The organism is Streptomyces sp. NPDC048338, from assembly GCF_043201055.1.
Taxonomy (GTDB): domain Bacteria; phylum Actinomycetota; class Actinomycetes; order Streptomycetales; family Streptomycetaceae; genus Streptomyces.
Map to the genome: position 1 here is coordinate 55,681 of NZ_JBICYQ010000004.1, position 115,343 is coordinate 171,023.

Below are 115,343 nucleotides of genomic sequence, written 5' to 3' on the forward strand. Positions count from 1 at the left end.
TGGCCGTCGCCGGCCGTGAGGACGCGCTCGGTCTGGGCGAGGGGCACGTGGCCGCGGTGGTCCCAGGTGAGGGCGACCGAGTGGGGCCGGTCCGGCTCGTGGCCGGTCTGTTCGCACAGGGTCAGGCCGTCCCAGGTGAACCGGACCTCCTCGACCACGCTCTCCCCGTCGGGCGCCAGGCGCTGTTTGGCGGTGCGGCGCCCGAGGGGGTCGTAGCGGTACCTCCAGCGGGTGCCGTCGGGGGTGGTCACGGCGGTGAGGCGGTTCTCCGTGTCCCAGGTGTAGCGCCAGGTGTCGGGCTTGCGGGACAGCCGGGTCTTCTGCCGCAGGGTCACCCGGCCGAGCGCGTCGTGCTCGAAGCGGACGCCGCCGGCGCGGGTCAGCCTGGTGCCGGTGTAGGTGCGCGGCCCGGTGGCCTCGCCGCCGGAGTGGCCGGAGGGCCAGGAGGCGGAGGTCTGGTTGCCGGCGGCGTCGTAGGCGTACCGCTCCGTCCAGTCCCCGGCGCGGACGGCCGTGATCCGCCCCGCCGGGTCGAGGTCGAAGGTCCGGGTGCCCGACAGCCGGTCCGCGACGGAGACCAGGTGGCCGTCGGCGCGGTAGGCGTAGGAGCGGCTGTTGACGGCCCGCGCGCCGGCGGTGACGTGCTGCGCGGAGAGCCGTCCGGCCTCGTCCCAGGCGGACGTCACGGTGAGGGTGTCGTCGAAGACGCGGGCCAGCTCGCGGCCGGCGGCGTCGTGGGCGAAGCCGACCTGCCGGCCGCCGGTGGTGACCTGGTCGAGCCGTCCGGCGGCGCCGTAGGCGTAGGAGGTGACGTGACCGGTGGGGGTGGTGCGGCGGGTGCGGCGGCCGAGGACGTCGTAGGCGTAGACGACGGGACGTCCGTCCACCAGTTCCGTCTTCGTGTGGCCGCGCTGGTCGTACTGGTACCGCAGGTCGCCGTCCGGGCCGGCCGCCTCCAGCAGGCGCCCGGCCCGGTCGTAGGCGTACGTCGTCACCCGGCCGTCGACGTCCTTGCCGACCACCTGGCCGAGGGCGTCGCGCGCGAAGGCCAGGGTGCCGCCGAGCGCGTCGACGCGGGCGGCGAGCCGGCCCGCCGCGTCCACCCGGTAGCTCAGGACGCGTCCGTCGAAGTCGCTCTCGGAGACGACGTTGCCGGCCGCGTCGTACGTGTAGTCCCAGGTCAGACCCTGCGGGTCGGTGACGCGGGTCAGACGCAGGGAGGCGTCGTGCTCGAACTCGTAACGCGCGCCGTCGGGCCGGGTCCGGGCCACCGGCAGGTCGAAGTGGGTGTACTCGACACGGGAGATGCCGCCGGCCGCGTCGGTGTGGGTGAGGACGTTGCCCTCGCCGTCGTGGGTCCACGTCTCCGTGGCGCCGTCCGGTCCCGTCCGGCGGGCGAGGTGCCCGTCGGCGCTCCACTCCAGGAGGGTGAGCCCGCCCACCGGATCGGTGACGCGGACCGGGCGGCCCAGGGCGTCGCGTTCCGTGCGGGTGGTGCCGCCGGCCGGGTCGGTCACCTCGACGGGCAGCCCGGCCGCGTCGCACACCACCCGCGTCGTCGCGCCGAGGGCGTCGGTGAGGGAGGTGAGCCGACCGCCGTGGTCATAGGTGTAGCGGGTGGTGGTGCCCGCTTCGTCGGTGACCGCCGTGCGGTTGCCCCGTTCGTCGTACGTGTGGAGCACCCGTGTCCCGTCCGCGCCGACGACCTCCACCGGAAGGCCGAACAGGCCCCGCACGGTGCGCAGTTCGCTGCCGTCGGGGCGGACGGCGGAGGTGAGCCGGCCCTCGTCGTCGTACGCGAAGGACGTGGTGTGGCCGAGCGGGTCGGTGCGGGTCAGGGCGTTGCCGCGCGGGTCGTAGGTGAAGGACGTGGTGTGGCCGAGCGGGTCGGTGACGGCCAGGAGCCGGCAGCCGGGGCCGAAGAGATGACGCGTCGCGTGCCCGTCGGCGGTGGTGAGCGTCGTGGTGTGAAGGCCCGTCTCGGGATCCGGATCGCTGTACGCCAGGCTGATGTGGACGTGCCCGGCCTCGCCGCCCTCCGCCACGACGCGGTCGCGGTCGTCGTAGACGTAGTCGTAGCGGCTCGCGTTGGAGTCGATCCAGGCGATGACACGGCGGCGGTCGTCATAGACGAAGGTGGTGGTGGCGCCCGACGGCCTGGTGACCGTCGTGAGGTCGCCGTCCTGGTAGCCGTAGCGCAGCAGCGGCAGGTCCGCGCCGCCCTCGCCGGCGCCGGCCAGGGACAGGCCGGTGACCAGACCGTCGGCGTGGGACAGCGTCACCTGGTGGCCGGCCGAGTGGGCCAGCGCCAGGGGCAGGCCGTCCTCGGCCCGGTCGACGGTGACGACATGACCGTTGCGCTCGGTCACGGTGGACAGCCAGGCCGTGCCGTCACCCCCCGGCTCGCTCCCGGACGGGGCGCCGAAGCGGAAGCTCAGGCCGCCGTCGGGGGCGGTGACCGTGTAGTCGCCGCCCGCGTCCCGGGAGAGGAGCGTGCCGGACCGGCCCGACCAGGGCCGGGTGGGCACGCCCGGTACCGGGTGCGGGTACGTGACCAGGAGCCCGTCGGCGGTGACGTGGACGACGCCGATCGCGTCGATCTCCAGCCGTTCGTCGACGGTCGACGACCAGGCGGGCCCGAGGAAGCGGCCGGTCGCGCTGCCGGACTCGGTACGGCGGCTGAAGACCAGCGGCAGGATGCCGGGGATCTCCAGGTCCGTCTGCGGCAGGTACATCCGGCCGGAGGCGAGGTCCACCGGGTCGCCGCCGGCGGTGCGATCGCCGTCGGGGGTGTGGTGCGTCCCGTCCGGGCTGTCGTCGACCAGCCGGCGCAGCCGGGCCGCGTCCGCGGCCTCCTCGGCGATGCGCACGCCCTTGACCGCGGCACCGCCACCGCCGGTCGCGGCGGTCAGCGCGAGGTCGGGGATCAGCCGGCCGAATCCCTCGGCCGGGTCCTTCATGAAGTCCTTGATCATCTGGCCGCCGGTGCCGACGGGGTCGTTGACGGCGACCACGAGTCCCGCGGCCAGGCTGTTGAGGGACGTCGCGTACTCGGCGGGGTGCGTGATGTTGTACGGGTCCGTCGGGTTGACGCTGCGGACGAAGTTGAGCAGCCCCGCCGTGCCCTTGATGATGCCGCCGCCGACGTGGTCGCCCATGATCTGCAGTTCCTTGAGGCCGTCGCCCGCCTGCTCGGCGTACGACGGCTTCGCCGGCGCCATGTCGCGGGCGGCACGGATCGCCGTGCGCGCGGTCTCCGCCGCCGAGTTCCGCTGCTTGCGGGCCTCGGCGAGGATGTCCTGGGCCTCCTTCATCAGCGCCTTGCCGGGATCCTCGAACGTCGCGCCGGGCTTGGGAGGCAGCGAGGCCGGGTCGCGCTTGTCGGCGGGCTGGGCGTTGTAGCGGTCCACGGCCCCGTTGTAGTCGTCGACCTTCTTGCGGTGGGCGTCGGCGGCGTTCTCGGAGGCCTTGACGCCCTCCTTCCACTTGTCGATCGCCGTCTGCGCCTGCCCCTGCGCCCAGGTGACGGTGTCGGCGAACGCCTCCAGGGCGCCGAGCGCCTTGGAGCTGGCGTCCGCGGCCTTGTACCACTTGGGCGGCTGGGTGCCCACCGCGGTGCGCAGCGCGTCGGCCGTCTCGCCCTTGAGCTGCCCGGAGTCCAGGCCCTTGAGACCGTCGCCGGTGTCGTCGAAGGCCGACTGGAAGGCGGTGAGCTTCGCCGCGACGGCGTTGATCCTGCTCGCGCTGCCGTAGATCAGCTTGGTCTTGTCCTCGGTCTGCCCGAGGTCCATCTCGTCGACCTCGGCGCCCAGGCGGTTGGCGACCGAGCGGGACTGCTCGCGGACCCAGTCCGCGCCGGACTCCCAGCCGACGTCCTCCAGCCGGTCGGCGGTCCAGTTCCCCGCGTCCTCGACCCGGTTGCCCACCCACTCGGCACCGTCCTCGACCGCGTCCTCGACCACGTCCGGTGTGATGTCACTGATGAAGTCGCCGATGCCCATGGTCAGTTCCCCCCGGAGTCACCCTGCTGTTCCTGCTTCGCGCGTTCCTCCGGCGACGGGCCGAAGGTGTCGTCCAGCGCCTGGTTCCAGCGGTCGTCCGATATCCCGAGCGCCTCGTTGAGGATCTGCGACTGCCGGCCGCCCTGGCCCTCGGTGAGCACGGTGCGACCGGTGTCCTTCCAGGTCTGCTCCATGTCCTGACCGGCCTTCTCGAACGACTCGGGGCTCCAGTCCGGGTCCAGGTAGTCCGGCGTGAAGATGTCCCCCCAGCCCTGCTTGGCGATCTCCTCCTCGCTGGCGTGCGGGTTCCCGCCGAACAGCGAGTTGGCGCCCACCTTGAGGGTGCTCGCGAGGTACTGGTCGTGCTCCCACGTGGTGCCCGCCGCCAGGCCGAGGCGGTTCGCGATCTCGCTCGCGTCGCGCACGAGCGCGCGCACCCCCCACTCCCAGCGTTCGCAGAAGTCCTCGAAGTCGACCGAGAGACCGTGGTGTCCGGCCTCCATCCCGGTCATCGCCAGCGACGAGAAGCCCTTGCCCAGCAGCGAGCCGGTCGCGCCGCCGAGATCGCCGAGCTCGTCGATGGTCGCGCCCACGCCCTGCGTGAACCTGACCACGGACGCCTGGTCGAGTTGCAGGTCCTTCTCGTCACCGCTCATGTCCGTGTCCCCCTCCTGCCGCGCCCGCCGCGCCGGCGTCGACGGCGGCCGCGTCCGGAACGATCCCGACGACCGGCGGGAAGAACATCGACCCGTCCTCGGTGGCGATGTCCACGGCGAGCCCGGCGGGCTCGCCCAGCGCGGGCACGATCTCGTCGACGATCCGCGCGCCCAGCAGCGCCGCGTAGTCCATGGGCCGGTCGCCCGGCCCGTGGTGCAGGGCGAACCGCGCCAGCGCGGCCTCGTCGGTGAACCCGCAGATCCACCGCACCCCGCCCGAACGCACCGACCACAACCCCCCGTCGGCCACCGGTACCAGGAGCACCGACCGTCGCATCTCGCCGACCAGGGCGCGAGGGTCGTCGCCCCCTCTCCTCCGCTCGGCGATGCGCTCGGCGAGCGCCGCCCTCGGCTGCTGCACGGTTCCTCCCCGTCGTAGGCGACTGATGGCACCGTAGGGCAGGACGCACCCGGGGGAGTGGGCGGTTCTCGTGAAGGTTCGCGAGGCGCCGTGCGCGGCTCCCACCCGGGCACGGGGGAGACCGCGCGATATGAGACGGTGCAGGGCGTGAGCCAGACATCACCGAACACCCTGCAATACCGCACCGACGGACCCGAAGACGCCCCGGTCCTGGTCCTGGGGCCCTCGCTGGGCACCACGTGGCACATGTGGGACCGGCAGATCCCCGAGCTGACCCGTCAGTGGCGCGTCGTCCGCTTCGACCTGCCGGGACACGGCGGCGCCCCCGCCCACCCCTTCGCCTCCGTCGCCGAGCTCGGCGACCGGCTGCTCACCACGCTCGACGACCTGGGCGTCCAGCGCTTCGGCTACGCCGGCTGCTCGTTCGGCGGCGCCGTCGGTCTCGACCTCGCGCTCCGCGCCCCCCACCGGGTCGCCTCCCTGGCCCTGGTCGCCACCTCGCCCCGGTTCGGCAGCCCGGACGAGTTCCGGCAGCGCGGCGTGGTCGTCCGCGCCAACGGCCTCGAACCGATGGCCCGCACCGCGCCCGAGCAGTGGTTCACCCCCGGCTTCGCCGCCGCCCAGCCCGCGATCGTCGAATGGGCCGTCCAGATGGTGCGGACGACCGACCCCGGGTGCTACATCTCCGCGTGCGAGGCGCTCGCCGTCTTCGACGTCCGCGAGGCCCTCGGACGCATCGGGATCCCCGCGCTGGTGCTCGTCGGCTCCGAGGACCAGGTCACCGGCCCCGCCGAGGCCCGCACCCTGGTCGCCGGGATAGCGGACGCCCGGCTCGCCGTCGTCCCCGGCGCCTCGCACCTCGCCCCCGTCGAGCAGCCGGCCGCCGTCACCGACCTGCTCGCCGGCCACTTCGCCGGCACCGCGCACGACACCCAGAGCACGCCGGCCGCCCCGCCCATGCCTCCCGTCTCCGCCCCGGTCGTGCCCCGCGCCGAGATCGCCCCGGCCGAGATCCCGTCCGGGACGGCGGACGACTCGCGCCCCGACCCGTACGAGCGCGGCCTCAAGCTGCGCCGCGAGATCCTGGGCGACGCCCATGTGGACCAGGCCCTGGGGGACGGCTTCGACGAGGACTTCCAGTCGCTGGTCACCCGCTACGCCTGGGGCGAGATCTGGAGCCGGGAGGCGCTGGACCGCCGGACCCGCAGCGCGGTGACCCTCACCGCCCTGATCGCGGGCGGCCACCTCGACGCCCTGGCCGACCACACCAGGGCCGCCCTGCGCAACGGACTGACCCCCGCCGAACTCAGGGAGATCGTGCTGCAGACCGCCGTGTACTGCGGGCTGCCCGCCGCCGACAGCGCGCTGCGCGTGGTGCGCCGGGTGATCCTGGAGGACACCACGCCGTAGGGGGTGTCCCGTCGATCAGGCCTGATCGACGGGACGTCCCGCGGGCGTACGCTGGCCAGGGGGCCGTCCACGGACGGCCCCCGTGGTCCGTCCGCGTCGTCGTGAGGTCGAGTCCCGTGAAGCTGACCAAGATGTCCCACGCCTGCGTCCGTCTGGAGAAGGACGGGCGGACGCTCGTCATCGACCCCGGCGGCTTCAGCGAGCAGGACGCGGCCCTCGGCGCCGACGTGCTGCTCGTGACCCACGAGCACCCCGACCACTTCGACGAGGCGCGGTTGCGGGCCGCCCTGGAGGCCGACCCGGCCGCGGAGATCTGGACGCTCCGGAGCGTCGCCGAGCAGCTCGCGGCCGCCTTCCCGGGCCGGGTGCACACGGTCGGCCACGGCGACACCTTCAGCGCGGCCGGCTTCGACGTGCAGGTGCACGGCGAGCTCCACGCGGTCATCCACCCGGACATCCCCCGGATCACGAACGTCGGCTACCTCGTGGACGACGGCGTCTTCCACCCCGGCGACGCGCTGACCGTCCCCGGCCGGCCGGTGGACACGCTGCTCCTGCCGGTGATGGCTCCGTGGAACAAGATCTCCGAGGTGATCGACTACGTCCGCGAGGTCCGGCCGCGCCGGGCCATCGACGTGCACGACGCCCTGCTCACGGACCTCGCCCGGCCGATCTACGACCGGCAGATCGGCGGGCTCGGCGGCACCGACCACGGCCGGCTGAGCCCGGGCGACTCCACCGAGCTGTGACGTCCGTACCGGCGACTGTCGGACCCCGCCGATAGGCTTCCGTCCATGCGTATCGCCACCTGGAACGTCAACTCCATCACCGCCCGGCTGCCGCGGCTCCTGGCCTGGCTGGAAAGCAGCGGCACCGACGTGCTGTGCATCCAGGAGACCAAGTGCACCGCCGAGCAGTTCCCCACCGACGAGCTGCGCGAGCTGGGGTACGAGTCCGTGGTCAACGCCACCGGCCGGTGGAACGGCGTCGCGCTGGTCTCCCGGGTGGGCCTCGCCGACGTGGTCGCGGGCCTGCCCGGCGGCCCGGTGTACGACGGCCTGGAGGAGCCCCGCGCGATCTCCGCGACCTGCGGCCCGGTCCGCGTCTGGTCGGTCTACGTGCCCAACGGCCGCGAGGTCTCCCACGAGCACTACGCGTACAAGCTGCTGTGGCTGGAGGCGCTCAAGGCCGCCGTGGCCGACGACGCGGCGGGGGAGCGGCCCTTCGCCGTCCTCGGCGACTACAACATCGCCCCGGCCGACGAGGACGTCTGGGACCTCGCCGCCTTCGAGGGCCTCACCCACGTCACCGAGCCCGAGCGGGCCGCGCTCGCCGGACTGCGCGAGACCGGGCTCTCGGACGTGGTCCCGCGCCCCCTCAAGTACGACCACCCGTTCACGTACTGGGACTACCGCCAGCTCGCCTTCCCGAAGAACCGCGGCATGCGCATCGACCTGGTGTACGGCAACAAGCCGTTCGCCGACGCGGTCACGGACAGCTACGTCGACCGTGAGGAGCGCAAGGGCAAGGGCGCGTCCGACCACGCGCCGGTCGTCGTCGACCTGGACGTCTGAGGGCTGTCCCGGAGCCGTCCCGCCCGGAGGGTCCGCGGGGGTCGTCCCGCCCGGACGATCTCCGCGCGCCTGGTGGTGCGGTGGCCCGGGAAAATGCGACGCTGGTCCGATGAACATCCCATTCCTGGACAACTGGCGCAAGAGGCGCGTGATCGAATCGTCCGCGCCGCCGCTGGTCTCGGCCTTCGACCGGGACCCCGAAGGGGTGGCGGATCTGCTCGCCGAGTGCGAGCTGCTGCGTACGGTCGTCCAGGACTCGGGGATCGAGCTGGACGACACGCCGTACTCCCTGGAGCGGATCGACCAGATCCCGCCGCGCTGGCGCGACGATCCCGAGGAGCTTCCCTGGCTGGGCAACGACGCGGGCCTCTATCTGGGCACGGTCATCGTGCGGACCGTGCCCGGTGCGACCTGGCAGGTGTGGCCGGGCGGCCAGCCAGTGGTCCGGCTGGCCTCCGGCCGGGAGATCAACGTCGTGGAGGCCGGGCTCGACTGGGCGGTCACCGGCTCGCCGGAGCTCTCCCAGGTGTACGCGGAGGCCGCCGAGTTCTGAGCGCCGCCTCCACCCCTTTGCAGTAAATACGGCTTATGCCCGTCTTATGCGTGTCAGTCGATAAGTCCCTTTTCGTGGTGAATAGTTTGCGCTGACCGCGACATCGCCGAGAAGGGGGCAGGGCAGCGTATGGCCGTCGTCGATCCGTTGATCGAGCTGCGTGGCGTCGAGAGGTCGACCCGTGTCGTGGTCCCACAGGGCGTACGCGCCGTGCCGCCGGCCGTCATCGGCAGGCCGCTCGTCGCCCTGAAGGACACCTCGCTCGGGTTCCTCGCCACCGACGAGGAGTTCCTGCCCGCGGGCAGGCTCATCGCGTCGGATCTCGACTACGATCTGCCCTTCATCCCCGTGGTGCGGTGATCTCGCCGATCCACATCGGGACGTGCGTGCTGCCCTCCTGGGTGGCCAGGAGGGGGCGGCGCAGTCCGAGGAAACGGGCCGGGGGCGTCGCCCCGGCCGAACCAGGGGCGCTGCCCCCGCCGCTCGGCCGTTAGCCGACGCGGGGCAGCTCGCAAGGAGCCATACCCGTCCGGCGGCGGCCGGTGATCACTTCGCCCGCAGCGGGACCGACACGTACGACGGGTCGCCCGCGGGGGAGGAGAAGGTCAGCCGTGCGCCGGTCGGGTTGTGCTCGATGTAGAGGGGGTCGACGGTGTCCACGACCACGGCGAGACGGTGGCCGGCCGGCACGTCGTAGGCCGTGGAGAAGAGCTCCAGGTCGACGGTGAACGGCTTGCCGGGCGCCTGCCCGTGGAACGTGTACGGGGCATTGCTGACCAACTTGCCGAGGCCGAGCGGGCCCACGTCGTAGAGGTAGGCGACGAGGGTGCCGCTCTCCTTGGTCGAGGTGACCGTGGTGTGGAGCTTCGCGGTGCCCCGCACCCGCTGGGCGGTGTCGTACCGCTCCGACTGCCAGACACCGGCGAAGGCGCGGGGCAGCAGCGGGATGGAGGCCATCGGCGGGGCCTGGACGAGCTGGTCCAGGATGTTGGACAGGAAGACGAGGCCGCCGTTGGCGCCCGAGTCGACGTTGGCCCAGATCCGCTGGGTGCCGCCGAGGGCGATCTTCCGTTCGTCGGCGCCCACGGACTTCCAGTCGGGGTAGCTCTCGTAGCCGCCGTCGGAGCGGGGCTTGAGCCGGACGGGCTGCTCGCGGTCGATGCCGTTGTCGACGCCCTTGAGGTAGTGGTCGAACCATCGATGGGCGCTGGTCCAGGTGTCGTTGGGCAGCCCGAGCAGACCGGTGGCCTCGGCGGTGGCGTGGTCGCCGGGGCGGAACTCCAGCCGCTTGGGGCCCTTCAGCTTCTCGTAGAAGGACGCGTACTGGTTCGGCGGGAAGATCGTGTCGCCCCAGGCGTTGCCGAGCATGATCGCGGGGCCGTTGGCGTTGATCCGGTCGAGCTGGGTGGCGGCGGAGCGGGTGCGCCCCCAGGCGATCATCTCGTCCTCCTTGTCCAGGTCGGACGAGAGGAAGTCGCCGAGCACCTGGCGGAGTTCGGGGCCGGGGCGGCCGGTGAGATAGCCCGCGCCGCCGAGCACCGCGGCGGCCTGGAGGTGCTGGGTGCGTCCGCTGTAGATGGACTCGATGAGGTCGGCCCAGCCGCTGAGGGCCGCGACGGCCTTGATCCGGCTGTCGTGCGCCGAGGCGAGCAGGCTGATGCCGGCGCCGTACGAGACTCCCGCCATGCCGACCTTGTCCGGGTCGGCGGGGGTGTGCGCGAGGGCCCAGTCGATGACCAGGGAGGCGTCGGCCACGTCCTTCGGGCCGGCCGTCTCGATCTCGCCGCCGGACTGCCAGAAGCCGCGGGAGTTGTAACTGACCACGACGTAACCGGAGTCGGCGAGCTTCTGGGCCTGCGCGAGGTACTCGATCTGGGGCACGGCCCAGCTTGTGGGGAGCACGATCACCGGGAAACGGGAAGCGCCGTCGGCGCCGGCCGGGGTGACGACGTTGGCCTTGAGGACGGTGCCTCCGTCGCCGGCGATGTCGACGAAGCGGACGGTGGTGCCGGTGGCGGCGGTCTCGGACGCGTGGGCGGCGGGGGCGAGTCCGAGGGTCGTTCCGGCCACGAGGGCGGCCGAGACGGCGAAGACCGGAGCTGTGCGCACGGGTCACTCCTCACTGGGGGGGGTCACTGATGGGGGGCAGTGAAGTGACCCGACGGTAACCGCGCGGCCTTACCTGCGGTAACTGGTCGGTAAGTTACGTGCGGGTAACGATTGTTCGCAGGTCGGGCGGGACGAGGGGGCGCCCACGCGCGCCGATACCCCGGCCCGGGCGCTCCGCCTGCCCCCGTACGCCCTCGGGGGTGTATACGGCCGGATCCGCGGACGCCCGGCCGTTCCAGGGGTGTTCGGCCCTGTCGTCGGTGTCCCGCCTGCGATCCTGTGATCATGGAAGCGCACACGGCGAACACGATGGTCGCCCTCCCGCCGGGACGGGTGACCCTGTCGGACCAACGGACCCGGCGGCGCTGGCAGGTCGAGATCACGCCCTGCGCGCTCGCGACGGTCCCGGTCACCCAGGCGCTGTACGCCGAGGTCACCGGCGGACTGCGGCCGAGCGCCACCCCCGGGGACCGACTCCCCGTCGAGGGCGTCTCCTGGTGGGACGCCGTCCGGTTCTGCGACGCCCTGTCCCTAAGGGACGGACTCGCCCCGGCGTACCGGATCCAGGGGGACGACGAGGACGTCGAGTGGGACGCCGCCGCCGACGGATACCGGCTGCCCACCGAGGCGGAGTGGGAGTACGCCTGCCGCGCCGGCACGACCGGTCCGCACTACGGCCCCCTCGACGACATCGCCTGGTACCGCGGCAACTCGGGCGAGCGCCCGCACGACGTCGGCGGCAGACTGCCCAACGCCTGGGGCCTGCACGACATGCTGGGCAACGTCTGGAACTGGTGCTGGGACGTCTACGACGCCGAGGTCTACGGCGGCTACCGGGTGCTGCGCGGCGGCGGCTGGTTCGACGAGCACTGGAGCTGCCGCGCCTCCGCCCGGCGCCGCAGCCACCCGAGCTACCGGGTCGACGACGTCGGCTTCCGCCTCGCCCGCTCCCTCCCCGCCTGACACCCGGGCGCGGAGGCCGGTCCCGGCGTCCCGCGGGTCCGCCCGCCCGCGGGATCCGGGGGGCGCCCGCGACCGGACGCCCCCCGGCATCTGGAAATCCCCCGGCCGGCGCCCCAGGCTGGGAGCCGTGCAGAACACCGGCGAGGTACCCGACGTCTTCGACCCCCGGATCTACGCCCGCGGCCTGCCGCACGAGGCGTTCCGACTGCTGCGCGACCGCCACCCCGTCGCCTGGCAGCGGGAGTACGAGGTCCTCGGCTGGCCCCCGGGCACCGGCTTCTGGGCCGTGACCCGGCACGCCGACGTCGTGCGCGTGCTGAAGGACTCCGTCGGCTACTCCTCCCGCCTCGGCGCCACCCAGATCCGGGACCCCGATCCCGCCGACCTGCCCTTCATCCGGCGGATGATGCTCAACCAGGACCCGCCGGAGCACGGCCGGCTGCGCCGCCTCGTCAGCCGGGCGTTCACGCCGGGCCGGATCGAGCGCTTCGCCGGGACGGCGCGGCTGCGGGCGCGGCAGCTGCTGCGGACCGCGCTGGAGTCCGGGGACGAGATCGACCTCGTGCACGCGGTCACCGACGACTACGCGCTGCTCAACCTGACCGACCTCCTCGGCGTGCCCGCCGCCGACCGGGGACTTCTGCTGACCTGGACCGAGCGGGTCATCGCCTACCAGGACCCCGACGAACCGCCCGTGCTCGACGCGGACGGCCGACCGGTGAACCCGCGGTCCCCGGCGGCGCTCGCGGAGATGTTCGCCTACGCCCAGGACCTCGCCGCGTACCGGAGGCGCCGGCCCGCGGACGACATCATGTCCACGCTCGCGGCCTCCGGGCTCCGGGACGGCGAGCTGGAGATGTTCTTCTTCCTGCTCACCGTCGCCGGCAACGACACCGTCCGCAGCGCCGCCCCCGGCGGGCTGCTCGCGCTCGCCCGGGACCCCCGGGAACGCGCGCGGCTGTGGTCCGGCGAGGTCGGCACGGACACGGCCGTGGACGAACTCCTGCGCGTCCACCCGCCGGTGCTCTCCTTCCGCCGCACGGCCGTCCGGGACACCGAGCTGGCGGGCCGGCCCATCGCCGCCGGCGACAAGGTCGTGGTCTTCCACGCGTCCGCCAACCACGACGAGCGGGTCTTCCCCGACCCGCTCCGGCTCGACCTCGGGCGGACGCCCAACCCGCACGTCTCCTTCGGCGACGGCCCCCACGTCTGCCTGGGGGCCCACTTCGCCCGGCTCCAGCTGCGGATCCTGCACGAGGAGGTGCGGGACGCGCTCACCGGCCTCGACCTCGCGGGGCCGCCCCGGCGGCTCGTCTCCAACTTCGTCAACGGCGTCAAGTCGTTGCCGGTTCGGGTTCGGGTTCGGGCTCGGGGGCGGGAGCCGTCCGCGCCGCCCGTGTGACATCGGCGACGAGCTCCACCACATCGGGCCCGTACGCCTGGGAGTTGACCACCTTGAGGAGCAGCACGAAGGGGCCGGAGCCGTACTTGCGCGCCAGCTTCTCGTGGTGCCGGGAGAGGTACCGGGTGGCGGCCTGGTTGGTGATGGCGCGCTGGCCGCAGAAGAGGAACACCGGCCGGCCGCCCTCGCCACCGGTGAGCCGGGCGAGCACGACGTACTCCGTCAGCCCCTTCTCCGGGCGGTAGGACTCCCCGCCGACGACGAGCGCGGCCCGGTCGGGATGGTCCGGATCGGTGTCGACGTTCATGGTCAGGCCCGGCAGGAGCGAGCGGAGATGGGCCGCCATCCGCCGGTTGGAGTACGGGCCGCCGAGGCAGAACTCGGTGCGGTCGCCGAACCCCTGCCGGGCGAGATCGTGCTGGACGATCTCGGCGTTCGCCCCGCAGTCCTTGATGAGCGCGGCCAGTTCGAGCAGCGCGAACACGTCGAAGCGGTGCACGGCCCCGTCGCTGCCCGCCTCCCGGTTCACCACGAGCAGGCACGCGGCGCCGCCCGGCAGTCCGAAGAAGGCCTGCTTGCGACGGAGCTTGCGGCGCCAGAGATAGGTGCGGGTGAGCCAGCCGAGCGTGGCACTGACGCCCGTGGCGAGCACGCCCAGCACGACGTTGCGCAGGTCTTCGTTCATGGGCGCGCATGCTAGCGGGCGGGCGGTCTGTTGTTCGAGGCGGTCCTGACGGGGGCCCCGGGGGAAGTTACGCTGCGGGGACGGCTGTTGACTGGAGGTAGGGATGCGTCGTTCCGCCACACGGACCGTGCCGATTCTGGCCGTCGCCGCGACGGTGCTCTCGGTGGGGGCCGCGGCTCCACCGACACCCGCGACGGCGACGCCGGTCAAGGAGCCCGTCGCCGTCGGATACGGCGGGGCCGTCGCGAGCGTCGACGCCGACGCCTCGGCCGCCGGCGTCGAGGTCCTGCGCAAGGGCGGCAACGCGGTCGACGCCGCCGTGGCGGTGGCCGCGGCCCTCGGCGTCACGGAGCCCTACTCGGCGGGCATCGGCGGAGGCGGCTTCCTCGTCTACTACGACGCGAAGAGCCGTACGGTCCACACGGTCGACGGCCGGGAGACGGCGCCACGTTCGGCGGACGCGAACCTCTTCGTGGAGAACGGCAGACCGATCCCCTTCGAGGAGGGGATGACCAGCGGCCGGGGCGTCGGCACGCCGGGCACCCCGGCGACCTGGAAGACCGCCCTGGACGCCTGGGGCAGCAAACCGCTGCGCGGGCTTCTCGAACCGGCGAGCCGGCTGGCCCGCGACGGTTTCACCGTCGACGCCACCTTCCGCGCCCAGACGGCGTCCAACGAGGCCCGCTTCCGGGACTTCCCGGCCTCCTCGGCCCTCTTCCTGCCCGGCGGACGGCTCCCGGAGGTCGGATCGGTCTTCAAGAACCCCGACCTGGCGCGGACGTACGACAAGCTGGGCCGCGAGGGCGTCGGGGCCCTCTACCGCGGGCCGCTGGCCCGGGACATCGTCGACACCGTCCGCACGCCCCCGGTGCGGGACGGCGCCACCCGCAACGTCCGCTCCGGCGACCTGACGGAGCGTGACCTGGCCGGGTACGCGACGGAGCGGCGCAGGCCCACGAAGGTCTCCTACCGGGGCCTCGACGTCTACGGCATGGCCCCCTCCTCCTCCGGCGGGACGAGCGTCGGCGAGGCGCTCAACATCCTGGAGGGCGGCGACCTGTCCGGCGTCTCGCCCGCCCGGTACCTCCACCGGTTCATCGAGGCGAGCCGGATCGCCTTCGCCGACCGCGGCCGCTGGGTCGGCGACCCGGCCTTCGAGGACGTGCCGGTCAGGGAGCTGCTCTCCCAGCGCTACGCGGACTCCCGGGCCTGCCTGATCCGCGACGACGCGGCCCTGACCAGTCCGCTCCCGCCGGGCGACCCGCGTCACCCCGCCGCCTGCGCGAGCGCGGGCGCGGCGGCGCCGACCACGTACGAGGGCGAGAACACCACGCACCTCACGGTGGCCGACCGGTGGGGCAACGTCGTCGCCTACACGCTGACGATCGAGTCGACGGGCGGCAGCGGGATCACCGTCCCGGGACGCGGCTTCCTGCTCAACAACGAGCTGACCGACTTCTCCTTCGCGCCGGCCGACCCGGCCGTCCACGACCCCAACCTGCCCGGTCCGGGGAAGCGGCCCCGCTCCTCGATCTCCCCGACGATCGTCCTCGACCGGCACGACCGTCCGGTGCTCGCGCTCGGTTCCCCCGGCGGCGCGACGATCATCACCACCGTGCTGCAGACGCTGACCGGTGTCGTGGACCGCGGGCTGCCGCTCGCCGACGCGATCGCCGCGCCGCGTGCCAGCCAGCGCAACCAGGCGACGACGGAGCTGGAACCGGCTCTGTGGAACAGCCCGTTGCGGGCGGAGCTCGAGGCCATCGGGCACGGCTTCCGGCAGAACCCGGAGATCGGCGCGGCGACCGGTGTGCAGCGCCTGCCCGACGGGCGCTGGGTGGCGGCGGCGGAACCCGTCCGCCGGGGCGGCGGCTCGGCGATGGTGGTGCGGCCCGCCGCCCGGTAGGGGCGCCTCGCCGGCCTGCCCGGCTCCGGGGTCGGGAGGCCGGTCGGTGCGTACCGCCCGGCGCGGGCGCCGACGGGCCCGGCGCGCCGCCCCGTGAGGGGCGCCGTGTCGGCCCGCGCTCGTGCCCGTCGTACCGGGCGGCGACCCGGTGGCGCCCGCCCCGGCCTACAAGGCCGTCAGGATGCGCGGCCCGTCCGTGGTGATGGCCACCGTGTGCTCGGCGTGGGCCGCCCGGGAGCCGTCGAGCGTGCGCACGGTCCAGCCGTCGGCGGCCGTGTAGTGCTCGTCGGCGCCGCCGGCCAGCAGCATCGGCTCGATCGCGAGCACCATGCCGTGCCGCAGCGGCATGCCGCGGCCGGGGCGGCCCTCGTTGGGGACGCCGGGGTCCTCGTGCATGGTGCGGCCGATGCCGTGGCCGCCGAAGCCGTCCGGGATGCCGTAGCCGGCGCGGCGGCAGACGCGGCCGACGGCGTGCGCGATGTCGCCGATGCGGTTGCCGACCACGGCCGCCGCGATGCCCGCCTCCAGCGCCTCGTACGCGGTCTCGACCAGCCGGGTGTCCTCGGGCCGTGCGCGGCCGACCGTGAAGCTGACGGCCGAGTCCCCGACCCAGCCGCGGAGGACGGCCCCGCAGTCGACGGAGACGAGGTCGCCGTCGGCGAGGCGCTCGTCCCCCGGGATGCCGTGCACGATCGCGTCGTTGACGGACGTGCAGACGACCGCCGGAAAGGGCACCGGAGCCCAGTCCGGGTGGTAGTCGAGGAAGGGGGAGCCGGCGCCCGCCGCGGTCAGCACCTCGCGCGCGGCCCGGTCCAGTTCCCGGAGGGTCACGCCGGGCGCGGCCTTCTCCCGTGCGGCCGCCAGGGCCTCGGCGACGACCCGCCCCGCTTCCCGCATGGCCTGCAGGGATTCGTCTGTCTTGATCTCAACCATGCCAATTACTATACCGGTATTAGAATGGCGCCATGGTTCGTACACCCCTGACCCCCGAGGAGCGCGAGCGCGGCGAGCGCCTCGGCCTCCTGCTGCGCGAGGCCCGCGGCGGCCGGTCCATGGTCGAGATCGCCGCCGCCGCCGGACTCTCCGCCGAGACCCTGCGCAAGATCGAGACCGGCCGGGCGCCGACCCCCGCCTTCTTCACCGTCGCGGCCCTGGCCCGCGTCCTCGGCCTGTCCCTGGACGAGGTCGTCGTCCGGTGCGCGCTGGTGCCGGTCTGACCGGGCGCGGGAGGGTGCCGGGAAGCGAGGGTGATCGGGCCCGGAGCGCGGAGCGGGGGCGCGGACCCGCGGGTCCGCGCGGCGCCGTAGTCTCGGCCGCATGATGCCCGAGGAGCTGCGGCGTGGCCGCTACGTCAGCCTGACCACCTTCCGCAAGAACGGCACGGGGGTGGCGACACCCGTCTGGTACGCGGTGGAGGGCGAGGTCCTGTACGCCTGGACCCGCAGCGACTCCTGGAAGGTCAAGCGGCTGCGCAACGACCCCCGGATCGTCGCGCAGGTCTGCGACCTGCGCGGGAACGTGACCGAGGGTGCGGCGCGCGTCGAGGGCACGGCGCGGCTCCTAGAGGGCGATGAGCTGCGCCGGGTGCGGAAACTGCTGGCGCGGAAGTACACCTGGCAGTTCTGGCTGGTGGACTGGCCCGCGATGGTCGCCCGTCTCGGCAAGCGGCCCCACACGGGCATCGCGGTCACCTTCTGACCCGCGAGGCCGGTCCCGGTCCTGAAGGCCAGGCGCCCCCTCGGTGCCCACCCCGGCGCCTCCCTCCTTCCCTTCCCTCGTCCGCCTGCCGCCTCCTCCGAACGCCGAGGGACGGGCTCCGCCTGAAAACAGTCCGTAGCCGATCCGTAACACGACTGGGGTCGAATACCCGTGGACCGGAAGGTCCCAGTCGAGTGCGCGGGTGGTGCGGACGGTATGACGGTGTATCAACTCCCACCGGAGGTAGGTGCGTTCGCGCACCATCTCCGGGACCTGGCGGCGCGGCTGGTGCCGGACGAAGGCTGGTACGGCGTCTTCCTGCACCGCGACCCGGAAGGGCTCCGTGCCTGCTTCGACGGGACAGAGATCCTGCCCTGGGACGTCGTCGAGTCGCTGCTCCAGGACGCGGGTGACGACGGCACCGGACCCGGGGCGGCGCGGGCCAGGGCCCTGCACGGCGCGGCGGCTGCGGCCCACGACCGGCGCCCCGGCGGAGCCGACGCGCTCCGCGAGCGGCTGGCGGTGATGGAGCGGGAGCGGTGGTACGCCGAGAGCCGCACGCGTGAACTCGCCGAGCGGCTGCGGGCGGCCCCGGCCGCCGCGGACGCGCCCCGGCTGGACAACGAACTGGCCTGGTCCCGTGACGACCACACCCGCGCCACGGCACGCATCGCGGAACTGACCGCACGCCTCGCCGCCCTCGCGCCGCCGCGTGCGGACGGCGCGACCGCTTCCGGTGCCGACACGGAGGAGGGCCGGGCGCCGACCCGGAGCCGGGCGGTGCCCAAGCGGCGTCCGCGGGGCGCCCGGTACGCCTGGCTGGACGAGACGCAGGACGTGCAGGAGGCCGTCGCGGTGCCCGTGCTGCCGGTGAGCGGCACGGCGCCCCGCGGGGCCCGCTTCGGCGGCGGCGAGGCGGTCGCGGACGAACCCCGCCCCGCGGTCCCGGCCGAGGTCGCCGCGGAGGCGGCGCGCGCGGCCGCGAACGCCGTCTACGCGCTCCGGCGGCTGCGCGCCCAGGGCCGCAGCGGCGAGGCCCACGCGCTGCTGTGCGAGGCCCTCGCCGGGCCGCCCGGCTGGCTCCCCGCGGTCGCCGCGGAACTGCACCGCGTCGGGCTCGGAGCCGACTGGGCCACCCTGCTCTGGGAGGCCGCCTCGCTGCCGCCCGGCCGGCTCGCCGCCGTCGCCGGCGCGCTGGCCGACGCCGGCCGGGAACAGGACTGCGACCAGCTGCTCCGCCAGGGCATCGCCCGCCCCGTCGAGGAGCTCGCCGGTGCCTGCGCCGCCCTGCACGCCGAGGGCCACCACCGCGAGGCGCACGCGCTGCTCACCGCGTTCGTCCGGGCCCGCACCCCCGAGGACGCAGCCCGGCTCGCCGCCGCCGGTCCGCACGGCCTCGTCCCGGAACTCCTCGCCGCGGCGCGCGCGGTCTCCCCGGCGCGGGAACGGGACCTCCTGCACGCCCTCCGGGTCGCCGGACTCGCCGGAGTCTGACGTACCGGAAGAGATCCGGACGTGTCGGTGAGTGTCCGACGTGGACCACTCGGGTATGAAACATGATCGACTCCGGCGGTTCACGGCGGCGGTCTTGCTCCGGGGTGTGACGGGGCTTACGTTCTACCTCCTACGCACCGCGTCTACGGGCGTAGAGGCTCTCTGACGCCGCGCCGAAGGAGCAGCTCATGACCGACGTCGTACGCGCCGCACTCGTCCAGGCGACCTGGACCGGCGACACCGAATCCATGATCGCCAAGCATGAGGAGCACGCCCGCGAGGCGGCCCGGCAGGGTGCCAAGGTCATCGGGTTCCAGGAGGTCTTCAACGCCCCCTACTTCTGCCAGGTGCAGGAACCGGAGCACTACCGCTGGGCCGAGCCCGTCCCGGACGGGCCGACCGTCCGCCGGATGAGCGACCTCGCCCGCGAGACCGGCATGGTGATCGTCGTCCCGGTGTTCGAGATCGAGGACTCTGGCTTCTACTACAACACCGCCGCCGTGATCGACGCGGACGGCAGCTACCTCGGCAAGTACCGCAAGCACCACATCCCGCAGGTCAAGGGCTTCTGGGAGAAGTACTACTTCCGGCCGGGGAACGCTGGATGGCCGGTGTTCGACACCGCCGTCGGCAAGGTCGGCGTCTACATCTGCTACGACCGCCACTTCCCGGAGGGCTGGCGCCAACTCGGACTCAACGGAGCCCAGTTGGTCTACAACCCGTCCGCGACCTCGCGCGGCCTCTCCAGCTACCTCTGGCAGCTGGAACAGCCCGCGGCCGCCGTCGCCAACGAGTACTTCGTCGCCGCCATCAACCGCGTCGGCCAGGAGGAGTACGGCGACAACGACTTCTACGGCACCAGCTACTTCGTCGACCCGCGCGGCCGGTTCGTCGGCGAGGTCGCCTCCGACAAGGCCGAGGAGCTGATCGTCCGCGACCTCGACTTCGGCGTCATCGACGAGGTCAGGCAGCAGTGGGCGTTCTACCGGGACCGCCGCCCCGACGCCTACGACGGGCTGGTGCAGCCGTGAGCAGCCTCCACGACCGCCACCGCGCCGTCATCCCCGACTGGGTCGCCCTCTACTACCGCGACCCGCTGGAGATCACCCACGGCGAGGGCCGCCACGTCTGGGACGCCGAGGGCCGCCGGTACCTCGACTTCTTCGGCGGCATCCTCACCACCATGACCGCCCACGCGCTGCCCGAGGTCACCAAGGCGATCAGCGAGCAGGCCGGGCGCATCATCCACTCCTCCACGCTCTACCTCAACCGCCCGATGGTGGAGCTCGCCGAACGGATCGCCACGCTCTCCGGCATCCCCGACGCCCGCGTCTTCTTCACCACCTCCGGCACCGAGGCCAACGACACGGCCCTGCTGCTCGCCACCGCGTACCGGCGGTCCTCCCAGATCCTGGCGATGCGCAACAGCTACCACGGCCGTTCGTTCTCCACCGTCTCCATCACCGGGAACCGGTCCTGGTCGCCCACCGGCCTCTCCCCGCTCCAGACCCTGTACGTGCACGGCGGCGTCCGCACCCGGGGCCCCTACGCCCGGTACAGCGACGCCGAGTTCATCGAGGCCTGCGTGGCCGACCTGGAGGACCTGCTCGGCCACACCCGCGACGTCGCCGCGCTGATCGCGGAACCCGTCCAGGGAGTCGGCGGCTTCACCTCCCCGCCCGACGGCCTCTACGCGGCCTTCCGCCGGGTCCTCGACCGGCACGGCATCCTCTGGATCACCGACGAGGTGCAGACCGGATGGGGCCGCACCGGCGACCACTTCTGGGGCTGGCAGGCGCACGCCGAGGCCGGGCCGCCGGACATCCTCACCTTCGCCAAGGGAATCGGCAACGGCATGTCCGTGGGCGGCGTCGTCGCCCGTGCCGAGGTGATGAACTGCCTGGACGCCAACTCCATCTCGACCTTCGGCGGCTCGCCCGTCACCATGGCCGCCGGCCTCGCCAACCTGGGCCACCTGCTGGAACACGACCTGCAGGGCAACGCGCGCCGCGTCGGCGGACTGCTGCTCGAACGGCTGCGCGGTGCCACGGCCGGCATCGAGGCCGTGCGGGAGGTCCGCGGCCGGGGCCTCATGATCGGCATCGAGCTCACCCGCCCCGGCACCGACGAGGCCGACCCGGCGGCGGCGTCCGCCGTCCTGGAGGCGGCCCGCGAGGGCGGTCTCCTCATCGGCAAGGGCGGCGGCCACAACACCAGCTCCCTGCGCATCGCCCCGCCGCTGTCGCTCACCGTCGCCGAGGCCGAGGAAGGCGCCTCGATCCTCGAACAGGCCCTCCGCTCGCTGTAAGGACCCGACCCCAACCCCAGCCCGGCCCATGTCAGGGGGAGACCCGTGAGTACCCGTACCCTCATCCGCGGCGGTCTGGTCGTCACCGCCGCGGACGAGCTGCACGCCGACGTCCTGATCGAGGACGGCCGCATCGCCGCCCTGGCCGCCCACGGCTCGGACGCCGCCGCCGGCTGGACCGCGGCGCGGACCATCGACGCCACCGACCGCTACGTCATCCCGGGCGGTGTCGACGCGCACACCCACATGGAGCTGCCGTTCGGCGGCACCTCGGCCTCCGACACCTTCGAGACCGGGACCCGGGCCGCGGCCTGGGGCGGCACCACCACCATCGTCGACTTCGCCGTGCAGACCGTCGGACACACCCTGCGCGAGGGGCTCGACACCTGGTACGCGAAGGCCGACGGCCGGTGCGCCGTCGACTACGCCTTCCACATGATCCTCTCCGACGTGAACGAGCACACGCTCAAGGAGATGGACAAGCTCGTGGAGGAGGGCATCACCTCCTTCAAGCTCTTCATGGCCTATCCCGGCGTCTTCTACAGCGACGACGGCCAGATCCTGCGCGCCATGCAGCGCTCCGCCTCCAACGGCGGGCTGATCATGATGCACGCCGAGAACGGCATCGCGATCGACGTCCTCGTCGAGCAGGCCCTCGCCCGCGGCGAGACCGATCCGCGCTACCACGGCGAGGTGCGCAAGGTCCTCCTGGAGGCCGAGGCCACCCACCGGGCCATCCAGCTGGCCCGGGTCGCGGGCGCGCCGCTGTACGTCGTCCACGTGTCCGCCGACGAAGCGGTCCGGGAACTGGCCGCCGCCCGCGACAAGGGGCTGAACGTCTTCGGCGAGACCTGCCCGCAGTACCTCTTCCTGTCCACCGACAACCTCGCCGAGCCCGGCTTCGAGGGCGCCAAGTACGTCTGCTCCACGCCGCTGCGCCCGCGCGAGCACCAGGAGGCCCTCTGGCGGGGGCTCCGGACCAACGACCTCCAGGTCGTCTCCACCGACCACTGCCCCTTCTGCTTCGCCGGCCAGAAGGAACTGGGCCGCGGCGACTTCTCCAAGATCCCCAACGGCCTCCCGGGCGTGGAGAACCGGATGGACCTGCTGCACCAGGCCGTCGTCGACGGGCACATCACCCGCCGCCGCTGGATCGAGATCGCCTGCGCGACCCCGGCCCGCATGTTCGGCCTCTACCCGCAGAAGGGCACGATCGCGCCCGGCGCCGACGCCGATGTCGTCATCTACGACCCGCACGTCCGCCAGACCGTGTCGGCGACCACCCACCACATGAACGTCGACTACTCCGCCTACGAGGGCCGGACCCTCACCGGGCAGGTCGAGACGGTCCTCTCCCGCGGCGAACTCGTCATCGACAAGCGCGAGTTCACCGGCCGCGCCGGGCACGGCAGCTTCACCCCCCGAGCCACCTGTCAGTACCTGAACTGAGCCGCACCGAACCGAACCAGGAGGTCCCGACGTGGACTTCGGACTCGTCCTGCAGACCGACCCGCCCGCCTCGGGGGTCGTCGGCCTGATGCGCCGTGCGGAGCGCAACGGCTTCCGCTACGGCTGGACCTTCGACTCCGCCGTGCTCTGGCAGGAACCCTTCGTCATCTACAGCAGGATCCTGGAGCACACCACCAAACTGCATGTCGGCCCGATGGTCACCAATCCCGGGACCCGCACCTGGGAGGTCACCGCCTCGACCTTCGCCACGCTCAACGACATGTACGGCAACCGGACCGTGTGCGGCATCGGCCGCGGCGACTCCGCGATGCGCGTCGCCGGCCGCAAGCCGAACACCCTGGCCCGGCTCGGCGAGGCCATCGACGTCATCCGCGACCTCGCCGAGGGGCGGGAGGCCAGCGTCGACGGCAACCCCCTCCGCATCCCGTGGGTGAAGAACGGCCGGCTTCCGGTGTGGATGGCGGCCTACGGGCCCAAGGCCCTCGCGCTCGCCGGGCAGAAGGCCGACGGCTTCATCCTCCAGCTCGCCGACCCCTTCCTCACCGAGTGGATGGTCAAGGCCGTGCGCCAGGCCGCCACCGACGCCGGCCGGGACCCCGACGCCCTCACCGTCTGCGTGGCCGCGCCCGCGTACGTCGGGGACGACCTGGCGCACGCCCGCGACCAGTGCCGCTGGTTCGGCGGGATGGTCGGCAACCACGTCGCCGACCTGGTGGGCAGGTACGGGGAGCACTCCGGCATGGTCCCCGAGGAGCTCACGGCGTACATCAAGGACCGGCACGGCTACGACTACAGCCACCACGGCCGGGCCGGGAACCCCTCCACCGACTTCGTCCCCGACGAGATCGTCGAGCGCTTCTGCCTGCTCGGACCGGTCGAGGCGCACATCGAGAAGCTGCGCCGGCTGCGGGACATGGGTGTGGACCAGTTCGCCGTGTACGCCATGCACGACGCGAAGGAGTCCACCATCGACGCCTACGGCGAGGAGATCATCCCGGCGCTCGCCGGCTGACCGACCGGCCCGCCTCCTCGACGGGGTCGCTCCATCCCGGTGCGTCGGGGCCGGGGCCGCCCCCGTCGGCGCGCGGCTCCCGCCCCGCCCGGTTGAAGGCGTCCAGCGCCTCCACCAGCGCCGCGCGGCGGGCCGGCGGGAGCCGCCGCAGGACCGTGCCGATGACGGCGCGGCGGCGGGCGGTCACCTCCCGGACGACCCGGCGGCCCGACACCGTCAGGGTCAGCTCGGTCTCGCGGCGGTTGACCGGGTTGTGGCGACGGCCCACCAGACGGGCCGCCACGAGCCGGTCGACCATGCGCAGCGCCGTCGACGGCTGGACGTCGAGGTGCTCCGCGAGGTCGACCAGCTTCGCGGGGCCGAGCGCGGACAGCACCACCAGCATCCGGAACTGCGGCAGGGTGAGGCGGTGTTCGACCGTGCACAGGGAGCGGGCGGCGATGGCGACGAGGAGGCGCGAGGCGGCGAGGACCGCGTCCGTCACGGTGTCGACGTCCGCCTCGTCGGGTGCGGCCTCGTCGGGTACCAGTTCCTCCGGGGCGGGTTCCTCCGGCTCGTCCACGGCGGCGGCCGTTCAGTGCACCGACTGGAGGAACGCGCGCGTCCGTTCGTGCTCCGGGTTCTCCAGCAGGTCCACCGGCGGCGCCGACTCCAGGATCCGTCCGTGGTCGAACATCAGGATGCGGTCCGAGACGTCCCGCGCGAACCCCATCTCGTGGGTCACGCACAGCATGGTGAGGTCCGTGCCGGACGCGACGTCCCGGAGCACGTCGAGGACCTCCGCCACCAGCTCGGGATCCAGCGCCGACGTCACCTCGTCGAGAAGCAGGATCTCCGGCTCCATCGCGAGCGCGCGGGCGATGGCCACCCGCTGCTGCTGACCCCCGGAGAGCCGGGTGGGGTGGGTGTCCTCCTTGTCGGCGAGCCCGACCGTGGACAACAGCTCCCGGCCGCGTGCCCTGGCCTCGTCCCGGGACACGCCCAGGACGTGCACGGGCGCCTCGGTGATGTTCTCCAGGACGCTCATGTGGGGGAAGAGGTTGAACTGTTGGAAGACCATGCCGATCCGGCGCCGCCGCGGGGCGAGATAGCGCTCGTCCGCCCGGACCAGGCCCTCCTTCCGCCCGGAGGGCATGTGGGAGAAGGGCCGGCCGTCGACGTGGATCACGCCGTCGGTCACCTGCTCCAGCGTCATGAGCAGGCGCAGGATCGTGGTCTTGCCGGATCCGCTCGGCCCGATGAGGGTGACACGCTCACCTCGTTCGACCGTCAGGTCGAGGTCGTCGAGCACGGTGAGGTCGCCGAAGCGTTTGGTGACGCTGTCGAAGTGGATCATGCCGGGAGCCGTGGGCGGCAGGTCCTGGGACGGGGTGTCAGCGGGCAAGGCGTACCTCCAGTCGTCGTACGAGCACGGACGTCGGCCAGCTCGCGAGCAGGAAGACGGCGGCGGCCAGGGTGAAGCTCTCCAGGTAGGCGAAGTGCGTGCTGCCGTAGGTGTTCGCCTCGTGGACCATCTCCTGCACCGTGATGACGGAGAGCAGCGGTGTCTCCTTGAACATGGAGACGGCGTAGTTCCCGAGCGGCGGCAGCACGTTCCGTACCGCCTGGGGGAGCACCACCGCCCGCCACACCCGCCGGCGCGGCAGCGACAGCGCGGTGCACGCCTCCCACTGTCCCTTCGGGACGGCGTCGATGCCCGCGCGGTACACCTCGGCCAGGTAGGTGGCGTAGTGGACCCCGAGGACGAGGACGCCGAGGGTGAGGGCGTCCAGCCCCGGGACCAGTACCCAGGCCGCGAACAGCTGCACCAGCAGCGGCGTCGAGCGGACGAAACCGGTCGCCGCGCGCACGGGGAGCGCGATCAGCCGGGCGCGGCTGCGCAGTCCCAGCGCGAGCACGAGACCGAGCACGGCCGCGGCGGCGAAGCCCAGGACGGTCGCGAGCAGGGTGACGCGGAAGCCGTCGAGGACCACGGGCAGTGCGGCGCGTGCCGCTTCGCCGTCCCACATCACCGGCCACCTTCCTGTCCGAGCCGCCGCTTGGCCGCCCGTTCCGCCGCGTTCATGGACAGACTGAGGACGGCGGCCAGACCGAAGTAGAGGAGGAGCAACAGCAGGTAGGCGGCGCCGGTGCTGCCGGTCGCGGACCGCAGCTGGTCGACCTCGAAGGTCACGTCGGCCACCGTGATCAGGGACAGCAGCGGGGTCGCCTTGAGCAGCTGGATCAGCAGGTTCTTGAAGGGCGGGATCATCAGGGCGTGCGCCTGCGGCAGGATCACCCGTCGCATCCGCAGCGCCGGGCCCATGCCGAGCGCGATCGCCGTCTCCGTCTGGGTGCGGGGCACCGCGTTCACGGCGCCCCGCACGACCTCGGCGCCGTAGGCACCGAAGTTGAGCCCGAGGGCCACGACGGCGCAGGCGAGCGGCTCCAGCTTGAAGCCGAGCATGGGCAGCGCGAAGAACAGCCAGAAGAGCTGCACGTACAACGACGTGCCCCGGAAGAACTCCACGACGACCCGCACGGCGCCGCGCACCACCGGCCGCGGCGACAGCGAGGTGAGCCCGAGCGCGTAGGCCAGGACGAACGCCAGGGCCGCGCCCAGCAGGGTCGCCTCGACGGTCACCAGGAGCCCCTCGCCCAACCGGGGCAGAGCCCGTACGAGTTCGGGGACGAAGTCAGCCATGTCGGAGGTCCCTCATGCGGCGCGGCACAGCTGGGCCGTGCGCAGGTCCCGGGGCGGCACCTCGCGCTCGGTGAAGCCGAAGCGCCCGATCAGCCCGACGTAGCGTGCCCGATCGCCCGTGATCTTCGCCAGCTCGCGGTCGAAGGCGTCGCGCAGCCCCTTCGCGCCCGGCCGGAAGACGGCGCCCCCGGGGCTGAACTGCCGCACGCCGTCGACCACCGGGACGAACGGGTCCAGCACCTCGATCGCGGCGCCCGCGTTCGTCCGCGCGAGCCACCGCAGGGAGATGCCGGTCAGCGCGAACGCGTCGATCCGGCCGGCCAGCAGGGCGTCGAGTCCGTCCTGCTGCTTGGCCAGGGTCTTCACGGAACCGTCGGGCACGCCGGCCGCCTCGGCGTACGACGTCTCGACGGCGGCGGTCAGCACACCGATGGTCGCCCCCTTCGCCGCACAGGACGCGAGATCGCTCAGGCCCTCGGGATTGCCTCTGCGGACCATCAGCGCGGTGGGCGAGACGAACTCGGGCTCGGAGAAGATCACCTTGGCGCAGCGCTCGGGCGTGATCGCCATGCCGGCGCTCACGACGTCGAAGCGGCCGGCCAGGAGCCCGGGGATCAGCGCGCCGAACTCCGTCAGGGTCGGGCGCAGTTCGGGTATGCCGAGCGCGGTGAAGATCTCGCTGTGCAGGGTGGGGGCCTCGCCGGAGAGCTTCCCGCCCTCCTGGAAGCCGTACGGCGCCTCACCGGCGAACCCGACCCGGACGAAGCCCTGTTCCTTCAGCGAGGCCAGCAGTCCGCCGTCGTCGGTGGGGGCGCCCGTGCCGGCCTGGGTGCGGCTGCAGGCGGTCAGGAACGCGGGCGTCAGGGCGGCGCCGCCCAGCAGTGCCGTGCCGGTGAGGAAACCCCGGCGGCCGAGGTTCGCGGGAGGAGTCATGTCCTGCCTTTCCGGTGGGGTGGGCCTGGGAAGGGGGAGGTCACCCGACGGGCGTGAAGTCGTCCGAGGCGATGTACGACGGGCGCCGGACGGGGGCCGAGAAGGGGAGTTCGGGCAGGTTCTCGACGCTGTTGAAGACCAGGAAGACGTTGCTGCGCGGGTAGGGGGTGATGTTGTCGCCCGAGCCGTGCAGCGCGTTGCAGTCGAACCAGGTGGCCGACCCCGGGGCGCCGGTGAAGTGGCGGATCCCGCAGGCCTCGGCGAAGGTCGTGAGGGCCTCGTTCGAGGGCGTCCCGGCGTCCTGCATCTGGAGGGACCTCTTGTAGTTGTCCTCGGGCGTGGCGCCGGCGCAGCCCAGGAAGGTCCGGTGCGAGCCCGGCATGATCATCAGGCTGCCGTTGGTGGTGTGGTTCGGCGTGAGCGCGATGGACACCGACACGGTCCGCATCTGCGGCAGGCCGTCCTCGGCGTGCCAGGTCTCGAAGTCGGAGTGCCAGTAGAAGCCGCTGGCGCCGAATCCGGGCTTGACGTTGATCCGCGACTGGTGGAGGTACACGTCGGAGCCGAGGATCTGGCGGGCGCGGCCGACGACGCGGGGGTCGGCGGCGAGCCGGGCGAAGACCTCGCTGATCCGGTGCACCTCGAAGACGGAGCGGATCTCCTGGGAGCGGGGCTCGACGATGGACCGGTCGTCGTCCCGCATGGCCGGGTCGCCGACGAGCCGGTCCAGCTCGGCCCGCAGCTCCACGACCTCGTCGGCGGTGACGAGCTCGTCGACGGTGACGAACCCGTCGCGCTCGTACTCCTCGAGCTCACGGGTCCAGAACGGGCCGGGGGTGCCGGGGTCGGACCACACCACGGGGTCCTTGCGGCCGACGAGAGCCTCCCGGGCTCCGCGCGTGGGGTAGAGGTCGACGGGACGGGTGGGGGCGGCGGTCATGCTGGTGTCTCCCTTTCCGGTTGCGTGCGTGCGTCGTTCTCGGTTGCGGCGTGCCGGGGGTGTCAGGCGTTGCCCGGCTCGGTGAGCAGCGGGTAGACGCCGTTCTCGTCGTGGTCCTCGCGGCCGGTGACGGGCGGGTTGAAGACGCACAGGCAGCGGAAGTCCTGCTCGACCTTCAGCGTGTGGCGCTCGTGCCCGTCGAGCAGGTACATCGTTCCCGGCGTGATCGTGTAGGTCCGGCCGGTCTCGTGGTCGGTCAGCTCGGCCTTGCCGGCGGTGCAGACGACGGCCTCGACGTGGTTCGCGTACCACATGGCGGTCTCGGTGCCGGCGTAGAGCACCGTCTCGTGGAGGGAGAAGCCGACCCGCTCGCGGGCGAGGACGATGCGCTTGCTCTCCCAGGTGCCGGAGGCGGACCGCACGTGCCGCTCGGTGTTCTCCAGCTCGTCGAAGGAACGGACGATCATGAGGGGGCCTTTCGTCGTACGGGTTCAGGCGGTGCGGCGGTCGGCGACGTGCCGGACGGAGCGGGCCAGGACGCCCAGCCCCTCGTCGAGCTCGTCGTCCGTCACGGTCAGCGGCGGCAGCAGCTTGACCACCTCGCCGCGCGGGCCGGACGTCTCCAGGAGCAGGCCGAGCTCGAAGGCCCGGCGGCACACGGCCTCGGCCCGGTCGCCGTCGGCGAACTCCAGGCCCCACACCAGGCCCCGTCCGCGGACCGCGACGCCCGTGCGGTCGTCGTCACCGCACAGGTCGAGCAGGGCGCTCTCGACGCGGTCGGCCCTGCCCAGGGTGCGCTCGCGCAGCGCCGCGTCGCTCCAGTAGGTGTCGAGGGCGGTCGTGGCGGTGACGAAGGCCGGGTTGTTGCCGCGGAAGGTGCCGTTGTGCTCGCCCGGCTGCCACACGTCCAGCTCCGGGCGGAAGAGGCAGAGCGCCATGGGGAGGCCGTATCCGCTGATGGACTTCGACAGGGTGACGATGTCGGGCGTGATGCCCGCCTCCTCGAAGGAGAAGAAGTCACCGGTGCGGCCACAGCCCATCTGCACGTCGTCGACGATGAGGAGCATGTCGCGGCGGCGGCACACGTCCGCGAGCTTGCGCAGCCACTCGGCCCGGGCCACGTTGACCCCTCCTTCGCCCTGCACCGTCTCGACGATCACGGCCGCCGGGTGGTCGAGGCCGGAGCCCGGGTCCTCCAGGAGCCGCTCGAACCAGACGAAGTCCTCCACCTGGCCGCCGAGGTAGTGGTCGAACGGCATCTGGGCGGTGTGGGTGAGGGGGACGCCCGCGCCGGCGCGCTTGGCCGCGTTGCCGGTGACGGCGAGCGAGCCGAGCGACATGCCGTGGAACGCGTTGGTGAACGAGACGACGGTCTTGCGCCCGGTGACCTTGCGGGCGAGCTTGAGCGCCGCCTCCACCGCGTTGGTGCCCGTGGGGCCGGGGAACATCACCTTGTAGGGCAGGGCGCGGGGCTCCAGGACGGTCGTCCGGAAGGTCTCCAGGAAGTCCCGTTTGGCGGTCGTCGACATGTCGAGTCCGTGGGTGATGCCGTCGCCCGCGAGGTAGTCGAGGAGCGCCCGCTTCAGGACCGGGTTGTTGTGGCCGTAGTTCAGGGAGCCCGCCCCGGCGAAGAAGTCGAGGAAGGGGCGCCCGTGCTCGTCGTGGAGCCGGCTGCCGCTGGCGCGCTCGAAGACCACGGGCCAGGCGCGGCAGTAGCTGCGGACCTCCGATTCGACGGTCTCGAAGACGGTCGGGGGGGTCACGGTGAGGGTCACGTGTTCTCCAGTGGTTCTCGTCTGTGCTGGTCGTCGTGTGCCCGGAAGGCGGCTGGTCAAGCCGGTGCGGCGGGAGCCGGGCGGAGGGTCAGGCCGCCGGGCGGTCGATGCGGTAGAGCACCTCGGGCTCGTGCCCGGCGTCGTCGGCGGTCGCGGGGAACGCGGAGGCGGGGAAGAGGACCTCCCGCGTCAGGTCCGCGCCGTGGCGGCGCGCGTAGGAGCGGAAGAGCTGGTCGGACGCCCGGTTGTCCGGGGTGATCGTCGTCTCGATCCGGCTCAGCCCGTACGCCTCCTCGACCCGCGCCGAGAGCGCGTCGAGCAGGGCGCTCGCCACGCCGTGTCCGCGCAGGGAGTCGTCGACGGCCACCTGCCAGACGAACAGCGCACCGGGCTCCTCGGGGCGGAGGTAGCCGGTCACGAATCCCACCGGTCGACCGGAGGCGTCCCGGGCGACCACCGAGGTGTCGGTGAAGTCGCGGCACCACAGCAGATAGCTGTAGGGCGAGTTGACGTCCAGGGCCTGGGAGTCCTTCGCGAGCCGCCACAGTTCGCTGCCGTCGGCCAGCTCGGGCCGGTCGATGCGTACGCCCTCGGGCAGGGCCGAGGCGTGGTCCCGAAGGCTTTCCCGTTCCGCTTGAGCAGTGGTCATGGGCGCCGAAGCTACCGATCAAGACCGAGAACTTCCTGGCGCCAAGGGGTTACGCGACAGGGATCCGTGTGGTAACCAAATCGCTGGTTTCGAACGGCGAAAGGGGGTGCGGGGAACGCGCGGCAGGGCGACGGAGGGTCACAGAACGGGGCAAATCCTCCGACTGTAACGAGGAGATAACGCCTTTGCAGAAGGCCATATTTGACAGGTAAATGTTATTGCATCGTCGGGCATTCGCGGGTTTCGGTCCGGGGGCAGCGGCAAGAAGACGCGTGCGCGGGGCGCGGCCTCCCGGGAGTGGTTCCGGCGTGCTCTCCGGGCCGGCGGGCGAGGTCTCGGTCACCGGTCCGCACTCCTCGTCCCGCTCTCCTTCTCCTCCGTGCCCCTCCTGCCTCCGGAGGACGTGGCGTCACTCTCTGAACACAGGTGCGATCCGCCCGTCGTCGACGCCGGAGGCCGTGTCCCGCAAGGCTTCGGCTCGCTGCCTGCCGGCCTTTACCTCCTCCTTGTCCATGGCATAGCCTCGTGCAACCGATCACACTGCGGTGAAGGGAACGCGGCCTCCGGGCCGCGACGACGCTCACGCGTCCGCCGGACGCCGCGCACGCCCCCCACGCGGTCGTTATCCGTTACCTCAGAGCAAGAGAAGGCGGTCGCCGATGTCCGGCACTCAGGACGAGGCCCTTACGGCAGGGACAGAGTCCTCCGACTACACCAAGCGCCTCGCCCGCCTGGAGAACTCGGGAATCAAGCGGCTTCTGCCGACCCAGGCCCCGTACCGGTGGAACCTGAAGCGTCTCGGTCTGGGCCGTGTGCTGGACGTCGGGTGCGGCATCGGCCGCAACCTGCTGAACTGCGGACCGGACAGCGTCGGCGTCGACCACAACGCCACGTCCGTCCGGACGTGCCGTGAGCGGGGGCTCACCGCCTACACCTCCGAGGAGCTCTTCGAGGCGCCCGACTGCGGCCCCGGCTCCTTCGACAGCCTGCTGTGCGCCCATGTCCTGGAGCACATGGACGAGGCGCTGGGGAACTCGGTCCTGGAGCAGTACCTGCCGCTGGTGAAGCCGGGCGGCTCCGTGGTCCTCATCTGTCCCCAGGAGGCCGGCTACAAGACCGACGCCACCCACGTCCGCTTCGTCGACTTCGACGGGCTGCGCGGCCACGCGGAGAAGATCGGTCTGACCGTCGACCGCACCTACTCGTTCCCCTTCCCGCGGAACGTCGGCAAGGTCTTCCCGTACAACGAGTTCATCCTGGTCGGAAAGGTCCCGGCCGCACAGGGCTGACCCTTCTCCGCACGTCCGGGCGCCCGGTGCCGGTCACCGCTCCTCCGCGAGAGGGGCGAGGTGCCGCGCCGGGCGCTTGTGTGTGGGGGGGGAAGGGCTTGGGGGCTTGGGGGTGCGGGGCCTTTGGGGTCTTGGTGTCGTCCGGTCCCCGTTGGCTTCTGGTGGTTGGCCGCCCTCTCTCCGAGTGTGGCAGCCGGGTCCGTGCCCTCAAGGGCGCTCCTCGTTCCTCGTCGCGTCGCTGCGCGATGGGCTGCGCCCACCCTTGACCGCCCGGTCCCGGCTGCCTTTTCACACTCGGAGGGCGGCCCGGGGGAGGGGCATCCGCTCCGGGGCCCGGTGCCTCTCGGGCGCCGTCGGCGGCCGTCCGTCTTGGGGTGGTCTAGCGCAGTTATTGAATGGGGTGACCCGGCAGCGCTTAGCGACAATCCGTCGTGTCCTGGCCGGGATTCATGCCCCGCTGGTCATTCTCCGGTGGGGGTGAAGCCGAATCCGTAGCCGGCATCGCCGGTTCGGGTCAGGGGTAGCCGGGCGCGCGGGGCGGCGGGCCAGGTGGGTCCCGTCCGCCCCGCCCGTCCCATCGCCGGTCTGGGATCGGCTGCCCGATGACGTTACGGCGTACATTAAGCCTCCCGAGAGTCCGATATGGCCCGTTAAGTCCCATATCCCGCCCGGTTACCGCAAGTAATGTACGCGCTAGCGTCATTCGGGATGGCTCCGCCTGCCGGGATGGACCGGGCCGGGTGGAGGAGGCACGCCCGGGTCGGCAACCATCCCAAGGGCTCTTGGATTCGGCTTCACCCACCACCGGAGAATGACCAGCGGGGCATGAATCCCCGCCAGGAATCGAGTCGCATCCGCTAAGCCGCGCCCGACTGCCCCATTCAATGGCTGCGCTGAACCCCCCCGGACCCGACGCGGGCCGACGGCGCTGCGCGCCCCCGGCCCCCCGCCTGGACCCCCTCCCCGGGCCGCCCTCCGAGTGTGAAAAGGCGGGTGGAGGCGACGGGTCAAGGGTGGCCGCCAGGCCATCGCGCAGCGACGCGACGAAGGAGCGCCCTTGAAGCGGCGCCGTAACCCGCCACACTCGGAGAGAGGGCGGCCAACCACCAGAAGCAAACGAAGTAGCCAGGGCCCAAGAGCCCCAAGACCCGCACCCTTCAAGCCCCCCCGGCCGCAGGTCCCTTCCTGCCCCCGGCCGCAACTCCCTCCCCCTCCTCCCCCTCCTCCCCCTCCTCCCCCTCCTCCCCCTCCTCCCCCTCCTCCCCCTCCCCCCTACCCGTCGGTAGCCCAGGTGCTGACAGCGACGTTACGCTCCAGTAAGGTTCGCGGCAGACTCAGGGGAGGGGCTGCCGTGACCGCAATCGCAGACACCGGACTGACCGGACAGGCAAGGCAGTTGGCCGAGGGGAGCGTCGACTCCGTCACGCTCGTCCGGGCCGCGCTCGACCGGATCGAAGCCACCCGGACCACACTCAACGCCTTCCGCTGCACCCGCCCCGAGGCCGCCCTCGCGGAGGCCGCGGAAGCCGACCGGCGGCTCGCCGCGGGCGAGCGGCTTCCGCTGCTCGGCGTCCCCCTCGCCGTCAAGGACGACACCGACGTCGCCGGTCTGCCCACCCGCTTCGGCTGCGCCGGCGACATCCCCGAGGCCGAAGGCGACGGCGAGGCCGTACGCCGGCTGCGGGCCGCCGGCGCGGTGATCGTCGGCAAGACGAACTCCTGCGAACTGGGCCAGTGGCCGTTCACCGAGGGCCCCGCCTTCGGCGCCACCCGCAACCCGTGGAACACCGACCACACCCCCGGCGGGTCGTCCGGCGGCTCCGCCGCTGCCGTCGCCGCCGGAATCGTCCCGGCCGCCCTCGGCTCCGACGGTGCCGGGTCCATCCGGATCCCGGCCGCGTGGACCCATCTCGTCGGCATCAAGCCGCAGCGGGGCCGGGTCTCCGTCCACCCCTACGACGACTGCTTCCAGGGCCTCACCGTGAACGGCCCCCTCGCCCGTACGGTCGGCGACGCGGCCCTGCTGCTCGACGCCGTCGCCGGGTCCCACCCGGGCGACCGCTTCCAGCCGTCCGCGATCGACGCCTCGGCCGCCGCGCGCCGGGAGCCGGGGCGCCTGCGGATCGCCCTCGCCTGGAAATCCCCCTTCACCGCCACGCACAACCCGCTCGACGCGGGCATCCGGCGGGCCGTCACCGAGCTCGCGGAGGCACTGGCCCGGCTCGGCCACACGGTGGAGGAGGCGCGGCCGCGCTACGGACTCATCGGGCTCAGCTTCCTGCCGCGGGCGACGGCCGGGGTCGCCGAGTACGCCGACCGGCACCCCGACCCCGCCCTGCTCGATCCGCGGACCCTCGGCGCGACCCGCACCGGGCGCCGGCTCGGCGGCCGGATCCTGCGCGCGGCGCGCGCCCGGGAGGCCCACCAGCACCGTCGGATCGGCGCCTTCTTCGACACGTACGACGTCCTGCTCGCGCCCACGACGGCCGCCCCGCCGCCGCGGATCGGCACCTTCGACGCGATGCCGGGCTGGCGCACCGACCTGACGATGGCGGCCGCCTGCCCCTACGCCTGGCCGTGGAACGTGCTCGGCTGGCCGGGTGTGAACGTACCGGCCGGATTCCTGCCCGACGGCCTCCCGGTCGGCGCCCAGCTGCTCGGACCGGCGGGCAGCGAACCGCTGCTGATCTCGCTCGCGGCCCAACTGGAGGACGACCGCCGCTGGTTCGAGCACCGCCCGCCGGATCGGGTCTGACAGCGCCTCTCAGGGGGCGACGTGACCCGGACACCCCTCAGAGATCGGCGTCCGGCGCCCAGCCGGGAACGTGCCGGGCGACGGCGGCGTCCCAGGCGGCCGGGCCCCCGGGCAGGGGCCAGGCCCGGGTGAGGTCGGGCGCGCCGGCGATCTCCCGCAGCTCGTCCGCGAGCCGGCGCCCCTGGTGCGCGATCCGGTTCGCGGCGAGCGGCCCGTCGAGCGCGGCGATCCGGTGCTCGTACTCCCTGACCGGCCCCTCGGAGAGCAGTGACGTCCACCGCTCGTCCTGCTTCCGGGACAGGGTCAGGACGTGCGGACGCCCGCCCTCCGCGAGCGCCGCGGCCAGCCGGTCGTGACCGTCCAGGACGACCGGGGAGTTCAGACCGCTGATCCACCAGACGAGCACGGGCGGGAGCACCCCCTCGCGGTACTGGCGGCGGAACGCCCTCACCCGTGGAGCTCCGGGGCGTGACAGCGCGCGCAGGGGCAGCAGGTCCCGGGCGTCCTCATCCGGGTCGCCGTAGCCGAACCAGGTCAGGTGGCCCCGATCGGGGTCGTGCGCGGCGAGCTTGGGCCAGTTGCAGTCCGCGAACCAGCGGGAGCGTTCCGGGCCGAGGTTCCAGTCCCCCTCGTGGAGCGGTCCGCCGGCCGCCTCCCGCAGGCGGGACACGGCGTGAGCCGCCCAGCGCCCGCTCCACTCCCGGGAACCCGGCGTCGCGAACTCCGCGTGGGCGCGGGCCTCTTCGGCACGCAGAGGCGGCAGCGGGGACACGTACAGGCCGGTACGGGCGTAGTGCACCCCGCGGTGCGTGGCGCGGGGGCGGGCGAAGAGGACGGGGACGTCGCCCTGGAGCAGGACCAGCCGCCGCCCGTCGGCGCTCTCCATCCTCAACCCCGGCTTCACCGGCCGATCGACGCGCATCCGTCGATCGTACGGGCGCCCTCCCCGGGGTTCCCGGCCGCCCGGGCCCGCGCGACCGGCGACACCGGGCGCCCGCACGGCCCGCGGAGTCCCGGCCCCTCGCCCGCACGGCCCTAAGGCACCCTCGCCGTCCACTCCCGCGTGCCGAACTTGGCCGCGGCCAGCTCCTTCGCCCGCGCCTTCTCCTCCTCCGTGACCCGGCCCTCGGTCAGGCCGTAACGGTCCCGGAAGGAGCCGATCATCCGCTCGATGACCGCCTCGCGCGGCAGTCCGGTCTGCCGGCGCAGCGGATCCACCCGTTTCTTCGCGCTCGACGTGCCCTTGTCGGAGAGCTTCTCGCGGCCGATCCGCAGCACCTCCGTCATCTTGTCGGCGTCGATGTCGTACGCCATCGTCACGTGGTGCAGCACCGCGCCCTCGCCCGCCACCATGCGCTTCTGCGCGGCGCCCGCGATCTTGCCGGCGTCCGTGGCGATGTCGTTGAGCGGCTGGTACCAGGCCTTCACCCCCATGTCGCCGAGCGCGCCGAGCACCCAGTCGTCGAGGTAGGCGTAGCTGTCGGTGAAGGACAGGCCCTGCACGAGGGCGTCGGGTACGGAGAGGGAGTACGTGATGGTGTTGCCCGGTTCGATGAACATGGCGCCGCCACCGGAGATCCGGCGGACCACCTCGATGCCGTGCCGCTCGGCCGCCTCCGGGTCCACCTCGTTGCGCAGCGACTGGAAGCTGCCGATGACCACGGCCGGCGCGCCCCACTCCCAGACCCGCAGGGTCGGCGGGCGCCGGCCGGCCGCGACCTCGGCGGTCAGGACCTCGTCGAGCGCCATGTGCAGGGCGGGCGCCTGGGGCGGCTCGTGGATCAACTGCCAGGCGTAGTCGGTCCAGTCGGTGGCGTGCGCCAGGGCCCGGCGGACGGCCACCCCGATCCCCTCCGTGGTGAGCCCGAACATCTCCGTCCCCGGCGGCAGGGCCGCGTCGATCCGGGCCGCGAGGCCCGACGCGTCCGTGTCGGCCGGGGCGCCCTCCAGCGCGCGGTCGATGGCCTGGATCGCCTCGTCCGGTTCCAGGAAGAAGTCGCCCGCGACCCGGACGTCGCGCAGGACGCCGTCCCGTGTGTCGAGGTCGACGACGACCAGCTTTCCGCCGGGCACCTTGTACTCGCCGTGCACGAACCCTCCCGGGAGGCGACGACCGGACCGGACGACGGGATCGCGACGGCCCGGATCTCAGGGGTGAACTCGGCCAAAGCGTACTCCGTGGGGAAACAGTGGGTTACGGCACGGACTCCCGGAATGTCAGCGGGCCGTGCTTAGCTGGACGCATGATCGAAGACTTCCTTGACCACGTCCTGGCCGGTGGCACGACCGAGGTGGAGGAGGCGGTCCGCAAGGCGGCCGCCGCCGAGATCATGCCTCGCTTCCGGCAGCTCGCCGCGCACGAGATCGTCGAGAAGAACGGCCCGCACGATCTGGTCACCGTCGCCGACAGGGCCGCCGAGGCCCATCTGACCGCGTCGCTCACCGCGCTGCTGCCGGGCTCCGTGGTGGTCGGCGAGGAGGCCGTGCACGCCGACCCCGGGGTCTATGCCGCGCTCCGGGGCGACGCCCCGGTCTGGATCGTCGACCCGGTCGACGGCACGCGGCAGTTCGTGCGCGGCGAGCCGGACTTCTGCACCCTGGTCGCGCTCGCGCTCCGCGGCGATCTCCTCGCCTCCTGGACGTTCGCCCCGGCACGCGAGGAGATGGCCGTCGCGGTCCGAGGGCGCGGTGCCACGCTCAACGGCCGCCCCATACGCTCCGGGTCGCCGTCACCGTCCGCGACCCTGGAGGTCGCCACCTCGCACCCCGACTACACCACCCCGGACCAGAAGGCCGCCCTGCTCGGGCTGCGGGCGGACGGGGTCCGTCCCCGGCCGTGCGGCTCCGCCGGTCTGGAGTACCTCGACATCGCCCGCGGCGAGCTCGACGCCACGGCCTTCTCCTGGGAGTACGCCTGGGACCACGCCGCCGGCCTGCTTCTGGTGACCGAGGCGGGCGGGACGCACACGACGGTCGCGGGCGAACCGTTCCGCATCACCGGGGGCAACGCGCTGCCGTTCACCGCGGCCCGCGACACGGCCACGGGCGACCGGATCCGGACACTGCTGCGGGGCCGATAAAGGCCGTCGGAGCACAGGAATATCCTGGGAGCCCTGGCCATCGGCTGACGAAGGAGTCCGAAGGTGCCGTCGATGCTCGATGCCGTCGTCGTGGGGGCGGGACCCAACGGGCTGACCGCCGCTGTGGAGTTGGCCCGCCGGGGCTTCTCCGTGGCCGTGTTCGAGGCCAAGTCCACGGTCGGTGGGGGTGCCAGGACCGAGGAGCTGACCCTCCCCGGCTTCCGGCACGATCCCTGTTCCGCCGTGCACCCGCTGGGCGTCGGCTCGCCCGTCTTCAAGACCATGCCGCTGGACCGGTACGGCCTGGAGTGGCTGCACCCCCGGCTGCCCATGGCCCATCCCTGGGACGACGGGACGGCCGCCGTGCTGTCCCGGTCCGTCGCCGAGACCGCCGCCTCCTTCGGACCGCGTGACGCGGGCACGTACCGGCGGCTGGTGGCCCCCTACCTCGGCAGGTGGGACACGCTCGTACGGGACTTCATGTCCCTGCCGCTCACCGCCCTGCCCCGCGACCCGGTCACGCTCGCCCGCTTCGGCCTCGACGGCCTGCAGCCGTCGACCTGGCTGCTGCGCCGCTTCCAGGACGACAAGGCGCGCGCCCTGTTCGCCGGTCTGGTCGGCCATGTCATCGCCCCGCTGGGCGGGTTCGCCACGACGGCGGTGGGCCTGGTGTTCGCGCTCGCCGCGCACGAGGGCGGCTGGCCGCTGCCCCGAGGAGGCTCCCAGTCCATCGCGGACGCCCTCACCGCGTACCTGAAGGACCTGGGCGGCGCCGTCCACACCGACTGCGAGGTCAAGCGGCTCGACGACCTGCCGCCGGCGCGCGCCTACGTCTTCGACACCTCGCCCACCGCCCTCGCCCGGATCGCCGGCTTCGGCGGCTACTACGACGCCTACCGCTACGGCGCCAGCGTCTTCAAGATCGACTACGCGCTGGACGGGCCCGTCCCCTGGAAGGCGGAGGAGCCGCGCCGGGCGGGCACCGTCCAGATCGGTCCCTCCAGCGGCGAGATCGCCACCGCGCTGCACCAGGCGTCCTCCGGTACGGCGCCGGAGACCCCTTTCCTCATCACCGCCCAGCCCAGCCTCGTCGACGACTCCCGCGCACCCGAGGGCAAGCAGGTCTTCTGGGCGTACGGGCACGTGCCCAACGGCTGGGAGGGCGACCTCACCGAGGCCGTGGAGCGCCAGATCGAGCGCTTCGCCCCCGGCTTCCGCGACCGGGTCCTCGCCCGCGCGACCGCCGGACCGCCCGAGCTCGCCGCCCGCAACGCGAACTACGTCGGCGGCGACATCGCCTGCGGTGCCGCCCGCGGCCTCCAGCTGATCCTGCGGCCCAAGCTGTCCCTCTTCCCCTACAGCACCCCGCATCCCGCGGTCTTCCTCTGCTCCTCCGCCACCCCGCCGGGGCCGGGTGTCCACGGCATGTCCGGGCACAACGCGGCCAAGGCGGTCTGGCGGCGGCTGCGCGCGGCCCGCCGCTGACGCGGACCCGCGTGGACGCGAGCCCGCGGGGCCCGGCGGCGAGGGGGCCGGAAAAGGTTCGGCGGCGCCGGTGGGTGCGGCGCGATGATGGACGTATGACGCATCCGACGAAGATCACGCTGGTCCGCGGGGACATCACCGAGCAGCACGTCGACGCCGTGGTGAACGCGGCGAACTCCTCCCTGCTCGGAGGCGGCGGCGTCGACGGGGCGATCCACCGCAAGGGCGGCCCGGCCGTCCTGGAGGACTGCCGCAGGCTGCGCGCCGGACACTACGGCGGCGGCCTGCCGACCGGGCAGGCAGTCGCCACCACGGCGGGCCGCCTGGACGCCCGCTGGGTCGTCCACACCGTCGGTCCCGTCTGGTCCCGCGAGGAGGACCGCTCCGCGCTGCTCGCCTCCTGCTACCGCGAGTCGCTCCGCATCGCCGACGGGCTCGGGGCGCGGACGGTGGCCTTCCCGGCGATCTCGACCGGCGTCTACGGCTGGCCGATGGACGACGGCGCCCGGATCGCGCTGGAGACGGTGCGGGCGACGGAGACGGCGGTCGAGGAGGTCCGCTTCGTGCTCTTCGACGAGCCCGCCCACACGGCGTTCGCCGCGCTGCTGGACTGACCGCCACCGCGCGCGGCCCGCGCACCCGCGCCCGCCCCGGCACACCCCTCGGCCGGGGGCTGGGGCCGCGCCCGCGAGTGCCGTACCCCGCCCCCCAGCCGAACGGCCCCGCACGCAGAGCCTCGCCGACATGCCTCGGATAGGGTGATTGAGTAGGAAAAACACCCCCCGGGGTCAGGACGATTCGTTGGACAGTCATCAGCCGGCGAGCGAGACGCCGGAGCGGCCGGACGCTGCCGTCGGATACGCGGGTGTGCTGCGCGAGCTGCTGCCGATCGCCCTCTGGAGGGAGGACGCCGACGGTCGCGTCGTCGAGTGGTCCCTCGCGGCGCAGGACCTCCTCGGGCACCGCCCCGAGGACCTTCTCGGCCGTCCCGCCGCACCCGTGCTCGTGCCCGACGCCAACCGGGCGCTCGCCGACCAGCTGACCCGGCGGGTCCAGTCCGGCGAGTCCGTCGTGGGCACCCTGCCCGTGCGCCACCGCGACGGCCACGACGTGACGATGGAGATGTGGATCGTCCCCGACGCCGACCCCCAGGGGCGGACCGGGGCCATGCTGATCGCCGTGGAGACCTCCGAGGTCCTGCGCATGCGCGACTCGCTGGCGGCCCTCCAGAGCCTCTTCACCCAGTCGCCCATCGGCCTCGCCACCCTCGGCCCCGACCTGCGCTTCCTGCGCGTCAACGACGCCCTGGCCCGGATGAACGGAGTCTCCCCGGCCGAACACCTCGGCAAGCGCCTGACCGAGGTCGTACCGGGCGTCAACGCGGCCGCCCTCGAGGCCACGATGCATCAGGTCCTGGTCGGCGGCGAGGCCGTCGTCGACGTGCGCCGCACCGGGCGGACACCGTCCGACCCCGACCACGACCACACCTGGTCCTGCTCGTACGCCCCGCTGCTCGACGGCTCCGGCCGCCGGCTGGGCCTGATCGCCTCCCTCATCGACATCACCGAGAGCCAGCGCGCCCAGGTCGAGGTCGAGCGCGCCCGCCACCGCTTCGCCCTGCTCGCGGAGGCCGGCACCCGCATCGGCACCACCCTGGACCTGCGGCAGACCGCGGAGGAGGTCGTCCAGGTACTCGTTCCCCGGCTCGCCGACTCCGCCGACGTGCAGATGCTCGAAGCGGTCCTCGAACCCGACGAGGCCGCCGCCTCCACCCGGGGCGTCCTGCGCCGGCTCGCCGCCGCCTTCCCCGAACCGACGGCCCCCACCGCCTACCTGGTCGCCGGGCAGACCTACCAGGTCCCGCTCGGCACCGTGTACGAACGCGTGCTCGCCGACGGCCGCCCCATGAACCTCTACCACTCCGACCTCGACGCCCTGTTCCCCGACCCTCGCGCCGCCCCGCTGCGGGACTACTTCGCCGACCGCATCGGCTCGGCCCGGATGGTCCCGATGGTCGCCCGAGGCAAGGTGCTCGGCTCGGTGACCGTGACCCGGGTCAAGGAGCGCGAGCCGTTCGACGAGCAGGACCGCGTCCTCATCGACGACCTGGTGGCGCGCGCGGCACTCAGCATCGACAACGCCCGGATGTACACCGGCCAGCGCGAGGCCGCCCTCACGCTCCAGCGCAGCCTGACCAACAACGCCCTGCCCCGGGTCGGCGGCCTGGAACTCACCGGGCGCTACCTCCCCGCCAGCGACCACGACGTCGGCGGCGACTGGTACGACGTCATCGCCCTGTCCGAAGGCCGTACGGGCCTCGTGATCGGCGACGTCATGGGGCACGGCATCCACGCCGCGGCGGTCATGGGCCAGCTCCGCACCGCCGTCCGCACGCTCGCCCGCGAGGGCGTCCCGCCCGCCCAGCTGCTCCGCTCCCTCGACGCGGTCGTCGCGGACCTGGGGGAGGACGAGATGGCGACCTGCGTGTACGCCGTCCACGACCCGGCGTCGGGCTGCGTCGTGATCGCCAGGGCCGGGCACCCGCCGCCCGCCGTCGCCACGGCCGACGGCGCGATCACCTTCCTGGAGGGTTCGCTCGGCACGCCCCTCGGCACCGGCGGCCAGGACTTCTGCACGCAGGAGGTGCTGCTTCCCCCGGGCTCCCTGTTCGTGCTGTACACCGACGGCCTCATCGAGGCCCGGGACCGGGACCTCGACGAGGGCATGGACCAGCTCGCCCGTGCCCTGTTCGACCTCGAACGGCCACTGACCCGGCTCTGCGACGGCATCCTCGACCAGCTGCTGACCGGCGCGCCGCAGGACGACGTCGCCGTGCTGCTCGCCCGGACCGCCCTCGGCTGACCACGCCCCGACCACCACGCCCCGACCACCGACGCCCGACCGCCCCCGGCCGACGACGCCCCGGGACTCCGGCCGCGGGCCGCCCGCCTCACCAGGCCAGGTCCTCCAGCGCGTCCAGGTCCGGCACCGGCACCGCCGCCTGCACGCCCCCGGTGAGCGGCAGCTCGGCCCAGATGACCTTGCCCCGCTCGGTGTAGCGGGTGCCCCAGCGCTCCGCGAACTGGGCGACCAGGAAAAGACCGCGCCCGCCCTCGTCCGTGGTGGCGGCGTAGCGCAGGTGGGGCGACGTGCTGCTGCCGTCCGAGATCTCGCAGATGAGCTGGGCGTCCCGCAGCAGCCGCACCTTGATCGGCTCGGCGCCGTACCGGATCGCGTTGGTGACCAGCTCGCTCAGGATCAGCTCCGCGGAGAACGCGATGTCCTCCAGATCCCAGGCGGCCAGCTGCGCCGCGCCCTCGTTGCGGATCCGGGAGACCTCCGCCGGGTCGGAGGGCACCGTCCACTCCGCGATCCGGTCCGCCGGCAGCCGCCGGGTGTCGGCGACGAGCAGGGCGATGTCGTCGTCCGGCGCCGGGACGAGCAGGGAGGCGAGGACGTCCGCGCACGCCTGCTCGGGGCTCCGGCCGGTCGTCGCGAGCGCGTCGCGCAGCAGCGCGACTCCGGTGTCGAAGTCCCGGTCGCGATCCTCCAGGAGGCCGTCGGTGAACAGGACGAGACGGCTGCCCTCCGGCAGCCGGAGCGCCGTGGCCTCGAAAGGCATCCCGCCCACGCCCAGCGGCAGACCGACCGGCAGCTCGGGGAACTCCACCCGCCCGTCCGGATGCACGATCGCGGGCCCGGGATGCCCGGCGCCGGCCATCGAGCACCGGCCGCTGGCCGGGTCGTAGACCACGTACAGGCAGGTGGCGCCCGTGATCCGTTCCGGCGAGTCGTCCTCGCCGCCGTCGGCGCCGTTCTCGCCGTTCCCTCCACCGCTGTCGGGGCGGTCGATCCGGTCGATCAGCTCGTCGAGGTGGCCCAGGAGCTCGTCGGGCGGCAGGTCCAGGGTGGAGAAGTTGAGCACGGCCGTCCGCAGCCGGCCCATGGTCGCCGCCGCGTGCAGCCCGTGGCCGACGACGTCGCCGACGACCAGTGCCACCCGGGCTCCCGGAAGCGGGATCACGTCGAACCAGTCGCCGCCCACCCCCGCCTTCGCCGGCAGGTAGCGGTAGGCGACGTCGACGGCGGACAGCTCCGGCAGCACCCGGGGGAGGAGGCTGCGCTGGAGGGTCACGGCCATGGCGTGCTCGCGGGTGAACCGGCGCGCGTTGTCGATGGAGACCGCGGCGCGCGCGGTCAGCTCCTCCCCGAAGGACACGTCCTCGTCGTCGAAGGGCTCGGGCGTCTCGGCCCGCCAGAAGTTGGCCAGCCCGAGCACGACCCCGCGGGCCATCAGCGGCGCCGCGACCAGCGAGTGCAGACCGTAGGCGAGCGCGGCGGCGGCGCCCTCGGGGTCCTGTGCCCGCCAGCCGTCGGCCGTGTGCAGGTCGGTCACGAGGACCGCGTGCGCGGTGTCGAGCGCCACCGCCATCGGCGTCGTCGGCACGTCGCACCGGATCAGGTCGCCGACCGGCTGCAGCGGCGGCTGCTCCCCGATGCCCGACAGCGCGGCGCGGCGCATCTCGGTGTACGCGCCGCTCGGCTCCTCGCCCAGCAGCACCGGCTCCAGGAGTTCCACGGTCACGTAGTCGGCGAAGCGCGGCACCGCGACCTCCGACAGCTCCTCGGCGGTCCGCGCCACGTCCAGCGTGCTGCCGATCCGCACCCCGGCGTCGTAGAGCAGCTGGAGCCGGCCGCGGGCCACCTCCGCCCGGCCGGAGAGCGCGGCCAGCTCGGTCGAGTCCCGCAGGGTCATGACGGTCCCGGTGGGGCGGCCCTTGTACGGGGCGGTCGGACGCACGTTGACGGCGAGGAGCCGGTCGCCCGCGAGGTGCACCTCGTCCGTGACGCTGCGGCCGGAGGCGAGCAGCGAGGCGGTGCGCGGGTCGAGGCCCAGCTCCGTCACGTGCCGCTGTTCGGCGTCCGGCGCCAGGTCGAGCAGCCGTCGCGCCTCGTCGTTGGCGAGCAGCAGCCTGCGGTCCGCGTCGATGATGAGCACCCCCTCGCGCACCGCGTGCAGGACGGCCTCGTGGTGCTCGTTGATCCGGGTCATCTCCAGCGGACCCAGTCCGTGGGTCTGCCGGAGCAGACGGCGGGTCACCAGGGCGGCGCCGCCCACCGCGAGGACCAGGGCGCCCGCGGCGGTGCCGATGAGGAGCGGCAGTTGGCCCTCGACGACGTTGGAGACGTTCTCGACCTCGATCCCGGTGCCGACCAGGCCCACGATGTCGCCGTCGTCGGTCCGGATGGGGACGATCGCGCGGACCGCGCTCGACGGCTCGCCGGTGAAGACCTCGGTGAACGACTCCCCGCCCCTGGCGCGGGCGATGTCGCCGGTCGCGCGCTGCCCGATCAGCTCCGGCCGGGAGTCGGTGTAGCGGATGCCGTCCGGGGTCATCACGGCGATGAAGTCGACCCCCGCGGCCTTGCGGGCCGCCTCGGTCCGGGGCTGGAGCACGGCCGACGGGTCCGGTGCCCGCAGGGCGTCCAGCAGCCCCGGGGCGTGTGCGAACGCCTCCGCGGCGGCGAGCGACCGGTTGCGCGCGTCCGCCTCGGTGTCGTACCGGGCCTGGAGGATCAGGGCCAGCGTCCCGACGGCGACGAGCAGGCCCACGATGATCGCCTGCAGGGCGAAGACCTGCCCGGCGACACTGCGCAGCCCCAGCCCCCGTGTTCGGCCAAGCCTTCCGGTCATGGGGCTCTTCTCGTGGCTGCGGCTGTGATCACGGACTCGGCTGTCACCCGTTCACTTCCTCGGCCCGTCGGGGCCGTAGGGGAACCCGTCCTTCCATGCTGCGCCTGCCCGGGCAGGAAATCGAGACGGGACCGGCATGCGGGTGTCGCCCCGCCGTGGTAGCGCGTCCCCGGTTCCGGGAGCGCCCCGTCCGCCGCGCGGCGCCCGGCCGGCCGAGGTCGATGTCGTTTTCTCGCCAGCCGGGAGCCCTCCCCGTCCCCGATGCTTGAACCCATGCACACCGACACCGAGGCCTGCGTCCGGGCCGTCAAGTCGAAGGACGCCCGCTTCGACGGCGTCTTCTTCACCGCCGTCCGGACCACCCGGATCTACTGCCGGCCCAGTTGCCCGGTCGTGCCGCCCAAGGTGGAGAACATGGTGTTCCACCCCAGCGCGGCCTCCTGCCAGCGCGCCGGGTTCCGGGCCTGCAAGCGCTGCCGGCCCGACACCAGCCCCGGCTCCCCGGAATGGAACGTCCGCGCCGACGTCGTCGCCCGCGCCATGCGGCTGATCCGCGACGGCGTGGTCGACCGCGAGGGCGTGCCCGGGCTCGCCGCGCGGCTCGGCTACTCCACCCGCCAGATCGAGCGCCAGCTCCTCGCCGAGCTCGGCGCCGGCCCGCTCGCCCTGGCCCGCGCCCAGCGCGCCCAGGCGGCGCGCGTGCTCATCGAGACCACGCCGATGCCGATGGCCGAGATCGCCTTCGCCGCCGGCTTCTCCTCGATCCGCACCTTCAACGACACCGTCCGCCAGGTCTTCGCCCTGCCGCCCGGTGAGCTGCGCTCCCGCGCGGCCCGCTCCCGCGCGGCCGATCACGCCCCGCGCACCCCGGGCGTGATCGTGCTGCGGCTGCCGTACCGCGCGCCCCTCAACCCGTCCAACCTGTTCGGCCACCTCGCCGCGACAGCGGTCCCCGGGGTGGAGGAGTGGCGGGACGGCGCCTACCGCAGGACGCTGAACCTGCCGCACGGCCACGGCATCGTGGCCCTCAGCCCGCGCCCCGACCACATCGCCTGCCGCCTGTTCCTCACCGACCCGCGCGACCTGACCAACGCCATCAGCCGCTGCCGCTGGCTGCTCGACCTGGACGCCGACCCGGTGGCCGTCGACGACCAGCTGCGGACCGACCCGCTGCTCGCGCCGCTGGTCGACGCCGCACCCGGGCGCCGGGTGCCGCGGACGGTCGACGCCGCCGAGTTCGCCGTACGGGCGGTGCTGGGCCAGCAGGTGTCCACCGCCGCCGCCCGGACCCACGCGGCGCGCCTGGTCGCCGCGCACGGCGTACCGGTCGACGACCCCGAGGGCGGGCTCACCCACCTCTTCCCGACGCCGGAGGCACTGGCCTCGCTCGACCCCGCGTCCCTCGCGCTGCCCCGCAGCCGCCGGACCACCCTCGTCACACTCGTCGGGGCACTCGCCGACGGCGCGCTGCGGCTCGGCCTCGACAGCGACTGGGACGAGGCACGGGCCCGGCTCCTGGCCCTGCCGGGATTCGGCCCGTGGACCACCGAGGTCATCGCGATGCGGGCGCTGGGGGACCCGGACGCGTTCCTGCCGGGCGACCTCGGCATGCGCCGCGCGGCCGAGGGCCTCGGGCTGCCGGCCACCCCGGCAGCCCTCACGGCCGCCGCCGCGCGCTGGCGGCCCTGGCGGGCGTACGCCGTCCAGTACCTCTGGGCCACCGACGACCACCCGATCAACCATCTCCCGGCCTGACCGGCAGGACACTCTCCAGGAAGCCGAGACCATGCCCCTCGTACAGCACACGGTCGTGGACAGCCCGTACGACGCCCTCACCCTGGTCGCCGTCGACGGCGTCCTCAGCCGTATGTACATGACCGACCAGCGCCACCGCCCGCCGGAGGAGACCTTCGGGGAGCCCGACCCGCGGCCGTTCGGCGAGGCGATCCGCCAGCTCGACGCGTACTTCGCCGGCGAACTGACGGAGTTCGACCTCCCGCTGCGCCTCGACGGCACGCAGTTCCAGCTGCGGGTCTGGGAGCAGCTGCGGCGCATCCCGTACGGCGAGACCCGCACCTACGGCGAGCTGGCCGAGGCCCTCGGCAGCCCCGGCGCCTCGCGCGCGGTCGGCCTGGCGAACGGGAAGAACCCGGTCACGATCATCGTCCCGTGCCATCGGGTGATCGGCGCGGGCGGCAGCCTGACCGGCTACGGCGGCGGGCTCAGCCGCAAGCAGCGGCTGCTGGCCTTCGAATCGGGCGCGGCCGAGCCGGACGCGCTCTTCTGACGGGCACCGCACGGCACCGCACCGGACCGCGGGAGGCGGTCCGGTGCGGGTGACGCGACGTCCTCGACCGGCCCGCGGCCCGGCGTGCCGTCGGGTCCCAGCCTTCAGGCGTACCGGCCGAGCACCTTCGGCAGCGCGGTCCCGATCGGCTCGCGGACGAGCTCGTCGGCGACCGCGTCGTACGGGGTCGGCTGGGCGTTGACGATGATCAGACGGGCCCCGTGCTCCGCGGCGATGCCCGCGAGCGAGGCCGCCGGCTGGACCTGGAGGCTGGTGCCGACGGCGATGAACACCTCGGTCGCCTTGGCGATCGACATCGCCTCGCCCAGCACCACCGGGTCGAGTCGCTGACCGAACATCACGGTGGCCGACTTGAGGACGGCCCCGCAGGAGAGACACCCCGGATCGTCCTCACCGGCGCGCACCCGGTCCAGCGCGTCGCTCATCGACGACCGGGCATGGCAGCCGGTGCACACCACCGAGCGGGCCGAACCGTGGAGTTCGAGCACCTTGCGCTCGGACAGCCCGGCGATCTGGTGCAGTCCGTCCACGTTCTGGGTGATCACCCGGACCGGGTTCCCTGTCTGTTCGAACGCGGCGATCGCCCGGTGTGCCGCGTTCGGCTCGGCGCGCAGCACGGGCCCCTCCAGCCGCACCCGCCACGCGCGCCGCCGGATCCCGGGATCCTTCATGTAGTGCTCGTAGGTGGCGAGCTTCTCCGCCTCCGGATCGCGCGTCCACACGCCGTCGGGTCCTCGGTAGTCCGGGATGCCGGAATCCGTGGAGATCCCGGCTCCGCTGAGTATCGCGACCATGGTCATGTCGCGAGCGTATGCGGGTCGGCGCCGCCGCCGCGAACGGTTTGATCGGCGCCGCGCATCGGCCCCGACCGAGGCGCCCGCCCCACGGTCAGCGTGGCGGAAGGCCGTTCTCCAGCTCCACCGGCCCCCCGCCGTGCGCCAGCACGTCCAGGGCGGCGAGGACCCGCAGGCCCAGGCTGCCCGGCAGGTGGGATGCCACCTCGTCGGGTGTGATCAGCTTCCAGGACAGCAGCTCGTCCTCCGGGAGCCGGATCGCGGCGAACTGCTCGTCGGAGAGCACCCCGCCGTCGTAGACGTACGCCACGATCGGCGGCCGCGCCGGCCCGAGCACCCAGTCGACCGCGAGGAGCGGCCCGAGCACGACGTCCAGGCCGATCTCCTCGGCCGTCTCGCGGCGCGCTCCCTGGCGGGGCGTCTCGTCCGTGTCGGACTCGATCGTGCCGCCGGGCAGGGCCCAGCCCTCGCGGTAGTCGGGCTCCACGACGAGGATTCGGCCCGCCGAGTCCCGGAAGAGCGCGCCGGCGCCGGCCAGGACCCGGGGCAGGCTCGCGATGTACGTGGCGTAGTCGGTCGTCGTCATGGCGTCAGCGTAGCCAGCCGCACGGTCCGCTCCGCCAACTCGCCGATCCGCGCGCCGTCGAACCCGAAGACCGCGCTCCGCACCCGGTCCGCCAGCGGCTCGACCCACTGCGGCGGGATCGCGGCGGCCCCGCACAGCACTCCGGCCACCGAGCCCGCCGTCGCCCCGTTGGAGTCGGTGTCCAGACCACCGCGCACCGTCAGCGCGATCGTGCGGGTGAAGTCGCCCTCGCCGTACAGCAGACCGGCCGTCAGGACCGCGGCGTTGGGCAGGACGTGGATCCAGCCCAGCCCCGCGGTCCGCGCGGCCAGTTCGGCGAGGGTGTCGGACCACGGCGTCCCCGACTCGTACAGCGCGATCGTCCGCCGCACCGCGCGGGCGAGGCGGCTGCTCGCGGGGATCCGTTCGAGCGCGGTCTCCAGCGCGGTCCGCGCGTCCGGCGCCACGAAGGCGGCCGCGATCAGGGCGGCGGCCCACATCGCCCCGTACACGCCGTTGCCCGTGTGCGACAGGACCGCGTCGCGCCGGGCGAGGGACGCGGCCCGGCGCGGGTCGCCGGGCGAGGTCCAGCCGTACACGTCGGCCCGGATCAGGGCGCCGATCCACTCCTGGTACGGATTGTCGTAGGTGGCGGTGAGCGGGGGCCCGAGGCCGTTGGCGAGGTTGCGGTACGCGACGCGCTCCGCCGTGAACGTCTGGAGGTAGGGCAGGCGCAGCAGCCACAGCTCGCCGACCTGCTCGGTGGTGAACGAGAAGCCCCGGGTCTCCAGGAGATGCAGGCCGAGGATCGCGTAGTCCACGTCGTCGTCCCGGCAGCTTCCGTGGATCCGGCCGCGCACGCACTGCGGCCACTCGGGCCGCAGCTCGAAGCCGGCGGCGTCCGGCGGCGGCGGAGGCAGGTAGTCGGTGAGCGGAAGGGCGTCCGTCAGCCGGAGATAGGCGTCGATGTGTCCGGGAGTCCAGTGGTCGCCCTGCTCGACGGGCTTGCCGAGCATGTTCCCGGCGATCCGGCCCGTCCAGCCGCCGAGGACCCGGTCCGCGAGTTCGCCGTGCGTGAGCCCCATACCTCCGGTGTACCGAAGCGGCGGTCCCGGCGCGCGCCGAGCGGCCGCCCGGCGCCGCCCGACCGGACCCGGCCGCGCCGATGATGTTTGATCGATCGGTTCGGCGCTCGTGCGCCCACTATGGTCCGGAATATCGCCCTATCAGGGGGTGGCATGCCGTCTTCCGGTCCGGATAGGGTCGGCCCTGGCGCGACTGCCTGTTCGAAAGCAAGGGATGCAAGGTGACGGACGGAGCAGTAACTGAGGTCGCACGCGTGCTCGTCGCGGCCGACAAGTTCAAGGGCTCGCTCACGGCCGTACAGGTCGCGGAGCGGGTCACAGCAGGGCTGCGACGGGTCGTCCCGGAGCTCGACGTGGAGACACTGCCCGTCGCGGACGGCGGCGACGGTACGGTCGCGGCCGCGGTCGCGGCCGGGTTCGAGCGCCGTGAGGTGACGGTGACCGGCCCTCTCGGCGAGCCGGTCACGGCGGCGTACGCGCTGCGCGGCACCACCGCGGTCGTCGAGATGGCGGAGGCGTCCGGCCTCCAGCTCCTCCCGCGCGACGTCTTCGCACCGCTGACGGCGACGACGTACGGTTCCGGCGAGCTGCTGCGGGCGGCCCTGGACGCCGGCGCGACCCGGATCGTCTTCGGTGTCGGCGGCAGCGCGACGACCGACGGCGGCGCCGGCATGCTGGCGGCGCTCGGTGCGGAGCTCCTCGACGCCGACGGCGCGCCCGTCGGCCCGGGCGGCGGCGGGCTGCGCGACCTCGCCACGGCGGACCTCTCCGGCATCGACCCCCGGTTCGCCTCGGTCGACCTGGTCCTGGCCAGCGACGTGGACAACCCGCTGACCGGACCGAAGGGCGCGCCGGCCGTCTACGGCCCGCAGAAGGGAGCGTCCCCCGAGGACGTCGAGACCCTCGACGCGGCGCTCTCGCACTTCGTCACGGTCCTGGAGCGGTCCATCGGCGCCAAGGCCGCCGACTGCGCGGCCGCCCCGGGCGCGGGCGGCGCCGGCGGCATCGGCTACGGCGCGCTCGTCGGCCTGGACGCGAGCTTCCGCCCGGGCATCGAGCTGATGCTCGACGTGCTGGGCTTCGCCCCCGCGCTGGCGAAGGCCACGCTGGTCATCACCGGCGAGGGCTCCCTCGACGCGCAGACCCTGCACGGCAAGGCGCCCGCCGGCGTCGCCGCGGCGGCCCGCGCGGCGGACAAGGAGGTCGTCGCGGTCTGCGGCCGCCTCGCCCTGGCCCCGGAGAGCCTGGGGGCGGCCGGTATCCGCCGCGCCTACCCCCTCACGGACCTGGAGCCGGACACCGCCGCCCGGCCCGCCGAACCCTCGCAGTCGAGCCAGACGTCGAGTGTCTCCAGCAGGATCGCCCGGTCCGCCGGGTCCAGCTCCAGGAGGGCGCCGAGGACGTCCGCGACGAGCAGACCCGCGAGCTCCGGCTGGCCGACCACCAGCGCACCCGCCATCCGGCGGTCCAGCCGGACGACCTGCCGGGACTCCGGCGGGCAGGTGCGCAGGGCCAGTTCGGCCAGCCGGCGCCCGCGGCCCAGCTCCGAGAGACCGGTGACCACCGGGCTGATCCCGCCCGGCCCCGGACAGCGCCCCTCCAGCAGCTCCGCCAGCGCGTCCAGCCCCGTGCCCTCCGCCAGCGACACCACGCCGATCTCGCAGTCCGCCCGCATCCGCCACAGGAACCGCACCCCCGCACCCTGCACCCGGCGGTGGAACGGCTCGGACGCCTCCCGCCGGTCGTGCCGCAGCACCACCACCGCGTAACGTCCGTGCTCCGGCAGATCCAGGCCCGCCGCCGCCCGCGACACGACCTCCGGCGAGCGCTGCCCCTGGAGCAGCGCGTCGAGCAGCGCCTGGAGCTGCTCGTCCGTACGGCGCTGGAGCTCCAGCTCCGTCGCCCGGTACGCCTCCGACGCCGTGTCCGCCTGGGCGTCCACCGCCGACCACACGATCGTCGCCGACTGCATCAGCGTCGCCAGCTGCGCCGCGTCCGCCGCCGCCGTCTCGATCAGCGCGTCCCACACCAGGTGCCCGGCATGGCGGTAGGCGTGCACCACCAGCTCCAGCGGCATGCCCTGTTCCGCACGCCGCCGCCCCATCTCCTCCGCGTGCACCAGGTCGCGGCGAGGCGAGTCACGGGGCGCCGAGATCATCTCGATGCCGACCCGCATCGCCGCGTGGGCCTCCTGCCAGTGCTGGTCGTACGGCACGATCCGGCCATAGGCGGGCTCGTACTCGTACAGCTCCCGAAGGTGCTCGTCCACCAGCTCGGGCAGGCGCTCCAGCAGTGCCGTGCACGCCCGTGCCAGAAGCTTCCAGTCGTCGCCGGTCCGTGGTCTGCGCCGTCCCATGCTCCGGAGGATGCCACCCCCCTGCCCTCCGCCGCAGGCCCCTGACACGCAGTGTTGTGCGCGTGCACAACCCGCCGCCGCGCCCGCTGGGCACCGGCAGCGATTCCGCCGCCGGACGTGGACCTGCGGCCTGCACGGTGCTGGGGTGAGCGCCATTGAACAGGCCACGGAATCCGAAGCGGACCCCCGGGCATGCCCGGAGACCCGGCATGTCCGAGGGCCGATCGGGCCACGGAAGGGGAGCCATGGGAGGTACCGCACTCGCACTCGAGGTGGCGGACCTGTCGGCGGGGTACGGACCGGTCCGGGCACTGCGCCGGGTGACGCTCGACGTACCGGAGGGCAGCGTCGTCACCGTCCTCGGCGGCAACGGCGCCGGCAAGTCCACACTGCTGCGGGCGATCTCGCGCACACTGTCGTTCCACGGCGGGTCCGTCACGGCCGGCACCGTGACCTTCGGCGACCGGCCGCTCGGCGGTCTCGCCCCGGACCGGGTGGTCGCCGCCGGCGTCTCCCAGGTCCCGGAGGGGCGCCAGGTATTCGCCCGGATGACGGTCGAGGACAACCTGCGCGCCGGGATGCTCGGAGCACGCGGCGACCGCGCAGGGCGGGCCTCCGCCCTGCGGTGGGTCCACGAGCTCTTCCCGGTCCTCGCCGACCGGGCGCAGCAGAAGGCCGGGCTCCTCTCCGGCGGCGAGCAGCAGATGCTCGCGGTCGGCCGCGCCCTGATGGCCTCGCCGAAGCTGCTCCTGCTTGACGAGCCCTCGCTCGGCCTCGCGCCGCTGATGGCCGCCCGGATCGCCGACACCATCCGCGAGATCAACGCCCAGGGCACCGCCGTGCTCCTCGTCGAACAGAACGCGGCACTCGCCCTCAGGCTCGCCTCCCGGGCGTACGTCCTGGAGGTCGGCGAGGTCACCCTGTCCGGACCGGCCGAGGAGCTCGCGGCCTCCGACGAGGTGCGCCGCCGCTATCTGGGCGTGGTCGACGAGGACGCCGCCGCCGACGCGGCGGGCGCCGCGACGGCGCACCCCGTGCTCTCCCGCTGGGAGGAGGCCCGATGACACCGCACACCGTCCCGCCCTCCGGCACGGCCACGGCGTCCGCGCCCGCCGAGCCGGTACCCGCCCTGCACGTCGAGAACCTGACCGTCCGCTTCGCCGGACTCACCGCGCTCGACGCCGTCGGCTTCACCGTCCGGCCCGGCACGGTCCACGCCGTCATCGGACCCAACGGCGCGGGCAAGTCCACCTGCTTCAACGTCCTGTCCGGGGTCTACAAGGCCACCTCCGGATCCGTCCGCTTCGGCACGCACGAACTCACCGCGCTGCCCCCGCACAAGATCGCCGACCTCGGGGTCGCCCGCATCTTCCAGAACCTCGCCCTGCCGCCGCGCGCCACCGTCGAGGACAGCCTGATGCTCGGCCGGCACCGGCTCACCCGGACCGGCTTCGTCGCCGCCGGGCTCCGGTTGCCCGCGGCGGCCCGCGAGGAGGCGCGGCACCGGGCCAGGGTCCGGGAGATCGCCGCCTTCGTCGGCCTGGAGAAGCAACTCGGGCAGCCCGCCGGCTCGCTCCCGTACGGCCAGCAGAAGCTCGCCGAACTGGCCCGCGCGCTGTGCATGGAGCCCCGGCTGCTGCTCCTGGACGAGCCCGTCGCCGGCATGACCGCCGACGAGCGGCGCCGTACCGCCGCGGTCATCGCGGGCGTCCGCGACAGCCTCGGCATCTCCATCGTCCTCGTCGAACACGACATGGGCGTGGTGATGCGGCTCGCCGACGCCGTCACCGTCCTCGACTTCGGCCGTCGCATCGCCGACGGCACCCCCGCCGACGTACAGAACGACCCGGCGGTCGTCCGCGCCTATCTCGGAGAGGAGAACGCCGAGTGACCACCTTTGCCGAACTCCTCCTGGGCGGCGTCTCGCTGGGCTCCATCTACGCCCTCATCGCCCTCGGCTTCGTGGTGATCTTCCGCGCCACCGAGGTCGTCAACTTCGCGCACGCCTCACTCCTGCTCGCCGGCGGCTACATCACCGCCGTGCTCCACGACGACATCGGGTTCTGGCCCGCACTGCTGGTCGGCATCGCCGGCGCGGCCCTGGTCGGCGCGGCCGTCGAGTTCCTCGTCATGCGGCGCTACCGCGGCTCGGACCACAGCGTGCTCGCCATCGTCACGATCGGCGTCGACATCCTCCTCGCCACCGAACTGACCCGCCGCATCGGCACCGACATCCTGGCGCTCGGCGACCCCTGGGGCGACTCCGTCGTCGCGCTCGGACCCGTCACCATCGCGCAGACCCGGATCGCCGCGTTCCTCGCCGCCGGCCTCCTCATCACCGCCTTCCTGCTGGCCTTCCGCCACACCTCCTGGGGAGTCGCCATGAGGGCCGCCGCCGAGAACCAGGAGACCGCGGCCCTCATGGGCATCCGCCTCGGCCGCGTCTCGCTCGGCGCCTGGGCGGTGGCCGGCGGGCTCGCCGCCGTCGCCGCCCTCTTCCTCACCGTCTTCCCGACCCCCGGCCTGGAGCGCACCACCTCGCTCGCCGCGCTGAAGGCCTTCCCGGCCGCGATCCTCGGCGGCCTGGACTCCACCACCGGCGCCCTCGTCGGCGGACTCCTCGTCGGCATCACCGAATCCCTCGCCACCGGCTACCAGGGCGACCTGACCTTCCTCGGCCGCGGCATCGGCGACCTCGCGCCCTACCTCGTGATGGTCGCGGTGCTGCTGATCCGCCCGGCCGGACTCTTCGGCACGAAGGAGCCGGCCCGTGTCTGACGCACTGCCCCGCCGCGGACTCGCCGCCGTCACCCGCCCCCGGGTGTACGGCTGGGCCGCCGCCGGCCTCGTCCTCGCCGCCTTCCCCTTCTATCTGGACCGCTTCTGGCTCCAGGCGGGACTCTTCGCCATGGCCGCCGCCATCGGCGCCCTCGGCATCAACCTGCTGACCGGCGCCACCGGACAGCTCTCCATGGGCCACGCCTTCTTCCTCGCCGTCGGCGCGTACGGATACTGCGCCTTCGCCGGCGACGGCGCCGACGGACTGGCCGGACTCGGGCTGCCCGGCTGGCTCGCCGCCGTCCTGGCCGTCGCCCTGGCGGGCCTGGCGGGCGGGGTCTTCAGCCCCATCGCGGGCCGGCTGCGCGGCGCCTACCTCGGCATCGCCACCCTCGCGCTGATCTTCATCGGCCAGCACGTGCTGTTCAACGCGCACGACCTCACCGGCGGCTACAACGGCCGGGCGGTGCCCCCGCTGTCCCTGTTCGGGATCACCTTCGACGACAGCGAACTCCTCGTCGCCCAGGTGCCCTTCGGCTCCGCCGAGAAGCTCTGGTACCTGGGGCTGGTCCTGCTCCTCGCCGGCGCGCTCTTCGCCCGCGGAGTCCTGCGCGGCCGTCCGGGCCGTGCCATGAACGCCATCCGCGACCACCGGATCGCGGCCGGCGTCATGGGGATCCCCGTGGCCCGCTACCGGGCCGCCGTCTTCGTCCTGTCGTCCATGTACGCGGGACTCGCCGGCGTCCTCCTCGCGCTGGTCTTCCAGCGGACCGTGCCGGAGTACTTCGGCATGATGCTCTCCCTCGAATACCTGGCCATGATCGTCATCGGCGGTCTCGGCTCGGTCGCCGGAGCGGTGGTCGGAGGCGTCTTCGTCTCCCTGCTGCCGCAGCTCCTCAACCGGTACAGCGACGCCCTGCCCCTGGTCTCCGCCCCCGGGACGGGCGGGATCGCACCGGGGGAGGCCGCGCGCTACCTGTACGGCGCCGCCGTGGTCGCGGTGGTGCTGTTCCTGCCAGGAGGCCTGGTCCGGCTTGCCTCCCGGCGATCCACGCACCCCATCCAACCCTCAGTGGAGGAAAGATGAACCACCGACGACGGGCCGTGCGGGGCCTGGCCGCCGCAGTCGCCGCCCTGGTCGCGCTGACTGCCGCGGGCTGCAGCAGCAAGGCCAAGAGCAGCGACGACTCGGGCACCGGAGCGGGCGGGGTGAAGGCCGGCGAGGGCGTCACCGACAAGACCATCACGCTCGGCGCGCTCACCGACATGACGGGGGTGTACGCCACCCTCGGCAAGAGCGTCACGCAGGCGCAGCAGCTCTACGTGAAGCAGGTCAACGCGTCCGGCGGCATCTGCGGACGGCAGCTGGAGCTGACCGTCCGCGACCACGGCTACGACCCGCAGAAGGCGCTGTCCGCCTACACCGAGCTGGAGCCGAAGGTCGTCGGCTTCCCGCAGTTCATCGGCTCCCCGTTCGTCGCCGCGGTCAAGCCCCGCGTCGACGGCCAGGACAAGGGCCTCGTGCTGCCGCAGGCATGGTCGGCCTCGCTGCTCGGTTCCCCCTACATCCGCGTCCTCGGCTCCACCTACGACGTCGAGACGATCAACGCCGTCGACTTCCTGGTCACCGAGAAGGGCCTGAAGGCGGGGGACAAGCTCGGCCACGTCTACTTCGAGGGCGACTACGGCGAGAACGCGCTCAAGGGCTCCCGCTACGCCGCCGAGAAGGCCGGTCTCACGGTGGTCGAGCAGAAGATCAAGCCGACGGACAACGACATGTCGGCTCAGGTCGCGGCGCTCAAGCAGGCGGGCGTCAAGGGCATCGTCCTGAGCGCGGGCCCGCGCCAGGCCGCCTCGCTCGTCGGCGTCGCCGCCGCGACCGGCCTGAAGGTGCCGGTCATCGGGAACAACTCGGCCTTCGCCCCGCAGCTGCTGGGCACCCAGGCCGGGCCGGCCCTGGAGAAGATGTACTGGTTCGCCTCCCCGAGCCTTCCGATCGGCGCCGACACCCCCGCCGCGAAGAAGCTCGTCGCCGACTACAAGGCCGCCTACCCGAGCGACGGCCTCGACAACGGCATCGTCGCCGGCTGGACCGCGGCGACCGTCTTCGGCGAGGCGCTGAAGAAGGCGTGCGAGTCGAAGGACCTCACCCGCGAGGGCGTCGACAAGGCGCTCCTCACCCTGAACGGCTACGACGCCGGCTTCGGCATGAAGCACGACTTCGGCGACCCGAAGGCCCCGTCGTCCCGCGAGTCCGTGATCATCCAGCCCGACAAGTCCGTCGCCGGGGGCATGCGGACCGTCCGTACGCCCTTCGTCTCGGAGGCGGCGCGGAGCTACGCGGTGAAGTGACCGGCTGACCGTCCGGCCCCCGCCCGTCCGACGACCCGGTCGTCCGTGCGCGGCGGGGAGCCCGCTACCCGTCCTGGCGCGCGAAGCCCGTGCGCCAGGACGGGTACGCGGGTGTCCAGCCGTTCGCCCGCGCCCCGGCGTTCGCGGCGCCGCGGGCCCAGGGTGCCGCACCCGCCGTCCGCGGCGGCGGCGGAGCGCTCAGGGCGGCGGCCAGGACCGGCACCCAGGCGCTGCCGGGTGCCGGCTCGTCGTCGGTCACGTTGTACGCGCCCGGCGGCCAGGTCAGGGCCAGGAGCGCCGCCCGGGCAGCGTCCCGGACGTGGACGAAGGACGCCACCGAGTCGTCCGCCACGACACGGCCCAGGAACCGCGCCCGAGCGTCACCGCGCAGGGCGTCGGCCACCGGACCGTCCGGGGCATACCAGGTCCCGGGGCCGTAGAGGATCCCGTACCGCAGCAGCACCGCCTCGGGCAGTTCGGCGGCCTGGGACTCCAGGGCCCGGACGCCGGCCACGATCCGCGCCCGGGGCTGCTCATCGGTGGGGTCGAGCGGCACGGACTCGTCGGCGGGTCCGTCCCCGGGGGCGTACGCCCAGGCGATCGACTGCGCCACGATCCGTCCGACCCCCGCCGCGCGCGCCGCGTCCACCAGGTGGCGGGTGCCCTGGTGCCGCAGCCGGTCGTTCGCCGCTCCGTCGGCGCCGGAGAGATCGGTGAGCTGGTGGACCACGACGTCCGGGACGGCTTCGGCGACCGCGCGGCGCAGGCCCTCGGCGTCCAGGGCGTCGGCCCGGACGGCCCGCGCGCCGCTCCGGCGGATCCGTGACACCCCTTCCTCCGAGCGGGACGTGCCGGTCACCTCGTGACCCGCGTCGAGGAGCAGGGGGAGCAGCTGCCGGCCGATCGCGCCCGTGGCGCCCGCGAGGAACACACGCATGAGGTGATCGTAGCCACGGGCATGTCGTCATCTCGTCGCAACAACCCGATGTGAAGCTCAGGCCATGAACGTGTACTGCACCGTCCGGCCCGTCACCCCGGACGACCCCCGGGTCCCCGTCCTCCTCGCCGCCTACCACCTGCGCACGGAGGCGGAGAAGGGCGTTCCCGTCGCCTCGGCCGCCGAGCTGCCCCCCGCCTACCGCGCGGAGGCGCTCGACCCGGCGACCGCCTTCGCCGCCGACACCGTCCTGCTGGCCGTGGACGCGGCGGACACCGCCGTCGGGCTCGTGGTGCTGACCGCGCCGCACCAGGACGGCGTCCCCGAGATCAAACGGCTCTGGGTCGCCCCGGAGGCCCGGGGCAGAGGCGTCGCCGCGGCCCTGATGGACGGCGCGGTGGACCACGCGACGCGGGCGGGGGCGCCCGCGGTGCGGCTCTCGGTCTGGCTGTGGCGGGGGCGGGCCATCGCCCTCTACCGCAGGCTCGGCTTCGAGACGGCCCGGCCCTGGGACGACCGGCCGGGTCTGCTCTGCCTGGCGAAGCGGCTGCGGACCCCGGCGGGGCCGGACGCGCCGGCGCGCATCGAGCGGCTCCCGGCGGCCCGGATCCGCGACCACGCCGCGGACGGTCTCGCCGCCCTGCTCGTCGACGCCGTCGACGGCGGTGCCTCCCTCGGCTTTCTCGCCCCCCTGGACCCGGCCGAGGCGGCCGGCTGGTGGCTCGCGGCGGCCGAGGAGGCGGAGCGGGGCGCGCGCACGGTCTGGACGGCGCACGGGCCCGGCGACGTGGTCCTCGGAGCCGTCACGCTGGTCCGCGGCGACAAGGCGAACGGGCGGCACCGCGGCGAGATCGCCCGGCTGGTCGTGCACCGCGCGGCGCGCGGACAGGGGCTCGGCGGCCGGCTGCTCGCCGCCGCGGAGGAACACGCGGCGGGGGAGGGCCTGACCCTGCTGGTCCTCGACACCCAGACCGACAGCCCGGCCGAGCACCTGTACCGCAGGGCGGGCTGGACGGCGGCCGGGACCATCCCCGACTTCGCGGCCGACCCCGCCGGCACTCTGCGCCCCACCACGCTCTACTACAAGCGGCTCGGGACGCTCCCGCAGCACGCGCGGAGCATCTGAGGGCTGTCCGGGCATGCGAGAAGGGCCCGGGTGCGTCGTCCGCACCCGGGCCCTTCTCGCTCGCATCCACCGCTACGGCAGCTGTGCCGCCCGCGCCTCGCGGTTCTCGCGGCGGTTGCCGCGGAAGGTGTTCACCCGGCGGGCCGTCGCGAAGAGGGGGATCACGGCGCCCATCACGACCTGCAGCGCGCAGCCGGCCTGGAGCAGGAACGCGCCTCCCGGCGCGTCGAACGCCCACGCCGCCAGCATGCCCATGGCACCGACGATCCAGCTGAGCATCGCCACCGCGAGGACACCCCGCGGCTTGGGGTACTCGACCCGGCTCACCATCAGCCAGGCCACCCCGATGATCGCGAGCAGCGTCGGGATGAACGGCAGCTCCAGCAGCACGATCGAGACGACCGTGAGCGCGCCGAACGGGCTCGGCATGCCCTGGAACATGCCGTCCTTCATCGTCACGCAGGAGAATCTGGCGAGCCGCAGCACCACGGCCAGCAGCACGACGATCGCGGCCACCGCCGAGACCTTCTGCTGCGCGTCGTCCGCGACCATGCCGTACACCAGCACGAAGTAGGCCGGGGCCAGACCGAAGCTGATCAGGTCCGAGAGGTTGTCCAGCTCGGCGCCCATCGGCGACGAGCGCAGCTTGCGGGCCACGATCCCGTCGAAGAGGTCGAAGATCGCCGCGCACAGCATCAGGATCACGGCGGTGGCGGCGCTGTTGCGCGCCATGCCGGTCTCGGTGCTGCCGGTGAGGTGCGGGATGAGGATGCCGGTGGTGGTGAAGTACACCGCCATGAACCCGCACGTGGCGTTACCGAGCGTGAGGGCGTCCGCTATGGACAGCCTCAGCGACAGCGGCATCTCCTCGGCCTCGTCCGCCTCAGCCTCGGCGACCCAGTCGCCGGCCCGCGTGTCGGGATCAATCACGGTCAATTCGAGTCACCCCCGCGGTCGTGGTCTGACCGACCTCGACAGCGACGTCGACACCTTCCGGAAGGTAGATGTCAACGCGCGACCCGAAGCGGATCAGACCGATGCGCTCGCCCTGCTCGACCTTCGTCCCCTGGGGGATGTACGGCACGATGCGGCGCGCGACGGCACCCGCGATCTGCACCATCTCGATGTCGCCGAGCTCGGTGTCGAAGTGCCAGACAACGCGCTCGTTGTTCTCGCTCTCCTTGTTGAACGCCGGTACGAAACCGCCGGGGATGTGTTCCACGGACGTCACCGTGCCGGCCAGCGGCGCGCGGTTGACGTGGACGTTCAGCGGGCTCATGAAGATGGCGACGCGGGTGCGTCCGTCCTTCCACGGCATGATGCTCTGCACCACACCGTCGGCGGGCGAGATGACCCGGCCCTGCGCGATCTCGCGCTCGGGGTCGCGGAAGAACCACAGCATGCCCGCCGCGAGAGCGGTGGTGGGCACGGCGACGGCGGCCCAGCGTCCGGACTTGCGGGCCCGGGCGAGGCTGAGCGCTGCGGTGGCGACGGTCGGCAGAAGCCACGGCGATGCTCCGCGCGCGAGGCGAACGCCGGTGAGGCTGTCGCGAGGTGCAGAGGTTTGGCTGTGGGGCATGGATGACCTTCGTAGCGGATGATGCCGCACTGGCAACGGGGGACGGCGGCTTTCGGGCGATGCTATCGGTTGCGGGCCGCAACTGGGCAAGCCAGAAGCCGAGTCGGCGGCCGGAAGACGATGACAGGGTGTGATCTTCTTCGCGGCCAAACCGACCCGAATACGACAATCACCCCTGGAATCGGTACTCCTCGAGCAGCCGGCGCCCAATGATCATTTTCTGGATCTCGGCGGTACCTTCGCCGATCAGCAGCATCGGCGCCTCACGGTAGAGACGCTCGATCTCGTACTCCTTCGAGAACCCGTATCCCCCGTGGATACGGAAGGCGTCCTCGACGACCTCCTTGCAGTATTCGGAGGCGAGGTACTTCGCCATCCCTGCTTCGAGGTCGTTTCGTTCTCCGGAGTCCTTTTTGCGTGCTGCGTTCACCATCATCGCATGAGCGGCCTCGACCTTGGTAGCCATCTCGGCAAGCTTGAACTGAATCGCCTGGTGCTGAGCGATCGGCTTGCCGAAAGTGTGACGTTGCTGGGCATACGAGACACCCAGTTCGAAAGCACGCTGTGCGACGCCGCAGCCACGTGCCGCCACATTGACGCGGCCGACCTCCACGCCGTCCATCATTTGGTAAAACCCTCGGCCGGTGGTGCCGCCGAGGACCCGATTGGCCGGAATGCGCAGTCCGTCCATGATGAGCTCGGTGGTGTCGACACCCTTGTAGCCCATCTTGTCGATCTTCCCGGGGATGGTGAGACCCGGACGGACCTCTCCGAAGCCGGGCTCCTTCTCGACGAGGAAGGTCGTCATCGACTTGTGGGGGGCGGTGCCCTCCGGGTGTCCTTCGTCACTTCGGACGAGGACGGCCACCAGCGTTGACGTTCCGCCGTTCGTCAGCCACATCTTCTGGCCGTTGAGGACGTACTCGTCGCCGTCCTTGACCGCCTTGGACGTGATCGCGGACACGTCCGAGCCCAGGGCCGGCTCCGACATCGAGAACGCGCCGCGCGTCTCGCCGGCCGCCATGCGGGGCAGGAAGTACTCCTTCTGCTCCTGGGTGCCGTGCTGCTTGAGCATGTACGCCACGATGAAGTGGGTGTTGATGATGCCGGAGACCGACATCCAGCCGCGGGCGATCTCCTCCACGCACAGCGCGTAGGTGAGCAGCGACTCACCCAGGCCCCCGTACTCCTCGGGGATCATCAGACCGAAGACGCCGAGCTCCTTGAGCCCGTCGACGATCTCCTGGGGGTACTCGTCGCGGTGCTCCAGCTCCGTCGCGACCGGGATGATCTCCTTGTCGACGAAGTCCCGGACGGTGGAGAGGATCTCCTGCTGCACATCGGTCAGACCGTGGGTCTGGGCGAGTCGCGCCATGACTACTTCTCCGACTTCTTGGAGGGCTCGATCAGCTCGGGGCGGCCGGGCTGCTCGCCGCCGCGCTCCTTGATGTACGTCTCGGTGGGGACCATCACCTTGCGGCGGAAGATGCAGACGAGCGTGCCGTCCTGCTTGTAGCCCTTGGTCTCGACGTAGACGATGCCGCGGTCGTTCTTCGACTTCGAGGGAGTCTTGTCGAGGACCGTGGTCTCGCCGTAGATGGTGTCGCCGTGGAAGGTCGGCGCCACGTGGCGCAGCGACTCGATCTCCAGGTTGGCGATCGCCTTGCCCGAGACGTCCGGGACGGACATGCCGAGCAGCAGCGAGTAGATGTAGTTGCCGACGACGACGTTCTTGCCGAAGTCCGTCGTGTTCTCCGCGTAGTTCACGTCCATGTGAAGCGGGTGGTGGTTCATCGTCAGCAGACAGAAGAGGTGGTCGTCGTACTCGGTGACCGTCTTTCCGGGCCAGTGCTTGTAGACGGCGCCGATCTCGAACTCTTCGTAGGTGCGACCGAACTGCATCGGACTCAGGCCTCCGGGATCTCGAACTTGGTGGTGCGCTCCATACCGGCGGCGCGGCCCTTGCCGGAGATGACCAGGGCCATCTTGCGGGAGGCCTCGTCGATCATCTCGTCGCCGAGCATGGCCGAGCCCTTCTTGCCGCCGGCCTCGGACGTGTAGTAGTCGTACGCGTCCAGGATCAGCTCGGCGTGGTCGAAGTCCTCCTGCGAGGGGGAGAAGATCTCGTTCGCCGCGGCGACCTGGTCCGGGTGCAGCACCCACTTGCCGTCGAAGCCGAGCGCGGCGGCGCGGCGGGCGACGGCCCGGTAGCCCTCGGGGTTGCGGATCTGGAGGTAGGGGCCGTCGATGGCCTGGAGGTTGTTGGCGCGGGCGGCCATCAGGATCTTCATCAGGATGTAGTGGTACGCGTCCGCGTCGTAGCCGGGCGGCTGCTCGCCGACGACCAGGGACTTCATGTTGATGGAGGCCATGAAGTCGGCCGGGCCGAAGATGATCGTCTCGACACGCTGCGAGGCGGTGGCGATCGCGTTGACGTTGTTGAGGCCCTGCGCGTTCTCGATCTGCGCCTCGATGCCGATCTTGCCGACCTCGAAGCCCATCGTCTTCTCGATCTGCGTCAGCAGCAGGTCGAGCGCCACGATCTGCTGGGCGTCCTGGACCTTCGGCAGCATGATGCAGTCGAGGTTCTGGCCCGCGCCCTCGACGACCGTGACCACGTCACGGTACGTCCAGTGGGTCGTCCAGTCGTTGACCCGCACGACCCTGGTCTTGCCGGTCCAGTCGCCCTCGTTGAGGAACTTCACGATGGTGTGGCGCGCCTCGGGCTTGGCCAGCGGGGCGCAGGCGTCCTCCAGGTCCAGGAAGACCTGGTCGGCGGCGAGGCCCTGGGCCTTCTCCAGGAAGCGCGGGTTGGAGCCGGGGACCGCGAGGCAGGAGCGGCGCGGACGCAGACGGTTCACGGGGGTGGTCATGCGGGGACCTCCAGAGGGTCGAGCTTGTTCGCTTTCCGGATCTCGTCGACGATACGGCCGATGATCTCCGTGATACCGAAGTCCTTCGGTGTGAAGACGGCGGCCACACCCGCACGCTTCAGATCTGCGGCGTCGGCGTTCGGGATGATGCCGCCGACGATGACCGGGATGTCGGCCGCGCCCGCCTCGCGGAGGCGGTCCAGCACGTCCGGGACCAGCTCGGAGTGCGAGCCGGACAGGATCGACAGGCCCACGCAGTGCACGTCCTCGGCGAGGGCCGCGTTGACGATCTGCTCGGGCGTCAGCCGGATCCCCTGGTAGACGACCTCGAAGCCGGCGTCCCGCGCCCGGACGGCGATCTGCTCGGCGCCGTTGGAGTGGCCGTCGAGGCCCGGCTTGCCGACCAGGAGGCGCAGCCGGCCGGAGCCGAGCTCCTCGGCGGTGCGCGCCACCTTCTGCCGGACCAGGGCCAGCGGCGTGCCCTCCTCGGCGGTCACCGCGACCGGGGCGGAGGAGACGCCCGTCGGGGCGCGGAACTCGCCGAAGACGTCCCGCAGCGCCCAGGACCACTCGCCGGTGGTCACGCCGGCCCGCGCGCACTCGAGGGTGGCGGCGAACAGGTTGCCGTCCCCGGCGGCCGTGGCCTTCAGCGCGGCCAGCGACTCCTGGGCCCGGCCCTCGTCGCGGTTGTCGCGCCACTCGTGCAGCGCCGCGACCACACGGGCCTCGTTGGCCGGGTCGACCGTCATGATCGCCGTGTCGAGGTCGGCGGTGAGCGGGTTCTCCTCCGTCGACTGGAAGATGTTCACGCCGACGATCTTCTCGTCGCCGGCCTCGATCCGGGCGCGCCGCTCGGCGTGCGAGGAGACGAGCTGCGACTTGAGGTACCCGGACTCGACGGCGGCCATGGCGCCGCCCATCTCCTGGATCCGGTCGATCTCGGCCAGGCATTCCTCGACGAGCGAGTCGACCTTGGCCTCGATGACGTGCGATCCGGCGAAGATGTCCTCGTACTCCAGCAGGTCCGACTCGTGCGCCAGCACCTGCTGGATGCGGAGCGACCACTGCTGGTCCCAGGGACGGGGCAGACCGAGCGCCTCGTTCCAGGCGGGCAGCTGGACGGCCCGCGCGCGGGCGTCCTTGGAGAGCGTGACGGCCAGCATCTCCAGCACGATGCGCTGGACGTTGTTCTCCGGCTGCGCCTCGGTCAGGCCGAGCGAGTTGACCTGCACGCCGTAGCGGAACCGGCGCTGCTTGTCGTTCTCGATGCCGTACCGCTCCCGCGTGACCTTGTCCCAGATGCGGCCGAAGGCGCGCATCTTGCACATCTCCTCGACGAAGCGGACGCCCGCGTTCACGAAGAAGGAGATCCGGGCGACGACCTCGCCGAAGCGGTCCGCGGGCACCTGACCGGAGTCGCGGACCGCGTCGAGCACCGCGATCGCGGTGGACATCGCGTAGGAGATCTCCTGGACCGGAGTGGCCCCCGCCTCCTGCAGGTGGTAGCTGCAGATGTTGATCGGGTTCCACTTCGGGATGTTGTTCACCGTGTAGGTGATCATGTCCGTCGTGAGCCGGAGCGACGGGCCGGGCGGGAAGACGTGCGTCCCGCGCGACAGGTACTCCTTCACGATGTCGTTCTGGGTGGTGCCCTGGAGCCTGGTACGGTCCGCGCCCTGCTCCTCGGCCACCACCTGGTAGAGCGCCAGGAGCCACATCGCCGTGGCGTTGATGGTCATCGAGGTGTTCATCTGGTCCAGGGGGATGTCCTGGAACAGCCGGCGCATGTCACCGAGGTGCGAGACCGGTACCCCGACCCGGCCGACCTCGCCGCGGGCGAGGATGTGGTCGGGGTCGTACCCGGTCTGGGTCGGCAGGTCGAAGGCCACCGAGAGGCCGGTCTGGCCCTTGGCGAGGTTGCGGCGGTACAGCTCGTTGGACGCCTCGGCCGTGGAGTGACCGGCGTAGGTCCGCATGAGCCACGGCCGGTCCTTCTGACGCTCAGTCATCGAGGGACCTCAGACGTTCCGGAAGCGGTTGATGGCGTCGATGTGCTTGGCGCGCAGCTCCGTGTCGCGCACGCCCAGGCCCTCCTCGGGGGCCAGCGCGAGGACGCCGACCTTGCCCTGGTGCAGGTTGCGATGCACGTCGTAGGCGGCCTGCCCGGTCTCCTCCAGGGAGTACACCTTGGAGAGCGTCGGGTGGATCTTGCCCTTGGCGATCAGGCGGTTGGCCTCCCACGCCTCGCGGTAGTTGGCGAAGTGCGAGCCGATGATCCGCTTGAGGGACATCCACAGGTAGCGGTTGTCGTACTGGTGCATGTAGCCGGAGGTCGAGGCGCAGGTGGTGATGGTGCCGCCCTTGCGGGTGACGTACACGGAGGCGCCGAAGGTCTCGCGGCCCGGGTGCTCGAAGACGATGTCGATGTCCTCGCCGCCGGTGAGCTCGCGGATGCGCTTGCCGAAGCGCTTCCACTCCTTCGGGTCCTGGGTGTTCTCGTCCTTCCAGAACTTGTAGCCCTCGGCGTTGCGGTCGATGACCGCCTCGGCGCCCATGGACCGGCAGATGTCGGCCTTCTCGGGGGAGGAGACGACACAGATCGGGTTGGCGCCGCCGGCCAGGGCGAACTGCGTGGCGTACGAGCCGAGGCCGCCGCTCGCACCCCAGATGAGGACGTTGTCGCCCTGCTTCATGCCTGCGCCGTTGCGGGAGACCAGCTGGCGGTACGCGGTGGAGTTGACGAGGCCCGGGGACGCCGCCTCCTCCCAGCTCAGGTGGTCGGGCTTCGGCATCAGCTGGTTCGACTTGACGAGGGCGATCTCCGCCAGGCCGCCGAAGTTGGTCTCGAAGCCCCAGATGCGCTGCTCGGGGTCGAGCATCGTGTCGTTGTGGCCGTCCGAGGACTCCAGCTCGACCGAGAGGCAGTGCGCGACGACCTCGTCGCCGGGCTTCCACGAGTTCACGCCCGGGCCGGTGCGGAGCACGACGCCCGCGAGGTCGGAGCCGATGACGTGGTACGGCAGGTCGTGGCGCTTGGTGAGCTCGGAGAGCCGGCCGTAGCGCTCCAGGAAGGAGAAGGTCGACACCGGCTCGAAGATCGAGGTCCAGACCGAGTTGTAGTTGACCGAGCTGGCCATGACCGCGACCAGGGCCTCGCCCGGGCCGAGCTCGGGAAGCGCCACGTCGTCGAGGTGGAGCGACTTGCGCGGGTCCTTGTCGCGGCTCTCGAGACCGTGGAACATCTCGGCCTCGTCCTTGTGCACGGTCACCGCGCGGTACGACTCGGGGAGCTTGATGTTGGCGAAGTCCGCGGACGTGGTGTCCGGCGACTGAATCGCGTCCAGGATGTGCTTCACGGGGATGCCTCCGGCGGTGCGCGTCTGAGGGGGACCGAAGCGCGGTTCCCCCTCGGGTTCGAGGGTGGGGTTGCTGTGGAGGTGTGCCGTCGGTTCGGCGGGTGGTGCTGTGGCTGCGCCTGGTGGGCGCGGAAGTTGCCTGTGACGCAGGCGTCCGGGCGCACAATCACGATCGCTTGTGGGGACAGCCGGCGCACGAGGAGACCTCTGCGCGCCGACCGCCCGGACAACATCAACGTATGGCACCGCGTGTCACCTGACAAGGCACTGCGTGCCAACAATTTCACTCAGATGCAATCCGCCGGTCACATATGAGCGATGATCGATCGAGTGCGTGCCTCAAGGGTGGGCAAAAGCGACGAAGGCCGCCCTGGTGGGGGCGGCCTTCGTCGCCGGCGGTGGGTGGTGCGGGGCGTGAGCCGGTTCCTGCCCGTTCCCGGTGCCGCCGAGGGGCGGCGAGGCGGTCAGCCCTGCCGGAGGGCATGCTGGATGGTGCGCATGACCTCGTCGAGCGGCGCGTCCGTACGGGCCACGGCGACCACGACGTCGCCCTCCGTGGAGGCCACGGCGGCCGGTCCTCCGTGGAGCGCCGCCGGCGGCTGCGCGGTCGGTGCCGCCGCCGTGGCCGGACGGGCGCCGATGCCCGTGCCGAAGGTCTCCCGCACGATGGCGAAGGCGTGGTCGAGCTGCGCCTCCACGTCCCCCTGCCCGCCCGCCCGCAGCCAGCGGCGCAGGACATGGTTGTGCGCGGTGACGACGGCGGACGCCGCCACCTCGGCGAGCAGCGGGTCGTCGTTCCCGTCGTGGTGGTCGCGCTCGTCGAAGTGGCCCAGCAGATACCGGGTGAAGAGCCGCTCGTAGCGGGCCACCGAGGCGATCTCGCGCTCGCGCAGGGTGGGTACCTCGCGGGTGAGCCGGTACCGCTCCACGGAGACCGCGGGCGACCCCGCGTACATCTTCATGACTTCCTTGATGCCGCGGCACACCGTGTCCAGCGGGTGCTCGTGCGGCGGCGCGGCGTTGAGCACCGCCTCCGCCCGCACCAGGGTGTCGTCGTGGTCGGGGAAGATCGCCTCTTCCTTGGAACGGAAGTGGCGGAAGAAGGTCCGGCGGGCGACCCCGGCCGCGGCGGCGATCTCGTCGACCGTGGTCGCCTCGTACCCCTTGGTCGCGAACAGTTCCATGGCCGCCGCCGCCAGCTCGCGGCGCATCTTGAGCCGCTGGGCGGCCGCGCGGGTGCCCGCCGCACTCTCCTGGGTGTCGGACGTGGACGTGGCACGGGGTGACTTCGCGGCCTTGGACATGCCTTGAACGTACTGCATCAGCGCGGGAGTGTGCCCAGGTGGGGGAGGGTCGCCGGAGTCGTCCCGGGGGCCCGCCGGACTCGCGCCCGGAGGCCCCGAGGGGCTCAGCAACCCTCCCCAGCCCGCGTAGGGCTCAGCGTCGGGCATATTCGCGGAAGCCGCGACCCGTCTTGCGGCCCAGGCAGCCGGCCGCCACCAGGTGCTCCAGGAGCGGCGCCGGGGCCAGGCCCGGGTCGCGGAACTCGCGGTGCAGGACCTGCTCGATCGCCAGCGAGACGTCCAGGCCGACCACGTCCAGCAGCTCGAACGGCCCCATGGGGTAGCCGCCGCCCAGCTTCATCGCGGCGTCGATGTCGTCCAGGGTGGCGTAGTGCTCCTGGACCATCTTGATCGCGTTGTTCAGGTACGGGAAGAGCAGGGCGTTGACGATGAAGCCGGCCCGGTCGCCGCAGTCCACCGGGTGCTTGCGGATCTTCGCGGTGACCTCGCGGACCGTGGCGTGGACGTCGTCGGCGGTCAGCACCGTACGGACGATCTCGACCAGCTTCATGGCCGGCGCCGGGTTGAAGAAGTGCATGCCGATGACGTCCTGCGGGCGCGACGTGGCGCGGGCGCAGGCGACGACGGGCAGCGAGGAGGTCGTGGTGGCGAGCACCGCGCCCGGCTTGCAGATCTTGTCGAGCGTCGCGAAGAGCTGCTGCTTGATCTCCAGGTCCTCGGCCACCGCCTCGACGGCCAGGTCCACCTCGGCGAAGGAGTCGAGCGAACCGGCCGGGGTGATCCGGGCCAGCGTCTCGTCCCGCGCCTCCCCGGTCATCCGGCCCTTGTCGACGGAGCGCGCCAGGGACTTGGCGATCCGCGCCTTGGCCGTGTCGGCCTTCTCCTGCGAGCGGGCGGCGAGGACGACGTCGTAGCCGGCCTTGGCGAAGACCTCGGCGATGCCCGAGGCCATCGTGCCGGAGCCGGCGACGCCCACGGAGCGGACCTCGCGGGACGCCGCGCCGCCTGCCGCCGAGTCCTCCAGCGGGGTCAGCGCGTCACGCACCGTCGTCGCCGAGCCGGGTGCGTCGTAGGTGTAGAAGCCGCGGCCCGACTTGCGGCCGGTCAGACCGGCCTCGCTGAGCTGCTTGAGGATCGGGGCGGGGGCGTGCAGCCGGTCGTGCGACTCGCTGTACATCGCCTCCAGGACGGTCCGGGCGGTGTCGACGCCGATCAGGTCGAGCAGCGCCAGCGGGCCCATCGGCAGACCGCAGCCCAGCTTCATCGCGGCGTCGATGTCCTCGCGGGAGGCGTACTTGGCCTCGTACATGGCCGCGGCCTGGTTGAGGTAGCCGAAGAGCAGGCCGTCCGCGACGAAACCGGGGCGGTCGCCGACCGCGACCGGCTCCTTGCCGAGGTCGTGGGCGAGGGCGGTGACCGCGTCCACGGCCTGCGGGGCGGTGAGGACCGAGGACACGACCTCGACCAGCTTCATGGCCTGGACCGGGGTGAAGAAGTGCAGGCCGAGAACCCGCTCGGGGTGCGCCGAGTCGGCGGCCAGCCGCGTGACGGACAGCGCGTTGGTGCCGGTGGCGATGATCGCGTCGGGCCGGACGATCGCGTCCAGGGCCCGGAAGACCTCCTGCTTGGCCTCGTAGGACTCGGGGACGACCTCGATCACGAGGTCGGCCTCGGCGGCGGCCTGGAGGTCGGAGAAGGTGCGGAAGCGGGCCAGCACGTCCTGCCGCTCCTCCTCGGTGATCCGCCCGCGGGCCACCGCACGCGTGGTGGACGCTTCCAGGGCCGCGACGGCCTGGGTGGCGGCGGCGTCGCTGACGTCGATGCCGATGACCTCGCGGCCGGCGCGGGCCAGGACGTCGGCGATGCCGGCGCCCATGGTGCCGAGACCGACGACGGCGATGGTGGAGAGAGGGGTGTCCATCAGGGGACTCCAGAGGGAAGAGTGACGACTGAAGGCGAAGATGCGGAATTCGCTGGCGGAATGCGCCGAAAGGGCGGACCGCGCGAGATCGAGGCAGAACGCGAAAGGAACCGCGTCGGGAAAAGGGCGACGGACTCTGTCCCGGAGTCACGCCGAAAACTGCCGAACCGAACCGACGAACGCTCACCGCGGCTGCGTCACCAGGCCGCTGCGAGGGATGCGGGGGTTGACCCGCTCACCTGAGATTAACCGGCGAGTAACGAGCGCGCCAGTCCCGGGAAGTGGGGAAAATGTGATCTGGGTCGCGGATACCCTGACCGTCATGGAAATCGCCCGGGAGAACCTCCGTGACGAGGAATTCTGCTCGATGATCGATCGATTGCGGGAAGAGATCCGAAGTACCCCCGAAGGACCGGAGCGGTCTCGGGAATTGCTCGCGACGGACGACCGCGACCGGCTCGCCGACGTCCTCACCGCGCCGCGGCAGCCGCTCTGGGCGCGGGAGATCGCCGCCTACCGGCTCGGCGTGGCCGGCGACCCGCGCGCCTTCGAGGCCCTGGTCCTGCTCGTCAACCACCGGGACCCCGAACGCTGTGTCAGCGCCGCCCATGCTCTGGTGCGGCTCGGCGACCCCCGCACCGCGCGGGCCGCCGCCGCCCTCGCCACCAACGAACTCCGGGTGGCGTACGCCCTGCTGCCGGTCCGTCTGCTCGCCGAACTGCGCGCGCCCGAGTCCGTACCGGCGCTGGTCACCGTCCTCGAACGGCGGCTGCGGGCGGCCGGTGACCCGTACTGGCGCGTCGCGCTGGCCTGTGTGGAGGGGCTGGGCGTACTCGGCGACCCGCGCGCCCGGCCCTGTCTCGAGGCGGCCCTGCCGCACCCCCGCCTGGGCCGCGCGGCGGCGGAGTCACTCGCGCGACTCGGTGCGGCCCCCGACGGCTGACCGGCGGCAGCGGCGCCGGAGGCGACCGCCGCGGGGCGAGGAACCGGCGGGTCAGGGAAGCGGAGGGCTGTCGTCGCCGGTGGTGGCGACGAGGGCGAACGCCTCGATCTCGATCAGCAGGTCCGGCCTGACCAGCGCCGCGACCTGCACCGCGGAACTGGCCGGCAGCGGCGCCGTGCCGAAGGCCTCGTCCCGGGCGGCCCGTACCGCCGGCAGGTGCGCGACGTCGGTGACGAAGTACGTCAGCTTCACGACGTCCCCGAAGCCGGCGCCGGCCGCCGCGAGGCAGCGGCGCAGGTTCGCGAAGACCTGACGGGCCTGGGCCACGGGGTCGCCGGGCCCGACCACCGCCCCCGCGGCGTCGAGGGAGCACTGGCCGGATATCGCGACGAACCGGCCGGTGCCCCACACGACGTGGCTGTACTGGGGGCTGGGGGCGACGCCGTCGGGGGCGGGGACGTGGGTGAGGTGGGCAACCATGCCCGCCATCCTCCCGGACGTCACCGACATCCCGGCCACGCCCCCTGCCGGCCCGGCCCGGTCGGCCGTGGGCGGGTCCGGTCCGGTCGGCTCAGCCCCGGTGGCCGAGCAGGCCGTGCAGCACGGCGCCCCCCGTCGTACCGCCCGTGCCCGCGTCGCCGCGGCGCACCGAGGTCTTCGCCGGCCGGGGGTCGGGGAGCGTCTCGCAGACCGCGTCGGCCTCCGACCCCGCCGCGCCGCGCGGTACCCGTCCCGTCGACAGGTAGGTCGCCAGGTGCTTGTCCAGGCAGGCGTTGCCGCTCAGCGTCACGCCGTGGTTCGGTCCGCCCTGCTCGACGACCAGGCTGGAGCCGCGCACCATCCGGTGCAGCTCGACGCCCCCTTCGTACGGGGTGGCCGCGTCCTCCGTCGCCTGGAGGATGAGGATCGGCGAGACCTCGTCGTTGGTGACGTCGGGCGGGGTCAGCGAGTCCACCGGCCAGAACGCGCACGGAGCGTTGTACCAGGCGTTGTTCCAGGTGGCGAACGGTGCCTTGGCGTGCACGTCCCAGTTGTCCTTCCGCCACACGCCCCAGTCGCGCGGCCAGGCGGCGTCCCGGCACTGCACGCTCGTGTAGACCGAGTAGCCGTTGTCGGACGAGGCGTCGGTCCGGGCGAGCTGCGCGTAGGCGGTGGTCAGCGGGGCCGCGTCGCCGTCGTTGACGTACGCCGCGAAGGCCTCGGCGAGCTTCGGCCAGTAGCCGTTGTAGTAGCTGCCGGGCAGGAAGGTGTCCTCCAGCTCGCCCGGCCCGACCTTCCCGCCGGCCGGGGTCATCCGCAGGGCGTCGCGCATCCGGTACCAGGCGGCCTCGACCGCGGCCGGGTCCGTGCCCAGCCGGTAGGCGGCGTCCTGGCGGGCCACCCAGGCCATGAAGGCCTTGTGGCGGGTGTCGAAGGCCCGGTCCTGGGCGAGGTTGTCCTCGTACCAGACACCGCGCGGGTTGACGACGGAGTCGAGGGCGAACCGCCGCACCCGCTCCGGGTAGAGCCGCGCGTACACGGCCCCGAGGTAGGTGCCGTAGGAGTAGCCGAGGTAGTTGAGCCGGCTCGCGCCCAGGGCGTCCCGGATGGCGTCCATGTCCCGGGCGGTGCTCACCGTGTCGATGTACGGCAGCACGTCGGCGTACTTCGCGCCGCACGCGTTCGCGAACGCCTGCGCCCGCTCGACCCCGGCGCGCTCGCCCTCGGCCCCGGCGGGCACCGAGTCCGGCCGGACGGGGGCGAAGTGGCCGGGCCGGCAGTCGAGGGCCGGCTCGCTCCGCCCGACCCCGCGCGGGTCGAAGCCGATCACGTCGTACTGGGCCGCCACCGCGGCGGGCAGGGAGGCGGCCACGAACCCGGCCATCGTCCGTCCGCTGCCGCCCGGCCCGCCCGGGTTCACGAGCAGGGGCCCCTGGGACTCCTCGGCGGTGTGCGCGATCCGGCTCAGCGCGAGCGTCACGGTCCGGCCGGCCGGGTCGTCGTGGTTCAGCGGGACCTTCAGCGTGGCGCACTCCAGCTTCGGATAGGCCTTCGTGGCGCAGCCGGACCAGACGAGCGGGGCGATGGGGCGGGGAGTCGGTTCGGGGCGGGGCTCGGCGGACGCGGGCAGGACGGTGACCGTCCCTGCGACGAGTGCCCCAGTGGCGATCAGCACACCTGCACGTGGGTTCATAGGGCGTGCGTGCCCCGCCCGCGGCGCGAGGGGACATGTTCCGCCGAGAGTTGACCCGATCAGAGGAGGGTGAGCTGTGTCGCGCCCTCCGGAGCGGGATCGTCCGGTATGGGGAGCGCGCGCGAGGCGCCCCGGCGGGCCGGGCCGATCCCGAACTCGTCCGCCAGTTCGTGCACCTGACGGGTGATCCGGCGCTGGTACCAGGTCGGGGCGTAGGCGCCGTCCGCGTACATCCGCTCGTAGCGGCCCACCAGGCCCGGGTGGTGGCGACGCAGCCAGGTCATGAACCACTCGCGGGCACCCGGCCGCAGATGCAGCACGAGCGGGGTGACGGAGGTCGCCCCCGCCTCGGCGACGGCCCGTACCGTCGCGCGCAGCTGCTCGGGCCGGTCGCCGAGGAAGGGGATGACCGGGGCCATCAGCACGCCGCAGCCGATGCCGTGTTCACCGAGCGTCCGCACGACGTCCAGGCGGCGCTGCGGGGAGGGGGTGCCGGGCTCGACGGTGCGCCACAGTTCGCGGTCCGTGAAGCCGACGGAGACGGAGATGCCGACCTCGGTCACGGCGGCCGCCTGCACCAGCAGGTCGAGGTCGCGCAGGATCAGGGTGCCCTTGGTGAGGACGGAGAAGGGGTTGGCGTGGTCGCGGAGCGCCGAGATGATCCCGGGCATCAGCCGGTAGCGGCCCTCGGCCCGCTGGTAGCAGTCGACGTTGGTGCCCATCGCGATGTGCGCGCCCTGCCAGCGCCGGGAGGCGAGCTGGCGGCGCAGCAGTTCCGGCGCGTTGGTCTTCACCACGATCTGCGAGTCGAAGCCGAGGCCGGTGTCGAGGTCGAGATAGCCATGGGTCTTGCGGGCGAAGCAGTAGACGCACGCGTGCGTGCAGCCGCGGTAGGGGTTGACCGTCCACTCGAACGGCATGCGGGAGGCGCCAGGCACCCGGTTCAGGATCGAGCGGGCCCGCACCTCGTGGAAGGTGATACCGCGGAACTCGGGGGTGTCGACGGTGCGGGTGACGACCGCGTCCGTGCCGAACAGCGCGGTCCCGGCCGTGCCGGCGGGGTCGTCGCCCAGATTGTCCCAGCGCATGGCCGCCTCCTCGGTGCCGGTGTCCTCGGGTCGGCGTCCCGGCCGCCTTCGGCGCCTTCGGGTCGTCTCCCGGTCATGGAACCCCAGAATAGAACACCTGTTCCCTTGATCGCCGCAACCCGGATTTGGGAGGCCCGGGCCCAGGTGGTTGGCTGGGCCCACACCCCTTGAGAACAAGTGCTGGAGGAAGTGCCATGGCGCAGGTCGAGGCCACGACGGAGCGGGTCATCGCGGCGGACGCGGAGAAGGTGTTCGACGCGCTGGCCGACTACAGCGGCACGCGCGCGAAGGTGCTCCCGGAGCACTTCAGCGAGTACGAGGTGCGGGAGGGCGGCGACGGCGAGGGCACCCTCGTCCACTGGAAGCTCCAGGCCACCAGCAAGCGCGTCCGCGACTGCCTGCTGGAGGTCACCGAGCCCACCGACGGGCAGCTGGTCGAGAAGGACCGCAACTCCTCCATGGTCACCACCTGGACCGTCACCCCCGCCGGCGAGGGCCGCTCCAAGGCCGTGGTGAGCACCGTCTGGAACGGGGCCGGCGGCATCGGCGGCTTCTTCGAGCGGACCTTCGCCCCCAAGGGACTCGGCCGCATCTACGACGCCGTGCTGGACAAGCTGGCCGCCGAGGTCGAGAAGTAGCGTCCCCGGCGGGCTCCGCTCACCGATTCGAGTGGTTTCCCCGCGACTCCCGCCGGTGCGCCCCGCGCACGCAGGGGGCGCGGGGACTTCCGTAAACGCGCTGATGAGCGCCCCAAGTGCCACGTACGGCAGGGGCGTTCACCCCCGCTGACACCAGCAGGCCCGCACCTCGCCCGACTTGCTCCCGCTTCGCGCCCAATGCGAAGAATGGCGCGGCGCCGAACGTCGTGACGAGGGGAGCAGCACGTGGGTGCGATCACGCTGGTGAAGGACGACGTACCGCCCGTCGCGGGCGGCCCGCCCGTCGAGCCGCCGCAGCCCGCGCCCGGACCGGCACTCGACCCCCGCCGGACCCGGCTCGTCTTCCTCGGTCTCATGCTCGCGCTGCTGCTCGCCGCGCTGGAGCAGATGATCGTCGCCACCGCGCTGCCGAAGATCGTCGGTGAACTCCAGGGCCTGGACCGGATGTCCTGGGCCATCACCGCCTACCTGCTCACCGCCACCATCGGCCTGCCCGTCTACGGGAAGCTCGGCGACCTCTTCGGCCGCAAGGGGGTCTTCCTCTTCGCCATCGTCGTCTTCGTGATCGGTTCGGCGCTCGCCGGCTGGTCACGGTCGATGGACGAGCTCATCGCCTTCCGGGCGATCCAGGGCGTCGGCGCCGGCGGCCTGATGATCGGCGTCCAGGCGATCATCGCCGACATCGTCCCGCCCCGCGAGCGCGGCCGCTACATGGGTCTGATCGGGGCCGCGTTCGGGCTCGCCTCGGTCGCCGGCCCGCTGCTCGGCGGCTTCTTCACCGACCATGTCTCCTGGCGCTGGTGCTTCTACTTCAACGTGCCCTTCGGGCTCGTCACCCTCGGTGTCGTCGCGGTGGTCCTCAAGCTCCCCCGGACCCGGGCCCGGGCCCGGCTCGACGTCCTCGGCGCCCTCCTGCTCGCCGCCGCCTCCACCTGCCTGGTCCTGCTGACCAGTTGGGGCGGCACCGAGTACGCCTGGGACTCGCGCGTCATCCTCGGCCTCGGCTGCGGCGCCGCGGCGGCCGCCCTGCTCTTCCTGGTCGTCGAGCGCTTCGCGCCCGAACCGCTCATCCCGCTGCGGCTGTTCCGCGATCCCGTCTTCGCCGTCACCGCCCTCGTGGGCGCCGTCGTCGGCATCGCGCTCTTCGGCGCCGCCAGCTATCTGCCGACCTTCCTGCAGATGGTCGAGGGCGCCACGGCCACCGAGTCCGGTCTGCTGATGCTGCCCCTCATGGGCGGGATCGTCGGCGCCTCCGTCGTCTCGGGACAGCTGATCACCCGCACCGGCCACTACAAGATCTACCCGGTCCTCGGCGGCGCCCTCTCGGTGCTCGGCATGTGGCTGCTCTCGCGGATGGAGACCGACACCCCGCGCCTCCAGCACAGCCTCTGGCAGGCCGTCCTCGGCGTCGGCATCGGGCTGGTCATGCCCGTGCTCGTGCTCGCGGTGCAGAACTCCGTCCGCCCCGCCGACCTCGGCGCCGCCACCAGCGCCCACAACTACTTCCGCCAGATCGGCGGCAGCGTCGGCGCCGCGATCTTCGGCACCCTCTTCGCCTCGCGGCTCGACGACGCCCTCGCCGACAGGCTGCCGCGGACGGCCGGCACCGCGCTGCCGCCCGCCGAATCGATCACTCCGCAGACGGTGCACGCCCTGCCGCCCGCGCTGCGCGACGCCTACATCCAGGCGTACGCCGACGCGATGCCGCGGATCTTCCTCTACCTGGTGCCGGTCCTCGTGCTCGGCCTCGTCCTCGCCTTCTTCCTCAAGGAGAAACCGCTGGTGTCCCACCACAGCCCCGCCGCCGAGGCCACCCCCGCCGAGGCCGCCACCGCCGTCCCGCGCGCCAGGACCGCCGCCCCCTCGCTCGCGGGCCTCCCCGTCACCGGCACCGTCCAGCACCACGACGGCAGCCGCGTCCCGCGTGCGGCCCTCACCCTCATCGACGTCCAGGGACACCAGATCGGCCGCGGCGGGAGCGGCGAGGACGGGCGGTACGCGCTCAGCGTGCCGGGCCCCGGCTCGTACGTCCTGATCGCCGCGGCGGGCGGCCACCAGCCGCAGGCCGTCTCGGTGACCGTCGGAGAGCGGCCCGTCGAGCTCGACGTGGTCCTCGGCGGCGCGGGCCGCCTGGCCGGCACCGTCGTCACCGCCGACGGGACGCCGGTCCGGGACGCGGCGGTGACCCTCACCGACGTCCGCGGCGACGTCGTCTCCTCCACCCGCAGCGGACGCGAGGGCGGCTACGTCATCTCGGAACTCGTCGCCGGCGAGTACACGCTGGCCGCCAGCGCGCCCGCCTTCCGGCCGGCCGCCCTGCCGGTGAGCGTGCAGGCGTCCCGCGAGACCCGCCAGGACATCGAGCTCGCCGGCGGCGCCGTACTGCGCGGCACGGTGCGCGCGGGCGGCGGCCGGCCGGTCGAGGACGCGCGGATCACGCTGCTCGACGCGGCCGGGAACGTCGTCGACACCCTGACGACCGGGCCGGACGGCACCTTCCGCTTCGTCGACCTGTCGTCCGGCGAGTACACCGTCATCGCCGCCGGCTACCCGCCCGTCGCGACCGTCCTCCAGGTCGCCGGCGGTGGGCGCACCGAGCGGGACCTCCAGCTCGGCCACGAGGACTGAGCCGACGGCGGCCCCGGCCCGCGGACCGTCCAGGGCCGGGGGCGGGGGGCCGGTCCGGGCTCAGCGCGCGTCGGACGCCCGGCGCAGCGCGCTGATGCAGCCGGCCACCGCCTCCTGCAGCGCCTCGAGCCGCCGCACCATGTCCTCCTCGTACACGTCCTCCTCGACGACGTCGTCCAGCGTCAGCTCCTCGAAGACCTTGGTGGCCTTCTGGAGACTGCTGTAGAACCTCGTGCGGCGCTCGCGGACCCGCAGCTCCGGGTCGGCCTCCACGGCCTGGGCGACGAGCCCCTTCACGGCGTCGTACGCCTCGCCCGCCCACTCGCCCGCCTCCTCGTCGTCGTCGAGCTCGTCGATCAGCGACAGGTGCCGTTCCGCCTCCGCGCGCAGTGCGGCGGGCGCCTCCACCGTCTGACCCGCCGGTGTGCGGATCTGCCCCTTCTCGGCGATCTGCCGGACGTAGCCGATGCGGTCGGCCGCCTTCGCCTCGGTCGCCACGGCCTTCTTCAGCCCGTCGGTCCGGGCGATGGCCCGCGCCATCTCGGTCTGCAGCGCCGGATCCTCCTTCATCCGGTCGAGCAGCGCGCCGCGGGCCGCCTCGGCCGTGCCCGGGTCGGCCAGGATCGCCGCGCGCAGCGCCGTCGGGTTCTCGGCGACCTCCAGGGCCTTCGTCGGCCGGATCCCCTCCGCCGCCGCCGCGGCGGTGATCGCCTGCCCGCGCACCGAGGCCGCCCCGGACCGGGAGGAGTAGTACGCCGGCCAGGCGTCCGCCTCGGGCAGGGCGACGTCCTCACCCGGCACCAGCGCCTCGAACTGCGGGACGAGCCCGTCGGCGGCGGCCATGTCCCACGCCTTGTAGAAGCGCATCACCCGGTCCGCCGAGCAGCCGGCCAGCTCGGCGAACGCCTTCGCCGACACCTTCGGGGACTCCTCCGCGGCCTGTCCGCCGGGCCGCACGCTGCGGGCCACCCGGAGAGCGAACGCCCAGCCGCCGGTCCGCGCGTACACACCGAACTCCCGGGCGTCGCGGACCACCGGGCCGGTGGCCGCGGCCGCCTCCGCGGACGGGGCGGTTCCGGCGGATTCGGTGACGCCCGCCGGTTCGGCCGCTCCGGTGGCCTCGGCGGACGGGGCGGGCACCGTAGTGGCGTCGGTGACCTCGGTGGTCGAGGGGAGGCCGGACGGTTCGGTGGTGCCGGCCGGTTCGGCGCTGGGGGCGGGGACGGCGGTACGAGTGCCGGATTCGGACGGGGCGGACGCGACGGACACCGGAGACTCTCCAGAGGGGCGGCGGGGTACGGGAAGGAGCGTGTGCGCCGGTCAGCCTATACGTACCCGTTGCCGCCCTTTGATGCGAATTGACCGTTGCGTGGCCGGGGTGGCGGGTCACCGCGGCCGGTGGCGGCCATCCAGAACTTCGCCAGGGGGGATGCGTGAGGCTGTCAGGCGTCTCATGGCCGCTTTGTGGTGCACGCAGCACGCCGAGAAAGGGCAACGGATCGTGAATGCAGGGGAGTTCGTGGCCGAGCTGAGCGCGGCCGGTGTGACGATGTACGAGGAGGACGGCCGGCTGCGCTACCGCGCCCCCCGAGGGGTGATGACGCCGGAGCGGCTGGAGACCCTGAAGGCCCACCGGGACGACGTGCTCGCCCTCTTACGGGCACAGGAGTACGGCCCGGCCGTCGTCGCCGAGCCGGCGGCGGCGCACGAGCCGTTCCCGCTCACCGACGTCCAGGCGGCCTACCTGCTCGGCCGCAGCGGGGCCTTCGACTACGGCGGCGTGGCCTGCCACGGCTACCTCGAACTGGCGCTCCCGCACTGGGGAGCCGACCGGATCGAGGACGCCTGGAACGAGCTGATCCGCAGGCACCCCATGCTGCGGGCCGTCGTATCGGCCGAAGGCCACCAGCGGGTGCTCCCGGAGGTCCCGCGCTACCACGTCCGCCGCGAGGACCTGCGCGGCACGGACACCGCCGGCCGGACGGCCGCCCTGGAGGCCACCCGCGCCGAGATGTCGCACCAGGTGCGTCCCACCGAGCAGTGGCCGCTGTTCGACCTGCGGGTCACCGAGACCGACCGGGCCCTGCTGCTGCACGTCGCGGTCGACCTGCTGATCTGCGACTACAGCAGCATCCGGCTGCTGCTCGCCGAACTCGACGCGATCTGTACCGGCTCCCGGCGGCCCGAGCCGCCGGGAGCCGACTTCCGCGACTACGTCCTGGCGGCCGGCCGGGCCCGCGAGGGCAGCCGGTACCAGCGCGACCGTGCGTACTGGTGGGACCGGGTGGACGCCCTGCCGCCCGCCCCCGACCTGCCCCTGCGCACCGACTCGCTCGCCGCCCCGCCCCGCTTCACCCGGCACGGCCTGCGCCTGACCCCCGAGCAGTGGCGGACGCTGGGCCGCCGATCCGCGGAGGCGGGCGTCACCGCCTCCGGCGCCCTGCTCCAGGCCTTCGCCGAGACCGTCGGCCGCTGGAGCCGTACCCCGCGCTTCACCCTCAGCCTCACCGTGCAGAACCGGCTCCCCCTGCACCCCGACGCCGACCGCGTCATCGGCGACTTCAGCTCCACCAGCCTGCTCGCCGTCGACCTCGGCGAGGGCGCGACCCTGGTCGACCGCATGCGGACCGTGCAGGGGAGGCTCTGGGAGGACATGGACCACCGGCTCTGCTCGGGCGTCGAGGTCCTGCGGGAACTGGCCCGTCGCCGGGGCCGCACCGAGGCACTGCTGCCCGTCACCTTCACCAGCACCGTCAGCGGGACCGGGACGGGGACCGGGGCCGGGTCCGAGCCCGCACCCTCGCTCATGCCGCACGGCGAGCTCGTCCACGGCATCACCCAGACCCCCCAGGTGTGGATCGACTGCCAGGTCATGGAGGACGGCGGCGGCCTGCTCGCCCACTGGGACGTGCGCGACGGCGTCCTGCCCGACGGCGTCGTGGACGACATGTTCGCCGCCTTCGCGGAGCTGGTCGAGCGGCTCGTCGACGGGAACACCGTCTGGGGCCACCCCGACCCCGTGGAACTGCCCGCCGGACAGACGGCGCGCGTCGCACGGGCCAACGACACCGCCGCCCCGCGCCGGACCGGGCTCCTGCACGACGAGGTCGTCGCCCAGGCCGCCCGCACCCCGGACCGCGTCGCCGTCGTGACCCCCACCCGGACCCTGAGCTACGGCGAACTCCTCGGCCGGGCACGGTCGGTGGCCGTCGCCGTCGCCGACGCCGGCTGCCGGCCCGGGGAGCGCGTCGGCATCGTGATGGACAAGGGGTGGGAGCAGGTCGCCGCCGTGCTCGGCGTGCTCCTCGCCGGCGGGGTCTACCTGCCCGTGGACACCACCCAGCCCCCGCTGCGCCGGAACGCCGTCCTCGCCGACGCCGGGGCCCGCCTGGTCCTCACCCAGTCCGCGCTGCTGCCCTCGCTCGCCCTGCCCGCCGGGCTGCCGGCCGTCGGGGTCGACACCCTGGGGCCCGCCGACCGCGCGTTCAGCCACCGCACCGCCCCCGACGACCTCGCGTACGTCATCTACACCTCCGGCTCCACCGGCACCCCCAAGGGCGTGATGATCAGTCACGCCGCCGCCCGCAACACCGTCGACGACGTCAACGCCCGGTTCGGCGTGACCGCCGACGACCGGGTGCTCGGACTCGCCCAGCTCGGATTCGACCTCTCCGTCTACGACGTCTTCGGCCCGCTGGCGGTCGGCGGCGCCCTGGTCCTGCCCGACCCCGCGCGCCGCGGCGACCCCGCCCACTGGGCCGAGTCGCTGGCCGGGCACGGCGTCACGGTGTGGAACTCCGTCCCCGCGCAGATGCAGATGCTGGAGGAGTACCTCCGCGGCAGGCCCGGGACCGACGTCTCCCGGCTGCGGCTCGCCCTGCTCTCCGGTGACTGGCTCCCCGTCACCCTGCCCGACGCCGTCCGCCGGCGGATCCCCGGACTGCGGGTGGTCAGCCTCGGCGGCGCCACGGAGGCGGCGATCTGGTCGATCTGCCACCCGGTGACGGAGGTCGACCCCGACCTGCGCAGCATCCCGTACGGCAGGCCGCTGGCCAACCAGCGCTTCCACGTGCTGGACACCCGGATGCGCGAGTGCCCGGCGCATGTCACCGGCGAGCTGTACATCGCCGGGGCGGGCCTGGCCCTGGGCTACCTGGGCGACGCCGAGCGCACCGCGGAACGGTTCGTCACCCACCCCGCCACCGGTGAACGTCTCTACCGCACCGGCGACATGGGGCGCCGGCTCGACGACGGCACCATCGAGTTCCTCGGCCGGGTCGACCGGCAGGTCAAGCTCAACGGGCACCGGGTCGAGCTCGCCGAGGTCGAGGCCGCGCTCCAGACCCACCCCGCGGTGGAACTCGCCGCGGCCACGATCCAGGGCGAGGGCGGAGCCCGCCGCCTGGTGGCCTTCGCCGAGCCCGGGCGGGCCGAGGCCCCCGCGCTCCCGGCCGGGCTGCGGGAGACCGCGGCGGCGGGCGGAGCCGAGACCGTCCGCGACGTCTCCGACGCCGAGACGACCGAGATGGTCGAACTCCTCGACCTCTCCGCCCTCCAGTCGATGGCCGCCCTCCTGCGCTCCTGCGGCCTCTTCCCCGAGCCCGCCTCCGAGCACACCCTGGAGGAGGTCGTCGAGGCCACCGGGGCGGCCCCGGAGAACCACTACCTGGTGCAGCGCTGGCTCACCGCCCTGGAACACGAGGGCCGGGTCACCCAGGACCCCGACACCGGCCGCTACCGGGACCTGCGCGCCGACAGCCGGGAACGCCACGAGGAGGTGCTGCGACGGATCGACGCCCTCGAACCGCGCATCGCGTGGGGCGCCGAACTCGTCCGCTACCACCGGGTGTCCGAGCAGCACCTCGCCCCGCTGCTGCGCAACGAGATCGACCTCAAGACGCTGCTCTTCCCCGAGGGCCGCCTCGACACCGCCGAGGCCGCCTACCGGGACAACCTGATCAGCCGCCACAACAACGCGGCCGTCGTGGCCGCGCTCCAGGAGATCGCCCGGCGGCACCCCGGCCCCGAACCGCTCCGGCTCCTGGAGATCGGCGCCGGCGTGGGCGGTACGAGCACCGTGCTCGTACCGGCGCTCGACGGCCTGGGCGTCGACTACCTCTTCACCGACCTGTCCCACTTCTTCCTCACCGCGGCCGAGGAGCGCTTCCGCGCCCACCCCTGGGTCCGCTACGGCCTCTTCGACCTCAACCGCGACCACCGGGCCCAGGGCCACGCGCCGAACTCCTTCGACGTCATCCTGCTGGCCAACGTGCTGCACAACTCCGTGCACGCCGAGAAGGTGCTCGCCCGACTGCGCGAGCTCCTGGCTCCCGGCGGCTGGCTGGTCTTCATCGAGGCCACCCGCGACGCCTACCACGTCATGACCTCGATGGAGTTCAACGCGGGGCTGCACGGCTTCGAGGACGAGCGCCGGGAGACCGGCCAGACCTTCTTCGGCCGCGACCAGTGGCTGCGGATGCTGCGCGAGGCCGGCGCCGAGGTCGCCGTCTGCCTGCCCGACGAGGGCACCGCGCTCGACCGGATCGGCCAGCACGTCTTCGTCTCCCGCTTCAAGGCCGACCGCGCGCAGCTGCGCCCCGAGGCGCTGCTCGGCCACCTCCGCGACCGGCTCCCCGGCTACATGATCCCCGCCGAACTCCAGGTCGTGGACCGGGTTCCGCTCACCGGCAACGGCAAGATCGACCGGGCCCGGCTGGACGCCTGGACCGCCTCGACGGCGCAGGGCCGGGTCGACGAGGGCGGTGACGCGCCGCACGAGGGCATGGAGCAGACCCTGGCCGCCCTGTGGACGGACGTCCTGCCGGTCACCACCGTCGGCCGCGACGCCAACTTCTTCGACCTCGGCGGCGACTCGCTGCTGGTGGCCCGCCTGGTCACCCGGATGCGCGAACGGCTCCCCGAGGCCGCCGACCTCGAATGGGACGACCTGCTGCGCCTGGTGATGAACCGGCCGACCGTGGCCGCGCTCGCGGCCCACCTGGCCGCCCCGCGGGAGAACCTCTCCGGCCCCGCCGGGGCCGCACCCGCCTCCCCGTTCGTCCGGATCAGCGAGGCGCCGGCCGGCGCGCGCGACACCGTGCCGCGGATCCTGGTGCACGACGGCACCGGCACGGTCATCCCGTACCGCGGCGTGATCGGCGAACTGGCCGACCGGATGTCGCTCGCCGCGCTCGTCGTCGACGACATCGACGCCTTCCTCAAGGCGGACCCCCGCACACAGGTGGCCGAACTCGCCGAACGGCACGCGGAGGCCCTGCTCGCCGAAGGACTCCGGCAGGTCCACCTCGTCGGGTACTGCATGGGCGGCCTGCTGGTCCCCGAACTCGCCCGGCGGCTGACCGCCGCCGGAGTGGAGGTGACCGGACTGACCGTCATCAGCAGCTACCGGGTGCCGTACCTGGTGGAGGACGACCTGCTCGCCGAGTACATCTTCGCCCGGCTCATGCGGGCCGACCTGGTCGCCCTCGGCTATCCCGAGGACGAGGCGGCGACGCGCGAACTCGTCGAGGCGGCCACCGCCGAGCACGGCGCCACCGTGCCTCAGGGCAGCCTCGTCGACCGGCCCGCCGACACGTTGTCCGGGCCCGGCCGCGAGGCACTGCGGGCCTTCCAGGCCCTCGCGGAACGCTCCCAGGAGGAGCGGCTCCGGGCCATCGGCGCCGGCATGCCGGTGGAGGACGCCGCGCTGCGCTCCGAGGAACGCCTCACCCGGCTGTTCCGCATCGTCAAGCACAGCCTCGTGTCGGTCGCCTCGCACGAGCCGACCCCCTGCGACTTCCCGGCGACCTTCGTCCGCCAGACCGGGGAGGCGGAGATCTTCCCCGGCATGCACGACGACATGACGGACTACTGGCAGCGGGTCTGCGGCGAGGGGCTGCGCATCGTGGACGTGCCCGGCGACCACTTCAGCTGCGTGCAGCCGCCGCACGCCCGGTCGGTGGCGCGGGCGCTGCTGCCCGGGGACGACCGGTGACCGGCGGGCCGCCCGTGATCGGCGTCCTCGGCGGATACGGCGCGGTCGGCGTGGCCGCCGCCCGCGTCCTCACCGCCGGGGGCGGGCTCCGGCTCCGGATCGGCGGCCGGGACGCCGAGGCGGCGGCACGGTGTGCCGCCGCCCTCGGCGGGGCCGCCGAAGGCGCGGCGGCCGACGCCCTGGACGACGACTCCCTCGGCCGGTTCGTCCACGGCTGCGACGTCGTCCTCAACTGCGCCGGGCCCGCCTACCTGCTGGGGGACCGCCCCCGGCGGGCGGCGGCCGCCGCCGGCGCCCACTACGTGGACGTGATGGACGGATCGGGTCCCGGCCGGACACCGGCGGACGAGGGCACGGTGGTGCTCTCGGCCGGCGTCGCGCCGGGGCTGTCGGGACTGCTGCCCCGCCTCCTCACGGAGGGAACCGGGGGAGGACCGGAGTGGCCGGAGCCGGGCGCCGCCCGGTTCACCGGCTACTACGTCTCGCTCGGCGCCTTCACCCGCACCGGCGCGACGGACTACCTGCTGAGCATGGACCGCGGTTACGGAACGCCCCGGGCGCAGTGGCGCGACGGGCGCGTGGTGCCGGGCGCCCTGCGGGCCGCCGAGGAGTGCGTGGTGGCGGGCGTACCGCACCCGGTCACCGCCCACCCCTACCTCACCCGGGAGTTGACGGCCCAGGCACGGGCGCTCGGTCTGGCGGAGGCCCGCTGGTACAACGCCTTCGACGGCCGGCACCTGCTCGACGCGCTGAACCGCTCACGGGCGGCCGGCGACGACCGGGCGGGCGACGACCGGGCCGGCGGCCTGGCGGCGCAGGCGGACGCCGTGGTGCGGGCCAGCACCCTGGACGCACTCGGCAGGACCCCGTACCACGTGCTGTGGGGGGTCCTGGAGTCCCTGGAACCCTCCCGCCGCGCGTCGGCCGGGAGCCCGGCGCGGCGCCGCACGGTGCTGATCAGGGGCGAGGACGGCTCGGCGATGACGGGCGTCGTCGGCGCGGTCGCCGCGCGCGAGGTGGCCCTCGGCCGGGTGCGCCCCGGGGTCCACCGGGCCGCGTCCGTACTCCCGCCCCGGCTGGTCACGGACGCGCTGCGGCGCCATCTGCCCGGCACGGTCGTCACCGTCTCCGACGAGGCCCCGGAACGGGAGGCCGTCGCGGTGTCCACGGCGGGGGACGACATGGAGGACGGCGTGCTCTAGGGCCTGTCTTCAAAGTAGCGCCGGTCGGGCTCGCGGTGTCCGGTGCCGTGCATCGCAAGGCGGAGGAGCGTCCGCGTACTGGACGTACTCGGACGCTTCGACAACGCAGCGTGGGGGCCCCTCCCGTGCCCGAAGGGCCACGGGGGAGCGCGGTACCGGGCGCCGCGAGCTGGGGGCACCTCCCGGGCGAAGCCCAGGGGGAGGGACTTTGAAGACAGGCCCTAGGGGGCGTCCCGCTCACGACGGTGGCTCGGACGGATCCTCCGTCCGAGCCACCGCTGTTCGCGCGATCCGGTGGGCATCAGGCCGGATCGCACACCAGGGGCCGCCCGGGCGGGGCGAGTTCGACTCCGAAGCCCTTCAGCCGGTGGAGGCTGTCCCGGACGACGGCGGCGCCCTCGTCGAGGTCGGCGTGGTCGACCGGGGCCATGGCCATCCGTTCCAGGCACTTCTCCACCGCGATGTTGGTGGTGTGGTCGTGCCGGGGCATCAGCCAGTGCTGGTAGTCGTGCTGCCAGAGACTCAGCACCGCCTTGTCGTTGGTCAGCCGGACCTTGTCCAGGGTCTCCTTCTGGAGCCGGGCGGCCTGGGCGCTGTCCATGCCGATGTGGGACCAGGGCGAGGCGGGATCCGTCGGGTCGTCCGCGACGATCTGCAACTCCTCCCGGTCCTGCCACAGCGGCATGGTCTCGTCGGTGATGGAGAACTTGGAGAGCGCGAAGTGCCCGGAGTACTCGTGCAGCAGGTAGTCCTGCGTGTCCTGGAACATCTCCGGGTCCTCGCCCGGGTATCCGACGATGAACAGGCCGTAGTAGGAGAGCCCGCCCTCGCTGAGGAGTTCGACCGCGCGACGGTTCTGCTTGACCGAGACACGCTTGCTCATCCGCTTCAGCGTGGCGTCGTTCATCGACTCGAACCCGATGTGCAGCTGGAAGCAGTGCGCGGCCTCCAGGCCGGCGACCAGCTCGGCCGAGTTGATGGTGTTGGCCCGGCTGAACCCCTCCCACCTCGGCACTCCCGAGCCGGGCAGGATCTCCAGGAGCCGGCGCAGCCGGGTCGGCGGAATGGTGAACGTCGAGTCCATGGCCGAAATGGAGTCCGCGGCGTTCCGCTCGGCGTAGGCGATCCAGTCGTCGCGGATCTTCTCGGCCGACTTGTACCGCCATTTCGGGGAGGCGGCCGGGAAGGAACAGAATTTGCAGTCGAACGGGCAGCCCCGCATGGACTCGTACGGAATGATCGGCTGATTCCCGATGACCAGCGGCGACGGGAAATCCTCGATGTCGACGTATTCGGTCGGATTGATGCGGATGTTGTCCTCGTCGCGCCACACCAGATTGGGCACGGCGCTCAGCTCGCCGCGCCCGGACAGCGCGTCCAGCGTGCGGGGCAGCGCGATCTCGCCGTCGCCGCGGACCACGGCGACGATCTCCGGGTGGTCGCGCAGCGCCGACATGAACTTCAGGTTGGTGAACTGTCCGCCCGTCACGATCCCCGTGCCGGGCAGGTTCTCCCGGACCCAGGCCACGGCGGCGCCCAGGATCGGGCCGTTCCAGATGTACGTGGTCGACAGCAGGACGTAGTCCACGTCGCCGACCGGGGCCTTGGCGCGCCCTTCCCAGACGTCCTCCAGGTCCACGCGCTCGAAGCTGTGGCCGCTGTTCTCCAGGATGGACAGCAGCGTGACGGTGGTCAGATGGGGCGCCGTGTCCGCGCGGGGCCTGAGCAGGGCGTACTCCGTGCCCGCCTGGGTGAACGCGAGGCGGCCGAGAGCGAGGTCCGGGGCGCCGGCGCGGCGAAGCATCTCCCGGGCGCGCTCGGGGGTCTCGGCGGCGAAGAGCGAGCCCTCCAGATAGGGCGAATTGATGTTGGCGGGCCCGAGCCCGCTCAGAAGTAGAAAGCGCACGCGTACCCGCTCCCGTAGGGATTGTCGTGACCGCCCCTGGCAGGGGTTGCGGCCGATCCTTTCAACCCTCTCCTGGGCATCGTCTGGGTGGAATCTCGATGTGCGAAAGCCCTGGTGGAGACCGTGATCGAGGTGGTGCGGAGAGCTCGCGGAAGGCCGGTGAGGCGGTTGCGACGCAGGTTCTTATACGTGTAAAGTTATCTCTCGGTATTCACGGATCTTGCCGTCCGCCCGTGGTCGCGCGACCGCGCCCGCGGGCCGGACGGTCGCGCCTGAGAGGTGGGGAACCCCATGGCCACGGCAGAGGGTCTGCACAGCCGTGCCGAAAGCCGGGAGGCGGTCGGCGACGGCGGTCCCGAGAGCGATCCGGTCGGTGCGGCGACGACACCCAGGCAGGTGCTCCTGCGGCTGCTCCGCCCCTACCGCGCCGGCATCGTCGCCGTCTTCGTCCTCCAGATCGTCGGTTCGCTCGCCGGCCTCGCGCCGCTCCTCGCGGTCGTGGAACTCGGCCGGGTGCTGCTCGCGCCGGGCCCGGCCGACGAGGGGGCCGCCTGGACCGCCGTGTGGATCGGCGTCGCCGGCCTGCTCGTCCGGGTCGTGCTCACCGCCGCCTCCGGCGGCATCGCGCACCTGGTCGACGGACGGATCCAGCTCACGCTGCGCAGGCTGCTCGCCCAGCGGCTGGGAAAGGTACCGCTCGGCTGGTACTCCCGTCGCAGCTCGGGCGAGATCAACGGCGTGGTGCAGGGCGACGTCGACCAGCTGCACCACCTCATCGCCCACGCGCCGGTGGAGGCCACGTCCGCCGTCGTGGTCCCGCTCGCCTCGCTCGCCTACCTGGCCTGGGTGGACTGGCGCCTGACGCTCGTCGCGCTGGTCCCGGTGGTCCTCGGCCTGCTGCTGCACCGCGCGCTGATGACCGAGGAACGGCAGAGCGAGGGACGGAAGATGGGCGAGGCGATGGGACGCATCGGCTCCGCCTCGGTGGAGTTCGTCGAGGGCATCTCCGTCGTCAAGACCTTCGGCGGCGGCGGCCGGGCGCACCGGCGCTACCGCCAGGCCGCCGACGACTTCGCCGACTTCTTCCTGCGCTACGTGGCGGGCGCCGCCGGACTCGCCTCGCTGGCCGCCCTGGTGCTGTCGCCGCCCTTCGTCCTGCTGCTGGTCTGCGCCGGCGGCACCGCCCTCATCGCGGCGGACGCCATGCCGCCCGCGGACCTGCTGCCCTTCCCGCTGCTCGCGGTGGCGCTCACCGCGCCCATCGCCGCCCTGGGACACGGCCTCGACAACGTCCGCGCCGCCGAGGCCTCCGCCGAGCGGATCCGGGCGATGCTCGACGTACCGCCGCTGCCGGAGCCGGCCCACCCGGCCGAACCGCGCGGTCACCGCGTCGAGTTCCGCGGGGTCGGCTTCTCCTACGACGAGGGCCGTCCCGTCCTGGACGGGGTCGACCTGACGCTCGAACCCGGCACCACCACCGCACTCGTCGGACCGTCCGGCGCCGGCAAGTCCACCCTCGCCCAGCTCGTCCCGCGCTTCGCCGACCCGACGAGCGGCGCCGTGCTGATCGGCGGCGTCGACGCACGCGAGATCGCCACCGACCGGCTGTACCGCAGCGTCTCCTTCGTCCTCCAGGACGTCCGGCTGCTGCGGGCCAGTGTCGCCGACAACATCGCCCTGGCCGTACCGGACGCCGACCGCGCGGACGTCGAGCGGGCCGCCCGCGCCGCGGGTATCCACGAGCGCGTCCAGGCCATGCCCCGCGGCTACGACTCCGTGATCGGCGAGGACGTCGGCCTCTCCGGCGGCGAGGCGCAGCGCCTGTCGATCGCCCGGGCCCTGCTCGTCGACGCGCCGGTCCTCGTCCTGGACGAGGCCATGTCCTTCGCCGACGCCAAGACGGAGGCGGAGATCCGCGCCGCGCTGGAGACCCTGGCGCGGGGCCGTACCCGACTCGTCATCGCCCACCGGCTGGAGACCGTGGTCCGCGCCGACCGGATCGTCGTCCTGGAGGGCGGACGCGTCGTGGAGAGCGGCGACCACCACGAACTGATGCGGATGAACGGCAGGTTCGCCGCCATGTGGCGGGCCCAGCACGCCCGCGCCGGCCAGGAGAGGGAGATCCACTGATGATCAGGCTGCTGCTGCGAGTCCTGGGCGAGCGGCACTCGGGACCCCTGCGCCGCACCGTCGCGCTGATGTCGGTGTGCGCGGCCCTCGAAGGGCTGTCGTACGCGCTGCTCATCCCCCTGCTGGACGCCCTCCTCGACGGCGACGCCGGCGCCGCCTGGCCCTGGCTCACCGCCTTCGCCGTGGCCGTGCTCGTCACCTCGGTCCTCGGCTACCTCAGCGACAAGTCCGGCTTCCGCACCGGCGGCGAGCTCTCCCGCGGACTGCACCACCGGCTCGGCGACCACCTGGCCGCGCTGCCGCTCGGCTGGTTCACCCCCGGCCGCGTCGGCGACGTCTCCGGCCTCACCAGCCGCAGCGTCATGGGCGTCATGTCGGTACCGGCGCACCGGCTGCGCCCGCTGATCAACGCCACCCTGATCCCGCTGACCACGGTCGTGGTGCTCTTCTTCTTCGACTGGCGGATCGCGCTGGCCGGACTCGTCGCCGCGCCCCTCGTCGCCGGCGTGCAGCGCTGGACCTCGCGGGCCACCGCACAGCAGGACGCGGACCGGGCCCGGAGCAGCGACGACGCGGCCGGCCGGGTCGTCGAGTACGTCCGCGCCCAGCCCGTGCTGCGCGCCGGCGGCCGGACGGGCGAGCGCTTCGCCCTCCTCGACGACGCGCTGAACGAGCAGTGGCGCACCAGCCGGCGCGCCGCCCTCAGCGGCGTACCGGGCATGCTCGGCCTCAGCTTCTCCGTCCAGGCCGTCTTCACCGCCGTCCTCGCCCTCGGCGTGTACCTCGCGCTGGACGGCGACCCGGGCGCCGCCGAGCTCCTGGCGATCATGGTCCTGGCGGCCCGCTGCGTGGACCCGCTGCTGTCCCTCGCCGACCTCGGCGGGATCATGCGGGCCTCCCGCGGCGAACTGGAGCGCATCGACGCGGTCCTCACCGAACCGCCGCTGCCGCACACCGAGACCCCGCAACTGCCCGCCCACCACGGCGTCACGCTCGACTCCGTGTCCTTCCGGCGCGGCGACCGCACGGTGCTCGACGGACTCTCCCTGGACGTGGGGGAGGGGCAGCGGGTCGCCGTCGTCGGATCCTCCGGCGCCGGCAAGAGCACCCTGCTCCAGGTCGTGGCCCGCTTCCACGACGTCGACCGGGGCTCCGTGCGCCTCGGCGGTGTCGACGTGCGCGACATCGACACCGAACAGCTGATGGCCGGCCTCTCCGTGGTCTTCCAGGACGTGTACCTCTTCGAGGGCACCATCGAGGACAACGTCCGCATCGGCCGGCCCGACGCGACGGCGGAGGAAGTACGCGGAGCCGCCGCCGCGGCCTGCCTGGACGAGGTGGTGGAGCGACTGCCCGACGGCTGGGACACCCAGGTCGGCGAGGGCGGCACCTCGCTGTCCGGGGGCGAGCGCCAGCGGGTCTCCATCGCCCGCGCCCTGCTCAAGGACGCTCCCGTCCTGCTCCTCGACGAGGCCACCTCGGCCCTCGACCCGGAGAGCGAGGCCGCCGTCCAGGAGGGACTCGACCGGCTCATGGTGGGCCGGACGACCCTCATGGTCGCCCACCGGCTGCGTACGGTCGAACAGGCCGACCTGATCGTCTTCCTGGAGGACGGCCGGATCGTCGAACAGGGCACCCACGAGGAACTCCTGCGGCACCAGGGCCGCTACGCCGAGTTCCGGCGAATCGCCGCGCTCGCCGCGGCCTGAAGGCAGCATGGCAGATCGTTCGCCCGTCACACACCATCCGACACAGGGGTAGGGATGTCACGCAAGCACACGGCGGCAGGGTCCGACGTCCGTGCCGGGGGGAAGCCCGCCGCATGGCGGCCGGCGGACCTCCGCGAGGAGGTCGCCGCGCTCCTCGACACCGAGCTGAGCCCGTCGGACGACGAGGTGAACCTCTTCGAACTCGGCCTCCAGTCGATCCAGTTGATGCGGCTGATCAACAAGCTCAACCGCGCCGGCATCGGCGTCGAGTTCACCGAGATGGCCCAGGACCCGCGCCTCGCCGCCTGGTACGGGCTGCTCGGGGCCGACCCGGCGGGGACCGGCCCCGCGGCGGAGTCCCCGGCCGGCACGGTCCCCGTCGACCCGGGCGCGCCCTTCGGGCTCACCGCCGTCCAGCAGGCCTACTGGATCGGCCGCGGCACCGACCGGCCGCTCGGCGGCGTCGGCTGCCACGCCTACCTGGAGATCGACACCCGGGAGGTGGCGGCGGACCGGCTGGAGGAAGCCGTACGGGACCTCTTACGCCGGCACCCGATGCTCCGCGCCTCCTTCGCCGACGACGGCACCCAGCGCGTCCTCGGCACCTCCGCCTGGCCCGGCCTGACGGTGCACGACCACAGCGGGCTCCCCGCGCCCGCCGCCGAGGAGGCCCTGCTGCGTCTGCGCGACCGGCTGTCCCACCGGGTCCTCGACGTCTCCCGCGGCGAGGTCCTCGACGTCCAGCTCAGCCGCCGCCCCGGCGCCGGCCCCCGGCTCCACGTCAACGTCGACCTGCTCGTCGCCGACGTGGCCAGCATCCGCCTCCTCCTCTCCGACCTGGCCGCGCTCTACCGGGATCCCGCCACCGGCGCCGAACCCGGCTACACCTTCGCGCAGTACACCGCCGACACCGCCGCCCGGCGAGCGGCCGGACGCGACAAGGCCCGGGAGTACTGGCAGCGCCGGCTGCCCGATCTCCCCGGCGGCCCCGACCTGCCGCTCGCCGCGGACCCCGACGAGATCGGCGTCCCGCGCTTCGTCCGGCGGAACCACACCCTGGACCCGCGGGACTGGGCGCTGCTGCAGCGCCGCGCCGCCGAACACGGCATCACCCCCGCGGTGCTGCTCGCCACGGCCTTCTCCGAGATCCTGGCCCGCTGGAGCGGACAGCAGCGGTTCCTGCTCAACATCCCGCTGTTCGACCGCGACCAGGACGTCCATCCCGACATCGAGCGCATGGTCGCCGACTTCACCAGCCTGCTGCTCCTGGAGGTCGCGCCGGCCCCCGGCGACGGCTTCGCCGAGCGGGCGCGCGCCCTCCAGCAGCGCCTGCACGACGACGTCGGCCACGCCGCCTACACCGGTGTCGACGTGCTGCGCGACTTCGTCCGCGCCGACACCGGCGCCCCGCGCACCGCCCCCGTCGTCTTCGCCTGCAACCTCGACGCCCCGCTGGTGCCGGACGACTGCGCCGCCGCCCTCGGCGACCTGTCCTGGATGGTCTCGCAGACCCCGCAGGTGTGGCTCGACCACCAGGTGTACGGCACCCGCGAGGGCGGCCTGCTGCTCGCCTGGGACGCCGTCGAGGCGCTCTTCCCCGAAGGCGTCCTCGACACCATGTTCGGCGCGTACACCGCCCTGCTGCACGGGCTCGCGAGCGCCGACTGGACCAGCCCGCCGCACATACCCCTGCCCGCCTCCCAGATCCGATGTCGCGACGAGGTGAACTCCGTGACCCGGCAGGAGAGCGGACGGCTCCTGCACCAGACCTTCTTCGAGCGCGCGGCCGCCCGGGCCGGTCACCCCGCCCTGCTGTGGGGGAAGGACGGCGCCCTCACCCACGGCGAACTCGCCGACCGCGCCCTGCGCGTCGCCGGAGCCCTGGCCGCCCACGGCGTCCGCCCCGGCAGCCCCGTCGTCGTCACCGCCCCCAAGGGCCCGGACCAGATCGCCGCCGTGCTCGGCGTCCTCGCGGCGGGCTGCTCGTACGTCCCCGTCGGCGTCGACCAGCCGGCCGAACGCCGCGACCGCATCCACGCCCTCAGCCGCGCGGTCCTGGTCCTGGACGGCAACGACCCCGCACGGCCCGCCGGTTCGCGGCTCCCCGTCCTGCCGCTGCACCGGGCCCTGCGCGCCGCGCCGCTCGACGCCCCGGTGGAGGTCCCGGCCGACGACACCGCGTACGTCATCTTCACCTCCGGATCCACCGGCACGCCCAAGGGCGTGGAGGTCTCCCACCGGGCTGCCGTGAACACGGTCGAGGACGTCGACGAGCGCTTCGAGGTGGGCTCCACCGACCGCGTCCTGGCCGTCTCCGCCCTGGACTTCGACCTCTCGGTCTGGGACGTGTTCGGCCCCCTGGCCGAGGGCGGTGCCCTGGTCCTGGTCGACGAGGCCGACCGGCGCGACGCCCACCGCTGGCTCGCCCTGTGCCGGCGCCACGGCGTGACGGTGTGGAACTCCGTCCCCGCGCTGATGGACATGCTGCTCACCGCCGCCGACCGGGAACCCCTGCCGGACACCCTGCGCCTGGCCCTGCTGTCGGGCGACTGGATCGGCCTCGACCTGCCCGACCGGCTGGCCGCCGCGACCGGCGGCCGCTGCCGACTGATCGCGCTCGGCGGCGCCACCGAGGCCGCGATCTGGTCCAACGCCCACGAGGTCCGCTCGGTGCCCGCCCAGTGGCGGTCCGTCCCGTACGGCACGCCGCTCTCCAACCAGCGCTTCCGGGTCGTCGACCCGCAGGGCCGGGACTGCCCGGACTGGGTGCCCGGCGAGCTGTGGATCGGCGGCGCCGGCGTGGCCCAGGGCTACCGGGGAGACCCGGAGCTCACGCGGGAACGTTTCCCCCGACAGCCCGACGGGCGCTGGTACCGCACCGGCGACACCGGCCGCTACTGGCCGGACGGGACCCTGGAGTTCCTCGGCCGGATGGACCAGCAGGTCAAGATCAACGGCTTCCGGGTCGAACTCGGCGAGATCGAGTCCGTGCTCCAGACCCATCCGGCCGTGTCCCAGGCCCTCGCCGCCGTGGTCGGGGAGCGCACCCGGGAGGTCGCGGCGGCCTTCCTGCCCGCGCCCGCCGCCACCGCACCGGCCTCCCCGCCGGCCACCGGCCGTACCGGCCTCCCCGACGGCGCGTCCGCCACCGCCCCGCCGCCCGCCCGCGGACCTGACCCGGGCGAGGACGCGGGCGAGCTGGAGGCGGAGCTGACCGAGACGCTGCTCACCGCCCTGCTGGAGCAGGTGCTCGGCCCCGACGGCGGCCCGGCCGAGACCGGCACGCTCCCGGTGGCGCAGGAGCGGCGCCCCCTGTTCGACGCCTGGCTCGACTTCCTCGCGGCGCGCGACGTCCTCACCCGCGCCGGCGGCGGCGTCGCCCCCGGCCCCCGCTGGGCGGCCGCCCGCGACCGCGAACGGGCCGCCGCCCTGCGCCGGCGGGTGGCCGGCACACCCCTCCAGGCCGTCGTGGACGCCTGGGCCGGGGCGATGCCCGTCCTGATGCCCCTGCTCTCCGGCGAGACCGACACGGAGGCGCTGGCCGACGACCCCGTCCTGTCCCCGGACGGCCTCGCCCACCGGTGGCCGGGCGTCGCCGTCTGCCTGGACGCCGTCGCCGCCGAGGTGGAGGCCGCGTACCCCGAGGGAACCCGGGCGCCCGAGATCGCCGACTGGGCCGCCGGCGGCGGCCGGACCGCCGCCGCACTCCTCGAACGGCTCAAGCCCGGCGCCGTCGGCTACACCCTGCTCGACGCCCGGCCCGCCCGGCTGGCCGCCGCCGAGAACCGGCTCGCCGGATCGGGCCACCGCGTCCGGACCGCCCGTCAGGACGCCTTCGCCGTCCCCGAGGAACGGCTCGCCGCCTACGACGTCCTGGTGGCCAACGACGCGCTCGGCCGGGAGCCCGACCCGCACGCCGCGGCGCGCACGCTCGCCCTGCTGGCCCGCCCCGGCGGCCGGCTGTTCCTCGTCGCACGGACGACGGTCTCCGCCCTGGCCCTGCCCACCGCCGCCGCGCCCGCCTCCTCCCCGGCGGACGCGGCCGGCTGGGCGCAGGCGCTGGAGGCCGCCGGATTCGCCGCCGTCGAGCGGGCCCGTCACGAGCCGGACGGCGTCGTCCTGCTCACCGCCCGCCGCCCCGACGGCGTCCCCGGCCCGGACCCCGCGGCACTCCGCGGCTGGCTCGCCGACCGGCTGCCCGCCCACATGATCCCCGGCTCCCTCGTCGGTCTCGCGACCCTGCCGCTCAACGCGAACGGCAAGGTGGACCGGCGACGGGTCGAACGGGTCCTCGCGGAGGGCGCGGCCCAGGGCGGCGGCGAGGACGACCCGCCCCGCGGCCCGGTGGAGGAGATCGTCGCGGAACTGTGGGCGCGCGCCCTCGGCGTACCCGTCACGGCACGCGGCGCCACGTTCTTCTCCCTCGGCGGCGACAGCCTCACGGCGACCCGGCTGGTGACCGCCCTGCGCGGCCGGCTCGGCGTCGAGCTGCCGATGCGCGACGTCCTGCGGGCTCCCACGGTCGCCGGCATGAGCGCGCTCGTCGCCGAGTCGCAGGCTCTCGACGGATCCGGCCGGGACGCGGGCGGCGACCCCGGCGACTTCGAGGAGGGCGAGCTGTGACGCCGACCGGCCGGCCCGCCCCCGCCGCACCGCGGGTCTTCTCCCGGCGCACCCACGCGCGGGCGGGGCTGATCTGCTTCCCGCACGCCGGTGGAGCCGCCGGCGCCTATCGCGCCTGGGCGCTGGAATCCCCCTGGGACGTCGAGGTGTCGGCCGTCCAGTACCCGGGCCGCGGCGACCGCTACGGCGAGCCGGTGGCGGCGGACATGGAGGCCCTGGTCGACGACGTCGTCGCGGGGCTGCTGCGGGAGCACACCGCCGACACGCTCGCCACCACCGTCCTCTTCGGGCACAGCATGGGCGCCGCCGTGGCCTACGAGGCGGCGCGCAGACTCGCGGTGACCGGCCGGCCGCCCGCCGGTCTCGTCGTCTCGGGCCAGCCGGCCCCCCGGCGGACCCGCGGCGGCACGCTGCACCTCGCCGACGACGCCGGACTCCTCGCGGACCTGCGGCGGCTCGGCGGCACCGGGCAGGACGTCCTGGACGACGGCGCGCTCCTGGAGGCGCTGCTGCCCGCCGTCCGTGGCGACTACCGGCTGATCGAGACCTACCGGCCGCTGCCCGGCTGCCGGCTCACCCTCCCGGTGACCGTGCTGTACGCCGGCGACGACCCCGAGGTCACCCCGGAGGAGGCCCTCGCCTGGAGCGAGGTCACCGACGGCACGTGCGAGGTGGCCGTCTTCGGCGGCGGGCACTTCTACCTGGAGACCCGGCGCGAGGAGGTGCTCGCCCGGGTGCTCAAGGCGGTCCGGGCGGCCCTGCCCGTGACCGTCTCGGCCTGGCCGGCCACCCCGTGAGGGCCCGCCGTACGGCCCCGACCACCGTCCCGTACCGGAAGACAAGGGGGAACCTCCATGCAGGAAGGCTGTGTTCCGTGGCCTGAACCGACGGCCCGCGCCTACCGCGAGCAGGGGTACTGGAACGCGGACGTCCTGGGAACCTGGCCACGGACACCCGCACAGGACACCGCGGCCGCCCTGGTGACGTCCGCCGGCACCCTGACCCACGCCGAACTCGACCGGGCGGCCGACCGGATGGCCGCCGGACTGCTGCGGGCCGGTCTCGCCGCCGGCGACCGGATCGTGGTCCACCTTCCCAACGAGGCCGAGCTGATCGTGCTCAGCCTGGCCTGCTTCCGGACCGGGGTGCTGCCCGTCTACGCCCTGCCCGCCCACCGCTCCGCGGAGATCACCCACCTGGTGGCCACCGCGGGGGCCGTCGCCTACGTGTGCCCGGACCAGGTGCTCGGCTGCGACTTCCGGCTGGTCGCCCGGGAGGTGCTCGACCGGACGGACAGCCTCCGGCACGTGCTGGTGGCCGGTGAGCCCGGTCCGTACACCGCCCTGTCCTCCCTCGACGCCGACCCGGTCGAACTCCCCGCGCCGGACCCCGAGGACGTGGCCCTCTTCCTGCTCTCCGGCGGCACCTCGGGACCGCCCAAGCTGATCCCGCGCACCCATGCCGACTACGCCTACCAGCTCCGGGAGAGCGCCCGGCTCTGCGCGGTGGGGGAGGACGACGTGTACCTCGCCGCCCTGCCGGCCCAGCACAACTTCGCCCTGGCCTGCCCCGGCGTCCTCGGCACGCTGCGCGCCGGCGGCACCGCCGTGCTCGCCCCGGCGCCCACGGCTGACGCCTGCTTCCCGCTGATCGAGCGGACCGGCGTGACGATGACCTCGCTGGTGCCGCCGCTGGTCCCGCTCTGGCTCGACGCGGCGGAGTGGACGGAGCACGACCTGTCCTCGCTCCGGGTGCTGCAGGTGGGCGGGGCACGGCTCGACCCGGAGACGGCCCGGCAGGTCACCAAGTCCCTCGGCGGCACGCTCCAGCAGGTGTACGGGATGGCCGAGGGCCTGCTCAACTACACGCGGCTGGACGACCCCGAGGACGTGATCGTCCATACCCAGGGCAGGCCGCTGTCGCCCGGCGACGAGGTCCGGGTGGTGCGGGAGGACGGCTCCGACGCGGAACCGGGCGAGACCGGCGAACTGTTCACCCGCGGGCCGTACACCCTGCGCGGCTACTACCGGGCGCCGGAGCGCAACGCGACCCGGTTCACCGAGGACGGCCACTACCGCAGCGGCGACCTGGTCCGGCGCACCGCGGAAGGCGACTTCCAGGTGGTCGGGCGGATCAACGACGTGGTCAACCGCGGCGGGGAGAAGGTCCCGGCACAGGAGGTGGAGGAGCATCTGCTCGCCGCCGTCCCGGTCGTCGCCGCCGCGGTGATCGGGCTGCCCGACCCGCACATGGGGGAGCGGACCTGCGCCTGCGTCGTCGCCCGCGACCCGGCCCGCCCGCCGACCCTGCGCGACGTGCAGGCGGCGCTGCGCGGACGGGGGGTCGCGGCGTACAAGGTGCCCGACCGGCTGGTGGTGCTGGACCGGCTTCCGCTCACCGGAGTCGGCAAGGTCGACAAGCGGGCCCTGCGGGCGCAGTTGGACGCCTGAGCGCCCGGGACCGGGCCCGGGCCCCGGGAGAGGCCCGGACCGCCGCACCGTTCCCACGGCGCGCCGGTCCGGGCCTTCGGTCATCCCGTCCGGCGCTCGGTGCCGGTCCGGGACAGCAGGCCGTCGACGATGGCGACGAGCCCCTGACGGTGGGTGTCCCGCGTGGTGATCTCGTCCCACCGGGCCGCCAGCGAGGCGAGCCGCGGGAACTCCTCCGGCGCGAGCGAGGCGAAGGCCTTGTCGCGGTGCGGCGGCCGTTCCAGACCGGCGTGGTGCCGCTCGCGGTTGACGCGGATGGTGAGTTCGCCGGCGGTGTAGTACCAGATGACACGGTAGGCGTAGACGGCCTCCTCGGGGCTGAGCCCGCACTCGATCGCTGCGTCGATCATGTTCTCGACGATCCACAGGGCGGAGACGGCCATCAGGTCGTCGGAGGCGAGGACCTCCACGATCCACGGGCACTCGGCGAGGATGTCGTGCAGCACCTGGCTCGCCGTGATCAGCCGCTCCCGCGGGTCGGTGGGCAGCTCGGGCCGCTGGAAGCCCTGGGCGTGCCGCTCGAGCAGCAGGAGCAGCAGTTCGTCCTTGTCGCGCACGTGGTGGTACAGGGCCATCGCGGTGCTCGACAGCTCCTGCGCCAGCCGACGCATCGACAGGTGTTCGGGGCCTTCCTCGTCCAGGATGCGCTGGGCCGCCGTGAGGATGGCCTCCTGGGACAGCCGGGGAGGGCGACCGATCCTGCCGGTGCTTCGGGTACGAGGCGTCATCCGTGTGTCTTCCTGTCGATCCGGTCGGGTGAGGTCGGTTCCCGCGCCCGGGGGCCGAGCGCTGCGGGGTGCGGTGGTCCGCGTGCGGTCGCCCTGCGCTCCCTGCCGCGCGGCGACGTCCTCACCCGGGACGTCGGGCGGCCACCGGCGTGGACGTCGTCCTGCCCGTCCCGCCGGTCGGGATCTCCGTCCTCCGCACGGTCGCCCGTGGGAGGTGGCGGACGATCCAGTCCGCGGTGCCCTCGGGCGGCAGCGTATCCGCCGCCACATGGACACCGGACGACAACCGGTCCCCGGTGGCCTCGTGCGCGGTGGCCGCGGCGACGACCCCGGCGAGGCCGGACACGTCCGTGCAGTGCATCAGTGCACTCCGCCGCACGGCGAGGCCGTCGGGCGTGAGCCCGTCCAGCGTGCCATATGTCATCGCATACGAGGAGATCCTCTCCGCATCCAGACGGCTCGCCCTGGACAGCTCCCGGGCGACGCCCAGGAGAGCCCTGGCGTCGAGCGCCCCCCGCGGCCGTCCGGCGAGCCGGTCCAGGACGGCGGGCGTCGCGGGCCCCGGGAAGACCTCGCGCCACCGTGCCTCCTCCAGGCACAGCCCGTACATCTGGCGGCGCAGCTCCTCGGGCAGGATCCGGTGGACCGCGGCGGGGCGGGCCGGCAGGGGCCACGGAGGCTGCGACTCCCGTGCGGTCAGGGGCGTTTCACCGCCCGGCGGTGCCGGGAGCGAGGGGTCGGAGGGATCCCCGGGGGCCGCGGCGAGGGGTCCGCCGAAGGGTCCGTCGGGCGAGCCGTCACGCGTACGGGCCCCGGTCCACGCGCCGGCCGGGACGTCGAGCGCGCGGCGCCTGGCCAGCAGTCCGGAGACGGCCGCGTGCGGGGTGACCGCGCCGAGTCCGCCGTACCAGCCGTCGAAGCACGTCGCCGAGGCGAGCCCGTCGGCGAGCAGGCGGGGGAGCCAGCCGGCCAGCGTGCCCGCCAGGCCGGTGAACAGGACGGCCGTGGCAGGGCCGTGGGGGGTGCGGGGCCCGCCGTCGTCCGTCATGCCGACGTAGTGGGCGCCCGCCGCCAGGACGGACCGGCGGACCGCGCCGCGCAGCACGAAGGCGGTGCCCGAGCAGTCGAGCACGGTGGCGCATCCCCGGGTGAAGTGCCGCAGGCTCTGGCCGTCGGCGGCGTCCACCACCGCCGCCTCGGACCCGTCGCCGAGCCTGCGGGCCAGGGACCAGGCCGCGTCGGCGGAACGCCCGCCCACACGCAGGCGGTAGCCGCACTCGGCGGCCAGGACCCGGGCGGCGGCACCGCCGACGCGGCCGTAGCCGCCGATGATCCCGATCAGGGGGGTGCCGTCCGCGGTCATGCGAGGCCCCCCGGGCGCTCCGGCCGCGGTCCGAGCAGCCCCTCGACGATGTCCTCCAGGCCCTCGCGATGGGTGTCACGGGTCGTCAGCGGCCCCCACCGGTCGGCGAGCGAGGTCACCCGGGGGAACTCGCCGGCCGGCAGCGTGGCGAACACCTGCTCGCGCTGGGTGGGCCGGGTCAGCTCCGCGTGGTGCTGGATCCGGGTCGTCCGGATCAGCAGGACGCCCACCGTGTAGTGCCAGATGGCCTGATGGGCCTGGGCCGCCTGTTCGAGGGTGAGCCCGCATTCGACCGCCGCGTCGAGCAGCGCCTCCATGACCCACAGGGCCGAGACGGCGAGCAGGTCGGGCGAGGCGAGGATCTCGGTCAGGAAGGGGTACTGGGCGAGGACGTCGTGGAGCAGCTGGGCGGCGGCCACCAGCCGCTCGCGGGGGTCGTCCGGCAGGACGGGGCGGGGCCGGTCGCGGGACAGGGAGGCGAGGAGCAGGAGCAGCAACTCGTGCTTGTCGCGCACGTGGTGGTAGAGCGCCATCGGCGTGATGGAGAGCTCCTTCGCGAGCCGTCGCATCGACAGCTGCCGGGGGCCCTCCTCGTCGAGGATGCGCAGCGCAGCCGTGACGATCGACTCCTGCGACAGCGGCGCCGGTCGCCGCGCCGCGCCTCTGCGGCCGTTTCGGGGCTTCATCGTGCTTCTCCCGTCGGAGATCGTGGAACGGTCCGGTCCGTTGCTCTGTCCGTCGGCCGAATCACCCCGCTGGGCTGGGGACTTGAGGCCGGGGGTGACAACGACAGGTGCCCGGGGCTACAGTTATTGTACGCGTACGTCTTACGAGTATAAAAAACGTCGGGAGGATCCGTGCGAGAGGCAGCCCCGCACCGCAGGCAGGCGCTCTTCGCCGCCCTGCCCGGTGTCGTCGGGCTGCTCCTCGGGGCGGTGGTCGCGGGCCTGTTCGTCCTCGGCGCGGCCCGCGCCTGGCGGCTGTCCGGGGTCTGGCCGGCCGTGCCCGCCCTGTGGGTGGCGGCGATGCTCCCCGTGGCGGGCCGGCGGTGCGGGTGGGCCCTCGCCGGCCCGGGGGCGGGGGTTCCTGCGTCCCCGCGCCGGCGCGACCGCGGATCCGGCGCGGGACCCCGGGCCGCCGCCGGCCCGGCCGCTCGGCGGACGGGCTGCGCGACGGTCGCGGCGCCCCCTGGACGGGTGGGCTCCAGGGCGCCGTGACACGACGAGGACTGGTTCTCTCCCGCGCCGGTTCGCGGCGCGGGCAACGAGGGCCACGGCGGCTCGGTATCTCCCCCGTGCAAAAGGCGCCGGGCCGCCTCCCGCGCGAACACCCCGAACGGGAAATCAATTTCCCGTTCGGGGTGCGTGGAGATCTATAACGCGACCTGACAAAAAGCAGTCAAGTAACGAGCGTGAAACGGATACTTGTTGATTCGGTCTGGTGCCGTTGGGTAGAGTCGACCTCGGTTACACCGCTTCGGGAAATAGCCTGGAGCGGCAAGGGGGGATTCGGCCCACCGGGGTAATGATGTCTTTTCAGTGCGAATGGCGAACTGTGTCGACCGGCACGAGATTCCGTATGTCCGTCGCCGTGCCGGAGCGTATCCGTGACGACGGCGTCGCCGGGTTCGGCGCCGTGTGCGTCCGCGTGTTTCCGCCGGCGCCACCGGGTGCCGGCGGGCGGTTCGCCGTGTGACGGCAACGTCCGAGGTGAGGCTGCCGTTCCTCCGGTGACGGAGGAGTGTGGCCCGGCGCGGCTCGCTCGTGGACGCGTCGCGCTGTCCGCACCCCGTCCGTCCGGCGGTGTGCCGTGCGCCTCTCCCGTGTCCCGGGGCCGGTGCCGTTTCCTTCGCGCCTGTTCGTCGGGCGCGACGTTGTCATTCTTCTGATTCTCCGTCGAGAATTTCGGTCGAGTGGTTTTCGGCGTTCCTTTCCTGTGGGCGGGGGCCGCCGTGGATTCACTTCACGCATGGCCATTGTTTCCCCAGCCCGGGTTCTGTGGTGCTCACGTCCGCTCGCCGCGCGGACCGATGCCGCCCGGGTCGAGTCGCCTCGCGCATCGTGGTCAATGTCGGTCGTAATGCTGCAGGAGGAAGAGACATGGAGTTCTACAGGTCCACCGTGCTGAACACGGCGACCGAACCGCTCGCCGTCGCCTCGGGCCTGGCCGCCTCGGGTCTGTTCGACACCTATGTGGTCTACGAGAGCCCCGACGCCTGGTCGGTGGCCGGCGGGGTCGCCGCCGAAGTCGTGCTGAAACCTCATTCGGTGCGATGTACGAAGCACGGTGTCACCACCGAACGGCCCTGGGAGGGAGACCCGTTGGCCCAGGTCCGGGCCTTCCTCGACGGTCTCGACCTGGCCGACTGGCGGGCGTACGGCTGGAGCGCCTTCGAGCTCGCCTACGCCGTCGCCGGCCGCCCCGTCGACAACGACGTGCTGCTCCACCTCGTGGTCCCCCGGACCGAGGTGCGGCTCACCGGGAAGGCGGCGCACGTGCGCGGTCTGGACGTCGAGGAGATCGACGCCGTACGGAAGTTCGTGATCGAACTGGAGTCTGAACCTGACATAGTCGTTCGGCCTGTTTCGGTCGACCTGGAGGTGGGCGCCGAGGACTACCGGGTGGCCGTCGGCGAGGTGGTGGACCGGATCCGCGCCGGGGAACTCCAGAAGGCCGTCGTCTCCCGCGCCGTCCCGGCTCCCGCCGACGTCGACTTCCCCGCCAGCTACGTCGTCGGACGACGCGCCAACACCCCCGCCCGCTCCTACCTGTTGAACATGGGCGGCCTGCAAGCCCTCGGCTTCAGCCCGGAGACCGTGGTCGAGGTCGGCATCGACGGGCGGGTCTCCAGCCAGCCCCTGGCCGGCACCCGGGCGCTGACCGGCGACCCGGAGGAGGACCGGCTGCTGCGGGAACGGCTCCTCGCCGACCCCAAGGAACTCCACGAGCACGCCATCTCCGTGAAGGTCGCCGTCGACGAACTCGCCGGACCGTGCAAGCCGGAGACGGTCGTCGTGGAGGAGTACATGGTCGTCAAGGAGCGGGGCTCGGTCCAGCACCTGGCCTCCCGGGTGGTCGGCCGGATGCCGGAGGGCGCCAGCCCCTGGGACGCGTTCGCCGCCGTCTTCCCGGCCGTCACCGCCTCCGGAGTGCCCAAGCACGCCGCGTACGAGAGCATCTGCGCCCACGAGCCGACGGAGCGCGGCCTCTACGCCGGCACCGTGATGACCGTGGCGCGCGACGGCTCCATGGACGCGGCCCTCGCCCTGCGCAGCGTGTTCCGCCGCGACGGGGCGACCTGGCTGAGGGCGGGCGCCGGCATCGTCGAGCACTCCGTGCCCGACCGCGAACTGGAGGAGACGCGGGAGAAGCTGCGGTGTGTCGCGGACCGGCTGGTGGCCCGCGCGACCGGCACAGGGGGCGACGACGCCACGCGCGCCGCCTGAGACACGTCCGTGCGTTCCCACCACTGGCAGCAGAGCGGTCCCGTGACCGCGACAACGATCTCAGGAGGCGGCAAGGCCATGCCGACAACGGGGGAGCCCTTGTGTGTACAGCTGCTGGGCCCGGTGCGGGCCTGGCGGCACGGACGGGAAGTCGTCCTCGGACCACCCAAACAACGCGCGGTCTTCGCGCTGCTCGCCGGCCGGGCGAACGACGTCGTGAGCGTCGAGCAGATCATCGACGCCGTCTGGGGCGGCAGCATCCCCCAGACCGCCGCCAACGGCGTCCACACCTACGTCGCCGGACTGCGCCGGGTGCTGGAGCCGGAGCGCAGCCGAAGGGAGAGCGGCGACCTGCTCGTCTCCACGGCCGGCGGGTACGCGCTGCAGACCGACCCCTCCACCGTCGACGCGACCCTCTTCGCCCTCCGGCACGCGCAGGCCCGCCGCGCACGGGCCGAGGGACGACTGAGCGAGGCCCTCGAACTCGCGGAGGCCGCGCTGTCGCTCTGGCACGGCGAGGCGCACTCCGGCGTCCCCGGGCCCTTCGCCGCCATGGAGCGCACCCGGCTCCAGGACATGCGGCTGACGGCGGTCGAGGAATGGGCCGCGGACATGCTGGACGCCGACCGGCCGGTCGAGGCGGTCACCGTGCTGCTCGGCGCCGTGGCCGAGGAGCCGCTGCGCGAGAAGCTGCGCTGGCTGCTGATGAACGCCCTCTACCGGTGCGGCCGCCAGGCACACGCCCTGGAGGTCTACGCCGAGACCCGGCGGCTCCTCCGCCACGAGCTCGGCATCGACCCGGGCGCCGAACTGCGCGTCCTGCACCAGCAGATCCTCGCCGGCCGGCCGGTCACCCCGGTGGCCACCGGATCCGGGGGCGCCACCCCCGCCTCCTGGCCCCCCGGCGGCGAGACGCCGGCCGCCGGCATCGTCCTCCCCGAGACCCCGCGGCCGGCCCAGCTGCCGCCCGTGGCGCGGGGATTCGTCGGGCGGTCGCGGGAACTGGCCCACCTGGAACGGCTGCTGACCGAGAACCACGGCCGGCGCGGCGCCTCCACACCCGTCGCCGTCATCGACGGACCGGCCGGCGTCGGCAAGAGCGCCTTCGCCCTGGAGCTGGCGCACCGGCTCTCGGAGCACTTCCCGGACGGTCAGATCTACGTCGACCTGCACGGGACGAGCATGCAGGGACGCTCCCTGAGCGCTTCCGACGCCCTGCTGCAGGTGCTGCGCAGCCTCGGGGTGGAGAGCTCGCGCATCCCCGCCGACCTCGCGAGCCGCGCGACGCTCTACCGCAGCCTGCTGCACGGCAAGCGGATGCTCGTGATGCTCGACGACGTGCTCAGCGCCGACCAGTTGCGGCCGCTCATCCCGCGCGGGTCCTCCTGCGTGCTCAGCACCAGCCGGCAGCGGCTCGGCGGACTCGCCGTCCGCGACGGCGCCCACCTCCTGCGGCTCGGCCCGCTCGGCACCCAGGACGCCCTGCGGCTGCTCGGATGCCTGAGCGGGGACCGGCTGCGCCACCACGAGTCGGTCGCCCGGCGGCTGGTGGGCCTGTCCGGCGGCCTCCCCCTGGCACTGCGCATCATGGCCGAGACCGTGGCCGCCAACCGGGACGTGCCGCTCGCCTCGCTCGTCGAGCACTTCGCCGTGGAGCACGGCAGACTCGACCGGATGACCACGCCGGGGGACAGTTCGACGAGTCTGCACTCGCTCTTCGAGACCTCCTACCAGGCGCTGTCCGCCGAGGCGGCCCGGATGTTCCGGCTCCTCGGTCTTTTCAGCGACGGCCTGATCACCGTGTCCACCGCCGCGGACCTGACCGGCATGTCGGAACCCGAGGCGGCCCGGACGCTGCGGCTGCTGGCGGCCCGCCACCTGCTGGTGGAGGCGGACCGGGGCGAGTACCGCTTCCACGAGCTGATGCGGCTCTACGCCGCCGAGTGCGCCGAGCGCGAACCGCTGACCCACCGCAGCGCCGCCGTCGCCCGGCTGCTCCAGGGAGCCGGAGCCGCCTCGGTCGCCTGAACCAGGCCCCCGTGCCCGCCCCGTACCCCGTGCCGCGGCGACGCGCACGGGGTACCCGCGCGCCCGCGGCGGCCCGCCCGGGCCCCGGGGGAGACGGGCAGAGACCCTTCAGACCATCTGTAGGCGCTCCCGGAAGACTGGTCGCGATCACTTCACCGGCCCGTCACGGCGCCGGTTCCACCCGTCCGAGACCAGGGAGCGAGCACAACAGGTATGAACAGCCATCAGGTGGCCCTCCTCCTCTTCGACCTCGCCCTGATCCTGGTGCTCGCCCAGGGACTGGGGTACCTCGCGACCAGGATCGGACAGCCCCCCGTCGTGGGCGAGATCCTGGCCGGCGTCCTCCTCGGGCCGACCCTCCTCGACGGGGCCGTGTCCGACACCCTCTTCCCCACCGACGTCAGGCCGCTGCTCAGCGCGATGGCCGACGTCGGCGTCACCCTCTTCATGTTCGGCGTGGGGCTCGAGATCGAACGCCAGGCCCTGCGCGGCCGGGGCAGGATGGCCGCGGCCGTCAGCATCGGTTCGACGGCCGTGCCCTTCGTCCTGGGCACCGGGCTCGGGTTCTACCTGCTCCGCGACCACCCGACCGAGCAGAAGGCCGCGTTCATCGTCTTCATCGGTCTCGCCGTGTCCGTGACCGCCTTCCCCGTCCTGGCCCGGATCCTCTCCGACCGGGGCCTGGCCAAGTCCACGCTCGGCGGCATCGCCCTGGCCACGGCGGCCCTGGTGGACATCGTGGCCTGGACCGCCCTCGCCGGCGTGCAGGCCGCCGTCGGCAGCGGGCACGGGGGGATGTGGCGCGTCGCCCTCATGATCCCGTTCGTGCTGCTGCTGGTCCTGCTCGTCCGTCCCTGGCTGCGCCGGGTGATGACGCGGGGCGACGGACGCGGTCCGGCGACGCCGTGGCTGCTGGCGCAGGTGCTCGTCGGCGCCCTGCTCTGCGGCGCCGCCACCGAGTTCATGGGCATGCACTACATCTTCGGCGCCTTCCTCTTCGGCCTGATCGTGCCCGCGGAGTGCGGGGACCGGCTGCGCGGCGACCTGATGCAGCACACCCGGAACGTGACCTCGGTGCTGCTGCCCGTCTACTTCGTGGTCGCCGGACTCAAGGTGGACCTCCGCCAGTTCGGCTGGGCCGAGACCACCGAACTGGCCGCCGTCCTGCTCGTCGCCGTGGCGGGCAAGTTCGGCGGAACGTACCTCGCCGCCCGCACCGCCGGTCTGCCCGGCCGGCCGGCCACGGCCCTGGCCGCCCTGATGAACACCCGGGGACTGACCGAACTGGTCATCCTCGGCGTCGGGCTCCAGGCCGGACTGCTCGACGGGGACCTGTACTCCCTGCTCGTCGTCATGGCCCTGGTGACCACCGCGATGACCGGCCCCCTGCTGACCCGGACGTACGCCAAGCCCGTGGTCGTGCCGGAGACGGAGGAGCGGCGCGAGACCAGGCGGTCCGTCACACCGTCCGCTTGAGGGCCGTCCCGTCCGAGCGGACCACCCAGCAGGAGCAGAAGGAGCCGCAGCGATGCTCTCGGCCGAACTCCGCGACACCGCAAGACCCCGACCCGCGGCCCGCCGTGCGGACCGTCCGCCCGAGTCGGCCCGGACGCTCGACGGCCTCTTCACCCGGGCGGCCCGGCGGCACCCGCGGGCCGTCGTCGTCCGGGAGGGCCCGCACCAGCTCTCCTACGGCAAGGCCGACGTCCTGTCCTCGCAGCTGGCCACCGCACTGCTGCGGACCGGCGTCCAGCTCGGCGACCCCGTCGTCGTGCAGTGCGCCGACCACCGGCAGGCGCTCGTGGCCCACCTGGCGGTGCTGAAGGCCGGCGGCGTGTGCGTGCCCGTCCCGCGGGACGTGCCGGCCGGCCAGACCGCCGCCGTCGCGGCGGTCAGCGGCGCCGGGGCGGTGCTGTGCAGCCTGACGACACACGACCGCTGGGGCCGCGGCGGGCGGTTCCAGCGGCTCGCCCTGGACGACCCGGAGCTGTGGAAGCGGATCGGCGCCTGGCCGCTCGACCGCGCCCTGCCCCGCTCGGCGCCCACCGAACCCGCCTACCTGCTGACGGCCGGCGAGGGCGGGCTGTGGCGTTCGGGCCACCTCGTCGACCATCGCGCCTGGCACCTGGCGATGGCCGCCCGGTCGGCGAAGGCCGGGCCGGCCGGACAGACCGTCACCGTCGCCGAACAGCCCACCGGGCCGGCCACCCTCTCCGCGATGTGGTGGGCCTTCGGCTCCGGCAGCACGCTGCACGCGCAGCCGGACGGCTTCGGCCCGGCCGCCCTCGGCGGGGTCGTGGCGGTCTGCGGGACGGGGGAGTACCCGGCGCTGCTCGACGCCCTGGCCGCCGCGCCGCCCTTCTCCCCGCCGCGGTCGGTGCTGCTCGTCGGCGCCCCGTGCCCGCCGGCGCTCGCCGCGCGGCACACCGAGATCCTGCCGGACACCGCCCTGCGGGCGGAGTTCGCGCCGGGCGGCAGCGTGCTGCCCTGGGCCGTGGGTGTGTTCCCCGCGGGGCCGGACGCGAGCGGCGCCCCCGTCGTCGGTCCCGCCCCCGGCGTACGGCTCAGCGTGCGGGACGTCCTCGGGGACGCGCTGCGCGCCGGCGAGGTCGGCGAGGTGTGCGCGAGCGGGCGGACCCTGCCCTTCGACGTCATCGGCGAACGCGCCCCCGGCCGGCCGGGGGCTCCGCTCGGCTCCGGGTTCGGCGGCCGGCGGCTCCCGGACGGTGCGCTGGAGATCACCGGCGGGCCGGCGCCGGCCGTGGCCGCCCCGCCGTCGTACGCGACGACGGGCCGGACGGCCTGAGGACGCCGCGCCGCCGGGACGCCCGCCCCTCCCACGCCCGCCCGTGCGGGGTGAAGGCCCCGCACGACGGCGGGGCCTTCACCCCGCACGGGTCACACCGCCGGTACCGGGCCCCTCCTGGATCACGGCACGTGGGCCGGGCCGGGGCGGTGTCCCGCCCCGGCCCGGCCCACGCGGGACCGCCGTCGCTCAGGACGGCCCGCCGACCGGGGCCCCGCTCCGCGCGGTGATCCACTGCCACTGGGTGTACGAGTCCCAGCTGTACTGCGCCCCGTGCCGGGCTCCGTTCCCCGAGGCGCCGAAGCCGCCGAACGGCACCACCGCCTGGTGGTTCACCGTCCCGTCGTTGACGTGGATCATCCCCGTCCGCAACCGGTCGGCCAGCCGCAGACCGCGTTCCACCGATCCCGTCCGCACCGCGGCCACCAGGCCGTACTCGGTGTCCCCGGCGACGGCGACCGCCTCGTCGTCGTCCGCGACCACCACCACGGGCGCCACCGGACCGAACACCTCCTCGGCGAACACCGGCATCGCGCGGGTGACTCCGGTGACCACGGTCGCCGGATAGAACGGGCCGTCCGGGACGCCGCCGCAGCGCAGGACGGCACCCGCCGCGACGCTGTCGGCCACCATCCCGTGGGTGCGGGCGAGCTGACCCGCGTCGATCATCGGGCCCAGGTCGACCGGATCGGTCCACGGGTCGCCCGCCGTCAGCCGTCCGGCCCGCTCGGTGAGCAGCCGTACGTACGCCTCGGCGACCGACGCGTGGACGATGTGCCGGCCGGCCGCCATGCAGATCTGGCCCTGGTGGAAGAAGGACGAGAAGGCACCGGCCGCCGCCGCCGACTCCAGATCGGCGTCGTCGAGGACGATCAGGGCGTTGTTCCCGCCCAGTTCGAGCGAGACGCGCTTCAGCGTGCGCCCGGCCGCGGCCCCCACCTCCCGGCCGACGGCCGTCGAACCGGTGAAGGAGACCATGGCGACCCCCGGATGCCCGGTGAGCGCCCGGCCGGCGACCGCGTCCCCTGCCAGGACCTGGAGGACTCCCGCGGGGAGCCCCGCCTCCTCGAACAGTCGGGCCACGACCAGGCCGCCCGAGACGGCCGTGCGGACGTCGGGCTTGAGGAGGACGGCGTTGCCCAGCGCCAGCGCGGGCGCCACCGAGCGCAGCGCGAGGAGCAGCGGCACGTTCCACGGGCTGATCACCCCGACCACGCCCAGCGGCACCCGGCGGGCCGTGCTCGACCGCCCGGGCTCGGACGGCAGCACCTGCCCGTGCGGCTGCGTGGGCAGGGCCGACGCCTGGAGCAGCTCCTCCACCGCGTCCGCGATCTCGAACTCGGCCTTCGCCCGCACCGCTCCGCCCTCCCGGACCAGCCAGCGGGCGACCTCGGCCCGGTGCTCCTCCAGGAGCGCCGCCGCGCGCCGCAGCACCGCGGCGCGGCCGGCGGCCGGTACCGCGCCCCAGTCCGGTTGCGCCCGGGCGGCCACCGACACGGCGCGTCCGACGTCCGCGGCGTCGGCGAGGCCGACGACGGCGAGCGTCTTGCCGGTGGCCGGTTCGACGACGTCGACCGTGCCGGCCGTGCCGGTGCCGCCGGCTCCGGCACGCCGGCCGTCGCCCGGCACGGTGCCGGTGAGCAGATCACCGTCGAGAAGGCTCGTCATGTCTTCCTCCTGCCGATCTCCCGTCCGCGGCGGTGCGCGGATCAGGCACTGTCACGGTGGCCCGTGATGGGGACGTCGATGAGGACGGGCTCCGTGCCGGCCGCCGCCCACGAGACCGCCTCGGTCAGGTGCGCGGTCGAGCCCGCCCGTACCGCGCTGATGCCGAAGAACCCGGCGAGGCGGGTGAAGTCGAGGTCGGGCGGGGCCAGGTCGAGCCCGTCGGGACGGCGGTCCGACCCGACGGTGAGGCCCAGGAACTCCGCGGCCGGGGTGAGGTCGAGTCGCGGCGGCGTGAGCTCCAGGCCGCGCGAGCCGCGCCGCCCGCCGGCGTCGCGGTGCCGCTCGCGGCGGACGACCGTCTCCTTGAGCGTGCGGTACTCGCCGTTGTTCATCACCACGAAGGTGACCGGCACCCGGTAGTGCGCGGCGCTCCACAGCCCCTGGAGCCCGAACAGGGTGCAGCCGTCACCGAGGACGGCCACCACCGGGCGGCTCGGGTCGCCCATCCGGGAACCCACCGCCGCGCCGATGCCCGACCCGAGCCCGCCGCCCACGGTGTGCACGTACGACCGGGGGAACTCCAGCGGCAGCACCTGGCGCAGCAGGACCCCGCTGGTGATCGCCTCCTCCACGACGACGGCGTCCTCCGGGAGACCGGCGACGACGGCGTGCACCGCGGCCAGCGGGTCCAGCGGGGCCTCGCCGTAGGCGGCCAGGGCCCGTTCACGCACCAGGGCGCGCCCCTTCTCGTGGACCCGCCCGGTCCGCTCCGTGCGCGAACGCGCCTCGGGGACCTTCCCGGCGAGCTGCCCGGCGAGCACCGCGAGGGTCTCCCGGATGCCGCCGACCAGACCGAGGGCCACCGGGAAGTTGCGTCCCGGTTCGCCCGGGTCGTCGTCGAGCTGCACGACCTCGGTGCCGGCCGGGATCGGCTGCCCCGGCTCGTAGTGGTGCGCCATGAACGCCCGGGTGCCGACGATGAGGACCACGTCGTGGCCTTCGAGCGCGGCGCGGATCGCCGAGTAGCGCGCGTCGAGCACGCCCGCGTAGAGCGGATGCACCGTGGGGAAGTCCACCCCGTCGTGCATCGGCTGGTGGTAGACGGTGGCGCCGACCGCCTCCGCGACCGCCACCATCTCGGCCAGCGCGCCGTCCCGGCCCACCCCGTCCCCGGCGACGATCGCCGGCCGGCGGGCGGCGGCGAGCCGTTCGGCCGCCTCAGGCCAGCCTGCGGCCGGCCCGAGCCCGCGCAGCACCGAACGGGGCGCGGGCGGGTCGACCGGGGTCTCCTCCTCCAGCAGGTCCATCGGGATCGACAGGAACACCGGACCTGCGGGCGGTTGCACGGCCAGCGCGAACGCGCGGCGCAGCATCAGGGGGAGGTCGTGGGCGTGCTGGACGTCGAAGGTGTGCTTCACCGCCGCCCGGGCGATCCCCACCAGGTCGCCGGAGAGCATCGGGTCCTGCGCCAGATGGCGTCGGTCCTGCTGCCCGGCGGTCACCACCAGCGGGGTCCGCGAGCGCTTGGCGTTGAGCAGTCCCACCATGCCGTTGGCCAGCCCCGCCGCCACATGCAGGCTGACGAACGCGGGCCGGCCCGTGGCGCGCGCGTAGCCGTCGGCCATCGCGACCACGGAGGCCTCCTGCACCCCGAGCACGTAGCTCAGGTCGGGGGCGGCGGCGACCGCCTCGACGAAGGGGAGCTCGGTGGTGCCCGGATTGCCGAAGACCCGGGTCACCCCCTCGTCGCGCAGGACCTCCAGCATCGCGTCGATCGGCCTCACGACCCCGACCCCGTCCGCCGGTCCCCGGACGTCGCGGCGCTGAAGCGGTCCACCTTGTCGATGACGTCGTCGCTGTAGAGCCGGAGGGCCTGCTCGAAGGCGAACTCGGCGGCGTACGCGCGGAACCGGTCCTCCGGCTCCTCCGCCAGGTTGATCATGTGGCGGTTCGCCACCACCGCGGGCGTCGCCAGCCGCTCGGCCGCCGCCCGGACCGTGGCGTCCATCAGCTTCGGGTCCACCACCTCGTCGCAGACCAGCCGCGCCTCCGGCTCGTGCGCCCACAGCTTGCGGCCGGACAGGATGACCTGACGGGACAGCCGGGCACCGGCCAGGCTCGTCAGCCGGAGGTTGGCCATGCCGGGCACGATGCCCTCCTGCGCCGCCGGCAGGCTCAGATACGAGTCGGCGGCGGCCACGACGTGGTCGGCCGCGAACAGCAGCTGCATGCCGCCGCCGATCGCGAACGTGTCGACCGCGGCCACCCACGGCTTCTCCACCAGCGGCCGGGGCCAGCCGTCGTCGACCCGCACACCGCGGATCAGCTTGTGGATGTAGCCGAGTTCGCGCCGGAGCAGGAAGTCGACGTACGAGATGCGGCCCTGGTGCAGGTCGACCAGGTTGATCCCGGCGCAGAACACCCGGCGGCCCTGGTAGCGCGGATGGGTCATCCGCCCGCCCCGCAGCACGCCCACCCGGACCCGGTCGTCGAGCAGCGCCAGGTCGACGGCCGTCTCCACGTCCTCGACGAGCTGGTTGTCCTCGGCGTTCAGGAACCGGCCGTTGCACAGCGTCAGATGCGCGGTGCCGTCGATCCGCTCCAGGTGCACCGTGCCCAGTTCGACCAGCCCCGTCCGGCCGAACTCGCCGAGCAGCGAACGGGCGCGCTGCGAGGGCCGCAGCATGGCCTGGAGCAGATGCGGACCCGCCACCGGTGAACGGAGGATCTCCCGGAAGAAGATCCCCTGGTCGATCTCCCGCCCCTCCTTGTCGGCCTGGGCGCACTCGCGCTCGGCCGCCATCTGCGCCTCGGTCGGGGTCAGCCCCGGGAAGGCGTCGGCGGCGGCGAACACCAGCTCCGACAGGCTGCGTTGTTCCCGGAGCTCGCCGGTCAGCACCTCGTACACCCGCTCGGCGTGCAGCCGCAGGAACGCGCCGCGCACCCGGCGCTGGTCGCGGAACAACTCGGCGGCCAGCTGCTGCTCGTCGGGACTGCGGTCCGGCTTGGCCGGCAGCTCCGCGAGCAGCTTCTCCGCCGCTGCGGTGCAGGTCATCAGGGCGTTGGCGTCGCCCAGCAGCGAACCCCCGAAGACCGGGGCGGGGGTGCGCCACTGCTGCTCCGTGCTGCCCACGGCGCTGACTGTCACGATCGGTACTCCTTCGGCGTTCTGCGGACGGGACGGACGGAAGACGGGCGGAGACCTACCGCGGAGCCGGGGCGAGCTCGCCCCGGGAGCGGCGCAGGGTCCGGTCGCACGCGGCGAGATGCTTGCCCAGCGCCTCCTCGAAGGCGGTGACACCGGCGTCGAGGACGAGCTGCCGCCGGATCGCGAGCTCCGCGGGCACCAGCCGGCCGAACCGTTCCGCGAGCCGCGCCGCGACGGCCGCCGGATCCTTGGCCGTCTCGTCGATCAACCCGGTCTCCAGCGCCCGCTGCGCCGACACCTGGGCGCCGAACAGCACCAGCCGGCGCGCACGCGTGCCGCCGAGCTGGTTCGTGAGACGGTGCACGGACATCCCGGCCCACACGCTGCCGTCGTTGGCCGGCACGTCGATGCGCAGCCCCGGGGCGCCGATCCGGAGGTCGGCGGTGAGCAGCACCTCGAACGCCGGGCCGCTGCACACACCCTCGACGATCACGATCTTCGCCGACCGGGTCTGCTCCAGCCGCCGCAGGGCCTTCTCCCAGCGGCTCACCAGGTCGATGCCCACGGCGCCCGGCCACTGCGTCGCGGTGTCCGTGCCGTGCAGCCGGATCACGGCGGTCGTCCCGCCCTCGGAGTCCTCCAGCCGGTCGCAGAGCGCGTTGATCTCCGCGACCAGGGGCGCGGACAGCGGACGGGAGCTGTCGATGTCGAGCGTCGCGGCGGGGGAGGGGGCCGCCTGTGCGGTTTCTGCGGAAGACATGTCTGGTCCTACTCGTCTGGTCGGGAAGGGGATCAGTAGCGGACGAGGGCGGTCTCGAGGGTCGAGCCGGGGCCCATCGTCATGAGGACGCCGTAGTCGCCCGGGCGTGTGACCCCCTCCCGCATCAACTGCTCGTACGAGAAAAGGAAGGAGCCGCTGGAGAGGTTGCCGTAGTCGCGCAGCACGCTGGTCGTGTGGCGCACGTCGTGCCGGGTGAGGCCGAGGTTGACCGCGACCGAGTCGATGACCTTCTTGCCGCCGGAGTGGATCAGCCAGTGGGCGATCTGGCTGCGCCGCAGGCCGGTCCCGCTCAGCAGGTTCCCGATGACGGTCTCGGCGTGCGCGCCCACCACGTACGGCACGTCCCGGTCGAGGAAGAAGCTGAACTTGCCCTGGTCGTCGTCCCAGTCGTAGCGCATCGCGGCGACGGCGTCCGGGACGATGCAGCTGGCGTACTTGAGGACCTGCGGGCCGGTCCGCTCGGTCTCCGGCGTGCCGTGCGAGACGGCGATCGCGGCGGCGCCGTCGCCGAAGAGGCTGTTGACGACCGAGGTGCGCATGGTGCCGTCGAA

Annotated in this window: 87 protein-coding genes and 3 pseudogenes (2 of these 90 only partly in view); 45 read left to right on the plus strand and 45 right to left on the minus strand. The window is 73.3% G+C overall.

Going from position 1 to position 115,343, the window contains the following annotated elements; all coding sequences use genetic code 11:
• The 3 genes in view from ACGFZF_RS10705 to ACGFZF_RS10715 are tightly spaced (at most 2 nt apart) and all read right to left on the minus strand, a layout consistent with a single transcriptional unit that may run on beyond the window.
• Positions 1-4,001, minus strand: partial view of a putative T7SS-secreted protein gene (locus ACGFZF_RS10705; RefSeq protein WP_393553067.1) — the 5' portion only. The gene continues 772 nt to the left of window position 1, outside the view; the window shows 4,001 of its 4,773 coding nt (coding positions 1-4,001); its start codon is at positions 3,999-4,001; the stop codon falls past the left edge of the window.
• 2 nt (positions 4,002-4,003) lie between these two features.
• Entirely contained in the window at positions 4,004-4,657 is a 654-nt protein-coding gene (locus ACGFZF_RS10710; protein WP_393553069.1) for a hypothetical protein, read from the minus strand.
• Positions 4,647-5,078: a hypothetical protein gene (locus ACGFZF_RS10715; protein ID WP_393553070.1), complete on the minus strand. Its 432-nt coding sequence runs from the start codon at positions 5,076-5,078 to the stop codon at positions 4,647-4,649. The genes ACGFZF_RS10710 and ACGFZF_RS10715 overlap by 11 nt, the downstream gene beginning before the upstream one ends.
• A gap of 147 nt (positions 5,079-5,225) precedes the next feature.
• Here ACGFZF_RS10715 and ACGFZF_RS10720 point away from each other — a divergent pair, with 147 nt between their 5' ends.
• From ACGFZF_RS10720 to ACGFZF_RS10740, 5 genes and pseudogenes are all read left to right on the plus strand, one after another.
• A complete protein-coding gene (locus ACGFZF_RS10720; protein ID WP_393553072.1) occupies positions 5,226-6,488 on the plus strand; it encodes an alpha/beta fold hydrolase in 1,263 nt (420 codons plus the stop codon).
• A 131-nt stretch (positions 6,489-6,619) separates the two neighbouring features.
• Positions 6,620-7,237, plus strand: coding sequence for an MBL fold metallo-hydrolase (locus ACGFZF_RS10725; protein WP_393553718.1), 618 nt, complete (start codon positions 6,620-6,622; stop codon positions 7,235-7,237).
• Between the two features lie 45 nt (positions 7,238-7,282).
• On the plus strand, positions 7,283-8,062 hold the full coding sequence (locus ACGFZF_RS10730; RefSeq protein ID WP_393553074.1) for an exodeoxyribonuclease III: 780 nt from the start codon (positions 7,283-7,285) through the stop codon (positions 8,060-8,062).
• A 109-nt stretch (positions 8,063-8,171) separates the two neighbouring features.
• Positions 8,172-8,615: a DUF6278 family protein gene (locus ACGFZF_RS10735; RefSeq protein WP_393553076.1), complete on the plus strand. Its 444-nt coding sequence runs from the start codon at positions 8,172-8,174 to the stop codon at positions 8,613-8,615.
• 120 nt (positions 8,616-8,735) lie between these two features.
• A pseudogene (locus ACGFZF_RS10740) lies at positions 8,736-9,109 on the plus strand (amino acid ABC transporter permease); the annotation flags it as partial.
• A gap of 52 nt (positions 9,110-9,161) precedes the next feature.
• On the opposite strand, the gene ACGFZF_RS10745 reads toward ACGFZF_RS10740, so the two are convergent.
• Positions 9,162-10,724, minus strand: a complete 1,563-nt coding sequence (locus tag ACGFZF_RS10745) for an alpha/beta fold hydrolase (RefSeq protein WP_393553078.1) — start codon at positions 10,722-10,724, stop codon at positions 9,162-9,164.
• 285 nt (positions 10,725-11,009) lie between these two features.
• Between ACGFZF_RS10745 and ACGFZF_RS10750 the strand changes: the two genes are divergently transcribed.
• Positions 11,010-11,687: a formylglycine-generating enzyme family protein gene (locus tag ACGFZF_RS10750; RefSeq protein WP_393553080.1), complete on the plus strand. Its 678-nt coding sequence runs from the start codon at positions 11,010-11,012 to the stop codon at positions 11,685-11,687.
• A gap of 127 nt (positions 11,688-11,814) precedes the next feature.
• A complete protein-coding gene (locus ACGFZF_RS10755; RefSeq protein WP_393553082.1) occupies positions 11,815-13,089 on the plus strand; it encodes a cytochrome P450 in 1,275 nt (424 codons plus the stop codon).
• Here ACGFZF_RS10755 and ACGFZF_RS10760 read toward each other — a convergent pair.
• A complete protein-coding gene (locus ACGFZF_RS10760; protein ID WP_361313955.1) occupies positions 13,022-13,774 on the minus strand; it encodes a hypothetical protein in 753 nt (250 codons plus the stop codon). The two genes, ACGFZF_RS10755 and ACGFZF_RS10760, sit on opposite strands and share 68 nt — an antisense overlap.
• 103 nt (positions 13,775-13,877) lie before the next feature.
• On the opposite strand from ACGFZF_RS10760, the gene ggt reads away from it, so the two are divergent.
• Positions 13,878-15,680 (plus strand): gamma-glutamyltransferase, encoded by a 1,803-nt coding sequence (ggt, locus tag ACGFZF_RS10765; RefSeq protein ID WP_393553084.1) that lies wholly within the window; start codon positions 13,878-13,880, stop codon positions 15,678-15,680.
• Between the two features lie 165 nt (positions 15,681-15,845).
• Here the strand turns inward: ggt and map are convergent, their stop codons facing one another.
• Positions 15,846-16,613: a type I methionyl aminopeptidase gene (map, locus tag ACGFZF_RS10770; protein WP_393553086.1), complete on the minus strand. Its 768-nt coding sequence runs from the start codon at positions 16,611-16,613 to the stop codon at positions 15,846-15,848.
• Positions 16,614-16,645: 32 nt separating this feature from the next.
• On the opposite strand from map, the gene ACGFZF_RS10775 reads away from it, so the two are divergent.
• The 7 genes from ACGFZF_RS10775 (at position 16,646) to ACGFZF_RS10805 (ending at position 23,662) form a co-directional block, all read left to right on the plus strand.
• Positions 16,646-16,897 (plus strand): helix-turn-helix domain-containing protein, encoded by a 252-nt coding sequence (locus ACGFZF_RS10775; protein ID WP_147981748.1) that lies wholly within the window; start codon positions 16,646-16,648, stop codon positions 16,895-16,897.
• A gap of 100 nt (positions 16,898-16,997) precedes the next feature.
• A complete protein-coding gene (locus ACGFZF_RS10780; RefSeq protein WP_393553088.1) occupies positions 16,998-17,378 on the plus strand; it encodes a PPOX class F420-dependent oxidoreductase in 381 nt (126 codons plus the stop codon).
• A 216-nt stretch (positions 17,379-17,594) separates the two neighbouring features.
• Positions 17,595-18,872: a UL36 very large tegument protein gene (locus ACGFZF_RS10785; RefSeq protein WP_393553090.1), complete on the plus strand. Its 1,278-nt coding sequence runs from the start codon at positions 17,595-17,597 to the stop codon at positions 18,870-18,872.
• 188 nt (positions 18,873-19,060) lie between these two features.
• Complete coding sequence (locus ACGFZF_RS10790; protein ID WP_393553092.1) at positions 19,061-19,903, plus strand: nitrilase-related carbon-nitrogen hydrolase; 843 nt, start codon at positions 19,061-19,063, stop codon at positions 19,901-19,903.
• Positions 19,900-21,180: an aspartate aminotransferase family protein gene (locus ACGFZF_RS10795; protein ID WP_393553094.1), complete on the plus strand. Its 1,281-nt coding sequence runs from the start codon at positions 19,900-19,902 to the stop codon at positions 21,178-21,180. The genes ACGFZF_RS10790 and ACGFZF_RS10795 overlap by 4 nt, the downstream gene beginning before the upstream one ends.
• 45 nt (positions 21,181-21,225) lie before the next feature.
• Positions 21,226-22,629 (plus strand): dihydropyrimidinase, encoded by a 1,404-nt coding sequence (hydA, locus tag ACGFZF_RS10800; protein ID WP_393553096.1) that lies wholly within the window; start codon positions 21,226-21,228, stop codon positions 22,627-22,629.
• A gap of 31 nt (positions 22,630-22,660) precedes the next feature.
• Positions 22,661-23,662 (plus strand): TIGR03842 family LLM class F420-dependent oxidoreductase, encoded by a 1,002-nt coding sequence (locus tag ACGFZF_RS10805; RefSeq protein ID WP_393553098.1) that lies wholly within the window; start codon positions 22,661-22,663, stop codon positions 23,660-23,662.
• On the opposite strand, the gene ACGFZF_RS10810 is transcribed toward ACGFZF_RS10805, so the two are convergent.
• From ACGFZF_RS10810 to ectA, 9 genes are all read right to left on the minus strand, one after another.
• Positions 23,640-24,224, minus strand: coding sequence for a MarR family winged helix-turn-helix transcriptional regulator (locus ACGFZF_RS10810; RefSeq protein WP_393553100.1), 585 nt, complete (start codon positions 24,222-24,224; stop codon positions 23,640-23,642). The two genes, ACGFZF_RS10805 and ACGFZF_RS10810, sit on opposite strands and share 23 nt — an antisense overlap.
• Positions 24,225-24,236: 12 nt before the next feature.
• The gene (gene ehuA, locus ACGFZF_RS10815; protein WP_393553720.1) at positions 24,237-24,998 is read right to left on the minus strand and encodes an ectoine/hydroxyectoine ABC transporter ATP-binding protein EhuA; all 762 of its coding nucleotides are present in this window, start codon (positions 24,996-24,998) and stop codon (positions 24,237-24,239) included.
• A gap of 37 nt (positions 24,999-25,035) precedes the next feature.
• Positions 25,036-25,671 (minus strand): ectoine/hydroxyectoine ABC transporter permease subunit EhuD, encoded by a 636-nt coding sequence (gene ehuD, locus ACGFZF_RS10820; protein WP_356607294.1) that lies wholly within the window; start codon positions 25,669-25,671, stop codon positions 25,036-25,038.
• The gene (ehuC, locus tag ACGFZF_RS10825; RefSeq protein ID WP_393553103.1) at positions 25,671-26,345 is read right to left on the minus strand and encodes an ectoine/hydroxyectoine ABC transporter permease subunit EhuC; all 675 of its coding nucleotides are present in this window, start codon (positions 26,343-26,345) and stop codon (positions 25,671-25,673) included. The genes ehuD and ehuC overlap by 1 nt, the downstream gene beginning before the upstream one ends.
• A 12-nt stretch (positions 26,346-26,357) precedes the next feature.
• Positions 26,358-27,278 carry an ectoine/hydroxyectoine ABC transporter substrate-binding protein EhuB gene (gene ehuB / locus ACGFZF_RS10830; RefSeq protein WP_393553105.1) on the minus strand — a complete coding sequence of 307 codons (921 nt, stop codon included), beginning with the start codon at positions 27,276-27,278 and terminating at the stop codon, positions 26,358-26,360.
• 40 nt (positions 27,279-27,318) lie between these two features.
• A complete protein-coding gene (thpD, locus tag ACGFZF_RS10835) occupies positions 27,319-28,218 on the minus strand; it encodes an ectoine hydroxylase (protein WP_393553107.1) in 900 nt (299 codons plus the stop codon).
• Positions 28,219-28,280: 62 nt separating this feature from the next.
• The gene (locus ACGFZF_RS10840) at positions 28,281-28,685 is read right to left on the minus strand and encodes an ectoine synthase (RefSeq protein WP_393553109.1); all 405 of its coding nucleotides are present in this window, start codon (positions 28,683-28,685) and stop codon (positions 28,281-28,283) included.
• Between the two features lie 24 nt (positions 28,686-28,709).
• Positions 28,710-29,993, minus strand: a complete 1,284-nt coding sequence (gene ectB, locus ACGFZF_RS10845; RefSeq protein WP_393553111.1) for a diaminobutyrate--2-oxoglutarate transaminase — start codon at positions 29,991-29,993, stop codon at positions 28,710-28,712.
• Between the two features lie 88 nt (positions 29,994-30,081).
• Positions 30,082-30,642, minus strand: coding sequence for a diaminobutyrate acetyltransferase (gene ectA / locus ACGFZF_RS10850; RefSeq protein WP_393553113.1), 561 nt, complete (start codon positions 30,640-30,642; stop codon positions 30,082-30,084).
• 659 nt (positions 30,643-31,301) lie between these two features.
• Between ectA and ACGFZF_RS10855 the strand changes: the two genes are divergently transcribed.
• Both ACGFZF_RS10855 and ACGFZF_RS10860 read left to right on the plus strand, forming a co-directional pair.
• A complete protein-coding gene (locus tag ACGFZF_RS10855; protein ID WP_393553115.1) occupies positions 31,302-31,931 on the plus strand; it encodes a class I SAM-dependent methyltransferase in 630 nt (209 codons plus the stop codon).
• Between the two features lie 1,360 nt (positions 31,932-33,291).
• Positions 33,292-34,686 (plus strand): amidase, encoded by a 1,395-nt coding sequence (locus tag ACGFZF_RS10860; protein WP_393553722.1) that lies wholly within the window; start codon positions 33,292-33,294, stop codon positions 34,684-34,686.
• 37 nt (positions 34,687-34,723) lie between these two features.
• Here the strand turns inward: ACGFZF_RS10860 and ACGFZF_RS10865 are convergent, their stop codons facing one another.
• Positions 34,724-35,608 carry a hypothetical protein gene (locus ACGFZF_RS10865; protein WP_393553117.1) on the minus strand — a complete coding sequence of 295 codons (885 nt, stop codon included), beginning with the start codon at positions 35,606-35,608 and terminating at the stop codon, positions 34,724-34,726.
• A 113-nt stretch (positions 35,609-35,721) separates the two neighbouring features.
• A complete protein-coding gene (locus tag ACGFZF_RS10870) occupies positions 35,722-36,777 on the minus strand; it encodes a biotin/lipoate A/B protein ligase family protein (protein ID WP_356608765.1) in 1,056 nt (351 codons plus the stop codon).
• Between the two features lie 152 nt (positions 36,778-36,929).
• On the opposite strand from ACGFZF_RS10870, the gene ACGFZF_RS10875 reads away from it, so the two are divergent.
• The 4 genes from ACGFZF_RS10875 (at position 36,930) to ACGFZF_RS10890 (ending at position 42,113) form a co-directional block, all read left to right on the plus strand.
• Entirely contained in the window at positions 36,930-37,766 is an 837-nt protein-coding gene (locus ACGFZF_RS10875; protein ID WP_393553120.1) for an inositol monophosphatase family protein, read from the plus strand.
• 63 nt (positions 37,767-37,829) lie between these two features.
• Positions 37,830-39,251: a phytoene desaturase family protein gene (locus tag ACGFZF_RS10880; RefSeq protein WP_393553122.1), complete on the plus strand. Its 1,422-nt coding sequence runs from the start codon at positions 37,830-37,832 to the stop codon at positions 39,249-39,251.
• 95 nt (positions 39,252-39,346) lie between these two features.
• Complete coding sequence (locus tag ACGFZF_RS10885; RefSeq protein ID WP_393553124.1) at positions 39,347-39,865, plus strand: O-acetyl-ADP-ribose deacetylase; 519 nt, start codon at positions 39,347-39,349, stop codon at positions 39,863-39,865.
• A gap of 187 nt (positions 39,866-40,052) precedes the next feature.
• A complete protein-coding gene (locus ACGFZF_RS10890; RefSeq protein ID WP_393553127.1) occupies positions 40,053-42,113 on the plus strand; it encodes a SpoIIE family protein phosphatase in 2,061 nt (686 codons plus the stop codon).
• An 88-nt stretch (positions 42,114-42,201) separates the two neighbouring features.
• Here the strand turns inward: ACGFZF_RS10890 and ACGFZF_RS10895 are convergent, their stop codons facing one another.
• The gene (locus ACGFZF_RS10895) at positions 42,202-44,946 is read right to left on the minus strand and encodes a SpoIIE family protein phosphatase (protein WP_393553129.1); all 2,745 of its coding nucleotides are present in this window, start codon (positions 44,944-44,946) and stop codon (positions 42,202-42,204) included.
• Between the two features lie 273 nt (positions 44,947-45,219).
• Here ACGFZF_RS10895 and ACGFZF_RS10900 point away from each other — a divergent pair, with 273 nt between their 5' ends.
• Together ACGFZF_RS10900 and ACGFZF_RS10905 are read left to right on the plus strand one after the other, a co-directional pair.
• Positions 45,220-46,701 (plus strand): AlkA N-terminal domain-containing protein, encoded by a 1,482-nt coding sequence (locus ACGFZF_RS10900; protein WP_393553131.1) that lies wholly within the window; start codon positions 45,220-45,222, stop codon positions 46,699-46,701.
• A gap of 31 nt (positions 46,702-46,732) precedes the next feature.
• Positions 46,733-47,233, plus strand: coding sequence for a methylated-DNA--[protein]-cysteine S-methyltransferase (locus ACGFZF_RS10905; RefSeq protein WP_393553133.1), 501 nt, complete (start codon positions 46,733-46,735; stop codon positions 47,231-47,233).
• A gap of 104 nt (positions 47,234-47,337) precedes the next feature.
• Here the strand turns inward: ACGFZF_RS10905 and ACGFZF_RS10910 are convergent, their stop codons facing one another.
• The 3 genes from ACGFZF_RS10910 to ACGFZF_RS10920 all read right to left on the minus strand — a co-directional run bounded on the left by ACGFZF_RS10910 (position 47,338) and on the right by ACGFZF_RS10920 (position 49,698).
• Positions 47,338-48,054 (minus strand): NAD-dependent deacetylase, encoded by a 717-nt coding sequence (locus ACGFZF_RS10910; RefSeq protein WP_393553135.1) that lies wholly within the window; start codon positions 48,052-48,054, stop codon positions 47,338-47,340.
• Positions 48,055-48,142: 88 nt separating this feature from the next.
• Positions 48,143-48,634, minus strand: coding sequence for an NUDIX domain-containing protein (locus tag ACGFZF_RS10915; protein ID WP_393553137.1), 492 nt, complete (start codon positions 48,632-48,634; stop codon positions 48,143-48,145).
• Positions 48,631-49,698 (minus strand): ADP-ribosylglycohydrolase family protein, encoded by a 1,068-nt coding sequence (locus tag ACGFZF_RS10920; RefSeq protein ID WP_393553139.1) that lies wholly within the window; start codon positions 49,696-49,698, stop codon positions 48,631-48,633. The genes ACGFZF_RS10915 and ACGFZF_RS10920 overlap by 4 nt, the downstream gene beginning before the upstream one ends.
• A gap of 221 nt (positions 49,699-49,919) precedes the next feature.
• Between ACGFZF_RS10920 and ACGFZF_RS10925 the strand changes: the two are divergent.
• Positions 49,920-51,065 (plus strand): annotated as a pseudogene (locus ACGFZF_RS10925) (glycerate kinase); the annotation flags it as partial.
• Here ACGFZF_RS10925 and ACGFZF_RS10930 read toward each other — a convergent pair.
• A pseudogene (locus tag ACGFZF_RS10930) lies at positions 50,999-52,054 on the minus strand (PucR family transcriptional regulator); the annotation flags it as partial. The pseudogenes ACGFZF_RS10925 and ACGFZF_RS10930 overlap by 67 nt on opposite strands.
• A 245-nt stretch (positions 52,055-52,299) precedes the next feature.
• Between ACGFZF_RS10930 and ACGFZF_RS10935 the strand changes: the two are divergent.
• From ACGFZF_RS10935 to ACGFZF_RS10955, 5 genes are read left to right on the plus strand one after another with little or no spacing between them, the layout of a single operon-like run.
• A complete protein-coding gene (locus ACGFZF_RS10935; RefSeq protein ID WP_393553141.1) occupies positions 52,300-53,118 on the plus strand; it encodes an ABC transporter ATP-binding protein in 819 nt (272 codons plus the stop codon).
• Positions 53,115-53,945, plus strand: a complete 831-nt coding sequence (locus ACGFZF_RS10940) for an ABC transporter ATP-binding protein (protein ID WP_393553144.1) — start codon at positions 53,115-53,117, stop codon at positions 53,943-53,945. Before ACGFZF_RS10935 ends, ACGFZF_RS10940 begins: the two co-directional genes overlap by 4 nt.
• Positions 53,942-54,832: a branched-chain amino acid ABC transporter permease gene (locus ACGFZF_RS10945; protein WP_147981777.1), complete on the plus strand. Its 891-nt coding sequence runs from the start codon at positions 53,942-53,944 to the stop codon at positions 54,830-54,832. The genes ACGFZF_RS10940 and ACGFZF_RS10945 overlap by 4 nt, the downstream gene beginning before the upstream one ends.
• Positions 54,825-55,919, plus strand: a complete 1,095-nt coding sequence (locus tag ACGFZF_RS10950) for a branched-chain amino acid ABC transporter permease (protein WP_356608797.1) — start codon at positions 54,825-54,827, stop codon at positions 55,917-55,919. The genes ACGFZF_RS10945 and ACGFZF_RS10950 overlap by 8 nt, the downstream gene beginning before the upstream one ends.
• Entirely contained in the window at positions 55,916-57,184 is a 1,269-nt protein-coding gene (locus ACGFZF_RS10955) for an ABC transporter substrate-binding protein (RefSeq protein WP_393553147.1), read from the plus strand. The genes ACGFZF_RS10950 and ACGFZF_RS10955 overlap by 4 nt, the downstream gene beginning before the upstream one ends.
• Before the next feature lie 64 nt (positions 57,185-57,248).
• Here ACGFZF_RS10955 and ACGFZF_RS10960 read toward each other — a convergent pair whose 3' ends face one another.
• Complete coding sequence (locus ACGFZF_RS10960) at positions 57,249-58,121, minus strand: NAD-dependent epimerase/dehydratase family protein (RefSeq protein ID WP_393553149.1); 873 nt, start codon at positions 58,119-58,121, stop codon at positions 57,249-57,251.
• Between the two features lie 64 nt (positions 58,122-58,185).
• Between ACGFZF_RS10960 and ACGFZF_RS10965 the strand changes: the two genes are divergently transcribed.
• The gene (locus ACGFZF_RS10965; protein WP_393553151.1) at positions 58,186-59,247 is read left to right on the plus strand and encodes a GNAT family N-acetyltransferase; all 1,062 of its coding nucleotides are present in this window, start codon (positions 58,186-58,188) and stop codon (positions 59,245-59,247) included.
• Positions 59,248-59,319: 72 nt separating this feature from the next.
• Here ACGFZF_RS10965 and pssA read toward each other — a convergent pair whose 3' ends face one another.
• From pssA to ACGFZF_RS11010, 9 genes are all read right to left on the minus strand, one after another.
• Entirely contained in the window at positions 59,320-60,177 is an 858-nt protein-coding gene (gene pssA / locus ACGFZF_RS10970; RefSeq protein ID WP_393553724.1) for a CDP-diacylglycerol--serine O-phosphatidyltransferase, read from the minus strand.
• The gene (locus ACGFZF_RS10975) at positions 60,170-60,826 is read right to left on the minus strand and encodes a phosphatidylserine decarboxylase (RefSeq protein ID WP_147981781.1); all 657 of its coding nucleotides are present in this window, start codon (positions 60,824-60,826) and stop codon (positions 60,170-60,172) included. Before ACGFZF_RS10975 ends, pssA begins: the two co-directional genes overlap by 8 nt.
• 169 nt (positions 60,827-60,995) lie before the next feature.
• On the minus strand, positions 60,996-62,201 hold the full coding sequence (locus ACGFZF_RS10980; protein WP_147981782.1) for an acyl-CoA dehydrogenase family protein: 1,206 nt from the start codon (positions 62,199-62,201) through the stop codon (positions 60,996-60,998).
• Positions 62,202-62,203: 2 nt separating this feature from the next.
• Positions 62,204-62,728 carry a MaoC family dehydratase gene (locus tag ACGFZF_RS10985; protein ID WP_356608802.1) on the minus strand — a complete coding sequence of 175 codons (525 nt, stop codon included), beginning with the start codon at positions 62,726-62,728 and terminating at the stop codon, positions 62,204-62,206.
• Between the two features lie 5 nt (positions 62,729-62,733).
• Complete coding sequence (locus ACGFZF_RS10990; RefSeq protein WP_356608804.1) at positions 62,734-63,699, minus strand: CoA ester lyase; 966 nt, start codon at positions 63,697-63,699, stop codon at positions 62,734-62,736.
• A complete protein-coding gene (locus ACGFZF_RS10995) occupies positions 63,696-65,708 on the minus strand; it encodes a protein meaA (protein ID WP_393553155.1) in 2,013 nt (670 codons plus the stop codon). Before ACGFZF_RS10995 ends, ACGFZF_RS10990 begins: the two co-directional genes overlap by 4 nt.
• Before the next feature lie 9 nt (positions 65,709-65,717).
• A complete protein-coding gene (ccrA, locus tag ACGFZF_RS11000; RefSeq protein ID WP_393553157.1) occupies positions 65,718-67,055 on the minus strand; it encodes a crotonyl-CoA carboxylase/reductase in 1,338 nt (445 codons plus the stop codon).
• A 464-nt stretch (positions 67,056-67,519) separates the two neighbouring features.
• Positions 67,520-68,377 carry a TetR family transcriptional regulator gene (locus ACGFZF_RS11005; protein ID WP_393553159.1) on the minus strand — a complete coding sequence of 286 codons (858 nt, stop codon included), beginning with the start codon at positions 68,375-68,377 and terminating at the stop codon, positions 67,520-67,522.
• Between the two features lie 115 nt (positions 68,378-68,492).
• Positions 68,493-70,280 (minus strand): 3-hydroxyacyl-CoA dehydrogenase family protein, encoded by a 1,788-nt coding sequence (locus tag ACGFZF_RS11010; protein ID WP_393553161.1) that lies wholly within the window; start codon positions 70,278-70,280, stop codon positions 68,493-68,495.
• A 322-nt stretch (positions 70,281-70,602) separates the two neighbouring features.
• Here ACGFZF_RS11010 and ACGFZF_RS11015 point away from each other — a divergent pair, with 322 nt between their 5' ends.
• The gene (locus tag ACGFZF_RS11015; RefSeq protein ID WP_393553163.1) at positions 70,603-71,223 is read left to right on the plus strand and encodes a HEAT repeat domain-containing protein; all 621 of its coding nucleotides are present in this window, start codon (positions 70,603-70,605) and stop codon (positions 71,221-71,223) included.
• Positions 71,224-71,274: 51 nt separating this feature from the next.
• Here ACGFZF_RS11015 and ACGFZF_RS11020 read toward each other — a convergent pair whose 3' ends face one another.
• From ACGFZF_RS11020 to ACGFZF_RS11030, 3 genes are all read right to left on the minus strand, one after another.
• Positions 71,275-71,703: a RidA family protein gene (locus ACGFZF_RS11020; protein WP_393553165.1), complete on the minus strand. Its 429-nt coding sequence runs from the start codon at positions 71,701-71,703 to the stop codon at positions 71,275-71,277.
• A gap of 91 nt (positions 71,704-71,794) precedes the next feature.
• Positions 71,795-73,396, minus strand: a complete 1,602-nt coding sequence (locus ACGFZF_RS11025) for an alpha/beta hydrolase (RefSeq protein ID WP_393553167.1) — start codon at positions 73,394-73,396, stop codon at positions 71,795-71,797.
• A gap of 59 nt (positions 73,397-73,455) precedes the next feature.
• Positions 73,456-74,484, minus strand: coding sequence for an Rv2578c family radical SAM protein (locus tag ACGFZF_RS11030; protein WP_393553169.1), 1,029 nt, complete (start codon positions 74,482-74,484; stop codon positions 73,456-73,458).
• A gap of 194 nt (positions 74,485-74,678) precedes the next feature.
• Here ACGFZF_RS11030 and ACGFZF_RS11035 point away from each other — a divergent pair, with 194 nt between their 5' ends.
• Both ACGFZF_RS11035 and ACGFZF_RS11040 read left to right on the plus strand, forming a co-directional pair.
• On the plus strand, positions 74,679-75,122 hold the full coding sequence (locus tag ACGFZF_RS11035; protein WP_393553171.1) for an SRPBCC family protein: 444 nt from the start codon (positions 74,679-74,681) through the stop codon (positions 75,120-75,122).
• Positions 75,123-75,368: 246 nt separating this feature from the next.
• Entirely contained in the window at positions 75,369-77,771 is a 2,403-nt protein-coding gene (locus ACGFZF_RS11040; protein WP_393553173.1) for an MFS transporter, read from the plus strand.
• A gap of 60 nt (positions 77,772-77,831) precedes the next feature.
• Here the strand turns inward: ACGFZF_RS11040 and ACGFZF_RS11045 are convergent, their stop codons facing one another.
• Positions 77,832-79,040: a hypothetical protein gene (locus tag ACGFZF_RS11045; protein WP_393553175.1), complete on the minus strand. Its 1,209-nt coding sequence runs from the start codon at positions 79,038-79,040 to the stop codon at positions 77,832-77,834.
• A gap of 232 nt (positions 79,041-79,272) precedes the next feature.
• Here ACGFZF_RS11045 and ACGFZF_RS11050 point away from each other — a divergent pair, with 232 nt between their 5' ends.
• Both ACGFZF_RS11050 and ACGFZF_RS11055 read left to right on the plus strand, forming a co-directional pair.
• On the plus strand, positions 79,273-84,765 hold the full coding sequence (locus ACGFZF_RS11050; RefSeq protein WP_393553177.1) for an amino acid adenylation domain-containing protein: 5,493 nt from the start codon (positions 79,273-79,275) through the stop codon (positions 84,763-84,765).
• A complete protein-coding gene (locus ACGFZF_RS11055) occupies positions 84,762-85,967 on the plus strand; it encodes a saccharopine dehydrogenase NADP-binding domain-containing protein (protein ID WP_393553179.1) in 1,206 nt (401 codons plus the stop codon). The genes ACGFZF_RS11050 and ACGFZF_RS11055 overlap by 4 nt, the downstream gene beginning before the upstream one ends.
• 301 nt (positions 85,968-86,268) lie before the next feature.
• On the opposite strand, the gene ACGFZF_RS11060 is transcribed toward ACGFZF_RS11055, so the two are convergent.
• The gene (locus ACGFZF_RS11060) at positions 86,269-87,873 is read right to left on the minus strand and encodes a B12-binding domain-containing radical SAM protein (RefSeq protein ID WP_393553181.1); all 1,605 of its coding nucleotides are present in this window, start codon (positions 87,871-87,873) and stop codon (positions 86,269-86,271) included.
• Between the two features lie 291 nt (positions 87,874-88,164).
• Between ACGFZF_RS11060 and ACGFZF_RS11065 the strand changes: the two genes are divergently transcribed.
• From ACGFZF_RS11065 to ACGFZF_RS11085, 5 genes are read left to right on the plus strand one after another with little or no spacing between them, the layout of a single operon-like run.
• Entirely contained in the window at positions 88,165-90,003 is a 1,839-nt protein-coding gene (locus ACGFZF_RS11065) for an ABC transporter ATP-binding protein (RefSeq protein WP_393553183.1), read from the plus strand.
• Positions 90,003-91,712, plus strand: a complete 1,710-nt coding sequence (locus ACGFZF_RS11070) for an ABC transporter ATP-binding protein (RefSeq protein WP_393553185.1) — start codon at positions 90,003-90,005, stop codon at positions 91,710-91,712. The genes ACGFZF_RS11065 and ACGFZF_RS11070 overlap by 1 nt, the downstream gene beginning before the upstream one ends.
• Before the next feature lie 54 nt (positions 91,713-91,766).
• On the plus strand, positions 91,767-96,335 hold the full coding sequence (locus tag ACGFZF_RS11075; protein WP_393553187.1) for an amino acid adenylation domain-containing protein: 4,569 nt from the start codon (positions 91,767-91,769) through the stop codon (positions 96,333-96,335).
• Positions 96,332-97,132, plus strand: a complete 801-nt coding sequence (locus ACGFZF_RS11080; RefSeq protein WP_393553189.1) for a thioesterase II family protein — start codon at positions 96,332-96,334, stop codon at positions 97,130-97,132. The genes ACGFZF_RS11075 and ACGFZF_RS11080 overlap by 4 nt, the downstream gene beginning before the upstream one ends.
• Before the next feature lie 57 nt (positions 97,133-97,189).
• On the plus strand, positions 97,190-98,785 hold the full coding sequence (locus ACGFZF_RS11085; protein ID WP_393553191.1) for a (2,3-dihydroxybenzoyl)adenylate synthase: 1,596 nt from the start codon (positions 97,190-97,192) through the stop codon (positions 98,783-98,785).
• A gap of 80 nt (positions 98,786-98,865) precedes the next feature.
• Here ACGFZF_RS11085 and ACGFZF_RS11090 read toward each other — a convergent pair whose 3' ends face one another.
• The 3 genes from ACGFZF_RS11090 to ACGFZF_RS11100 all read right to left on the minus strand — a co-directional run bounded on the left by ACGFZF_RS11090 (position 98,866) and on the right by ACGFZF_RS11100 (position 101,601).
• Positions 98,866-99,552 carry a TetR/AcrR family transcriptional regulator gene (locus tag ACGFZF_RS11090; protein WP_393553193.1) on the minus strand — a complete coding sequence of 229 codons (687 nt, stop codon included), beginning with the start codon at positions 99,550-99,552 and terminating at the stop codon, positions 98,866-98,868.
• 121 nt (positions 99,553-99,673) lie between these two features.
• Positions 99,674-100,915 carry a saccharopine dehydrogenase NADP-binding domain-containing protein gene (locus ACGFZF_RS11095; RefSeq protein ID WP_393553195.1) on the minus strand — a complete coding sequence of 414 codons (1,242 nt, stop codon included), beginning with the start codon at positions 100,913-100,915 and terminating at the stop codon, positions 99,674-99,676.
• On the minus strand, positions 100,912-101,601 hold the full coding sequence (locus ACGFZF_RS11100) for a TetR/AcrR family transcriptional regulator (protein ID WP_393553197.1): 690 nt from the start codon (positions 101,599-101,601) through the stop codon (positions 100,912-100,914). The genes ACGFZF_RS11095 and ACGFZF_RS11100 overlap by 4 nt, the downstream gene beginning before the upstream one ends.
• 171 nt (positions 101,602-101,772) lie before the next feature.
• Here ACGFZF_RS11100 and ACGFZF_RS11105 point away from each other — a divergent pair, with 171 nt between their 5' ends.
• From ACGFZF_RS11105 to ACGFZF_RS11125, 5 genes are all read left to right on the plus strand, one after another.
• Positions 101,773-102,132, plus strand: coding sequence for a hypothetical protein (locus ACGFZF_RS11105; protein ID WP_393553199.1), 360 nt, complete (start codon positions 101,773-101,775; stop codon positions 102,130-102,132).
• An 882-nt stretch (positions 102,133-103,014) separates the two neighbouring features.
• The gene (locus tag ACGFZF_RS11110; protein ID WP_393553201.1) at positions 103,015-104,361 is read left to right on the plus strand and encodes a salicylate synthase; all 1,347 of its coding nucleotides are present in this window, start codon (positions 103,015-103,017) and stop codon (positions 104,359-104,361) included.
• 78 nt (positions 104,362-104,439) lie between these two features.
• Positions 104,440-106,389, plus strand: coding sequence for a BTAD domain-containing putative transcriptional regulator (locus tag ACGFZF_RS11115; protein ID WP_393553203.1), 1,950 nt, complete (start codon positions 104,440-104,442; stop codon positions 106,387-106,389).
• A gap of 213 nt (positions 106,390-106,602) precedes the next feature.
• Positions 106,603-107,865 carry a cation:proton antiporter gene (locus ACGFZF_RS11120; protein ID WP_393553206.1) on the plus strand — a complete coding sequence of 421 codons (1,263 nt, stop codon included), beginning with the start codon at positions 106,603-106,605 and terminating at the stop codon, positions 107,863-107,865.
• A 52-nt stretch (positions 107,866-107,917) separates the two neighbouring features.
• Positions 107,918-109,195, plus strand: a complete 1,278-nt coding sequence (locus ACGFZF_RS11125) for an AMP-binding protein (RefSeq protein ID WP_393553208.1) — start codon at positions 107,918-107,920, stop codon at positions 109,193-109,195.
• Positions 109,196-109,384: 189 nt separating this feature from the next.
• Here ACGFZF_RS11125 and ACGFZF_RS11130 read toward each other — a convergent pair whose 3' ends face one another.
• The 5 genes in view from ACGFZF_RS11130 to dpgA are tightly spaced (at most 52 nt apart) and all read right to left on the minus strand, a layout consistent with a single transcriptional unit that may run on beyond the window.
• Positions 109,385-110,863 (minus strand): aldehyde dehydrogenase family protein, encoded by a 1,479-nt coding sequence (locus ACGFZF_RS11130; RefSeq protein ID WP_393553210.1) that lies wholly within the window; start codon positions 110,861-110,863, stop codon positions 109,385-109,387.
• Positions 110,864-110,904: 41 nt separating this feature from the next.
• The gene (locus ACGFZF_RS11135; protein WP_393553212.1) at positions 110,905-112,647 is read right to left on the minus strand and encodes a thiamine pyrophosphate-binding protein; all 1,743 of its coding nucleotides are present in this window, start codon (positions 112,645-112,647) and stop codon (positions 110,905-110,907) included.
• Positions 112,644-114,014, minus strand: a complete 1,371-nt coding sequence (gene dpgC / locus ACGFZF_RS11140) for a (3,5-dihydroxyphenyl)acetyl-CoA 1,2-dioxygenase DpgC (protein WP_393553727.1) — start codon at positions 114,012-114,014, stop codon at positions 112,644-112,646. The genes ACGFZF_RS11135 and dpgC overlap by 4 nt, the downstream gene beginning before the upstream one ends.
• A gap of 52 nt (positions 114,015-114,066) precedes the next feature.
• A complete protein-coding gene (gene dpgB, locus ACGFZF_RS11145) occupies positions 114,067-114,771 on the minus strand; it encodes an enoyl-CoA-hydratase DpgB (protein ID WP_393553215.1) in 705 nt (234 codons plus the stop codon).
• 32 nt (positions 114,772-114,803) lie between these two features.
• A protein-coding gene (dpgA, locus tag ACGFZF_RS11150) for a 3,5-dihydroxyphenylacetyl-CoA synthase DpgA (RefSeq protein ID WP_393553217.1) crosses the window boundary here: on the minus strand, positions 114,804-115,343 show its end. The gene runs 585 nt beyond the window's last position; the window shows 540 of its 1,125 coding nt (coding positions 586-1,125); the start codon falls outside the window, past its right edge; its stop codon occupies positions 114,804-114,806.

Excerpts from the sequence above, each read along its gene's own strand:
- ACGFZF_RS10710 (WP_393553069.1), bottom strand. The coding sequence starts at position 4,657 with ATGAGCGGTGACGAGAAGGACCTGCAACTCGACCAGGCGTCCGTGGTC.
- ACGFZF_RS10725 (WP_393553718.1), top strand. The coding sequence starts at position 6,620 with ATGTCCCACGCCTGCGTCCGTCTGGAGAAGGACGGGCGGACGCTCGTC.
- ACGFZF_RS10730 (WP_393553074.1), top strand. The coding sequence starts at position 7,283 with ATGCGTATCGCCACCTGGAACGTCAACTCCATCACCGCCCGGCTGCCG.
- ACGFZF_RS10735 (WP_393553076.1), top strand. The coding sequence starts at position 8,172 with ATGAACATCCCATTCCTGGACAACTGGCGCAAGAGGCGCGTGATCGAA.
- ACGFZF_RS10750 (WP_393553080.1), top strand. The coding sequence starts at position 11,010 with ATGGAAGCGCACACGGCGAACACGATGGTCGCCCTCCCGCCGGGACGG.
- ACGFZF_RS10760 (WP_361313955.1), bottom strand. The coding sequence starts at position 13,774 with ATGAACGAAGACCTGCGCAACGTCGTGCTGGGCGTGCTCGCCACGGGC.
- ggt (WP_393553084.1), top strand. The coding sequence starts at position 13,878 with ATGCGTCGTTCCGCCACACGGACCGTGCCGATTCTGGCCGTCGCCGCG.
- map (WP_393553086.1), bottom strand. The coding sequence starts at position 16,613 with ATGGTTGAGATCAAGACAGACGAATCCCTGCAGGCCATGCGGGAAGCG.
- ACGFZF_RS10775 (WP_147981748.1), top strand. The coding sequence starts at position 16,646 with ATGGTTCGTACACCCCTGACCCCCGAGGAGCGCGAGCGCGGCGAGCGC.
- ACGFZF_RS10780 (WP_393553088.1), top strand. The coding sequence starts at position 16,998 with ATGATGCCCGAGGAGCTGCGGCGTGGCCGCTACGTCAGCCTGACCACC.
- ACGFZF_RS10785 (WP_393553090.1), top strand. The coding sequence starts at position 17,595 with ATGACGGTGTATCAACTCCCACCGGAGGTAGGTGCGTTCGCGCACCAT.
- ACGFZF_RS10790 (WP_393553092.1), top strand. The coding sequence starts at position 19,061 with ATGACCGACGTCGTACGCGCCGCACTCGTCCAGGCGACCTGGACCGGC.
- ehuA (WP_393553720.1), bottom strand. The coding sequence starts at position 24,998 with ATGATCCACTTCGACAGCGTCACCAAACGCTTCGGCGACCTCACCGTG.
- ehuD (WP_356607294.1), bottom strand. The coding sequence starts at position 25,671 with ATGTGGGACGGCGAAGCGGCACGCGCCGCACTGCCCGTGGTCCTCGAC.
- ehuC (WP_393553103.1), bottom strand. The coding sequence starts at position 26,345 with ATGGCTGACTTCGTCCCCGAACTCGTACGGGCTCTGCCCCGGTTGGGC.
- ehuB (WP_393553105.1), bottom strand. The coding sequence starts at position 27,278 with ATGACTCCTCCCGCGAACCTCGGCCGCCGGGGTTTCCTCACCGGCACG.
- thpD (WP_393553107.1), bottom strand. The coding sequence starts at position 28,218 with ATGACCGCCGCCCCCACCCGTCCCGTCGACCTCTACCCCACGCGCGGA.
- ACGFZF_RS10840 (WP_393553109.1), bottom strand. The coding sequence starts at position 28,685 with ATGATCGTCCGTTCCTTCGACGAGCTGGAGAACACCGAGCGGCACGTG.
- ectA (WP_393553113.1), bottom strand. The coding sequence starts at position 30,642 with ATGACCACTGCTCAAGCGGAACGGGAAAGCCTTCGGGACCACGCCTCG.
- ACGFZF_RS10855 (WP_393553115.1), top strand. The coding sequence starts at position 31,302 with ATGTCCGGCACTCAGGACGAGGCCCTTACGGCAGGGACAGAGTCCTCC.
- ACGFZF_RS10865 (WP_393553117.1), bottom strand. The coding sequence starts at position 35,608 with ATGCGCGTCGATCGGCCGGTGAAGCCGGGGTTGAGGATGGAGAGCGCC.
- ACGFZF_RS10875 (WP_393553120.1), top strand. The coding sequence starts at position 36,930 with ATGATCGAAGACTTCCTTGACCACGTCCTGGCCGGTGGCACGACCGAG.
- ACGFZF_RS10885 (WP_393553124.1), top strand. The coding sequence starts at position 39,347 with ATGACGCATCCGACGAAGATCACGCTGGTCCGCGGGGACATCACCGAG.
- ACGFZF_RS10895 (WP_393553129.1), bottom strand. The coding sequence starts at position 44,946 with ATGACCGGAAGGCTTGGCCGAACACGGGGGCTGGGGCTGCGCAGTGTC.
- ACGFZF_RS10900 (WP_393553131.1), top strand. The coding sequence starts at position 45,220 with ATGCACACCGACACCGAGGCCTGCGTCCGGGCCGTCAAGTCGAAGGAC.
- ACGFZF_RS10905 (WP_393553133.1), top strand. The coding sequence starts at position 46,733 with ATGCCCCTCGTACAGCACACGGTCGTGGACAGCCCGTACGACGCCCTC.
- ACGFZF_RS10910 (WP_393553135.1), bottom strand. The coding sequence starts at position 48,054 with ATGACCATGGTCGCGATACTCAGCGGAGCCGGGATCTCCACGGATTCC.
- ACGFZF_RS10915 (WP_393553137.1), bottom strand. The coding sequence starts at position 48,634 with ATGACGACGACCGACTACGCCACGTACATCGCGAGCCTGCCCCGGGTC.
- ACGFZF_RS10920 (WP_393553139.1), bottom strand. The coding sequence starts at position 49,698 with ATGGGGCTCACGCACGGCGAACTCGCGGACCGGGTCCTCGGCGGCTGG.
- ACGFZF_RS10935 (WP_393553141.1), top strand. The coding sequence starts at position 52,300 with ATGGGAGGTACCGCACTCGCACTCGAGGTGGCGGACCTGTCGGCGGGG.
- ACGFZF_RS10940 (WP_393553144.1), top strand. The coding sequence starts at position 53,115 with ATGACACCGCACACCGTCCCGCCCTCCGGCACGGCCACGGCGTCCGCG.
- ACGFZF_RS10955 (WP_393553147.1), top strand. The coding sequence starts at position 55,916 with ATGAACCACCGACGACGGGCCGTGCGGGGCCTGGCCGCCGCAGTCGCC.
- ACGFZF_RS10960 (WP_393553149.1), bottom strand. The coding sequence starts at position 58,121 with ATGCGTGTGTTCCTCGCGGGCGCCACGGGCGCGATCGGCCGGCAGCTG.
- ACGFZF_RS10965 (WP_393553151.1), top strand. The coding sequence starts at position 58,186 with ATGAACGTGTACTGCACCGTCCGGCCCGTCACCCCGGACGACCCCCGG.
- ACGFZF_RS10975 (WP_147981781.1), bottom strand. The coding sequence starts at position 60,826 with ATGCCCCACAGCCAAACCTCTGCACCTCGCGACAGCCTCACCGGCGTT.
- ACGFZF_RS10980 (WP_147981782.1), bottom strand. The coding sequence starts at position 62,201 with ATGGCGCGACTCGCCCAGACCCACGGTCTGACCGATGTGCAGCAGGAG.
- ACGFZF_RS10985 (WP_356608802.1), bottom strand. The coding sequence starts at position 62,728 with ATGCAGTTCGGTCGCACCTACGAAGAGTTCGAGATCGGCGCCGTCTAC.
- ACGFZF_RS10990 (WP_356608804.1), bottom strand. The coding sequence starts at position 63,699 with ATGACCACCCCCGTGAACCGTCTGCGTCCGCGCCGCTCCTGCCTCGCG.
- ACGFZF_RS10995 (WP_393553155.1), bottom strand. The coding sequence starts at position 65,708 with ATGACTGAGCGTCAGAAGGACCGGCCGTGGCTCATGCGGACCTACGCC.
- ACGFZF_RS11005 (WP_393553159.1), bottom strand. The coding sequence starts at position 68,377 with ATGCAGTACGTTCAAGGCATGTCCAAGGCCGCGAAGTCACCCCGTGCC.
- ACGFZF_RS11010 (WP_393553161.1), bottom strand. The coding sequence starts at position 70,280 with ATGGACACCCCTCTCTCCACCATCGCCGTCGTCGGTCTCGGCACCATG.
- ACGFZF_RS11015 (WP_393553163.1), top strand. The coding sequence starts at position 70,603 with ATGGAAATCGCCCGGGAGAACCTCCGTGACGAGGAATTCTGCTCGATG.
- ACGFZF_RS11020 (WP_393553165.1), bottom strand. The coding sequence starts at position 71,703 with ATGGTTGCCCACCTCACCCACGTCCCCGCCCCCGACGGCGTCGCCCCC.
- ACGFZF_RS11025 (WP_393553167.1), bottom strand. The coding sequence starts at position 73,396 with ATGAACCCACGTGCAGGTGTGCTGATCGCCACTGGGGCACTCGTCGCA.
- ACGFZF_RS11030 (WP_393553169.1), bottom strand. The coding sequence starts at position 74,484 with ATGCGCTGGGACAATCTGGGCGACGACCCCGCCGGCACGGCCGGGACC.
- ACGFZF_RS11035 (WP_393553171.1), top strand. The coding sequence starts at position 74,679 with ATGGCGCAGGTCGAGGCCACGACGGAGCGGGTCATCGCGGCGGACGCG.
- ACGFZF_RS11065 (WP_393553183.1), top strand. The coding sequence starts at position 88,165 with ATGGCCACGGCAGAGGGTCTGCACAGCCGTGCCGAAAGCCGGGAGGCG.
- ACGFZF_RS11070 (WP_393553185.1), top strand. The coding sequence starts at position 90,003 with ATGATCAGGCTGCTGCTGCGAGTCCTGGGCGAGCGGCACTCGGGACCC.
- ACGFZF_RS11075 (WP_393553187.1), top strand. The coding sequence starts at position 91,767 with ATGTCACGCAAGCACACGGCGGCAGGGTCCGACGTCCGTGCCGGGGGG.
- ACGFZF_RS11085 (WP_393553191.1), top strand. The coding sequence starts at position 97,190 with ATGCAGGAAGGCTGTGTTCCGTGGCCTGAACCGACGGCCCGCGCCTAC.
- ACGFZF_RS11090 (WP_393553193.1), bottom strand. The coding sequence starts at position 99,552 with ATGACGCCTCGTACCCGAAGCACCGGCAGGATCGGTCGCCCTCCCCGG.
- ACGFZF_RS11095 (WP_393553195.1), bottom strand. The coding sequence starts at position 100,915 with ATGACCGCGGACGGCACCCCCCTGATCGGGATCATCGGCGGCTACGGC.
- ACGFZF_RS11100 (WP_393553197.1), bottom strand. The coding sequence starts at position 101,601 with ATGAAGCCCCGAAACGGCCGCAGAGGCGCGGCGCGGCGACCGGCGCCG.
- ACGFZF_RS11110 (WP_393553201.1), top strand. The coding sequence starts at position 103,015 with ATGGAGTTCTACAGGTCCACCGTGCTGAACACGGCGACCGAACCGCTC.
- ACGFZF_RS11115 (WP_393553203.1), top strand. The coding sequence starts at position 104,440 with ATGCCGACAACGGGGGAGCCCTTGTGTGTACAGCTGCTGGGCCCGGTG.
- ACGFZF_RS11120 (WP_393553206.1), top strand. The coding sequence starts at position 106,603 with ATGAACAGCCATCAGGTGGCCCTCCTCCTCTTCGACCTCGCCCTGATC.
- ACGFZF_RS11125 (WP_393553208.1), top strand. The coding sequence starts at position 107,918 with ATGCTCTCGGCCGAACTCCGCGACACCGCAAGACCCCGACCCGCGGCC.
- ACGFZF_RS11130 (WP_393553210.1), bottom strand. The coding sequence starts at position 110,863 with ATGACGAGCCTTCTCGACGGTGATCTGCTCACCGGCACCGTGCCGGGC.
- dpgB (WP_393553215.1), bottom strand. The coding sequence starts at position 114,771 with ATGTCTTCCGCAGAAACCGCACAGGCGGCCCCCTCCCCCGCCGCGACG.